At 41.6% G+C, this 105,864-nt stretch carries 93 protein-coding genes and 2 riboswitches; of the genes, 67 read left to right on the top strand and 26 right to left on the bottom strand.

From position 1 onward, the window contains the following. The 4 genes from QMG11_RS13070 to metK all read left to right on the top strand — a co-directional run. The coding region (locus tag QMG11_RS13070) for a transposase (protein WP_281836529.1) at window positions 1-232 on the top strand (232 nt) is incomplete at its 5' end. A 146-nt stretch (window positions 233-378) separates the two neighbouring features. Further along, complete coding sequence (locus QMG11_RS13065; protein ID WP_281836528.1) at window positions 379-843, top strand: prepilin-type N-terminal cleavage/methylation domain-containing protein; 465 nt, start codon at window positions 379-381, stop codon at window positions 841-843. 408 nt (window positions 844-1,251) lie between these two features. Further along, entirely contained in the window at window positions 1,252-2,640 is a 1,389-nt protein-coding gene (locus QMG11_RS13060; protein WP_281836527.1) for an NAD(P)/FAD-dependent oxidoreductase, read from the top strand. Window positions 2,641-2,786: 146 nt separating this feature from the next. Further along, window positions 2,787-2,894, top strand: a riboswitch (SAM riboswitch). Between the two features lie 157 nt (window positions 2,895-3,051). Then, the gene (gene metK, locus QMG11_RS13055) at window positions 3,052-4,203 is read left to right on the top strand and encodes a methionine adenosyltransferase (RefSeq protein WP_281836526.1); all 1,152 of its coding nucleotides are present in this window, start codon (window positions 3,052-3,054) and stop codon (window positions 4,201-4,203) included. A gap of 56 nt (window positions 4,204-4,259) precedes the next feature. On the opposite strand, the gene QMG11_RS13050 is transcribed toward metK, so the two are convergent. From QMG11_RS13050 to QMG11_RS13040, 3 genes are all read right to left on the bottom strand, one after another. Beyond that, on the bottom strand, window positions 4,260-6,086 hold the full coding sequence (locus QMG11_RS13050; RefSeq protein WP_281836525.1) for a 5'-nucleotidase C-terminal domain-containing protein: 1,827 nt from the start codon (window positions 6,084-6,086) through the stop codon (window positions 4,260-4,262). 118 nt (window positions 6,087-6,204) lie between these two features. Beyond that, window positions 6,205-7,323 carry a YibE/F family protein gene (locus tag QMG11_RS13045; protein WP_281836524.1) on the bottom strand — a complete coding sequence of 373 codons (1,119 nt, stop codon included), beginning with the start codon at window positions 7,321-7,323 and terminating at the stop codon, window positions 6,205-6,207. Window positions 7,324-7,424: 101 nt separating this feature from the next. Then, window positions 7,425-8,054, bottom strand: a complete 630-nt coding sequence (locus QMG11_RS13040; RefSeq protein WP_281836523.1) for a cyclic nucleotide-binding domain-containing protein — start codon at window positions 8,052-8,054, stop codon at window positions 7,425-7,427. Window positions 8,055-8,591: 537 nt separating this feature from the next. Between QMG11_RS13040 and ftsY the strand changes: the two genes are divergently transcribed. From ftsY to QMG11_RS13025, 3 genes are all read left to right on the top strand, one after another. Further along, window positions 8,592-9,659 (top strand): signal recognition particle-docking protein FtsY, encoded by a 1,068-nt coding sequence (ftsY, locus tag QMG11_RS13035; protein ID WP_309302091.1) that lies wholly within the window; start codon window positions 8,592-8,594, stop codon window positions 9,657-9,659. 408 nt (window positions 9,660-10,067) lie between these two features. Beyond that, window positions 10,068-11,063 carry a phosphate acetyltransferase gene (gene pta / locus QMG11_RS13030; RefSeq protein WP_281836521.1) on the top strand — a complete coding sequence of 332 codons (996 nt, stop codon included), beginning with the start codon at window positions 10,068-10,070 and terminating at the stop codon, window positions 11,061-11,063. Window positions 11,064-11,129: 66 nt separating this feature from the next. Then, on the top strand, window positions 11,130-12,332 hold the full coding sequence (locus QMG11_RS13025; RefSeq protein ID WP_281836520.1) for an acetate/propionate family kinase: 1,203 nt from the start codon (window positions 11,130-11,132) through the stop codon (window positions 12,330-12,332). Between the two features lie 160 nt (window positions 12,333-12,492). On the opposite strand, the gene QMG11_RS13020 is transcribed toward QMG11_RS13025, so the two are convergent. From QMG11_RS13020 to QMG11_RS13010, 3 genes are read right to left on the bottom strand one after another with little or no spacing between them, the layout of a single operon-like run. Further along, on the bottom strand, window positions 12,493-13,323 hold the full coding sequence (locus QMG11_RS13020; RefSeq protein ID WP_281836518.1) for an FAD binding domain-containing protein: 831 nt from the start codon (window positions 13,321-13,323) through the stop codon (window positions 12,493-12,495). Next, a complete protein-coding gene (locus tag QMG11_RS13015) occupies window positions 13,320-13,787 on the bottom strand; it encodes a (2Fe-2S)-binding protein (protein WP_281836517.1) in 468 nt (155 codons plus the stop codon). The genes QMG11_RS13020 and QMG11_RS13015 overlap by 4 nt, the downstream gene beginning before the upstream one ends. Beyond that, entirely contained in the window at window positions 13,762-15,891 is a 2,130-nt protein-coding gene (locus QMG11_RS13010) for a xanthine dehydrogenase family protein molybdopterin-binding subunit (protein WP_281836516.1), read from the bottom strand. Before QMG11_RS13010 ends, QMG11_RS13015 begins: the two co-directional genes overlap by 26 nt. Window positions 15,892-16,165: 274 nt before the next feature. Between QMG11_RS13010 and QMG11_RS13005 the strand changes: the two genes are divergently transcribed. The 9 genes from QMG11_RS13005 to QMG11_RS12965 all read left to right on the top strand — a co-directional run bounded on the left by QMG11_RS13005 (window position 16,166) and on the right by QMG11_RS12965 (window position 30,115). Then, on the top strand, window positions 16,166-17,152 hold the full coding sequence (locus QMG11_RS13005) for a YhdH/YhfP family quinone oxidoreductase (protein WP_281836514.1): 987 nt from the start codon (window positions 16,166-16,168) through the stop codon (window positions 17,150-17,152). Window positions 17,153-17,288: 136 nt separating this feature from the next. Beyond that, window positions 17,289-18,272 carry a YhdH/YhfP family quinone oxidoreductase gene (locus QMG11_RS13000; protein ID WP_281836512.1) on the top strand — a complete coding sequence of 328 codons (984 nt, stop codon included), beginning with the start codon at window positions 17,289-17,291 and terminating at the stop codon, window positions 18,270-18,272. Between the two features lie 689 nt (window positions 18,273-18,961). Continuing rightward, window positions 18,962-22,531: a pyruvate:ferredoxin (flavodoxin) oxidoreductase gene (gene nifJ / locus QMG11_RS12995; protein WP_281836510.1), complete on the top strand. Its 3,570-nt coding sequence runs from the start codon at window positions 18,962-18,964 to the stop codon at window positions 22,529-22,531. Between the two features lie 543 nt (window positions 22,532-23,074). After that, on the top strand, window positions 23,075-24,610 hold the full coding sequence (gene hutH / locus QMG11_RS12990) for a histidine ammonia-lyase (RefSeq protein ID WP_281836508.1): 1,536 nt from the start codon (window positions 23,075-23,077) through the stop codon (window positions 24,608-24,610). 11 nt (window positions 24,611-24,621) lie between these two features. After that, complete coding sequence (locus tag QMG11_RS12985) at window positions 24,622-25,089, top strand: AfsR/SARP family transcriptional regulator (protein WP_281836507.1); 468 nt, start codon at window positions 24,622-24,624, stop codon at window positions 25,087-25,089. 19 nt (window positions 25,090-25,108) lie between these two features. Next, window positions 25,109-27,130: a urocanate hydratase gene (gene hutU, locus QMG11_RS12980; protein WP_281836506.1), complete on the top strand. Its 2,022-nt coding sequence runs from the start codon at window positions 25,109-25,111 to the stop codon at window positions 27,128-27,130. Between the two features lie 153 nt (window positions 27,131-27,283). Beyond that, window positions 27,284-28,174, top strand: coding sequence for a glutamate formimidoyltransferase (gene ftcD / locus QMG11_RS12975; protein ID WP_281836505.1), 891 nt, complete (start codon window positions 27,284-27,286; stop codon window positions 28,172-28,174). Between the two features lie 22 nt (window positions 28,175-28,196). After that, entirely contained in the window at window positions 28,197-29,459 is a 1,263-nt protein-coding gene (gene hutI / locus QMG11_RS12970; RefSeq protein WP_281836504.1) for an imidazolonepropionase, read from the top strand. Window positions 29,460-29,476: 17 nt separating this feature from the next. Then, window positions 29,477-30,115 (top strand): cyclodeaminase/cyclohydrolase family protein, encoded by a 639-nt coding sequence (locus tag QMG11_RS12965; RefSeq protein ID WP_281836503.1) that lies wholly within the window; start codon window positions 29,477-29,479, stop codon window positions 30,113-30,115. An 84-nt stretch (window positions 30,116-30,199) separates the two neighbouring features. Here the strand turns inward: QMG11_RS12965 and QMG11_RS12960 are convergent, their stop codons facing one another. Beyond that, window positions 30,200-31,441, bottom strand: coding sequence for a dicarboxylate/amino acid:cation symporter (locus QMG11_RS12960; protein WP_281836502.1), 1,242 nt, complete (start codon window positions 31,439-31,441; stop codon window positions 30,200-30,202). 360 nt (window positions 31,442-31,801) lie between these two features. Continuing rightward, a complete protein-coding gene (msrA, locus tag QMG11_RS12955; RefSeq protein ID WP_281836501.1) occupies window positions 31,802-32,383 on the bottom strand; it encodes a peptide-methionine (S)-S-oxide reductase MsrA in 582 nt (193 codons plus the stop codon). A 189-nt stretch (window positions 32,384-32,572) separates the two neighbouring features. On the opposite strand from msrA, the gene QMG11_RS12950 reads away from it, so the two are divergent. Then, window positions 32,573-33,502, top strand: coding sequence for an NAD(P)-dependent oxidoreductase (locus QMG11_RS12950; RefSeq protein ID WP_281836500.1), 930 nt, complete (start codon window positions 32,573-32,575; stop codon window positions 33,500-33,502). A gap of 69 nt (window positions 33,503-33,571) precedes the next feature. Here QMG11_RS12950 and QMG11_RS12945 read toward each other — a convergent pair whose 3' ends face one another. Beyond that, entirely contained in the window at window positions 33,572-34,279 is a 708-nt protein-coding gene (locus QMG11_RS12945) for a metallophosphoesterase (protein WP_281836499.1), read from the bottom strand. Between the two features lie 173 nt (window positions 34,280-34,452). On the opposite strand from QMG11_RS12945, the gene QMG11_RS12940 reads away from it, so the two are divergent. The 3 genes from QMG11_RS12940 to QMG11_RS12930 are packed head-to-tail and all read left to right on the top strand — an operon-like array spanning window position 34,453 to window position 37,163. Beyond that, window positions 34,453-35,046, top strand: coding sequence for an anthranilate synthase component II (locus tag QMG11_RS12940; RefSeq protein WP_281836498.1), 594 nt, complete (start codon window positions 34,453-34,455; stop codon window positions 35,044-35,046). Then, window positions 35,030-36,394 (top strand): aminodeoxychorismate synthase component I, encoded by a 1,365-nt coding sequence (gene pabB / locus QMG11_RS12935; RefSeq protein ID WP_281836497.1) that lies wholly within the window; start codon window positions 35,030-35,032, stop codon window positions 36,392-36,394. The genes QMG11_RS12940 and pabB overlap by 17 nt, the downstream gene beginning before the upstream one ends. A 1-nt stretch (window position 36,395) precedes the next feature. Further along, on the top strand, window positions 36,396-37,163 hold the full coding sequence (locus QMG11_RS12930; RefSeq protein WP_281836495.1) for an aminotransferase class IV: 768 nt from the start codon (window positions 36,396-36,398) through the stop codon (window positions 37,161-37,163). A gap of 51 nt (window positions 37,164-37,214) precedes the next feature. On the opposite strand, the gene QMG11_RS12925 is transcribed toward QMG11_RS12930, so the two are convergent. From QMG11_RS12925 to QMG11_RS12905, 5 genes are all read right to left on the bottom strand, one after another. After that, window positions 37,215-37,763: an OmpH/Skp family outer membrane protein gene (locus QMG11_RS12925; protein ID WP_281836493.1), complete on the bottom strand. Its 549-nt coding sequence runs from the start codon at window positions 37,761-37,763 to the stop codon at window positions 37,215-37,217. A 99-nt stretch (window positions 37,764-37,862) separates the two neighbouring features. Further along, window positions 37,863-39,059 (bottom strand): sodium/glutamate symporter, encoded by a 1,197-nt coding sequence (gene gltS, locus QMG11_RS12920; protein ID WP_281836491.1) that lies wholly within the window; start codon window positions 39,057-39,059, stop codon window positions 37,863-37,865. A gap of 253 nt (window positions 39,060-39,312) precedes the next feature. Further along, on the bottom strand, window positions 39,313-40,173 hold the full coding sequence (locus QMG11_RS12915) for a response regulator (RefSeq protein WP_281836489.1): 861 nt from the start codon (window positions 40,171-40,173) through the stop codon (window positions 39,313-39,315). 13 nt (window positions 40,174-40,186) lie between these two features. Next, on the bottom strand, window positions 40,187-41,410 hold the full coding sequence (locus QMG11_RS12910; protein WP_281836488.1) for a sensor histidine kinase: 1,224 nt from the start codon (window positions 41,408-41,410) through the stop codon (window positions 40,187-40,189). A gap of 105 nt (window positions 41,411-41,515) precedes the next feature. Next, the gene (locus QMG11_RS12905; protein WP_281836486.1) at window positions 41,516-42,571 is read right to left on the bottom strand and encodes a YeiH family protein; all 1,056 of its coding nucleotides are present in this window, start codon (window positions 42,569-42,571) and stop codon (window positions 41,516-41,518) included. A gap of 116 nt (window positions 42,572-42,687) precedes the next feature. On the opposite strand from QMG11_RS12905, the gene QMG11_RS12900 reads away from it, so the two are divergent. Next, window positions 42,688-43,575, top strand: coding sequence for a LysR family transcriptional regulator (locus tag QMG11_RS12900; protein ID WP_281836484.1), 888 nt, complete (start codon window positions 42,688-42,690; stop codon window positions 43,573-43,575). 29 nt (window positions 43,576-43,604) lie between these two features. Here QMG11_RS12900 and QMG11_RS12895 read toward each other — a convergent pair whose 3' ends face one another. Continuing rightward, a complete protein-coding gene (locus tag QMG11_RS12895) occupies window positions 43,605-44,072 on the bottom strand; it encodes a YehS family protein (protein ID WP_281836532.1) in 468 nt (155 codons plus the stop codon). A gap of 360 nt (window positions 44,073-44,432) precedes the next feature. Here QMG11_RS12895 and glmS point away from each other — a divergent pair, with 360 nt between their 5' ends. The 8 genes from glmS to QMG11_RS12855 all read left to right on the top strand — a co-directional run bounded on the left by glmS (window position 44,433) and on the right by QMG11_RS12855 (window position 53,176). Next, window positions 44,433-44,852 carry a methylaspartate mutase subunit S gene (glmS, locus tag QMG11_RS12890; protein WP_281836482.1) on the top strand — a complete coding sequence of 140 codons (420 nt, stop codon included), beginning with the start codon at window positions 44,433-44,435 and terminating at the stop codon, window positions 44,850-44,852. A 36-nt stretch (window positions 44,853-44,888) separates the two neighbouring features. After that, the gene (glmL, locus tag QMG11_RS12885) at window positions 44,889-46,295 is read left to right on the top strand and encodes a methylaspartate mutase accessory protein GlmL (protein WP_281836481.1); all 1,407 of its coding nucleotides are present in this window, start codon (window positions 44,889-44,891) and stop codon (window positions 46,293-46,295) included. 54 nt (window positions 46,296-46,349) lie between these two features. Beyond that, window positions 46,350-47,807, top strand: coding sequence for a methylaspartate mutase subunit E (locus QMG11_RS12880; RefSeq protein ID WP_281836480.1), 1,458 nt, complete (start codon window positions 46,350-46,352; stop codon window positions 47,805-47,807). 103 nt (window positions 47,808-47,910) lie between these two features. Beyond that, the gene (locus QMG11_RS12875; protein WP_281836478.1) at window positions 47,911-49,152 is read left to right on the top strand and encodes a methylaspartate ammonia-lyase; all 1,242 of its coding nucleotides are present in this window, start codon (window positions 47,911-47,913) and stop codon (window positions 49,150-49,152) included. A gap of 134 nt (window positions 49,153-49,286) precedes the next feature. Beyond that, entirely contained in the window at window positions 49,287-49,547 is a 261-nt protein-coding gene (gene citD / locus QMG11_RS12870; protein ID WP_281836477.1) for a citrate lyase acyl carrier protein, read from the top strand. 6 nt (window positions 49,548-49,553) lie between these two features. Continuing rightward, entirely contained in the window at window positions 49,554-50,432 is an 879-nt protein-coding gene (locus QMG11_RS12865) for an HpcH/HpaI aldolase/citrate lyase family protein (protein WP_281836475.1), read from the top strand. Window positions 50,433-50,534: 102 nt separating this feature from the next. Further along, window positions 50,535-52,070 (top strand): citrate lyase subunit alpha, encoded by a 1,536-nt coding sequence (gene citF / locus QMG11_RS12860; protein ID WP_281836473.1) that lies wholly within the window; start codon window positions 50,535-50,537, stop codon window positions 52,068-52,070. 239 nt (window positions 52,071-52,309) lie between these two features. Beyond that, window positions 52,310-53,176 carry a DMT family transporter gene (locus QMG11_RS12855; protein ID WP_281836472.1) on the top strand — a complete coding sequence of 289 codons (867 nt, stop codon included), beginning with the start codon at window positions 52,310-52,312 and terminating at the stop codon, window positions 53,174-53,176. An 86-nt stretch (window positions 53,177-53,262) separates the two neighbouring features. Here QMG11_RS12855 and QMG11_RS12850 read toward each other — a convergent pair whose 3' ends face one another. Genes QMG11_RS12850 through QMG11_RS12840 form a run of 3 tightly spaced genes read right to left on the bottom strand, consistent with a single transcriptional unit; the run spans window position 53,263 to window position 55,945 of the window. Further along, complete coding sequence (locus QMG11_RS12850; protein ID WP_281836471.1) at window positions 53,263-54,036, bottom strand: polysaccharide deacetylase family protein; 774 nt, start codon at window positions 54,034-54,036, stop codon at window positions 53,263-53,265. Between the two features lie 58 nt (window positions 54,037-54,094). Next, a complete protein-coding gene (locus QMG11_RS12845; RefSeq protein WP_281836470.1) occupies window positions 54,095-55,099 on the bottom strand; it encodes an asparaginase in 1,005 nt (334 codons plus the stop codon). A gap of 12 nt (window positions 55,100-55,111) precedes the next feature. Then, on the bottom strand, window positions 55,112-55,945 hold the full coding sequence (locus QMG11_RS12840; protein WP_281836469.1) for a WYL domain-containing protein: 834 nt from the start codon (window positions 55,943-55,945) through the stop codon (window positions 55,112-55,114). Between the two features lie 175 nt (window positions 55,946-56,120). Here QMG11_RS12840 and cysK point away from each other — a divergent pair, with 175 nt between their 5' ends. Together cysK and QMG11_RS12830 are read left to right on the top strand one after the other, a co-directional pair. Next, a complete protein-coding gene (cysK, locus tag QMG11_RS12835; protein ID WP_281836467.1) occupies window positions 56,121-57,050 on the top strand; it encodes a cysteine synthase A in 930 nt (309 codons plus the stop codon). Window positions 57,051-57,265: 215 nt separating this feature from the next. After that, window positions 57,266-57,760, top strand: a complete 495-nt coding sequence (locus tag QMG11_RS12830) for a thioredoxin family protein (RefSeq protein WP_281836463.1) — start codon at window positions 57,266-57,268, stop codon at window positions 57,758-57,760. A 112-nt stretch (window positions 57,761-57,872) separates the two neighbouring features. Here QMG11_RS12830 and QMG11_RS12825 read toward each other — a convergent pair whose 3' ends face one another. Further along, window positions 57,873-58,472 carry an HAD family hydrolase gene (locus tag QMG11_RS12825; protein ID WP_281836462.1) on the bottom strand — a complete coding sequence of 200 codons (600 nt, stop codon included), beginning with the start codon at window positions 58,470-58,472 and terminating at the stop codon, window positions 57,873-57,875. A gap of 460 nt (window positions 58,473-58,932) precedes the next feature. Between QMG11_RS12825 and QMG11_RS12820 the strand changes: the two genes are divergently transcribed. The 16 genes from QMG11_RS12820 (at window position 58,933) to QMG11_RS12745 (ending at window position 74,967) form a co-directional block, all read left to right on the top strand. Next, the gene (locus QMG11_RS12820) at window positions 58,933-60,450 is read left to right on the top strand and encodes an alanine/glycine:cation symporter family protein (RefSeq protein WP_281836461.1); all 1,518 of its coding nucleotides are present in this window, start codon (window positions 58,933-58,935) and stop codon (window positions 60,448-60,450) included. A 180-nt stretch (window positions 60,451-60,630) separates the two neighbouring features. After that, window positions 60,631-61,128 carry a GNAT family N-acetyltransferase gene (locus tag QMG11_RS12815; RefSeq protein WP_281836460.1) on the top strand — a complete coding sequence of 166 codons (498 nt, stop codon included), beginning with the start codon at window positions 60,631-60,633 and terminating at the stop codon, window positions 61,126-61,128. A 150-nt stretch (window positions 61,129-61,278) separates the two neighbouring features. Then, window positions 61,279-61,725, top strand: coding sequence for a nucleoside-diphosphate kinase (ndk, locus tag QMG11_RS12810; RefSeq protein WP_281836459.1), 447 nt, complete (start codon window positions 61,279-61,281; stop codon window positions 61,723-61,725). A 51-nt stretch (window positions 61,726-61,776) separates the two neighbouring features. Beyond that, the gene (locus tag QMG11_RS12805; RefSeq protein WP_281836458.1) at window positions 61,777-62,220 is read left to right on the top strand and encodes a CBS domain-containing protein; all 444 of its coding nucleotides are present in this window, start codon (window positions 61,777-61,779) and stop codon (window positions 62,218-62,220) included. 66 nt (window positions 62,221-62,286) lie between these two features. Beyond that, window positions 62,287-63,564, top strand: a complete 1,278-nt coding sequence (locus QMG11_RS12800) for a hemolysin family protein (RefSeq protein WP_281836457.1) — start codon at window positions 62,287-62,289, stop codon at window positions 63,562-63,564. Continuing rightward, window positions 63,561-64,223, top strand: coding sequence for a DUF502 domain-containing protein (locus QMG11_RS12795; RefSeq protein WP_281836456.1), 663 nt, complete (start codon window positions 63,561-63,563; stop codon window positions 64,221-64,223). Before QMG11_RS12800 ends, QMG11_RS12795 begins: the two co-directional genes overlap by 4 nt. Before the next feature lie 18 nt (window positions 64,224-64,241). Beyond that, window positions 64,242-65,141 carry a tetratricopeptide repeat protein gene (locus QMG11_RS12790; RefSeq protein WP_281836455.1) on the top strand — a complete coding sequence of 300 codons (900 nt, stop codon included), beginning with the start codon at window positions 64,242-64,244 and terminating at the stop codon, window positions 65,139-65,141. Window positions 65,142-65,275: 134 nt separating this feature from the next. Continuing rightward, window positions 65,276-65,710, top strand: coding sequence for an NUDIX domain-containing protein (locus QMG11_RS12785; protein ID WP_281836454.1), 435 nt, complete (start codon window positions 65,276-65,278; stop codon window positions 65,708-65,710). Further along, window positions 65,711-67,351, top strand: a complete 1,641-nt coding sequence (locus QMG11_RS12780) for a GspE/PulE family protein (protein WP_281836453.1) — start codon at window positions 65,711-65,713, stop codon at window positions 67,349-67,351. It abuts the gene before it with no gap. Window positions 67,352-67,395: 44 nt separating this feature from the next. Then, entirely contained in the window at window positions 67,396-67,908 is a 513-nt protein-coding gene (locus QMG11_RS12775) for an adenine phosphoribosyltransferase (RefSeq protein WP_281836452.1), read from the top strand. A 127-nt stretch (window positions 67,909-68,035) separates the two neighbouring features. Then, window positions 68,036-70,204: a RelA/SpoT family protein gene (locus tag QMG11_RS12770; RefSeq protein WP_281836530.1), complete on the top strand. Its 2,169-nt coding sequence runs from the start codon at window positions 68,036-68,038 to the stop codon at window positions 70,202-70,204. Then, window positions 70,205-71,371, top strand: a complete 1,167-nt coding sequence (gene tgt, locus QMG11_RS12765) for a tRNA guanosine(34) transglycosylase Tgt (RefSeq protein ID WP_281836451.1) — start codon at window positions 70,205-70,207, stop codon at window positions 71,369-71,371. Between the two features lie 72 nt (window positions 71,372-71,443). Then, the gene (locus QMG11_RS12760) at window positions 71,444-71,947 is read left to right on the top strand and encodes a hypothetical protein (protein WP_281836450.1); all 504 of its coding nucleotides are present in this window, start codon (window positions 71,444-71,446) and stop codon (window positions 71,945-71,947) included. A 210-nt stretch (window positions 71,948-72,157) separates the two neighbouring features. Continuing rightward, window positions 72,158-73,156, top strand: coding sequence for a hypothetical protein (locus tag QMG11_RS12755; RefSeq protein ID WP_281836449.1), 999 nt, complete (start codon window positions 72,158-72,160; stop codon window positions 73,154-73,156). A 14-nt stretch (window positions 73,157-73,170) separates the two neighbouring features. Next, window positions 73,171-73,665 (top strand): toxin-antitoxin system YwqK family antitoxin, encoded by a 495-nt coding sequence (locus QMG11_RS12750; RefSeq protein ID WP_281836448.1) that lies wholly within the window; start codon window positions 73,171-73,173, stop codon window positions 73,663-73,665. 324 nt (window positions 73,666-73,989) lie between these two features. Then, the gene (locus QMG11_RS12745; protein ID WP_281836446.1) at window positions 73,990-74,967 is read left to right on the top strand and encodes an FUSC family protein; all 978 of its coding nucleotides are present in this window, start codon (window positions 73,990-73,992) and stop codon (window positions 74,965-74,967) included. A gap of 44 nt (window positions 74,968-75,011) precedes the next feature. On the opposite strand, the gene QMG11_RS12740 is transcribed toward QMG11_RS12745, so the two are convergent. Continuing rightward, complete coding sequence (locus QMG11_RS12740) at window positions 75,012-75,293, bottom strand: hypothetical protein (protein ID WP_281836444.1); 282 nt, start codon at window positions 75,291-75,293, stop codon at window positions 75,012-75,014. Window positions 75,294-75,449: 156 nt separating this feature from the next. After that, window positions 75,450-75,584 (bottom strand): hypothetical protein, encoded by a 135-nt coding sequence (locus QMG11_RS12735; protein ID WP_281836442.1) that lies wholly within the window; start codon window positions 75,582-75,584, stop codon window positions 75,450-75,452. A gap of 359 nt (window positions 75,585-75,943) precedes the next feature. Here QMG11_RS12735 and QMG11_RS12730 point away from each other — a divergent pair, with 359 nt between their 5' ends. Beyond that, window positions 75,944-76,993 carry an ABC transporter substrate-binding protein gene (locus QMG11_RS12730; RefSeq protein WP_281836441.1) on the top strand — a complete coding sequence of 350 codons (1,050 nt, stop codon included), beginning with the start codon at window positions 75,944-75,946 and terminating at the stop codon, window positions 76,991-76,993. Between the two features lie 360 nt (window positions 76,994-77,353). Further along, window positions 77,354-78,661 carry an MATE family efflux transporter gene (locus tag QMG11_RS12725; protein ID WP_281836440.1) on the top strand — a complete coding sequence of 436 codons (1,308 nt, stop codon included), beginning with the start codon at window positions 77,354-77,356 and terminating at the stop codon, window positions 78,659-78,661. 512 nt (window positions 78,662-79,173) lie between these two features. On the opposite strand, the gene QMG11_RS12720 is transcribed toward QMG11_RS12725, so the two are convergent. Continuing rightward, window positions 79,174-80,142, bottom strand: a complete 969-nt coding sequence (locus tag QMG11_RS12720) for a TIM barrel protein (RefSeq protein WP_281836437.1) — start codon at window positions 80,140-80,142, stop codon at window positions 79,174-79,176. Between the two features lie 209 nt (window positions 80,143-80,351). Here QMG11_RS12720 and QMG11_RS12715 point away from each other — a divergent pair, with 209 nt between their 5' ends. Further along, the gene (locus tag QMG11_RS12715; protein ID WP_281836435.1) at window positions 80,352-81,839 is read left to right on the top strand and encodes a cobyric acid synthase; all 1,488 of its coding nucleotides are present in this window, start codon (window positions 80,352-80,354) and stop codon (window positions 81,837-81,839) included. Between the two features lie 37 nt (window positions 81,840-81,876). Here QMG11_RS12715 and QMG11_RS12710 read toward each other — a convergent pair whose 3' ends face one another. Beyond that, window positions 81,877-83,853 (bottom strand): TonB-dependent receptor family protein, encoded by a 1,977-nt coding sequence (locus QMG11_RS12710; RefSeq protein ID WP_281836433.1) that lies wholly within the window; start codon window positions 83,851-83,853, stop codon window positions 81,877-81,879. 87 nt (window positions 83,854-83,940) lie between these two features. Further along, window positions 83,941-84,115, bottom strand: a riboswitch (cobalamin riboswitch). Window positions 84,116-84,264: 149 nt separating this feature from the next. On the opposite strand from QMG11_RS12710, the gene QMG11_RS12705 reads away from it, so the two are divergent. The 8 genes from QMG11_RS12705 to QMG11_RS12670 all read left to right on the top strand — a co-directional run bounded on the left by QMG11_RS12705 (window position 84,265) and on the right by QMG11_RS12670 (window position 94,540). After that, a complete protein-coding gene (locus QMG11_RS12705) occupies window positions 84,265-85,119 on the top strand; it encodes an energy transducer TonB (RefSeq protein WP_281836432.1) in 855 nt (284 codons plus the stop codon). A gap of 61 nt (window positions 85,120-85,180) precedes the next feature. After that, complete coding sequence (locus QMG11_RS12700; protein ID WP_281836431.1) at window positions 85,181-86,164, top strand: AIR synthase family protein; 984 nt, start codon at window positions 85,181-85,183, stop codon at window positions 86,162-86,164. A gap of 718 nt (window positions 86,165-86,882) precedes the next feature. Next, window positions 86,883-87,896, top strand: coding sequence for a PTS sugar transporter subunit IIC (locus QMG11_RS12695; RefSeq protein ID WP_281836429.1), 1,014 nt, complete (start codon window positions 86,883-86,885; stop codon window positions 87,894-87,896). Between the two features lie 72 nt (window positions 87,897-87,968). Then, window positions 87,969-89,309, top strand: coding sequence for an alanine/glycine:cation symporter family protein (locus QMG11_RS12690; protein WP_373877234.1), 1,341 nt, complete (start codon window positions 87,969-87,971; stop codon window positions 89,307-89,309). 560 nt (window positions 89,310-89,869) lie between these two features. Continuing rightward, window positions 89,870-90,220: a TehB-like domain-containing protein gene (locus tag QMG11_RS12685; protein ID WP_281836426.1), complete on the top strand. Its 351-nt coding sequence runs from the start codon at window positions 89,870-89,872 to the stop codon at window positions 90,218-90,220. A 102-nt stretch (window positions 90,221-90,322) separates the two neighbouring features. After that, window positions 90,323-91,453, top strand: a complete 1,131-nt coding sequence (locus tag QMG11_RS12680; protein WP_281836425.1) for a pyridoxal-phosphate-dependent aminotransferase family protein — start codon at window positions 90,323-90,325, stop codon at window positions 91,451-91,453. Window positions 91,454-92,022: 569 nt separating this feature from the next. After that, window positions 92,023-93,330: a 16S rRNA (cytosine(967)-C(5))-methyltransferase RsmB gene (gene rsmB, locus QMG11_RS12675; protein ID WP_281836420.1), complete on the top strand. Its 1,308-nt coding sequence runs from the start codon at window positions 92,023-92,025 to the stop codon at window positions 93,328-93,330. A gap of 568 nt (window positions 93,331-93,898) precedes the next feature. Further along, entirely contained in the window at window positions 93,899-94,540 is a 642-nt protein-coding gene (locus tag QMG11_RS12670; protein WP_281836419.1) for an O-methyltransferase, read from the top strand. Window positions 94,541-94,761: 221 nt separating this feature from the next. On the opposite strand, the gene QMG11_RS12665 is transcribed toward QMG11_RS12670, so the two are convergent. From QMG11_RS12665 to QMG11_RS12655, 3 genes are all read right to left on the bottom strand, one after another. Next, on the bottom strand, window positions 94,762-96,252 hold the full coding sequence (locus QMG11_RS12665; RefSeq protein WP_281836417.1) for a hypothetical protein: 1,491 nt from the start codon (window positions 96,250-96,252) through the stop codon (window positions 94,762-94,764). A gap of 12 nt (window positions 96,253-96,264) precedes the next feature. Continuing rightward, window positions 96,265-97,329, bottom strand: coding sequence for a nucleoid-associated protein (locus QMG11_RS12660; protein ID WP_281836416.1), 1,065 nt, complete (start codon window positions 97,327-97,329; stop codon window positions 96,265-96,267). Between the two features lie 120 nt (window positions 97,330-97,449). After that, window positions 97,450-98,076, bottom strand: a complete 627-nt coding sequence (locus QMG11_RS12655; RefSeq protein WP_281836414.1) for a helix-turn-helix domain-containing protein — start codon at window positions 98,074-98,076, stop codon at window positions 97,450-97,452. 130 nt (window positions 98,077-98,206) lie between these two features. Between QMG11_RS12655 and QMG11_RS12650 the strand changes: the two genes are divergently transcribed. From QMG11_RS12650 to QMG11_RS12610, 9 genes are all read left to right on the top strand, one after another. Then, window positions 98,207-98,362, top strand: a complete 156-nt coding sequence (locus QMG11_RS12650) for a hypothetical protein (RefSeq protein WP_281836412.1) — start codon at window positions 98,207-98,209, stop codon at window positions 98,360-98,362. A 137-nt stretch (window positions 98,363-98,499) separates the two neighbouring features. Then, entirely contained in the window at window positions 98,500-99,861 is a 1,362-nt protein-coding gene (locus QMG11_RS12645) for a recombinase family protein (protein ID WP_281836410.1), read from the top strand. A 94-nt stretch (window positions 99,862-99,955) separates the two neighbouring features. Next, window positions 99,956-100,426, top strand: a complete 471-nt coding sequence (locus QMG11_RS12640) for a hypothetical protein (RefSeq protein ID WP_281836408.1) — start codon at window positions 99,956-99,958, stop codon at window positions 100,424-100,426. A 64-nt stretch (window positions 100,427-100,490) separates the two neighbouring features. Next, complete coding sequence (locus tag QMG11_RS12635; RefSeq protein WP_281836406.1) at window positions 100,491-101,513, top strand: replication initiator protein A; 1,023 nt, start codon at window positions 100,491-100,493, stop codon at window positions 101,511-101,513. 38 nt (window positions 101,514-101,551) lie between these two features. Continuing rightward, entirely contained in the window at window positions 101,552-101,851 is a 300-nt protein-coding gene (locus QMG11_RS12630) for a DUF7694 domain-containing protein (protein WP_281836405.1), read from the top strand. 70 nt (window positions 101,852-101,921) lie between these two features. Beyond that, on the top strand, window positions 101,922-102,404 hold the full coding sequence (locus tag QMG11_RS12625) for a hypothetical protein (protein WP_281836404.1): 483 nt from the start codon (window positions 101,922-101,924) through the stop codon (window positions 102,402-102,404). A 485-nt stretch (window positions 102,405-102,889) separates the two neighbouring features. Continuing rightward, entirely contained in the window at window positions 102,890-103,468 is a 579-nt protein-coding gene (locus tag QMG11_RS12620) for a hypothetical protein (protein ID WP_281836403.1), read from the top strand. Window positions 103,469-103,481: 13 nt separating this feature from the next. Continuing rightward, entirely contained in the window at window positions 103,482-103,652 is a 171-nt protein-coding gene (locus QMG11_RS12615) for a hypothetical protein (protein ID WP_281836402.1), read from the top strand. Window positions 103,653-103,902: 250 nt separating this feature from the next. Further along, a complete protein-coding gene (locus tag QMG11_RS12610; protein WP_281836401.1) occupies window positions 103,903-104,820 on the top strand; it encodes a hypothetical protein in 918 nt (305 codons plus the stop codon). Window positions 104,821-105,864 lie beyond the last annotated feature (1,044 nt).

Raw genomic sequence — 105,864 nt, 5'->3', positions numbered from 1 at the left:
TACTTATCTGCTTTCAAAAGAAGGTAGAAAAAGATATGCTAAGCGTTGGGAAATAGAAAGGTTGTTTGGAAATTTAAAAGAAAACTACTCTATTGATAATCATAGAGTTAGAGGGCTAAGCAGGAAGTTTTTTAATGTTAGTTTAAAGATATTATTATTTACAATAGAAAAGGCCATTGCAATATTGAAAATTATACAATACTTTTGCAACAGCCTATTAAAAATTAAATAAAAATTTTTAATAAAGTCAACTTGTTTTTCAAAGGTTTAAAAATAAACGTAGAAAATATTATGGATGGAGCTTTGACATTTTTAAAAAGCTGTGATAATTTTTTAGGGAAATCTAGTTTAGGAAGGTATCCGAGGCTGGAGGAGGATATGAAAAAAACAGGTTTCACATTAATTGAGCTCATGATTGTAGTAGCAATAATCGGGCTCCTTGCAGCAATAGCTTTACCTAGGTTTATAAGAGTATCGGATAGTGCTAAGATAGCTCAGGTTCAGGGGAACCTGGCAAATCTCAGAACCAGTATATCTATATTCTATATAAAGTCTGGAGAATATCCAAAGTTTAAATATGGAGCAGAGGATCAGGACTTAACTGAGGTTTCATCTGGAGGTAATAAGTTTACAGAGTTCTATAGCAAGGGCAGGTTTCCCAAGACCCCTTCATATGATGATGGAGATATAAGGGTAGAGAATACCAATAAGGTCTATGATCTGGGGAGTGTAACCGACAGCCAAGAGGGAGGCTGGAACTATGATGTGGAGAGTGGTGACCTCCACGCATCTCTAGAGAAAGGTAGTTACGGAGATTCGAGTATAGACTGGTCTGAGTATTAGAGGGAGGGAGCTCCCTCTTTTTTAGATAAAAAAAACAGAGAACCTAAAGTAGTTATGTCCTATGGGAAAAATTAAGCTGAATTTTAGATGAGCTTAAAGCACCGTAAAACCTTGTTTAGAAAAGGGAAGACCTTTAAAAGAAACAGGAAAAAAGATTAAGGAGTTGAAGGAATGTGGAAAGTATGCTAGAATGACTCTTGGTGTTTAGATGAAAAAAGGAGAGTGTGAGCGATGCAGGGAATACCTATCTGTAGAGAAAAGTTAAAGAGAAGATTGGAGATAGGGATAGCTGTACACCTTACACAAGAGAATAAAATACAAGCCTAAGTGTATACTGAGAGAGTTGGTATATACTTAGGTTTTTTTATTTTGATAACGACCTGTGACAGGTTTTAGGAGGTAGATCTTATGAAGTACGATATTATTTTTGTAGGTGGAGGACAGGCAAGTGTTTTTGGAGCTTATGAAGCAATTACCAAGGAGCCTTCAAAGAAAATTTTAATAGTAGATAAGGGAAGGATGCTGAGACAGAGAGTATGTCCTAAGGAAAAAACAGATGAGTGTGTAAAGTGTCCTACTTGTGCAATTATCTATGGGGTAAGTGGAGCTGGAGCATTTTCAGATTCAAAGTTCAACATGGATTATAGAGTAGGGGGAGATGTACACACTGTTACTGGAAAGCAGATCGTAAATGAGACAATCTCATATGTGGCAGGTATTTATAAGGAGTTTGGATTCGATGAAACTCCAGTTGGACTTACATACAACGAGAAGATGGAGGAGATCAAGAGAAAGTGTATTGAAAACAATGTACAGCTTGTAGATACTCCTACAATGCACCTGGGAACAGATGGTTCCAGAGAGCTATACACTAAGATTGTAGATGTTCTTCTTGAAAAGGGTGTGGAGTTTTCAACGGGAGCAGATATAGAGGACCTTATTGTAGAGGATAATGCTGTAAAGGGTGTTGTTGTATCTAAGAACGGTGAGATGGAGAGCTACTCATCTGATAATGTTGTAATGGGTGTAGGAAGAAGTGGAGCTAAGAAGATGATGAAGCTCTGTAAGAAGCACAACATTGCATATAAGGCAGGAGCTATAGACCTTGGAGTAAGAGTAGAGGTACCTGATGTAGTGATGAAGGATATCAATAAAAACTTCTATGAAGCTAAGATGGTATACTATACAGAAAAGTATAAGGATAAGATGAGAACCTTCTGCAGTAACCCAAGCGGGTTTATAGCTGTGGAAAAGCACAGCGATGATGTAATCCTGGCCAACGGTCATGCATACAAGAATAAGAAATCTACAAATACAAACCTGGCTCTTCTATGTACTAAGACATTTACCGAGCCCTTTGATCAGCCCTTTGAGTATGCAACGGCAATAGCTAGAATGTCATCTATGCTTACCTCTGGAAAGATACTTATGCAGTCCTATGGAGACCTGAAAGCTGGAAGAAGATCAACTGAGGAAAGACTTTCTAGACTGAATATAATCCCTACAACTGAGGACTATGTAGCTGGGGATATAGCTCTGGCGTGTCCAAAGAGAATATTGGATAATATCATCGAATTTATAGAGGTTCACGACAAGGTAACTCCTGGATTTGCTTCCAGTGACCTTCTTCTTTACTTCCCTGAGATAAAGTTCAGAAGTACCAGGGTAATAATCGATAAAAATATGGAAACTTCAATTAAGGGACTCTACTCTGTGGGAGACAGTTCTGGATATGGAAGCGGACTTAATATCGCTGCAGTAATGGGGATCCTTGCAGCAAGAAACATTGTGGGATAGTTTTAAATTTAAGTTGGAGGATTACTCCTCCAACTTAAAAAGGTGGATAAATTTAATAATTATAAACTTTTTATTTTATATTACTAAAAAAAGTTGACATAAAATAGTATTACGTGGTAATATTAGCCTGTAAATATAAAAAATGACTCTTATCAAGAGAGGCTGAGGGACTGGCCCTATGACGCCCGGCAACCTACCCATTGTGGTGTGGTGCCAATTCCAGAGCTCAATAAATACGAGCTTAAAGATGAGAAAGAAGATAAATTGAAATCCTCTTTCTTAACTGGAAGGAGGATTTTTTATTTCAAGTTATTCAGGGAAAGGTAGAGCCAGAATAATCCTTTACCTAGAGGATAACTAAAAATTAAAGAAAAAGAGTAGAGAAGACTTAATAAGGAGATGATTTAAAAAATGACAAAGAAAATTTTATTTACTTCAGAGTGCGTGTCACCAGGGCACCCAGATAAAATATCAGACCAGGTATCGGATGCAGTACTAGATGCATGCCTAAAGGATGACCCCAACGCAAGAGTAGCTTGTGAGGTATTCTGTACTACAGGTCAGGTAGTAGTAGGTGGAGAGATCACTACTTCTACATATGTAGACGTTCAGAAGATTGTAAGAGAAAAGATAGATGAGATCGGATACAAGCAGGGGATGGGATTTGACTCAGACTGTGGTGTACTAAATGCTATTCACGCTCAGTCACCTGACATCTCAATGGGTGTAGATATCGGTGGAGCAGGAGACCAGGGGATCATGTTTGGAGGAGCAGTAAATGAAACTCCAGAGCTTATGCCTCTAGCACTTGTACTATCTAGAGAGATTATCACAAGATTAACTAGACTTACTAGATCAAAGGACATCATTTGGGCAAGACCAGACGCTAAGTCTCAGGTAACTCTAGCTTACGATGAGAATGGAAAAGTAGATCACGTAGATACAGTGGTACTATCTGTACAGCACCACCCAGATGTAACTCAGGAGGAGATCCACGAGACAGTTATCGAGCAGGTAATCAATCCAGTACTTGAGAAGTATGAGCTTAACCCTGCAGAGGTAAAGCACTTCCACATCAACCCAACTGGAAGATTTGTTATCGGAGGTCCTCACGGAGATGCTGGACTTACTGGAAGAAAGATAATCGTAGATACATACGGTGGATACTTTAGACACGGAGGAGGAGCTTTCTCTGGAAAGGACCCTTCAAAGGTGGACAGATCAGCTGCATATGCTGCAAGATGGGTAGCAAAGAACCTTGTAGCTGCAGGTCTAGCTGAAAAGTGTGAAGTTCAGCTTTCATATGCTATCGGTGTAGTAGAGCCTACTTCTATCAAGGTGGATACATTTGGAACTGGAAAGATAGAAGAAGCTGATATGGCAGAGATCGTAGAGAAGGTATTCGACCTTACTCCAAGAGGGATCGAGAGAGACCTTGAGCTAAGAAGTGGAAACTTCAAGTACCAGGATCTTGCTGCATTTGGTCACATTGGAAGAACAGATGTCGACCTTCCATGGGAGAGACTAAACAAGGTAGAAGAGATAAAGGAGCTAGTTAAGTAATAACTTAGCTAAAAAAAGGGAGGAGCTATTTAGCTCCTCCCTTTAATTGTTTAAATTTATCTGATTGATGAAACTCTACCCTCTGCTGTAGTGATAGTAACTCCATTTTTAGAGATGTAGTCTGAAAGAATCTCCTCTAAAGACTCATACTCTCCTAGAGTTTTCTTCCCCTTCAGAGACTCATACTGGTCTCCTCCAACTGCCATAAAGTCATTTGTTGCAAGGGAGTAAGTTTTAGCTGGATCCAGCTTTTCTCCATTGTCTAGAGTAACTTCCACAACTCTGCTGAAAGCCTCCTGGATAGGATCGAACTTAACCTTCATACCATCTACATGCGGGAATGCTCCCCTTGCATTTGGATATGACTGAATACCATTTTCAAGGGCATCGATGATGTCCTGACCAGTAACCTCGATTACCACAACGTAGTTACCAAATGGAAGTACTGAGATTACATCCCCCTTCTTGATGTCTCCCTCCTTGATAGAAGCTCTGATTCCTCCACCATTTGTAAGAGCAAGGTCTGCTCCAGTTTTATCTAGCATAGCTGTAGTAAGAAGGTTTCCAAGGTTTGTCTCCCCTGCTCTAACCTGTCCTCTCTCTCCATCTAGAGTAACATCTGTATGTCCAACTACAACACTTGTAATCTTCTCATTTTCAATCTTGATTCTGTTGATAGTATCCATAACAGTCTGATCCTTGGCTACTCCTCCAACAACTCTAGTCTCTACCTCTTTAACAACCTCTGTTCTCTCTGTTGGTAGAACAAGGTTATCCTCAGCGTAGATCAGGTCGGGGTTAACGATCTGGTCGTTAGCTGCCATTATTGTTCCCTGAGGGATTTTGTGGCTGAATGAGATCTCAGAAAGAGTATCTCCAGCTTTAATAGAGTAGTCATCATTTACAGTAACTACTACCTCTTTCTCTACCTCTACTTCCTCAGTTCTTCCCATAGCCTCTTCCTTTGAGATCAGTGAAGCAGTGGCATTTGTAGAACCATCCTTGTTGATTGAGATATCTACCTTACCAAGGTTCTTGTCGTAGAATCCAGTCTGAACGATTAGAGTATCTCCAATCTGAAGTCCGTTTTTAAGGGTAGTGTGGCTGTGACCATCAACGATAAGGTCGATTCCCTGAACCTCCTCAGCCAGTCTGATACTTGTGTAGTATGAATCCTCATCTACACCTAGGTGGGATACAGCTACGATGTAGTTTACTCCCTCCTTGCTCATATCCTCTACAGCCTTCTTAGCAGTAGCAATTGGATTTGTGAAGGTAACAGCCTCTACATTGGCAGGACTTGTCTTATATGCAGTTTCAGGAGTAGATACCCCAAGAATACCGATTTTCATACCGTCGATCTCCTTAATGATATAAGGTTTGAATGCAGTATTTCCATCCTCCTTGTACTCAACATTTGAAGCCAGAACCTCAAAGTTCATCTTGTCCTCTAACTCCTCTAATCTGTCCAGACCATAGTTGAAGTCGTGGTTTCCTGGAGCCATTGCTACATAGTCCATAGTATTCATGATCTCTACGATAGATTCTCCCCTTGAAAGAGCAGCAAATACAGTTCCGTGGATAGTATCTCCAGCATCTAGAAGAAGAACGTTGTCATTATTTTTTCTTACGTTATCTACAAGAGTCTTAACTCTGGCATATCCCATTCCGTCATACTTCCCCTCCTCTACTCTACCGTGAGTATCGTTAAGGTGCATTATAACAAGGTGCTTGTCCTCATTTACCTGTAGCTTCTCCACCTTGGTAGCAGAAGGAACCTTTGCCTCCTGTTTTGTCTGATTTGCACTTTCAGTCTGGCTACAGGCTGCAAGAACAGCTACAAGAGCAAGAACCGAAAGGGACTTCGAATACTTCTTTAACATACTTTCTCTCCTTGTGTAAACATTGTTTTATATAGTGATAGCCGGTGGAGCCGGCCTTTACTAACTAAGGTGCCATGGGGCTCTTCTTCTGAGCAGGTCCCCATGAAGAGCAGCCTGCCTAATCCCTTCTGCTGTAGAGGTAGGCTGAAATAGCTGCAGTAAATGGTACTGTAAGAACGATCCCGATACTTCCAGAAAGTGCCTGGATTACCTCTGTGGCAAAAACGGGCATATTCATTACCTGGGTGTATCCCATCCTGAACCCCCAGATCATAAGGAGCATATTGAGGGCTCCCCCTGTAAAGGCAAGGATAAGGGTGTTTGTCATAGTTCCCATAATATCCCTTCCGATATTCATAGAGGAGATAAAGAGCTCCTTTTGGCTGGGTTTGGATGCTTCAGCCAGCTCGTAGGCAGCAGAAGCTATGGACATGGCTACATCCATTACAGCTCCAAGGGAAGCTATGAGGATCCCTGTGAAGATAAGTCCGTCAAACTTTACTGGAAACTTGCTGGAAAGATAGAGAAGCTGATCTCCATACTCCAGGTAGGTATTTGACAGCTTAGCCAGCCTTCCAAAGGTATAGGCCATTATCCCTGCAATGATTATCCCGCTGAGAGTCCCTGCAATGGCTGCCATGGTCTTCTTGTCGAAATCACCTATAAGAATAAGGGAGATTCCCGTTATGATAGCTGAGAGGAGGATACTCCAGAAGATAGGGTCCCTTCCTGAAAAGAGAAGGGGGATGAGCACGAAGAATACAACGGTACTGGTAAAGGCAAGGGCAAGGATGGACTCCAGACCCCTCTTTCCGCTGAGAAGGAGGATAACTCCTAAAAATACCCCTCCCAGAAGGTAGATCCACCCCTCACTCTTATAGCTGTAGAGCCATATTCCCAGGTCATCTCCATTCTCCCTCAGGGTGAACACAGCCTTCATTCCAGGATAGGCTATATAGTTTCTCTCGGCACTGATATAGTTTGTGACATCGAAGGTTCTATCTTTATACTTCCCCTGGGTAATCTTAACGAGAAGTTCCTGTCTTCCGATCTTTCTGGAGGGATAGAGATCGTGGGGTTCTATCTTCTCCTCCTTGACCTCTAATACAACTCCCTTGCTGTAGTGGTAGTTGAAGTGTTTTTCCACCTTGGACTCCCTGTTAAGGTAGATGGAAAGGGTAATTATAGCTACAATACTCAGGATAACTCCCAAGTTAAAAGTATTTTTTGATACCATAAAACTCTCCTTGGACTAAGCATCCCATGAGAGATCAATATCCCCGCTGAAGGGAGGTTTGCAGCCTCCTGGAGACATGAAACTCCAGATGGAATATCGTCTTATTTTTTCTTTAGTAATCCTTCAAGATACTTGATGTCTTTTATTTCAACAGATCCTCCCCTTATCTGGATAACCCCCTTATCTGCCAGCTGATCTAAGGTTCTGTATAAGAGGTTGCTTTTTATATCCAGCCTAGCAAGGAGCTCCTTTTTCTTGGATGGGTCGAACCTTCCCTGGTTTCCACCGCTCTCCAAAAGGAAGTAAGCTATCTTTTCCAGGTTACCCAAGTTTGACCTCACAAAGTTCTCCTTATAGCTCTCCAGAAAAAAGAGCTGATTTCCCACAACATCCCTGTACATCTCCTTTAAGATCTTCAGGTTGTTCTCCAGATCATCCCTCACTTCCTCAGGGATGAGAAGAAGGCAGCTGTCCTCTAGTGCTGTGATAAGACACCTCTTTAATTGTGGTTTATAGGTGACACTTAAAAACTTGGATCTTCCTCCAGAGGGAAGGGAAAGGACATCTCCGAAAAAATTGGTATAGGAAAAATCTATATCTCCCCTCAGGAGATAGATGATATCCTCAGTGGGATTCATGCTGTCTCCAGCCTTTAAATATATTGTTTTGCACCTGTCTATCTGGGTGAAATTTTTAAAGATGGATTCCTCTAAAATCTCCTTCCAATTCACAGTAAGACCTCCCTAGTTTGAAATAAATCTAAGTTAGAGTTTATGGGATTTGGAAGGATTTGTAAAGTTTTTTTCTCAGAGAGAGACCCTCTCCCCCTACAAAAGGGACGGGAGAAGAAAGTTCCCCCAGGGTCAGGTATTGGTATCTTCAGGGCTTCAGGGGTAAGGGAATATTGTAAATAGGGGGTAAATATGCTAATATTGTAGTGAAAAACTTTGAAAATGAAAGCACTGGGAGGGAATATGAGTTTTTTTAAGAAGATATTCGGAATAGGGAAGAAAAAAGAGGAAGAAGATAGAGAGATAGAGGAGCAGAGACTGGCAGAGGAGAAGGCCAGAGAGGAAAAGATAGCAGAGGAGGAAGCCAAGGCAGTAGCTGAAAAGAAGGCGGCTGAGGAGGCAGAAGCAGCAAGGGAAGCCAAGGAAAGAGAGGAAGCTGAAAGAGCGGCTGCCGAGGAGGCGAGACTTGCTGAAGAGAGAAGAGTAGAGGAAGCAAGAGCCGAAGCTGAGAGGAGAGCTCTAGAGGAAGCTGAGAGAGTGAAGGCAGAGGAAAGAGCCAGACTTGCCGAGGAAGCAAGACTTGCTGAGGAGGAGAAGGCCAGAGAGGAAGAGGAGAGAAAAACCAAGGAGGAGAAAGCTCGTGAGGAGGAGAGAGCAAGAGCTCAGGCAGCCCTCAGAGAAGCTCCTAAGAAGAAGGGTATCTTTGCATCCCTGAAGGAGAAACTTGTAAAATCCAGAGAGGGACTTTTTGGAAAGATGAAGAAGTTCTTTGCAGGAAGAAGCGTTATAGATGAGGATATGTATGAGGAGCTAGAGGAGATCCTTATCCAGTCGGATATAGGTATGGATATGACCCTTAAGATAGTGGACAGACTGGAGAAGGAAGTTAAAGCCAGAGGGATAAAGGACCCTGCCCTTGTGTATGACGTACTTAAGGATGTAATGGAGGGGTTCCTTATAAGCGAGGGAACAGACCTGGATATATATAAGCCGGGGCTTAACGTACTTCTTGTAGTAGGGGTAAACGGAGTAGGAAAGACAACTACCATAGGAAAGATAGCAAGTAAGCTGGTTAAGGAAGGAAAGAATGTAGTAATAGGAGCAGGTGATACCTTCAGAGCTGCAGCTATTGAGCAGCTGGAGGAGTGGGCAGACAGGGCAGGAGCAGATATCATCAAGCACTCCCAGGGAGCAGATCCTGGGGCAGTGGTATTTGATACCCTGGAAGCGGCAAAGAAGAGAAATGCTGATGTAGCTATAATAGATACTGCAGGAAGACTGCACAATAAAAATAACCTGATGAAGGAGCTTGAAAAGATAAATACCATCATTGGAAAGCAGGTTGGGGAGCACAGCTATGAGAGTGTTCTTGTGATAGATGGAACTACAGGTCAGAACGGACTAAACCAGGCAAAGGTATTCAATGAGGTAACGAACCTTACTGGGTTTATCGTGACCAAGTTAGATGGAACAGCTAAGGGTGGAATAGTATTCTCAATATCTGAGGAGCTGAAGAAGCCAATTAAATATATCGGTGTAGGAGAGGGAATAGAGGACCTGAGAGTCTTTGATTCAAAGGAGTACATCAAAGCAATATTTGAGTAATTTAAGAGAAGGAAGACCAGGTGAGGGGTCTTCCTTTTGTTGTGTTAAAACCTAAGAATTCTAGATTAGATTGATAAAAAATTAACATTGTTTAGGTGGAAGGTGTTTGATATAGGTGACTTTGTCTTTTGGGGTACACGCTTCTACCCAAGTAAAATAAGGGATAGATCGTAAAAATGGTATCTTTTGTGGAAAAAAATAGGAAAAAAATGTTTAAATATGGTTTGAATTTGATCAAAATGTGGTAATATAAGGATAGGAAAACCGAAAAAGTGATAAAAAGTGTTAAGTGATAGTTAAAACCTGTTTGAAAATACTTGTAAAAAAACTTTTTTTTTGGTAAGATAGCTAAGTATTATTAAATTAGGTCAAACACTTAAAGACTTATTTATTTATAGGAGGAATCTAGTGAGTATCATACTAAAGATCAAAGAAAAATCTAAAGCATTAGGTAAGAAGATCGTATTACCTGAAGCAACAGACGAGAGAGTTCTAAGAGCTGCAGCAGATGTAGTTAAAGAGGGACTAGCTGTTCCTGTACTTGTTGGAAGCGAAGCTACAATCAAAGCAGAAGCAGAAAAATTAGGTATTAATCTTGAAGGTGCAGTAATTGCTGACCCTAACAATTGTGAAAAGATAGATGCATACGTAGCTAAGCTTGTTGAGCTAAGAGCTAAGAAGGGTATGACTGAGGAGAAAGCTAAGGAGATCCTTACAACTGATGTTAACTTCTTCGGTGCAATGATGGTAAAGATGGGAGATGTAGACGGAATGGTATCTGGATCTGACTCACCTACATCAAACGTACTTAGAGCAGGAATTCAGGTTGTAGGAACTAAGCCTGGAATGAGAACGGTTTCATCTGTATTCCTAATGGAGCTTGCTTCAAAGCAGGAAACATACGGAGACATCATCCTATTTGGAGACTGTGCAGTAATTCCTGAGCCAACATCTGAGCAGCTTGCTGATATCGCAGCAGGTGCAGCAGAGACAGCTAAGGCAGTAGCTGGACTTGAGCCAAAGGTAGCTCTAATGTCATTCTCAACTAAGGGATCTGCTAAGCACGATACTGTAGATACAGTTATCGAAGCTGGAAAGATTCTTGCTGAAAGAGGAGTAGACTTCGAATTCGAAGCTGAGCTTCAGGCAGACGCAGCTCTAGTAGCAGCAGTAGGAGCTAAGAAAGCACCTGAGTCAAAGGTAGCAGGAAATGCAAACATCCTAGTATTCCCTAACCTAGCAGCAGGAAACATCGGATACAAGCTTGTTCAAAGGCTTGCTGGAGCAGAAGCTCACGGTCCATTACTACAAGGTCTTGCAGCACCAATCAACGACCTTTCTAGAGGATGTTCTGTATCAGACATCGTAAACCTTACAGCAATCACAGCTGTACAGGCAGGATAGTAGACACTTATAAAAATAAAAGGTTTTAAGAATATAAATAAAAAAAACTTAGGAGGAAACCATAAAATGAAGGTTTTAGTAATCAACTGCGGAAGTTCTTCGCTAAAGTATCAGTTAATGAACCCAGAATCAGGAGAGGTATTTGCAGTAGGTCTGTGCGACAGAATCGGAATCCACGGTTCTAAGCTAGAGTACGAAGTACCAGCAACTGACTTTGAAATCACTTTAGAGAACGATATGCCTACTCACAAGGAAGCACTAGAGATGGTAATCGGAGCTTTAGTAAATGAGGAGTACGGAGTAATCAAATCTGTAGAGGAAGTTGACGCTATCGGACACAGAGTAGTACACGGTGGAGAGGCGTTTGCTGATTCAGTACTACTTACAGACGAAGTAATCAAGGCTGTAGAAGAGAACAACGAGCTAGCTCCACTACACAACCCAGCAAACCTAATGGGTGTTGAGACTTGTATGAAGCTTATGCCAGGAAAGCCAAACGTTGGAGTATTCGATACTGCATTCCACCAGACTATGCCTGCAAAAGCATTTATGTACCCAGTACCTTACGCTGATTACAAAGAGCTAAAAGTTAGAAAGTATGGATTCCACGGAACTTCTCACAAGTTCGTATCAAACGCTGCACAAGAGATCATGGGTAACCCTGAGAACTCTAAAGTAATCGTTTGTCACCTTGGAAACGGTGCATCTGTATCAGCTGTAAAGGACGGAAAGTGTGTAGATACATCTATGGGACTTACTCCTCTACAGGGTCTAATGATGGGAACTAGATGTGGAGATATCGATCCTGCAGCAGTTCTTTACATCAAGAACAAGAGAGAGCTTACAGACAAGGAAATGGACGCTAGAATGAACAAGCAGTCTGGAATCCTAGGAATCTTCGAAAAGTCTTCTGACTGTAGAGACCTTGAGATGGCAGCAGCAGATGGTGATGAGAGAGCAGAGCTTGCTATCGACATGATGACATACAGAATCAGATCTTACATCGCTCAGTACGCAGCAGCTATGGGTGGAGTAGATATGATCTGTTTCACAGGTGGAATCGGAGAGAACTCTTCACTAGTAAGATCTAAGGCACTAGAAGGTCTTGAGTACATGGGTGTAGAGCTTGACACTGAAGTAAACTCTGTAAGAAAGAAGGGAAGCGTAAAGCTTTCTAAGGATTCTTCTAAAGTAGCAGTTTACAAGATCCAGACAAACGAAGAGCTAGTAATCGCTAGAGATACTTACTCAATCGTAAAAGGAAACTAATTAATATAGACCAGTCCTATGGACTGGTCTTTTTTTGTTATTTAAGAAAGGTATAAAATTATAGACTATTACCATCATGAAAATCAATTGCATAAGATTGGAAGGGGGGGAGCGTCACGCTCCTTTTTAGTTAGATATTCTTAAGAGGCTAGCTTTCGATTTATTTGTCTTTTAATATATACTCCATTAGGTTGAGGTATATCTTTCTCGAAACTCCCAGCTTATAGCTGGATTCAGACCTTTGATCGGTTACTGGCCGAAAGAGCTTTTGGTACTCCTTGAATAGAACCTCTAACTCCTCCACTCCTTCTCCTCTATTGATTACCTCTATGAGCTCTTCCTCTATCTCCCTCTCTCTAATAACAGTTGGCCCCAGACCACCCATTGCAATTTTCAGGTCTACAAGCTTTTTTTCTTCATATTTATAGGTGGCAAATGAATTTACCTTGGAGAGGGAGTTGGCTTCCCGTCCTGAGATCTTGATCCAGAAATACTTATATCCCTCCACAGGGCAATAGATTACCACTTCTTTTAATAGTTCCTCTTCCTCTAAAGCGGTCCTCTTTCTTCCCAAGATAAATTCTTCTATGGGAAGCAGCCTCTCACAGCCCTTTTTAATCAGCTTCACCCTTCCATCCAGGGCATAGACCATGGGGAGGAGATCCCCGATGGGGGAGGCGTTACAGAGATTTCCTCCCACACTTGCCCAGTTTCTTATTCCTGGAGAGGCAATACTTCTCACTAACTTCTCCATAAAGGGGATCTCCCTCTCCTCCAATAACATAGAGAGGGTGACCCCTGCCCCTATTGCTAGGTGAGTATCCCTTCTTGTGATTTTCTTGAGCTCATGAATGCCCTCTGTGAAGATTAGGGAACCTTCCTGGGTTCTTCCCAGCTTTAAGTCGGTTCCTCCGGCTATAATTCTGCTATCCTTATTTTTCAGCGCTTCCAAGGCCTCCTCTAAGGTCTCGGGATAGTATGCCTTCATCATAGTTTTTCCACCTCTCTAGCCGCAGATTTAATGGCCTCTATTATAGATAGGTATCCCGTACATCTGCACAAGTTTCCAGAGATAGCCTCCCTTATCTCCTCCTCCCTTGGATTTGGAGTGGATTTTAAGAGGGAGTAGGCCGCCAGAATCATACCAGGTATGCAGAAGCCACACTGAACCGATCCATGCTCCTCAAAGGATCTCTTCAAGATTGAAAACTCCCTGGTGTCTCTTATTCCCTCAACAGTTAAGACGGATTTATTTCTAACCTGTCCCACAGGGGTTATACATGCCAGGGCCAGCCTTCCATCAATCAATACCGAGCATGCCCCGCACTCCCCCTCGCCGCACCCTATCTTGCAGCTGGTTACTCCCATGGTATCTCTTATAAAATCTATGAGTCTTGCCATGGGCGGTCCACAATACTCTATATCCTTATTATTTAACTTGAACCTTATCTTCATCCAATACCTCCATTAAAAACTCGGGATTTAGAGGGACCCTCTTGATCTCACAGTTGAAAGCCCTGTTTACAGCTGCCAGGATGGCTGGAGCTACTCCTATAAAGGGAAGCTCTCCCAGTGCCTTAGCCCCCATGGGACCATGCTCTCCCCTATTTTCAAAAAAGGAGACCTCCATTGGGAATATATCCTTTGAAGTGGGGATCAGGTAGTCTGTTAAGTTTTTCTGGAGGAGGGCTCCCTTGTCGTCAAACTTCATAACCTCCATGTGGGAGTATCCTGCTCCCTGAACGACCCCTCCCTGGACCTGACCCAAAGCTATCTTGGGGTCTATAGGTGTACCTATATCATAGACACCCCAATACTTTATGGGGTATATCCTGTAGCTTATTAAATCTATCTCTACCTCTATAACATTCACAGCAAAGGAGTGGCTAATAGTTGCGTCGCCCAGATGTTTTTCATCCTCCCACCGATATCCAGCAGGGTGTCTGTACTCCTCTACAACTTCAAACTCCCCCGGAAGAGGGAGTTTTTCCCTGAGTTTCTCAGCAGCTCTCTCCAAAAGCTTTCCTATAATCAGGATAGATCTGGAGGCCACTGTGGGCCCTGAGTCGGGGCAGTTCTTTGAGTCTGGAATGGCATAGATAATCCTCTCAAGAGGGATACCCAGAACATGGGCGACTATTTTTCTCAATGTGATATGAGCCCCCTGCCCTATGTCCACTATAGATGAATATATAACTACTTTGCCGTCTCTTCTCTTCATGAGCCTTACCTTGGATTTAGCAAAGTCTTTCTCTGCATTTCCAGTTAAACCTCCCCCCAAGGTAGAGAAGGAGAGGCCTATGGATCTGACTCTGTTTTTATCTGTGTGTGTGATTTTTCTGGATTTATCGTAGTAGCTGCTCCTCTTCAAGGCCTCCTCCAGCATCTCCTCCAGAAAAACATCTTCTTTGTAGGTTCCCCCTGCAGTGGTGGGGTCCCCCTTCTTAACCAAATTTCTTCTCTTGAGGTCAAGGGAGGAGATTCCCAGCCTTCCAGCTATGATATCCAGAAGGGTTTCCATACAAAAATTCCCCTGGGGAGCCCCAAAGCCCCTCCAGGCTCCAAAGGAGAGCTTGTTGGTCTTCAGGGTTCTTCCCACAACCTTTAAGGCAGGAACCCTGTAAACACCGCAGCACTCTGCCATCATAAGCTCCAGGACTAAATTGGATAAGCCCTCATAAGCTCCCGCTTCCAGCTTTATATCCACCTCTGCTCCAAGGATGTTAAGATCATCATCTAAAAATATCTCGTAGGATGTCTGGGAGGGGTGACGTTTAGTCGTAGAGATTATATCCTCCTCCCTGTCGTAAACTATCTTCACGGGACCTCTGCTCTTTATGGCTCCCAGAGCTGCATGGCACGCTATCAGGGAGGGGAAATCCTCTTTTCCTCCAAATCCCCCTCCTATAGAGGGCTGAATCACCCTTACAGGGTAGCCTGTACAGTACTCCACTGCTTCCTTAACTGGAAAGAAGGACTGGATAGACCCCCAGATTGTAATCTCCCCATCGGTATACTCTGCCACCATGGACTGGGGTTCCAGGTATACATGCTCCTGGACTCCCGTTTCAAAGCTCTCCTTAAATGAGTAGGCTGCTCTCTTCCTTGCAGATGTGAGATCCCCCCTCTCCAGGGTGTATTCTGTGAAGAGGTTTTCTTCTCCTCCTCTGAGGGAGTCTGGAATACTTAGAATGGGTTCCACTTCCCGGTACTCCACGATTGTTTCCTTTAAGAGCTTTTTTAAAACACCTCTATCCTCTCCTATAAATAGAGCTATGGGCTCTCCGATATATCTCACTATGCCATCTGAAAATACAGGCTGATCCTCCCCTATTATCTTAACCACATTATTTTGGGGGATGTCATCCCTGTCTATAATGTAGTATCCCGAAGGTAAGGGAGGGTAGTGGATACTCAAGATCTTCCCGTGGGCTATTGTAGACCTTAGGGTCCTTCCGTGAAGAAGGTTATCCATTCTTATATCATCGGTATAGGTTGCCTCACCGGTAATCTTGTCCTCTAAACTCTCCTTGATTATGACTCTCTTTCTTTCCTTCATATAGCAACACCCCTAAGAATCTTTAATTAATGTATTCAACCATTTGTGTGATTTCTTTTTTAGTGCATGTCGGGGAATAGGGGAACTTTATTGTTGGCCGGTTATATCATAGGAGGAGGAATTTAATCTACATAAATTTTCTATTCTAACAGGAGTAGGAGTTATCCCCTTGGGAGGATTGGATGAAAAATAATGTTCACTCTTGATATTTGGGAATTTTAAATATAAAAATATGTAGTAGAGGTAGAGATTAAATGAATGATAAGGGGGCAGGATGAAGTTTAGAGCTATAAGGGTATTTGAGGAAGGAGATGGGTATGTCAAGCGGATAGTTGAGAGAAGTACAGAGGATCTTCCCGAGGGGAAGCTTCTTATAAGGGTGGAGTACTCCTCCCTCAACTACAAGGATGCCCTGTCGTGTATGGGAAACAGGGGAGTGACCAGGAGTTATCCCCATACCCCGGGGATAGATGCTGGGGGAGTGGTAGTGACCTCTGAGAGCGATAAGTTCAGGGCAGGTGACAAAGTAGTGGTGACGGGCTACGACCTGGGCATGAATACCGACGGAGGCTTTGGTGAGTATATAAGGGTTCCGGAGGAGTGGGCGGTAAAGGCTGACACCATAGATATAAGGGACGCCATGATCTATGGGACAGCAGGATACACTGCAGGGCAGCTGGTCTATGAGGTGCTTATGGAGGATCTCCCACCAGAGGCCGGAGAGATACTTGTAAGCGGAGCTACAGGGGGCGTGGGTAGCCATGCTGTAAAGATCCTGGTTAGGCTAGGGTATGATGTGGTGGCTGTGGTGAACAGCGAGGCAGAGAGGAAGATGGCTCTCAATATGGGGGCAGTGGGAACTATAAACAGGGAGGAGAGTGTGGATACCACGGGGAAAGCTCTTCTCAGCCAGAGATGGGCATCGGTGATAGATACTGTAGGAGGCCCCTTTCTTTCCACAGCAGTGAGACAGGTGAAGTTTGGAGGGGTGGTGGCTACCTGCGGAAATGTGGCGGGGAGCAGGATAGATGACCTTACGGTATATCCCTTCATTCTGAGGGCTGTAAAGCTTAAGGGAGTAGCTTCTGCATACTCCAGCAGAAGGAGGAGAAGCATAATTTGGGAGAAACTTGCCAAGGAGTGGAGGAGTCCTGAATTCGACAAAAATATCTGTGAAGTGAACTTAGAGGGGATGATGAGGGCTGTAGACGATATGATAGGGGATAAACTTTTGGGAAGGGTGGTGCTCAAACACAAGTAAAACTTGACATGGATTGTCAAAAAAAGCTATAATGATTATAGTTTTGAAACTGTTTTAAAAACTGTAAACTTAATTTCGTTGACATAAACAATTCACTCTGCTACAATTAGTACGATATCGTACTAAAGGAGGAGATATGAAATTTAAAGCTGTCAGAGTATTTGAAGAAGAGGGAAGGTTTATCCCTAGAATTATAGAGAGAAGCATGGAGGACCTACCTGCAGGAGATGTGGTGATAAGGGTGGCGTATTCATCCCTAAACTATAAGGATGCCCTTTCCTGTACAGGGAACAGGGGAGTAACCAGGGAGTACCCCCACACACCGGGAATAGATGCTTCTGGAGTGGTTGTTGAGTCCACAGATTCGCAGATCCAGGTAGGAGAAGAGGTTATAGTAACAGGTTATGACCTTGGGATGAATACCGACGGAGGCTTTGGCGAGTATATAAGAGTACCGGCAAGCTGGGTGGTAAGAAAGCCAGAGGGGATCTCCCTGAAGGAGGCTATGATCTATGGTACTGCAGGATTTACAGCAGCCCTATCGGTATATGAACTTGTAGAAGTTGTAAAACCAGAAGCGGGACCTGTACTGGTTATAGGAGCAGCTGGAGGAGTGGGAAGCCATTCGGTAAAGTTTCTTGTAAAACTGGGCTATGAAGTTGTGGGAGTAGTAGGAAGCGAAGCTGAAAGAGAGTTTGTGCTGAGCCTAGGAGCAAGGGACACAATAAGCAGGGAGGAAGCAGACGATAAGTCTGGAAAACCTATGCTTAAGCAGCTGTGGGCCGGTGTGGTAGATACTGTAGGAGGCAATCCCCTCTCTATTGGAATAAGATCTACTAAGTATGGAGGAGTAGTAACTACCTGCGGAAATGTAGCAGGGGGAGGGATTCCTGAGATGAATGTATATCCATTTATCCTGAGGGGAGTACGTCTCATTGGTATAGACTCTGTAAAGTGCCCTGTGGGAAAGAGAGTGGATGTATGGAAGAGGCTCTCAGACTCATGGAAGGGGGAGAACCTTGACAGGGGAGTGTTAGAGGTAGGTATAGAGGAGATACTGGAGAAAGTGAAAAAAATGTTGAATTCAGAACTTGTGGGAAGGGTATTACTAAAACATTAGTGATGAAAAAGCTGAAATTTTTCAGCTTTTTTATTGTGTGAAACTTTAAATAGCAGGTTAAAAATTCTATAATTGGCTTTAACAGTGAGCTCCATAGTGTAAACTTCTGTGAATTTTTTCAAAAAAACCTATGTTTGAAATCTGACAACTCGACATATCTCGAAGTACTTTTTTATTTAACAAATTCCCTGAAATTTCCACATTTCAGGTATTAAATAGTATGACAAAAACAGAGGAATAAACACATGTGTTGATACAGAAAAGAAATAAAAGTCAATAGTGTAGAAAAGGAACAGTGGATACAAAATAGCCCTTGGATTTGTTAAGCTGGATTTAACAAAAATTAATTGATATCCATCTGGAGATTAAGAAAATATTCACTTTTGTGAAAAAATTAATTGTTTTGATAAGCTTAATATTTACCAAGACTTAACAAAAAAAAGTTGACAAAAGGTATTTGGAGAACTAAAATACCCTTAGAATAGCCTTGGAAATTGAAGTGTGAAGAAGAAAAGAAAACTTCTCTGGACAGATAAAAGAAATGTTTGAAGATTGTTGACACTTTTCACACCAAGAGGTAATATTCTAGAGGATTAAAAAAGGTAAAGTTTTTATTTTAACAAGTATTTAAATTTACTAGAAAATATAAAACAATGTATTACCGAATATCTTTAAGGAGGGACAGTATAATGGCAAAAAAGATGCAAACTATGGATGGTAACCAAGCTGCAGCATATGCTTCATACGCATTTACAGAAGTAGCGGGAATCTTTCCAATCACTCCATCATCGCCAATGGCGGAGTACACAGACCTATGGGCGGCACAAGGAAAGAAAAACTTATTCGGAGTACCTGCAAAGGTAGTTGAGATGCAATCAGAGGGAGGAGCTGCTGGTACAGTACACGGTTCACTTCAGGCTGGAGCACTAACAACAACTTATACAGCTTCACAGGGATTACTACTTAAGATACCTAACATGTACAAGATCGCAGGAGAGCTACTACCAGGTGTAATTCACGTATCTGCTAGATCACTTTCTGCACAAGCACTGTCTATCTTTGGAGACCATTCAGATGTATACTCTGCAAGACAATCTGGATTTGCAATGCTAGCATCTGGATCTGTACAGGAAGTAATGGACCTAGCTGGAGTTGCTCACCTAGCAGCTATCAAGGGAAGAGTTCCATTCATGCACTTCTTCGATGGATTCAGAACTTCTCACGAGATTCAAAAAGTTGAGCTTATGGACTACTCTGTATTCGACAGACTAGTAGACAAGAAAGCTATCCAGGAGTTCAGAAAGAACGCTCTTAACCCTGAGAGCCCAGTAACAAGAGGAACTGCTCAGAACGACGATATCTACTTCCAGACTAGAGAAGCACAGAACAAGTTCTACGATGCAATTCCTGATATCGTAGCTGAGTACATGGCAGAGATCTCAAAGGAAACTGGAAGAGAGTACAAGCCATTCACATACTATGGTGCTGAAGATGCAACTAACATCGTAATCTCTATGGGATCAGCTAACGAGATGATCAAAGAGACTATCGACTACTTAACAGCTAAGGGAGAGAAGGTAGGACTACTTAACGTACACCTATACAGACCATTCTCTGCTAAGTACTTCATGGATGTACTACCTAAGACTGTAAAGAAGATCGCAGTACTAGACAGAACTAAAGAGCCAGGAGCAATGGGAGAGCCTCTATACCTTGACGTAAGAAACCTATTCTACAACAAGGAAGATGCACCTATGATCATCGGTGGAAGATACGGACTATCATCTAAGGACACTAACCCTGCACAGATCCTAGCTGTATTCAAGAACCTTGCATCTGAGACTCCAAAGAACGGATTCACAGTTGGAATCAATGACGACGTTACTCACCTGTCACTAGACGTTGAGCCACTAAAGTCAATCGTACCTGCTGACGTAAGAGAGTGCCTATTCTACGGACTAGGATCTGACGGAACAGTTGGAGCGAACAAGAACTCAATCAAGATCATCGGAGACAAGACTGATCTATATGCACAGGGATACTTCGCATATGACTCAAAGAAATCTGGAGGAGTTACTAGATCTCACCTTAGATTTGGTAAGGACCCAATCAGATCTACTTACCTTGTAAACGAAGCGAACTTCGTAGCATGTTCTGTACCTGCTTACCTAGGAAAGTACGACATGGTTGAATTCCTAAAGGAAAACGGATCATTCCTTCTTAACTGTATCTGGAATGAAGAGGAGACAATTGCTAACCTTCCTAACTCAGTAAAGAAGATCCTAGCAGAGAGAAAAGCTAAGCTTTATACTATAAACGCAACAAAACTAGCTTCTGAGATCGGACTTGGAACTAGAACTAACACTATCATGCAATCTGCATTCTTCAAGCTTGCTGACGTAATCAACTTCGAAGAAGCTCAGAAGTACATGAAGGAGTATGCTGAAAAGTCTTACTCTAAGAAGGGTACTGAGATTGTAGAGATGAACTACCAGGCTATCGACAGAGGAGCAGGAGAGCTTGTTGAGATCACAGTAGATCCAGCATGGGCTAACCTAGAGGTTGAAGATATGTCTGAGTGCTGCGGAAACAAGGACTGTGCTTGCGGAGTTAAGCCTGACTTCATCAAAAACATCTGTGACCCAGTAAACGCAATCAAAGGAAACGACCTACCAGTATCTGCATTCGACGGATATGAGGATGGTACATTTGAGAATGGATCAACTGCATATGAGAAGAGAGGAATCGCAGTAAACGTACCTAAGTGGGTACCTGAGAACTGTATCCAGTGTAACCAGTGTGCATATGTATGTCCACACGCAGTAATCAGACCATTCTTAATCAACGAAGAGGAGAAGGCAAATGCTCCAGAGATGACTACTCTTAAGCCAATCGGTAAGGGACTAGAAGGTCTTGAGTACAAGATGCAGGTTTCTCCACTAGACTGTACAGGATGTGGATCATGTGCTAATGTTTGTCCTGCACCTAAAGGAAAAGCACTAGAGATGAGACCTATCGCTGAAGAGATGGAAGCTGGAGAGCAAGTACTAGCTGACTACCTATTCAACCAGGTATCATACAAAGATGACTTAATGCCAAAGACAACTGTAAAGGGATCTCAGTTTGCACAGCCACTATTTGAGTTCCACGGAGCTTGTGCTGGATGTGGAGAGACTCCATACATCAAGACAATCACTCAGCTAGTAGGAGACAGAATGATGATAGCTAACGCTACTGGATGTTCTTCTATCTACGGAGGATCAGCACCTGCAACTCCATACTGTAAGAACGCTGAAGGACACGGACCAGCTTGGGCATCTTCACTATTTGAGGACAACGCAGAGTTTGGATACGGAATGTACACAGCAGTAGAGACAATCAGAGACAGAGTAGAAACTCTAATGGAAAACAACCTTGACAACGTACCAGCTAACGTTGCTGAGCTATTCAAGTCATGGGTTGAAAATAGAAAAGACGGAGAGAAGTCTAAGGCAATCTCTAAGGAACTAGTTTCTGCACTAGAGGCTATGGACGGAGAGTTAGCTGAAGAGCTTCTATCACTTAAGCAGTACTTCGTAAAGAAATCTCAGTGGATCTTCGGAGGAGACGGATGGGCATATGACATCGGATACGGTGGACTTGACCACGTTCTAGCTACTAGAGACGACATCAACATCCTAGTAATGGATACAGAGGTTTACTCTAACACTGGAGGACAGGCTTCAAAGGCAACTCCTACAGGAGCAGTAGCTAAGTTCGCTGCAGCAGGAATGCCAGTTAAGAAGAAGGACCTTGGAGCTATCGCTATGTCTTACGGACATATCTATGTAGCACAGGTATCTATGGGAGCTAACCAGGCTCAGTACCTAAAGGCTGTAAGAGAAGCTGAGGCATTTGATGGTCCATCACTAATCATCGCTTACGCACCTTGTATCAACCACGGAATCAGAAAAGGTATGGGTAAATCTCAGACTGAGATGAAGCTTGCTACTGAAACTGGTTACTGGCCACTATACAGATACAACCCAACTCTAGAAGCTGAAGGTAAGAACCCATTACAGATCGATTCAAAGGATCCTAAGTGGGAAGGATACCACGACTTCCTAATGGGAGAGGTAAGATACGCAACTCTTGCTAAATCTAAGCCAGAGAGAGCTAAAACTCTATTTGAAGCTAACAAGAAGGAAGCTCAGAGAAGATGGAGACAGTACAACAGATTAGCAGCTATGGACTTCGAAGCAGAGAAGGAAGAGAACTAATCTAAATAGATAAAGATTGAGACCAGGGCCAATGCTCTGGTCTTTTTTTATTATTAAGGAAAGTATAAAATTTTCAAAAGTTTTACATGAAATAATTAGTGTTCCAATTGATTATCAGGATGCAACGTCACGTTGCTTTTTATTCTCTTTCCCTTTCATTATAATATTGTCCTCTACTATATTAACAGTAGTTTTCTGGGCTTGTTTTTTTGCAGCCTGTATCACCTCCATATCCAAGAAGGATTCAGTTCACATAACCAGATAAAAAAGTGGTGTCCATGAGGACGCTGCTTTTTTTATTTAAGAGAGGAAGAGGGAGCATATGGACAAAATTATAAACTAAGGTTATGCAAAGTAGTAAATGTATGAATAGAATCAATATAAAAGGGTGTAATAGATTGACACAGGCTCAAAAATGTTGTAATACAATTAGTGATGATTTAAAATACAAAATGAACGTAAAGTGAAGAAATGTTACTAAAATAAAGGTTGTGATTAAATAGATTATTCTAAATTAGAGAAGAGGTCATAGGGGGGAAGTTAGTGGAAAGATATGTAATTGGGGAAAAGAGACTTACCATAGCTGACGTGGTGGATGTAGCAAGAAGGGGATATCATGTGGAGGTCTCGGAAGCAGCATGGGAGAAGGTACAGAAATCCAGAGATCTTGTGGAAAAGTATGTAGAGGAGGAGAGGGTATCCTACGGAATAACTACCGGATTTGGAAAGTTTTCAGATGTAGTGGTGTCTCAGTCGGAAACTGCTGATCTACAGAAAAATCTTATAATAAGCCATTCATGCGGGGTTGGGGAGCCCCTTCCTGAAGAGGTAGTAAGAGGAATTATATTCCTTAGAATAGCCAACCTTTCCATTGGAAACTCAGGTATCAGAAGGGTGACAATGGAAAAGTTAATGGAGCTTCTAAATAAGAGGGTACATCCAGTAGTACCGGAGAAGGGATCTCTAGGAGCATCGGGAGACCTGGCACCACTGTCTCATATAGTACTTACAGTACTGGGACTAGGGGAAGCCTTCTATAAGGGAGAGAGGATGAGCAGCGGAGAGGCTCTTGCAAAGGCCGGGATAGAACCGCTACCTAACCTATCTTCTAAGGAGGGACTGGCTCTTATAAACGGTACTCAGGTAATGACAGCTATTGGAGCTCTTGCAGTACATGACGCAGAGGTTCTGGCTAAGACAGCTGATATAGCATGTGCCCTTACATCTGAGGCACTAAATGGTATTACATGTGCCTATGACCACAAGGTACATGAGGTTAGAGGACATTCGGGACAGATAGATACAGCTAAAAACCTGCTGAGAGTACTGGAAAACAGCAGGATGACAACTAAGCAGGGAGAGATGAGGGTTCAGGACCCGTATGTACTTAGATGTGCCCCTCAGATCCACGGAGCAAGTAAGGACGCAATTAACTTTATAAGAGAAAGAGTTGAGATAGAGATAAATGCTGTAACAGATAACCCCCTTATCTTTCCAGATGAGGATCAGGTAATCTCAGGGGGGAACTTCCACGGACAGCCTATGGCTCTTCCAATGGATTTCCTAGCAATAGCCCTTTCTGAGATAGGAAATGTTTCCGAGAGAAGACTGGAGAGACTTGTGAACCCGGCTCTCAGCAATGGACTTCCTGCCTTCCTTACCAAGAGGGGAGGAGTAAACTCCGGATATATGATAGTGCAGTACAGTGCAGCTTCCCTTGTATCTGAAAACAAGGTGCTGGCTCACCCTGCAAGTGTGGATTCAATTCCATCATCGGCTAACCAGGAGGACCACGTATCCATGGGTACAATAGCAGCCAGAAAGGCCAGAGAGATACTGGAAAACAGTAAGAAGGTAGTGGCTATGGAGATCATGGCAGCATGCCAGGGGGTAGACCTAAGAGAGGAGAGAACCCTTGGAAGAGGATCTGAGCAGGCTTACAATGTTGTAAGGGAGCACATAGCTAGATTAGAGGATGACAGAGTAATGTACTACGACATAAATAAGGTAGAAGGACTTATCTCAAGTGAGGAGATCTTGAATAGAGTCCAGGGAGAGATCGGGGAACTAAAAATATAGGGGGATGATTGATGAGGCGAATATTTGTAAAGATTTTTGAAACACCGGAAATTAGAATAGAGGGAAATAAACTAAACCCTACTCTCAGAAGAACTGAGGCGCTGCTTTACTATCTGGCAGTAAACAAGAGGGTTACAAGAAATGAGATAATAGAACTTCTCTGGGAGGGTCAGGATGTAAAGAAGTGCAGAAAAAATCTGAGAAACCTCCTATATAAATTAAAGCAGGACCTGGGATTTGACCTGCTTATCTCCATAAACAGGGAGACACTTATTGTGAATCCAGATGTGGATTTCTCCAGTGACTACACGGAGTTTCTAAAGGAAGGAAAGAGCTATTCTGGAAATATCCTGAAAAACTTTATCCTGAAGAGATCACCTAAGTTTCAGGAGTGGAAGGAAAAGATGGAAGTGCAGATGTCTAGCAAGATAAAGGAGCTTTCCAGCGGAGGAAGTGCAGAAGGAGCCTTGGCAAACTAGGTAAAAGGGGAGAGGGAAGATGTTGAATAGAGATATTGAAAGGGCAATGACTATAAAACTTACAGGGGACGATATCCCTGCAGCAACTCCTAAATTTATAGAGGGACTCAGAAGAGCACCTAAGAGGGAACTTACCCTTACAAAGGATGAGATAGAGCTGGCGTTGAAAAATGCTCTTAGATATATTCCAGAGGAGTATCACGCAGAGCTGGCACCGGAATTTTTAGAGGAATTAAAAACCATGGGAAGGATCTATGGTTACAGATTCAGACCAGAGGGGAATATTGTAGGAAGGCCTATAGATGAGTATGAAGGGGCATGTACAGAGGGGAAGGCTATCCAGGTAATGATAGATAACAACCTGGACTTCGAGATAGCTCTATACCCCTATGAGCTTGTTACCTACGGGGAAACTGGACAGGTGTGCCAGAACTGGATGCAGTACAGACTCATAAAAAAATACCTTGAGGTAATAACTCCAGATCAGACCCTGGCTGTATCTTCAGGGCATCCAGTGGGAATATTTAAATCAAATCCTACGGCTCCAAGGGTAATAATAACCAACGCCCTTATGGTAGGGCTATTTGACGACCCTGAAAATTGGGCTAGAGCTGCAGCGCTGGGAGTTGCAAACTACGGTCAGATGACAGCTGGTGGATGGATGTATATAGGGCCTCAGGGAATAGTTCATGGAACATACTCAACTATCCTAAATGCAGGAAGGTTATTCTGCGGAGTTCCTCAAGATGGAGACCTAGCTGGCAAGCTATTTGTAACCTCTGGTCTTGGAGGAATGAGTGGAGCTCAGGGTAAGGCCTGCGTAATCGCCGGAGGAGCCTCTATAATAGCTGAGGTGGACTACTCGAGGATAGAAACAAGAAGAAGCCAGGGATGGGTAACCCATGTAACTGATAGTGCTGAGGAGGCCTTTGAGGTGGCTAAGGAGTCTATGGCAGCTAGTGAAGCCTGTGCAATAGCCTTCCACGGAAATATAGTGGATCTTCTGGAGTACGCAGTGGAGAAGGAGGAGAGGATAGATCTTCTTTCCGATCAGACATCCTGTCACGCTGTATATGAGGGAGGATACTGCCCACAGGGGTTAACCTTTGATGAGAGGACTGAACTTCTTGGAAGAGACAAGGAGGAGTTTAAGAAACTTGTAGACAGGAGCCTTGTGAGGCACTATGAGATGATAAAAGCTCTTACAGGCAGGGGGACATACTTCTTCGACTATGGAAATGCCTTCCTGAAGTCTGTATATGATGCAGGGGTAGTAGAGATATCTAAAAACGGAAGAAATGACAAGGATGGTTTCATCTATCCTTCCTATGTTGAGGACATCCTCGGACCGGAGTTGTTTGACTGGGGGTATGGACCATTTAGATGGGTGTGCCTAAGCGGTAAGAGGGAAGATCTTCTAAAGACAGATCAGGCAGCCCTTGAGCTTGTGGATCCAGAGAGAAGATACCAGGACAGGGATAACTATGTGTGGATAAGAGATGCAGATAAAAATGGCCTTGTGGTAGGAACTCAGGCAAGAATTTTCTACCAGGATGCCATGAGCAGAACCAACATAGCTCTTAAATTCAATGAGATGGTAAGACTGGGAGAGATAGGTCCTGTGATGCTTGGAAGAGATCACCACGATGTATCTGGAACGGACTCGCCATTCAGAGAGACATCCAATATCAAGGATGGAAGTAATATAATGGCAGATATGGCTACCCAGTGTTTTGCAGGGAATGCTGCCAGAGGGATGACTATGATAGCTCTTCACAATGGTGGAGGAGTAGGAATAGGTAAATCCATAAATGGTGGGTTTGGAATGGTGCTGGACGGAAGTAAGAGGGTGGATGAGATACTTCGTCAGTCTATGCCTTGGGATGTAATGGGAGGAGTAGCCAGACGTGCCTGGGCTAGAAATAAGAACTCCATAGAAACATCCATAGAGTATAACAACAATAACAGAGGGGATGATCATATTACCCTTCCATATATAGCAGATGAAGACCTGATAAAGAGTCTTGTGGAAAAGATGTAGAGATAAGTAAAAGACCTAGCCTATGGGTAGGTCTTTTCTAATGAAAAATTGTACTCATAGAAGCAGAGGGATTAAAAATACTCTTTCATATAAAGGGAAGGGGTGCAGAGGTTGTATATATAATTAGGTTTAGGTGATTAAGGAGGAAGGCAGATGGGGAAGATAGTGCAGTGTGTACCTAACTACAGCGAGGGAAGGGACCTGGCTAAGATAGAGAGGATAGTGGCTCCCTATAAGAGAAGGGAGGGGGTAAAGCTTCTCAGCTGTGAACCCGATCCAGACTACAACAGGACTGTAGTAACTGTAATAGGAGATCCTGAAGGGGTAGCGGAAGCTGTGATTGAATCTGCAGGAATAGCAGCAGAGCTCATAGATATGACTGCTCATAGGGGAGAGCACTCAAGGATGGGAGCAACAGATGTAGTTCCATTTATTCCCATAAAGGAGATGGGAATGGATGAGTGTGTGAAGCTGGCTCAGAGGGTGGGGGAAGCACTGGCCACCCAACACGGAATACCTGTTTTTCTCTATGAGGAGGCAGCTACCAAACCTGAAAGAACCAACCTTGCCAAGGTGAGAAAGGGTCAGTTTGAGGGGATGCCTGAAAAATTAAGGGATCCTCAGTGGCAACCAGACTATGGTAGGGCCGAGATCCATCCGAGGGCAGGGGTGACAGCTGTGGGAGCAAGGATGCCCCTTGTGGCCTATAACATCGACCTGGATACAAGCAATATCGAGATAGGAAAGAAGATAGCTGCTGCCATAAGACACTCTGGAGGGGGATTCAGGTATATAAAGGCTGGAGCAGTGGAGACCAAGGGGATAGTACAGGTAACTATGAATATAACCAACTATAAGAAGACATCGATCTACAGGGTATTTGAAACTGTAAAGATGGAAGCAAGGAGATACGGGGTAGGAGTGACGGGAAGTGAAGTTGTAGGTATGGTTCCCATGGAAGCTCTTATTGAAAGTGTTGAATACTATCTGGGGCTCTATGGCTTCTCCAAGGAGAAGGTGCTGGAGACTCACTTAATGGACTAAGACTTGAATTTGGAGGGTGGCTATGAAAGCAGATTTTATACTTAGAAATATAGGACAGTTAATTACAGTGGCAGGAAGTGACAAGCCCCGTGTAGGGAAGGAGATGAGCGAACTTGAGATCCTAGAGGATGCTTACCTGGCAGTAAGGGATGGAAGGATCCTCAAGGTAGCCAAGGGAGAACCTGGAGAGGATATCATAGGAGAGGGAACTGTGATAGAGGATGCAAGGGGACTCACAGTCTCCCCGGGACTTGTAGATCCCCATACCCACCTGGTACACGGAGGAAGCAGGGAAAATGAGTTTTCCCTGAAGCTAGAGGGGGTTCCCTATATAGATATATTAAAGCAGGGGGGAGGAATCCTCAGTACTGTGAGAGCTACTAAGGAGGCAACCCATGAGGAGCTCTACCACAAGGCTAAGAAGAGCCTGGATACTATGCTTGGTTTTGGAATGACAACTGTAGAGGCTAAGAGCGGATATGGTCTGGATCTGGAGACTGAGATAAAACAGATGGAGGTAGCTAAGAGGCTGGATGAGGAGCATCCAGTGGATATTGCTTCCACCTTCCTGGGAGCCCATGCTGTCCCAATGGAGTATAAGAGAAGATCCGATGAGTTTGTGGAGAAGGTAATAGAGATGCTACCGGTAGTGAAGGAGAGGGAGTTAGCTGAATTCTGTGACGTGTTCTGTGAGGAGGGAGTATTCTCTGTGGATCAGACCAGAAGAATCCTCCTGGAAGCTAAGAAGTTGGGGTATAAACTTAAGATACATGCAGATGAGATAGTATCCCTGGGGGGAGCTGAGCTTGCTGCAGAGGTTGGAGCAATATCGGGAGACCACCTAATGGCTGCCAGCGACAGGGGAATAGAGCTTATGGCCAGGGAGGGAGTGGTAGCTGATATCCTTCCAGGAACATCCTTTAACCTAGGAAAGGCCTATGCCCCTGCAAGAAAGATGATAGATATGGGGGTACCAGTGGCCCTTTCCACAGATTATAACCCGGGATCGTGTCCTACGGAAAATATGCAGTTTATAATGCAGCTGGGATCTCTGGGGCTCAGAATGACTCCAAAGGAGGTATTTACTGCAGTAACTATAAATGCAGCTCACTCCATAGGAAGAGCCCATGAGATAGGAAGCTTAGAGCCTGGAAAGAAGGCGGATTTTGTAGTCTTTGATGCACCTAATCTGGACTATATAATCTACCACTTTGGAATCAGCCATACCAAGGAAGTATATAAGGGTGGAAAGCTTGTATACTCCAATGGAAGAGTTTGTTACTAGAAGACAGGGGGGAAGAAATGAAGTTAGTAGAGAAGAGTGTAGTGGATTTTATAGATGAAGTGGATTCAGCATCACCAGCTCCAGGAGGGGGAAGTGTATCTGCCCTTGTGGGGTCTCTGGGGGCATCTCTTTCCAGAATGGTGGGACACCTCACGGTGAACAAGAAGAAGTTTAAGGGTTATTCGGAGGAGATTCAGTGGGACTTTATCCAGAGGTTTGAGGAGCTCTACAATATTAAGAGCGAGTTAAATGTACTGGTGGACAGGGATACTGAGGCCTTCAACTATGTAATGGCAGCCTTTAAGCTTCCAAAGGAAACGGAGGAGGAGAAGGCAGCTAGAAATGCAGCCATAGAGGAGGCGACCTATAAGGCAATAGACGTACCTATGGTGATAGGGGAGCTTTCCTACAGGGGGCTAGAGCTCATAGAGTACTTTGTGGAGTATGGGAATAAAAATGCCATAACAGATCTAGGTGTATCGGCTCTCCTTCTGGCAAGTGCTCTTGAGGGAGCTATATTGAATGTGAAGATAAACCTTCCGGGAATAAGCGATGAGGAGTATGTGGAGACAACTAAGAAAAAGTGTGTAGAGCTCCTAGAGGGAGGTCTGGAGATAAAGAAAAGGGTATTAGAGGGAGTGGAAACAAATCTCTAATTGCTATTTACTATCATAGGAGTAAAGTATAAGAGAAAAAGCCGTGAAGCTAACTTCACGGCTTTTTTATAAGTATTTTAAGAGTTAAGCAGTTTTAATCTCCGCCTTCTCTTCCTTAAAGGCTTCTTTACCATTTATAACTCTTTCTATAATTACTGCACAAGATGCATCTCCAAAGATATTTGTAGATGTTCTCATCATGTCGAAGAGTCTGTCTGCACCAAAGATAAGAGGCAGAGCTGTGATTGGAACACCAGCAGCCAGAAGAACTGCTACTACAAGGAGAGCAGGACCTGGAACACCAGCAGTACCTATTGCACCAAGAACAGATGTAAGGATGATTGCTGCATACTGTGCCATACCAAGCTCAATTCCATATATCTGAGCAAAGAACACTGTAGTCAGTGCATATAGCATAGCGTTACCATTCATGTTAACAGTAGCTCCCAGGGGAAGAACAAAGGATGTAGTGCTCTTACTTACACCTATCTCCTCACAACACTGCTTTGTTATAGGGAGAGTAGCCATGGAAGAAGCTGTAGAGAAAGCCAGCAGCTGTGCAGGGGCTAACTTTCTTATAAAGGTAATAGGGTTTACTCCTGCAAATACCTTAACAAGACCAGGGATCATAACAAAGTGGATTACTCCAAGAGTTCCAGTGAATACAAGGAATAACTTCAGTACAAGAAGAAGTACATCTATTCCAAATAGAGCAATGGAGTTAACCATTAGAGCAAATACTCCAAGAGGAGCAATTACAAGAACCTTTGTGATCATAAGGATGAGTACATCGTTAACGGTATCCAGTACATCCAGTACAGGTCTTTGCTTCTTGGCATCTAGAGCTGAAAGACAGATACCGAAGAAGAGTGCAAAGAAAAGGATCTGAAGGATATTACCACTTACCAGAGATTCAAAAGGATTCTTAGGTATTATCCCAAGGATAGTATCCCAGAATCCGGCGATATTACCAGCCTCAGCATAGGTAGATGAGTCTGTAAGAAGTGCCTGAGGAACCTCAACTCCCAGACCAGGTTTAAAGACATTACCGGCGATAAGACCTAAAACTACTGAGATTGCAGATGTCCCCAGGTAGTAGAAGATAGTAAGGAATCCTACCTTACCTGCTGATTTAGTTTCTCCCAGAGCTGCAGCTCCAGAGATGATACTGAAAAATACCAGTGGAATAACAAGCATCTTAATAAGTCCTATGAAGATATCTCCTATAGGTCCGAACATAACTCCCTTTTCTCCCAGGAAAGCTCCTGCTACGATACCCAGGACCATTGCAATGAGTATCCACGTACTGTTGTTTAACTTTTTCATACTAATAACCCCCTATAAATTTTAAAAAATAAAATAAAAAACAGGCATTCAAAATCAGGCTACCATCCTCTGGTGAGGGGTAACGGTGCCTAATTTTCAATGCCTGTTAAAACATCTAACCTACTGTCAACGATGAAGATCACCGAAGAGTTCAAAAAGCTATATTTACCAGCTATAAAAATTTTTTATTGAGTTTTAAAGGAATGCTGACTTCCACCACCTTCAGCTCGCTTTTGATTCCTATGGGAGCATAATAACACTTTTTTAATACATTTGTCAAGAAAAAATAGATGGAAGAGAATTGAAACGGTACTAAGTGGTTGTTAGTGGTATAAAAGTCCAATAAAAAATCCAGGAGAGCTACTCCCAGATTTTTTTTAGGTATTCATCTCTTCCAGAACGATTCCTGTAGTACTTATACTTAAGCTTATGGTTCTTGTAGTAGTCCTGGTGCTCTTCCTCAGCCCTATAAAATGTAGTTAGAGGAAGGATAGGTGTAACTATGGGATCCCCAAAGGTCCCCCTCTCCTCGTGATAGTTCTTTGACCTTTCTGCGGCTTCTCTCTCCAGATCGGAGGAATAGAAGATTGCTGTAGTATAGTGAAATCCCCTGTCTACAAACTGCCCTCCATTATCTGTGGGGTCGATCTGTTTCCAGAAGATCTCCAGGAGCTCCTCGTAGGAGATGATATCAGCGTCATAGGTAACTCTCACAGCTTCTCTGTGTCCTGTGCTCCCAGAAGATACCTCCTCATAGGTAGGGAACTCCTCTTCGCCCCCTGCAAAACCAGAAACAGCAGCCTCTACTCCAGGAGCACTCTCAAAGGGGGCTTCCATACACCAGAAGCATCCTCCTGCAAAGTAGGCTTCCTTCATATCCTGGGAGTAGGAAGGAGTGGAAAGAAGGGAAGTAAGGAGCAGAATAGTATATAGATATTTCATAAAAATCACCTCTTAACTATAGTATTAACCCTGAAAGATTAATATCTTCTAAATATTTTCCTTTTATAGGTTTAGAATTACAGGAAAGGTGGAGTATAATCTCTATCAAAGAAGCAGGGATAAGGGGATAAAATAACAGAAAGTTTTTTAGAAGTAATATCTAGGAAGTAATATCTAGGAGGTCATGAGATGGAAGTGAGTATCTACACGTGGAAGAGGGTTGGGTATATAGAGGAGAAGGTAGAGGAGCTTCAGAGGGAGTTTCCCAAACTTAAGATAAATGTCTTTGAGAGGGGAGAGACAAAGGATTACAGGGAATCGGAGTATATAGTGGCAGTGGACATGACCATGGAGGAGCTGGAGGAAGCCAAAAAACTTAAGGGTGTCTTTGTGCCCTATACGGGACTCAATGAGTTTCCAGTGGAGGAGATAAGAGAAAGAGGGATAGAGATAGAGGGGAGTCATGCCAAGGCAAAGTATGTGGCCGAAAAGGGCCTCAGTCTCCTGCTGGGGATAATGGGAAGGGTATGTGAATATGATGTGGATATGAGGAAGGGGATCTGGGGGCCTAGAAGCGGTGTAAGAAACCACTGGGAGAGCCTCCACAATAAGAGGATCGGTATGCTGGGAGCAGGACATATAGGCCAGGAGTTTATGAGGTTAACAGAGCCCTTTACCACCAACTTCGCTGTCCTGGACCGGGGAAAGAGGTATCCTGGGATAGATACCTACTATGGAGATTTAAGGGAGCTTGCTAAAAATGTGGATATTCTCTTTATGTCCCTGCCTTTAAATAAGAGCACAGTGGGGATGATAGATGAGGAGGTTCTGAGGGAGTTTGAGGGATATATAATCAATGTGGGAAGGGGAAGGACTATAGATGAAAGGGCTCTCTATGAGGCACTGAAGGAGGGAAGGATAAAGGGAGCGGGGATAGAGGTGTGGTATAACTATCCTAAGAATAAGGGGGAGGCAATGCCCTCGGAGTATCCCTTCCATGAACTGAAGAATATTGTTATGTCTCCCCATATAGCCACCAACAATATAGAGGACAGGTGGATATACTTTGAGGATGCCTTTAACAAGCTGAGGGAAGCTATAGCTAGAGATATAGGGTAGATAAGCTTAAAGATAAAAAAGCAGAGGGAACTTTCCTCTGCTTTTTTAGTTAAACCTTCTTGAAGAGGTCTAATCTCTGTACCTGAAGTGGTGGTTGATGAAGAGGTTGAGTTTGTCGGTAGAGACGTAGACCTCCCTCATACTCTTAAGCTCAATAGCCCCTACTACTCCTGTGCAGTAGCTCCCACAGTCGATGGAGATCTTCTGGCCGCTTACAAAATGGATCCTTCCGTCTAAGTTGGGAGTGTGCCCATAGACAACAACCTTATCTGTTTTATGAAGTTTGTTGTCGATGAACTTATCCCTTATCCAGGTCATCTCATAGGAGGTCTGCTCCTCTATGGATTTTTCCGGATCTATCCCCCCGTGAACGATGAAGTATCTTCCCAGATCCACGGCAATGGGCATCTCCTTCACGATGGAGAGGTGTCTCTCTAGTTCCGTGTAGTTGTTATCGTAGGACCTGATGGTCTCCCTGCCCCCATTTCTGTACCATGCAAAGATGTTTCCCTCCTCTATAGCTTTCACCATTAGGTCCTCGTGGTTTCCAAAGGTATGTATTATATTGAGTCCCCTCCTCTGGAGCTCTGCTATCTCCTCATAGATCTTAAAGCTATCGGCTCCCCTGTCGCATGAGTCCCCGGCTATTATGAGGAGGTCCTCTCTATCTAAATTTATCCTGTCTATAAGCTCTAAAAATAAGTTGTGGTATCCGTGGATATCGCTGGTTACCCATATCCTGTTGTAGTCCTCCATATTTAACCTCTCTATCTTCATAACACACCGCCTGTTTAATTGATTAGATAGTTATAGTATAGCTCAAAAATTATTAACCCCCTTTAAAAAGGAGATAATTTCAACGAGAAAGGAAGAAAAAGGTATTGATATAAGGCATTTATAATCATATAATCATTAGGGGGATATATATTTTTATTAAAGCAGGTGATGGAATGATACTTATGATAGATAACTACGACTCATTTACCTATAATCTGGTGCAATACCTGAATGGATTAGATGAGAGGGTAGTGGTAAAGAGAAATGATGAGATAGGATTGGATGAGATAGAGGAGATGTCTCCTCAGATGATAGTCATCTCACCGGGACCATGTACTCCAGATGATGCCGGGGTAAGTCTGGAAGTGATAAGAAGGTTTACAGGGAAGATACCCATCCTGGGGATCTGTCTGGGGCATCAGTCCCTGGCCCAGGTATTTGGGGGGAAGGTTGTGAAGGCGGCGGAGCCGGTACACGGAAAGGTCCACCCTATAAAGCACACCGATACCGGGGTTTTCAGGGGCCTCAATAACCCTCTCAAGGTAACAAGGTACCACTCCCTGGTTGTGGAGAGGGAAACCCTTCCAGAGGAGCTTATAGTAACAGCTGAGACCATGGAGGGGGAGATAATGGGACTGAGACACAGAGACTACCTTCTAGAGGGAGTACAGTTTCACCCAGAGGCTATCCTCACTGAGCAGGGAATGGAGCTGCTAAACAACTTCTTAATAGAGGCAAGGGAGTGGAATGATGCTAAGGGAAATTAATACTGAATTAGATGCACTGGAAATATTAAAGAGGCTTCAGGGGGAGAGATACCCCAATATCTTAGAGAGCCAGAAGGACCCAGAGAGGCTGGGGAAGTACTCCTTTATAATGGCAGATCCCTTTCTTGTGGTGAAGGCCAAGGGAGAGATGATAACCATAGAGGAGAGGGGAGATATAAGAGAGTTAACAGGAAATCCCCTGGATATTCTTCAGGAGCTCATGGATAAGTATAAGTTTGACAACGATACCCACCTTCCATTTATAGGGGGAGCAGTGGGGTACCTGGGATACGATCTCTGCCACCATGTGGAGAAGCTACCCAATACCGTGGTAGACGATGTAGATATACCAGATATGTTCTTCGGTTTCTATGACGGGATAGTGGCTGTGGATCACATGGAGGGGAGGAAGTATATTGCTGCTCTGGGAGTAGAGGGAGAACCTATAGAGAGAATAGAGTGGCTGGAGGCTAAACTTGAAGGAAAGGAAGTTCCTTTAGATAAAGTATATCCGGATAAGGATGTGGAGTTCCACTGCAATATGAACAAGGACTACTACCTGGATTCCATCCAGAGGGTAAAGGACTATATCTACAGCGGAGATATCTATCAGATAAACTTTACCCAGAGGTTTCAGTGTGAGCTGAATAAGAGCCCCATGGAGCTCTATGAGAGGCTTAGAGAGACAAATCCTGCGCCTTTTGCCAGCTATATGAACTTCGGTGAGGGAGAGATAGTGAGCTGCTCTCCAGAGAGGTTTATAAGCCTGAGGGACGGCATCCTTGAAACCAGACCTATAAAGGGAACCATAGCCAGGGGGGGAACCCCTGAGGAGGACAGAAGAAATAGGGAAACTCTTATTAATAGTGAGAAGGACAGATCGGAGCTTCTTATGATCGTGGATCTGGAAAGAAATGATCTGGGAAGGGTATCCCAGGTGGGAAGTGTAGAGGTGACCGAATTATTTCATATAGAGGAGTATGCAACGGTGTTTCAGCAGGTATCCACTGTGAGATCTAAGATCAGGGAGGATGTGGGGCTGGCAGAGCTTCTCAAGGCCACCTTCCCAGGAGGATCCATAACGGGAGCTCCCAAGATAAGAGCCATGGAGGTAATAGATGAACTGGAGCCTACCTCCCGTAATATCTATACAGGTTCCATTGGCTATCTAGGATTTGACGGAAGCCTGGATCTGAATATCGTTATAAGAACGGTTGTCTGCAAAGATGAAATGGCATACTTCCAGGTAGGGGGAGGAATCGTATGGGATTCAGACCCAGAGAGTGAGTATGAGGAGAGTGTATTAAAGGGAAGGGCCTTAAAGGAAGCCCTGGCTTGGAGGAAGTAAGTTGAACTATGTAAATGGAAAGTTTGTAGTGGAGCCCTTCTCAGAGGGGCAGCTGTATGGAATGGGGGTATTTGAGACTATTCTTGTGGAGGATGGGAAGGGAGAGTACCTTCAGGAGCACTTTGAAAGGCTTGTAGAGGGAGCTAAGGTACTGGATATCAACTTCAATATGTCCTATATCTCCTTTCAAAAGCATATAAATAAGTTTATAGAGAGAAGTTCCAAGGGAAGGTATGCTATGAGGGTAAGTGTGGCTAAGAAGGCCTACACCTATGACTTCATGATAAATGAGAGAAGGGTTCCCTATACCCAGGAGGACTATGGAAGGGGATTTAAGGTAAGGGTGGGAGAACTTCTTAAGAACCCTACCTCGCCCCTGACCTATATAAAGTCCATCTGCTATACAGATAACCTTCTTTCCCTGAAGAAAGCAAGGATAGAGGGATATGATGAGGTTCTTCACCTGAACTACAAGGGAGAGGTGTGTGAGGGGGCTATAAGCAACATATTCTTTGTAAGGGATGGTGTAGTAAGGACTCCCCATACCTCCTGTGGCATCCTTAAAGGGATAATGAGGGAAAAGATTATGGAGAGGCTGAGGGGCCTTGGAATTGAGGTAGAGGAGGGATCCTACTCCCTGGAGGAGGTCCTGGGAGCCCAGGAGATCTTTGTAACTAACTCCCTAATGGGGCTTATGCCTGTGACCGAGATAGAGGGGAAGAGAAAGAATAGCCGAAGCATCTATGAGCTAATAGGTAGAAATATTTAAGAGATAAAAGAAAAGGTGAAGATAGAATTAGAGGAGAGCCTGTGCTCTCCTCTAATTTTTATATTTTTTTAAATCGTTGTTTATCCTCTTCATATCCCTATCTGTGAGGGATATCTTCTCCCCCTTGTTGAGAAACTCGATGACCTCAGCTGTGATATCTGTACCTCCGTAGAAGGTAGTTCCCTTGTGGAAGACAATATCGAAGCCCATCTCCCTTCCCACAACTACAGTGGCAGTAACGATATCGCTGTTTAATTGAAACATATAGTCGTTGTAGAGCTTGTTTAGGCTTGTATCAAACTCCCTGTACTTTTTCTCTATGGTGCTCTTGAGGCTGTTTAGCTGCTCTGCTTCCTCTTGGGTAGGTTTCTCTCCCTTTTGTACCAGCGCCAGCTCCTTCTTTAATATAGCTTCTTTTTGCAGGTTGAGCTTTTCGTCATACTCCTTTTTTTGAGTATCTAATTTCTCCTCTAGCTCTCCCCTCTTAGTATATTGCTCCAGAACCATCCCCATATCCACCACAGCAATGTTCTGAGTATTTATTACCTCACCAAAGGTCAAGGTAGAAAGCGTAATTAATAGTAATAATGTTTTCTTCAAGTGAATCCCCTCCTTAATATGAGTATGATAGAACAGAAAGGTAAAAAAATCAAGATAATAAAAGGGAGCCCTTAGGGCTCCCTGATTTGAAAGGAGATTTTAGCCAAACATATTCATAAAGAAAGTGATTACACTTGCGTTGGCAAAATCTATGAAGAGGCTTCCTACTAGGGGAAGGATGAAGAATGCTCTCGGTGCAAAGGTATACTTCTCAGAAAGTGCACCCATGTTAGCCATAGCATTTGGTGTAGCTCCCATACCGAATCCACAGTGTCCGCAAGACATTACAGCAGCTTCGTAGTCCTTACCCATAATGTTAAATGTAATGAAGTATGCAAATGCTCCCATTAGAAGTCCCTGAGCTAGAAGCATAACTACAAGAGGTCCAGCAAGGCTAGCAAGCTGCCATAACTTTAACCCCATTAGAGCTAACGACAGGAACAGTGAAAGGGAGATATCTCCGAAGATAGCAATCTCTCTTGATTTTAAGTCGAATAACTTTGCATCAGCAAGGTTTCTCATGATCGCAGCGGCAAACATTGCTCCGATATATACTGGGAATGTCATACCTGTAAGGGTAAGAAGCTTAGAAATAAGAGTTCCTGCACCCATTGCAATGATGATCTGGAATGCAGCCCAAGTAAGTCTGTCCTCATCCAGAGTCTTTACCTCGTGGATATCCTGAGTTTCCTCCATCTCAACCTCTCTGATACCGTCAAGGGTTTCCATAAGTCCGTTTTTCTTGATAAGAGTCTGTCCGATAGGTCCTCCGATCATAGAACCAAAGATAAGACCGAATGTAGCAGCAGCCATGGCTACAGTTGTAGCTCCAGTAGCTCCAGCCTGCTCAAATAGAGGAGCGAATGCACCAGATGTACCGTGTCCTCCAGTCATAGGTGTAGAACCTGTAGCAAGACCGATCAGCGGGTTAAGTCCAAACACCTTAGCAAGGGATACTCCCACAACATTTTGAAGTACAACAAGGATAAGAGCCAGTACAAGGAAGATTCCAACCTGCATTCCACCCTTCTTAAGAAGCTTTAAACTAGCTGTAAATCCAACAGTTGTAAAGAACGCCACCATAAGGACTGTTTTAAGTCCAAAATCCATATTTAGCTCGAAAGCCCCACTAACGTATCCAGCCAGAGTAAGGAAGGCAAACAGTACCCCACCAATTACCGGAGCAGGAATACAAAACTTCTCAAGAATATTAACTTTTTGTTTGAGAACTCTTCCAACGATAAGCAGAACAACAGCCAGAGCCAGTGTCTGTAGTAAATTTAATTCAATAACCATTTTTAAAATCACACCCTTTTAATATAATATTTACATGACCTATTTGTATATGGAAAGTATAGGGGCCATGTTACAGGAAACTACATCAAGTTACATAAGCAATGTATATATAATATCTATGGAGGTATTTATAAAAGTGATGATTTGTAATTGGACATTGTAAAATAAAGAGTTTTCTCCATTGGAGGTGGAAATAAAAAAGACCACTCTTTACAAAAAATAGTCTTTTTGTAACAAAACGGTCTTTTAAGTTCTATAAATGAAGTTCAAGTATGGATACCAATCCCTCTATGAATTTTTTCACACTTACCTTTCCTCCCTTGGAGGAATTTTTAGATTTGAGATCCATCTCCTTTCTCACCTCTGTGATATCGAAGAGGGTATTATTGTATTCGGTAAATATAGGATCATAGTAATCATCTACTCCCCTCTCTGCAATATGCTGCAGTGCTTTCTGGATAAGCCTTCTGATCCTCTGCTCCACACTTCTGGCATTGATATTGGTGGAAACCTCGGTATAGATATTCTTCAGGGTATATTTTTTCCCCCTGAGGTTTAGGATGTTTATAACCACTTCCTTAAGCTCCTTCTTTCCAGCTTCCCCCACTACTCCCAGATCGGTCATAATCTTTTCCAGCTGCTCATTTACCCTGAGCATACTGTTTTCCCTGGGGTTATGAGCTTCCTTAGCCAGAGAAGTAAGTCCCGTAAGGGTATTCTGTATGAGGGAGAGGGAGTTCTCTAGGTCGATGGTCTTACAGGCATTTTCCAGTACCTTCTGAACCTCTATATAGTTTATAGGCTTTGAGAGGTAGAACATAGCTCCGCTCTCATAGGCCTTCCCCTTCATCTTGGGATCATCCACATGGGAGAGCATGATGAACTTCCCCTTGAACCCTTGGGCAACTATCTTCTCCATGGTCCTGGAACCATCCAGGTTGGGCATGAGGTAGTCCACAATAATAATGTCGGGGTTGTAGAAGCTCCACTTCTTAACTCCCTCTAGGCCATCCTCAGCTTCTCCCACTACAATACCAATGTTTTCTTCCTCTATTATATTGGCAAGCATCATTCTTATACTGTCATCGTCATCTATCAGGTAAAACTTTTTCATAAAACACTCCTATCTATAAACTCTCCAGGGGAATAGTTACGATAAACTTGGTTCCCTTGGTAAGAATACTTTCTACTTTAATATTTCCGTCTATTGTTTCCAGGATATTTTCCACATGGGAGAGCCCCAGCCCCGTATTCATCTCCCCAGTTTCCTTATTGTACTTTGTTGTAAAGCCGGCCTTAAATAGGAGAGGAATATTTTTTTCAGAGATTCCCCTTCCATTATCTTCCACCTCTACAAAGAGAGATCTTTCATCGGCCCTAAACCTCACCTCTACCCATCCCTTTTTACCCAGAGCCTCAATGGCATTTATAACCAGGTTGTTGATTATGATAAATAGCTTGTGATAATCCCTTACAGATGTATCCAGTTTATTTACCATACTGAAGTCGATCTCCTTTCCAACTGACTCTATATAGCTTCTTGTGTTGGCAGAGATAATCTCACACAATTTGGACAGGGGGAGGGAATTCTCCCTCTTGAAGTTTGACAGGTTTCTTTCCATACCACTGATTATCCTCATATAATCCTTCTTTATCTCGTGTACATCTCTTGCAATCTCCAAAGCCTCCTCCTTGACCCTTGCAGTTTCATTGGAATCCAGGTAGAGCTTATGGGCTCTCTGCATAACGTCCTCGATATCCACAGTGGACTTCTTCAGATAGAATAACTCCGCCTCTAGGGATGAAACCAGAAGGTTCAGGGAGATATATTTTTTCTGATGAAGGTCATCGGCCATAATCATCATCCTATACTTATAGATGAGGTAGATTATAAATGCTGCCACCACCCTTGTGAGGGACACCAGGAGGATATACTTTATATTTTGAGGAGTTATCTCTCCCCTTAAGCTTAGCTCCATAGTATTGGAAAGGGTATCAGCTGCAAAAAGAAGTATAATCTTCTGAGAGAGCCCCCTATTCTGGAACTTTGAGAGGGCTGTTACAGAGAGGTAGACCATATAGTAAAACAGTATAGGGTATCCCTCCGTAAAGGCTTCCCCAAAGGAAAGGTGTCCAAAGAGCCTGTAGTAGAGTATCCTTTCTGTGAAGATGGCCAGTGCCGATAGGGGAATCAACTTCTTGTAGAACCCTCCCCCCTCTACTAGAAGGATGAAGTGAAGAACAACGATCCCTATGGAAACTCTGGTTCGGATATTCACAGGGTAAAAAAATAACTCACTGAATATAAGTATACTTATTAGGTATATGGGAAGTTTAAATTTTTTCTTCAATCTATCACCTGCTTTGTTGATTTAGTTCTATAATTAGTCATTATAACTGCAAAAAAAACATTTAGCAATAAAAAAAGCTGAAACCTAAGTTTCAGCCTAGAATCTCTAGTAGATAAGCTCGATGAGGGAGACAGCGGCCACTACCTGAACCACACCTATAGCGAGACCATATTTGATGGCCTTTGGTCCCTGACTAAACAGTGTTGACAGCTTAACCCTCATACCGATACCTGCAAGGGCTATAATCTCAAACTTAGAACTTATAAGGTGGAAGGTATGGGATACACTTTCAGGGAAGAGTCCTACAGTATTCATGAAAGTAAAGATAAAGAATCCCTTAATATACCACGGTATATTTAGTTTTTTAGTCTTTTTACTCTGAGCTTCCTTGAGGGAGATCTCATTTGTCTCTACCTCTATCTCGGTCTCTACCTCTCTCACGGTCTCTACCTCTCTCAGGTTGTCGGAGGTGGTCCTTCTTCCTAGGTACGCTACAACACCTACAATAAAGATTATTCTTACGATCTTGAAGATGGTTGAAAGCTCTAATATCTCATTGTTCATAAGCTGACCGGCACCAATAACCTGACCTACTGATTGAAGGATTCCCCCAATAAGAGCTGATGTCATGGTAGTATCCCCATGGAAAATTACTCTTGAGATAATGGGAAGAAGAAACATAAGAAGGGTACCCACAAGGTTTACTATGGTGATGGAGATACCCAGATCGTTTCTTTCGGGTTTTACCACCGGAGCCACAGCAGCAATGGCTGATGAACCGCATACAGCATTACCACTTCCCATAAGGTAGGTAAACTTTTTTGTAAAGTTCATCTTTCTTCCTATGTATAGGGCAGCTGCAATGGTGATACACATCTGAATAACTATAAAGGAGAGCCCTTTTACTCCTACATTTAATACATTCCATATGCTCAGGGTACCTCCAAGTAGAACTATTGAGTAGGAGAGAAGGTTTGATTCTGAGAATGCAGACCCCTCAGCAAATATCTCACTCTTAGCCAGAGTGTTTCCAACTACTATTCCCAGGATTATGGCAAAGCTGGCTCCTCCAAACTTAGGGAAGTATCCTCCAAGTACAGTTCCTATATAGGCAATCAGGGAACACATAATGAATCCCGGAATTATTTTTTTCATCTTCATATCTTAATTCCTCCTTAAATTTATTATAGATATATTTTAAGGTATAAGTTATAATAAGTTAAATACTAATATTTTATAATTATAATAGGTTATCACCTATATATTGGAGGCGTATTATGACCTTAAGAAAATTGGAGATATACTATACAGTAGCTGAAAAGCTCAGTATGACAGTGGCAGCTAAGGAGCTCTATATAAGCCAGCCATCTATAAGCCAGGTTATAAAGGAGCTGGAGGATGACATGGAGGTAAAGCTCTTTCAGAGGATAGGAAGGAAACTATACCTCACAGAGGAGGGAAGGGTATTTAAGGGGTATGCTCTCAGGATGTTAAACCTCTACAGGGAATCCCAGGAAGTAATAAGAGATATGAGGGAGCTGAAGAAGGGAAGTATAAAGGTGGGGGCCAGCACAACAATAGGAACTTATCTTCTTCCAGATATAGTAGCGGACTTTAAGAGGAAGCACCCCCATGTGGATATAGATCTTTTTATAGATAATACCCACATAATCTCAACGGAGCTTCTGAAAAACCATGTGGACATAGCCTTTGTAGAGGGGCCTGTATATGAGGAGGAGATAGAGAAGAGAAAGATGTGGGATGACAAGATGGTATTTATCTCTTCGCCTGAAAGTAAGTGGGGAGAGCAGATAGATAAAGAGGAGATAAACCGCAACACCCTCATCCTAAGAGAGAAGGGAAGCGGAAGCAGGGAGGTCTATGAGAACTTTATGGGAAAGGAGAGGCGAAGGGATACCTTTGTCTTTGGAAGTACAGAAGCTATAAAGCGGGCAGTAAAAAAGGGAATAGGGGTAGCCTGCGTTTCAGCTATGTCAATAAGGGATGAGGTAGCCAGAGGAGAGCTTAGGATAAGTGAAGTAGAGGGGATAGAGATAAAGAGGGATCTGAACCTTATCTACCATAAGGATAAGGAGTTTTCAGGGCTTATAGAGGCATTCCTGGAGTTTTCCGGAAGTTATATAGAAAAAAAAGGAGCTCAGTAGAGCTCCTTTTTATAGTTTAGAAAGGGAAACTATCCTCTGTACTTAATAGTAAGTCCCTTAAGGAAGTTTCTTATATATCTGTCGCCACAGCTCTTGTAGTTTCTGTGACCTTTTTGTCTGAAGATGGCAGAAAGCTCAGAAGATGAAACCCTCTTATCAGCTAATCTCATGATCTCTAGCACCTCTTCCCCTCTAAGAGCAAGAGCTATTCTTAGCTTCTTGAAGATCACATTGTTGCTAAGAACTTCCTTCTTAGGAGCTGGCTGACCTGGTCTAGGTTCCTGCTTCCCTCTCTTATAGGTAATGAACCCGTCTAGGAAAAGTTCCATCATGTCATTTGTGCACTGGATGTAACCCTCCTCCTCTTCCTTCTTAAGGATTCCTTTTAACTCCTCAGATGTAAGAGTGTAACCTGAGATCTTAAAGATCTCGATCATAGTTCTATCATTCATATTAAGGGCATACCTTAATCTTCTAAGAACATCATTATTATTCATTCTTTCTCTCATTAATTTCCTCCAAAGTTTTAATAACTATTCCTCTAATCATAACATAATAACCATATATTTACAACTAAGATAATCTTCCAGGATGATGAGGGGCAGCTTTCAGAAAAAACCATATAACGGGATATCAATCATTGATGGTGTGAATGTAAAAGTTGATTAATTTAACTTTTGTGAATGTTTTGTATGGAATTAATATACCCCATATAGATAATAAATTTTCTGCATATAAAAAATTAATAATTGTTGCAAGAAAATAAAAAAAGAGTATAATTCTGATATAGAAAACGAGTGAATGTATTTTAAGAGTACAAATAGTATTCATATATAACAAGGAGGCTACTAGAAATCATGGAAAAGAATGGTAAGAAAGTTGTAATTGGAGTAATAGGATCTGACTGTCACGCAGTTGGAAACAAGATCATCAATCACGTTCTTGAAACAATGGGGTTTGAAGTAATCAATATTGGAGTACTTTCTCCACAGGAAGACTTCATCAACGCAGCAGTTGAGACTAACGCAGATGCAATCATCGTATCTTCTCTATATGGACACGGAGAGCTAGACTGTCAGGGACTAAGAGAAAAGTGTGAGGAAGCAGGACTTAAGGACATCACACTATACGTTGGAGGAAACATCGTAGTAGGAAAGCAGATCTGGGAAGATGTAGAGAAGAGATTCAAGAACATGGGATTCGACAGAGTATACAAGCCAGGAACACCAATTGAAATCACAGCGGGTCACTTAAAAGAGGACTTAGGAATAGCATAACGATATTACAGGTAATGTAAAGAGAGATGATTAAATATGAAGGTTTATCTTACAATTGATTTTGGAAGTACATACACAAAATTAACAGCAATAGATCTTGAAAATGAAGAGATCCTAGCTACATCTAAAGCCATAACAACTATTGAAGATGACATTATGACAGGTTTTAACAACGCTTTTGTTGGTCTTGAAGAGGAGATCAGCAGCAAGACAGACCTGGAGAAGGTAGAGTTTGTAAGGAAGGTTGCCTGCTCATCTGCAGCTGGAGGACTTAAGATGGTTGCCATCGGACTGGTACCAGATCTTACAGCAGACGCAGCAAAGAAAGCAGCTCTTGGAGCTGGAGCAAGGGTAATGAAAACCTACTCCTTTGAACTAAACCACAGAGAGATGCAGGAGATAAAGGATTCTCCACTGGATATCATCCTTCTAGCAGGGGGAACAGACGGAGGAAACAAGAACTGTATCATCCATAATGCCAAGCTTATAGCAGAGTTTAAGCTGGATGTTCCGGTGGTTGTAGCTGGAAATAAGGCAGCGATAGATGAGATAGAAGAGATCTTTAAGGAAGCAAATATAGACTACTATATAGCCGACAATGTAATGCCTAAACTTAACAAGCTGGATGTAGAGCCTTCCAGAGAAGCTATCAGAAAAGTATTTATGAATAAGATAGTGGAGGCTAAGGGTCTGGGGAATGCTGAAGAGTTTGTTAGCGGAATATTGATGCCTACTCCTGCAGCGGTGCTAAAGGCGGCCGAGGTACTTGCCGACGGAAGCGACGATGAAGAGGGATTAGGAGACCTTATAGTAGTAGATATTGGGGGAGCTACCACAGATATACACTCCATAGCAAATGGACACCCAACTCAGGCAGGTGTAATGCCTAAGGGACTGGAGGATCCATATGCCAAGAGAACCGTAGAAGGGGACCTTGGAATGAGATACTCAGCGCTGGCATTATTGGAGGCAGCGGGAACCAAGAAGATAAGGGAATATCTGGGAGATGCTGATAAGGAAGTAGATGTAAAGGATCATTGTAACTATAGACACGATCATATAAAGATGGTACCGCAAACAGAGGACGAGATTAAGTTTGATGAAGCAATGGCGATGGCAGCTACAGAGATAGCTATGGCGAGACACTGCGGAACACTGGAAAGCGTATTCACTCCTCTAGGAGCTATGTACTATCAGATAGGAAAGGATCTTATTAATACTCCATATGTAATAGGAACTGGTGGTGTAATTATTCACAGTGAGAATCCACACAGAATACTTGCATCAGGAAACTTTAATGCCAATGAACCGGTACACCTAAGACCGAGAAATCCAAGGTTTTTAGTAGACCGAACATATATATTGTCAGCTATGGGGCTTTTAGCTCAGGAGCTGCCAGACGTAGCAGTAAGAATAATGAAAAAATACCTAATTGAAGAATAAATTATAAAACTATCAGAGAAAATTATTTAAAAGATAACAGGAGGATAACATATAATGAATCTTAAGTTTAGAAAGTGGACAGAGGAAGAGTTCCTTAGAGAAAGAGAGGAAGTGCTTAGACAGTGGCACACAGGAAAAGAGATCAACTTTGAGGAGTCTATTGAGTACCTTAAGAACCTTCCAGATCACAAGAACTTTGCAAAGAAGCTAATCGACGCTAAGGAGAGAGGAATCACTCTAGCTCAGCCAAGAGCAGGAGTAGCACTTATAGATGAGCACATCGAGCTTCTTAACTTCCTAGATCAAAAAGGTGGAGCAGACCTTCTTCCATCAACAATCGATTCATACACTAGACAGAACAAGTATGAAGAGTGTGAAAGAGGAATCAAGGAATCTAAGAAGGCAGGAAGATCTCTTCTTAACGGATTCCCAGGTCTAAACCACGGAGTAAAGGGTTGTAGAGAGGTAGTAGAGGCAGTAAACCTTCCACTACAGCTTAGACACGGAACTCCAGATGCAAGACTACTTTCTGAGATCATGACAGCAGCAGGATTCACTTCAAACGAGGGAGGAGGAATCTCTTATAACATTCCTTACGCTAAATCAGTTTCTCTTGAGAAGACAATCAAAGACTGGCAGTATGTAGACAGACTAGTTGGATGGTATGAGGAGCAGGGGATTTCTCTTAACAGAGAGCCGTTCGGACCACTTACTGGAACTCTAGTACCACCTTCAATGTCAAACGTAGTTCAGATCCTTGAGTGTCTAATGGCAGCAGAGCAGGGAGTAAGAAACATCACACTTGGATACGGACAGTGTGGAAACCTTATACAGGACGTGGCAGCAGTAAGAGCAATGCAGGAGCAAGCTGAAGAGTACTGTGCACAGATGGGATACGATAAGGTAGAGATCACTACTGTATTCCACCAGTGGATGGGTGGATTCCCTGAGGATGAAGCTAAGGCATTCGGTGTAATCTCAAACGGAGCATCTGCAGCAGCACTAGCTGGAGCAACTAAGGTAATCGTTAAGACTCCTCACGAGGCAATCGGAATCCCTACAAAGGAAGCTAACGCAGAGGGAATCAAGACAACTAAGATGGTACTAAACCTTCTAGAGGGACAGAAGCTTGCTGACTCAGATGAGCTAAACGCTGAGATCGCTCAGATCAAATTAGAAGTTAAGTGTCTAATGGATAAGGTAGCAGAGCTAGGAGACGGAGACCTTGCTGTAGGTACAGTTAAGGCATTCGAGCAGGGAGTACTAGATATCCCATTCGCACCTTCTATGTTCAACGCAGGAAAGATGCTTCCAGCAAGAGACAACACTGGAAAGATCAGATACCTAGAGGTAGGAAACCTTCCATTCTCTGACGAGATCAAGGAGTTCAACAGAGCTGCACTTCAGGAAAGAGCAGACTTCGAAGGAAGAGAGATCGGATTCCAAATGTCAGTAGACGATATCTTTGCTGTAGGAAAAGGAAAGCTTATCGGAAGACCAGAAGGAAAATAGTAAATATTGATATAAATCAGGGAGCCTTGAGGGGCTCCCATCAAAATACAAAAATTCACTAAAATATGGTTATTAATTAATTTAAATTTGAGGGGGACTCAGAATGAGAATAGTAGATGTAGTATGCGCAGAAGGAAGAACAGGATTTTACTTTGATGATCAAAGAGCAATCAAAGCAGGAGCTGGAAACGACGGATTCACTTACACAGGAGAGGCTAAAACAGAAGGATTCACTTCAATCAGACAAGCAGGAGAGTCTATCTCAGTAATGCTTGTACTAGAAGACGGTCAGGTAGCATTTGGAGACTGTGCTGCAGTACAGTACTCTGGTGCAGGTGGAAGAGACCCATTATTCCTAGCTAAGGACTTTATCCCAGTAATCGAGAAGGAGATCGCTCCAAAGCTAATCGGAAGAGAGTTAGATTCATTCAAAGCTCTTGCAGATGAGTTTGATGCACTACAGGTAAACGGTAAGAGACTACACACTGCAATCAGATACGGAATCACTCAGTCGTTACTAGACGCAGTAGCTAAGGCTAAGAAAGTAACTATGGCTGAAGTAATCAAGGAAGAGTACAACACTGGACTTGAAGTAACTAAGAGACCTATCTTCACTCAGTCTGGAGACGACAGAAAGAACAACTCAGATAAGATGATCATAAAGGGTGCAGATGTAATGCCACACGCACTAATTAACCACGTTGAGACTAAGCTTGGTAAGGACGGATCTATCCTTAAGGAATACATAGAGTGGCTAAGAGACAGAGTAATCGCTCTAAGAACAGATGAGAACTACTCACCAATCTTCCACATCGACGTATACGGAACTATCGGACTTGCATTTGATCAGGACATCAACAAGCAAGCTGACTACATCGCAACTCTAGAGGAAGCAGCTAAGCCATTCGCTCTAAGAATCGAAGGACCAATGGACGTAGAGGACAGAGATAAGCAGGTTGAGGCTCTTGCAGCACTTACTGCTGAAATCGACAGAAGAGGAATCAATGTTGAGCTAGTTGCAGACGAGTGGTGTAACACACTAGAGGATATTAAGTTATTCGCTGACAAGAAAGCTGGACACGTAGTACAGATCAAAACTCCAGACCTAGGAGGAGTAAACAACACAGCTGAGGCTATCCTTTACTGTAACGAAAAGGGAATCGGATCATACTCAGGTGGAACTTGTAACGAAACAAACAGATCAGCAGAAGTAACTACTAACATAGCTATGGCTTGTGGAGCACTTCAGGTTCTTGCTAAGCCAGGAATGGGTGTTGACGAAGGATTCATGATCGTAAACAACGAGATGAACAGAGTTATGGCACTTGTAAACAGAAGAAAATAATTTTGACTTCGGAAAAAGGTAGTTCATAGCGACTACCTTTTTCGTAATTTTAAATAAAGTTTAAAAAGAGCGGACACAGAGAATAAATTTATGCTAAACTTTTAGAAAAGTTTACAGAAGAGGTGAAGGAAGAGATGACAATAAACAAGCCGTCAAAGGCAGGAACTTTAGAGTCAAATGATATCTATATCATGCTGATGCCAAGTGAGGATGGAATTAAGATAGACCTTGAAAGTATTGTAGAGGACCAGTTTGGTGAGGATATAAGAGAGGTAATAGCTAAGAAGCTAGAGGAGATGGGTGTTACTTCCATCACAGTGAAGGCTACAGATAAGGGAGCCCTAGATTATACAATAAGAGCCAGAGTAGAAGCAGCAGTAAGCAGAGGACTATAAAGGAAGGTGTTAGATTTGAAACTAAGAAGAAGTATGCTATTTATGCCAGGGAACAACCCGGGAATGCTCCAGACAGCACCTATATTCGGAGCAGACTCAGTAATACTGGATCTTGAGGATGCAGTGGCAATCACTGAGAAGGATTCAGCAAGAATCCTAATAAGAGAAGCACTTAAATCAAATGACTATGAGGGAGTGGAGGTAGTAATCAGAATAAACCCTATGTCTACACCATTTGCTCATGATGATATAGATGCAATGGCAAGGTTAAAGCCAGATGCAATCCTTCTGCCTAAGGCAACTCCAGAGGATATGAAGGAATTAGATGAAATGCTAGACAGAATTGAAAAAGAGGAGGGAATGGAGCCCGGAACAATAAAGGTACATGCCCTTGTGGAAACTGCATATGGAGTGGAAACTGTATATGAGACAATCAAGGTAAGCTCTAGATGTGAAGCTGTACTTCTTGGAGGAGAGGACCTTGCAGCAGACCTAGCAGTAAAGAGAAGTAAGGACTCCGAGGAGCTTTTCTATGCGAGAACCAAGATAGTAAATGCTTGTAAGGCACTGAAGGTAGCTTCTGTAGATACTCCATTTACAGATACCAACGACTATGAGGGGCTTAGAGCAGACACTGAAAAAGCTAAGAAGCTAGGATTCAGCGGAAAGCTTTCTATCAACCCTAGACAGATAGATACTATTCACGAGGTGTACTCTCCAACTGAAGCTGAGATCCACCATGCAAGAAGAGTAATGTATGCCAAGGAAGAGGCAGAAAAGGAAGGACTGGGAGTATTCTCACTGGACGGTAAGATGGTAGACCTTCCAATAATCAATAGAGCCCAGCATACACTGGATGTAGCAAAGCTTATCGGTCTGATCTAAGAGAAGTCAGAGGACTGGAAGTAGAAGGTAGCTACCTCTCACTTTAAGGAAAGTGAGTTGATGGCGAAAAGGATTTTTAATATAAAATTGGAGGAAGCAGGTATGAATATACTGGGAAGAGATATTCCTGATTATATAGAAGGATATGGAGAGGTAAAGCATTATAATGGTTATCTTGCTGGAAAGGGAGAAAAGTCTAAGAGAGAGATCAAGTTTAGAAATACCCTTCCTGGAGATGAGAAGTTACACGAGGATCTAGAGGAGCTACTGAACAAGCTTCCTCTAAGGGACGAAATGGTAGTATCATTCCACCACCACCTAAGAAATGGTGACTACGTTCTTAATATGGTAATGGATTCAATAGCTAAGAGGGGATATAAGGATATCACCATTGCAGCCAGTTCAATATTCCCTTGCCACAAGGGCCTTGTAAAATATATAGAGGAGGGAGTGGTAACTGGAATCTATGCAGCATATATTTCAGGACCGGTAGCGGAAGCTATCTCAGCTGGAAAGTTAGCTAAGCCAGCAGTAATGCATACTCACGGAGGAAGAGCCAGAGTAATGGAGTCAGGAGACCTGGCTATAGATATCGCATTTATTGCAGCTCCTACATCGGATGACTATGGAAACATAAACGGAGTAGAGGGACAATCAGCTTGTGGTGCTCTTGGATATGCTCATACAGATGCTGAAACAGCGGGAGTTACTGTAGCTATTACAGATAACCTTGTGGAGTACCCTAACCCTATAATCGAGATAGACCAGACAAAGATCGACTATGTACTTAAGGTAGATGCCATTGGAGATCCAAATGGTATAGTATCTGGAACAACTCAGATCACAAAGAACCCAATCGGACTAAAGATAGCAAAGCTTACAGCAGACTTCATCAAGGATTCGGGATACCTGAAGGACGGTATGAGTTTCCAGACCGGTGCAGGAGGAATCTCCCTTGCAGTGGCTGATGAGATGAAAAACATCATGAAGAAGGACGATATCAAGGGAAGCTTTGCTTCTGGAGGAATCACAGGTTACATAGTTGATATGTATAAGGAGGGGCTATTTAAATCTCTTCTAGATGTACAGTGTTTCGACCTTGCTGCGATCCAGTCAGCTAAGGAAAACCCTGGACACATTACTATGTCTGCTTCTATGTATGCAAATGCAGATAACAAGGGAGCTGTGGTAAACAAGCTGGATGTAGTTATCCTAGGTGCTACAGAGATGGATACAGACTTCAATGTAAACGTAACAACTGGATCTAACGGTACAATCATGGGTGGATCTGGAGGTCACAGTGATACAGCAGCTGGTTCAAAGCTTTGTATAATTGTATCTCAGCTGGCTAACTCAAGAATCTCAGTACTTAAGGACAGAATAAACACTGTAACTACTCCAGGGGAGACAGTTGATATCCTTGTAACTGAGAGGGGAATAGCAATCAACCCTAAGAGAACAGATCTTATAGAGAAGTTTAAGGATTCTCACCTTCCAATAAGAACTATAGAGGAGCTTAGAGACATGGCTGTAGCTATGACTGGAAAGCCAAGAGATATAGAGTACGATGACAAGATTGTAGCTGTTGTAGAGTACAGAGACGGTAGTGTTGTTGACGTAGTAAGAAAGAGAAAGTAAGAGGATTAAAGTGGCGGCCTAAGGCCGCCACTTCTTTTTTATTTCTAAGGAAAGTAGATTTTTTATAAAAAACCATGAATTAATGAGTGTTTTAACTCGGTATCAGGATGCAACGTCACACTGCCTTTATAAAGCTTACTTTTTTGATAAAGAAATAGTGATATTATACTGTAAATATGATATGATATTCCAGGATAAATGATCGTCAGGATCAAAATAATATTTAAGGAGTTTTTTTTATGGATAATAAGTTTAGAGGAGCTGTGTATATGTGTGTGTCAGCTCTGGGGATGGCTCTCATGGCAGCCTGTGTAAAGATGGTGGGAACCGATGTATCAACATTTCAGAAGTTATTTTTCAGAAATATTGTAAATGCCCTTGTAGTCTTAGTAAGCATGAGCAGAATGGGAATCTCGGTTATGCCTAAGTCAAAGAGAAGTGCAAAGTTTATATTTTACAGAAGTATTGTGGGACTTACAGGAGCAACCTGTTTCTTCTATGCCATAAGTAATCTTCCCCTGGCAGATTCCAATATGCTAAATAAGCTGTCACCCTTCTTTGTAATGATATTTGCCTGCATCTTCCTAAAGGAGAAGTTTCATAGGATACAGATTATACCTCTACTTATGGTGTTTACAGGGGCAGTCCTTGTAATAAAGCCCACCTTTAATGTGGAGATCTACCCTGCTCTAATAGGATTTATATCGGCGGTATTTGCAGGAGGAGCCTATACCCTTATAAGATACCTTAGGACAATGGAGGAACCCAATACAATAGTTTTCTGGTTTGCAGTGATCTCCTTTGTATTCATGTTTCCCCCAATGATGGTTACAGGTTTTGTAGTGCCAGATATGAAGCAGTTAATCTTTCTTATAGGGAGTGGAGTCTTTGCCACTGTAGGACAGGTGGCTATATCCTATGCCTACAAGTATGCCCCGGCAAATGAAGTTTCCATCTATCAATACCTGAGTATAATCTTTTCAGCTCTAATAGGTGGAGTCGTTCTGGGGGAGATACCGGACATCTACAGTATCTTTGGAGGAGTATTTATAATGGGAGCAGCCCTTATAAACTTCTATATCACCAATAGAGTAGTAGCTAAATAAAAAAAGTCCCTGAGGGGACTTTTTTGTTTTAATACTTATTTGTAAGTAAGGATAGTTTCCAGCTTAGGGTTTACATCCTTCGATCTCTACAATTCTTCTTTTTTTATGCTCCCCTTCAAGAACTCCCTTCTTCTCTCCCAGAGGGATGAAGCTTCCCTGGCAGGTGCTTGAGGCGGGTGTCCCTTATCCCTGAGGAACTGCCCTAAAGTTACAAAGGTATAGCCCCTCTCACTGAGATCTCTTATAATCTCAGGAAGAAGGTAGACGCTTTTTTTATTGGAGTGGAGGAGAAGAATTCCTCCTTTCTGATGGTATCTCTGGACTCTTTTCAGGGAATCCTCCCAAGGATCCCTCCAGTCGAAGGTATCAAGGGACCAGTTTATAATATGGTACCCCCTTTCCCTTAAAAACTCTACCTGCTTAGGAGTGGCATAGCCATAGGGTGGGCGCACCAAGGAGGTTGGAATTCCGCCATTTTTTTTCAGGAGATCATTAAAGGCAAGGATCTCATCGTTATAAATATCCTCAAGAGTCATATCCTTAAAGGTCCCATGGGTATAGGAGTGGTTACCTATCTCGTGTCCACCATCGGCTATCCTTTTAACCATATGGGGATAGGACTCGATCTCAGATCCCACAAGAAAAAAGTTTGCTTTAACCCTGTTTTTTTTCAGAACGCTGAGGATATCTCCAGTATGGATGGATGGCCCATCGTCTATGGTAATAACCACATATTTTTCCCTAGTTTTCAGCTGATAGAGCCTGTCAGCCTTAGTCCGTCCATAGGTGTAGAGATCCTCTGTCCCATTGGCGTAAAGAGCGATGCTCAGTAAAAAAAATATAGGCAGAAAATGCTTCATAGATACCTCCTGAACTGCAACCTCATAAATGAATGGACTTGGATGCCTTCCCACTTTTTTACAAATATGGTTTGAGATCCACACTGCTGAAAACCTGACCCACCTCATCCCCCAAGTGGTTTTTATTTGGAAGGACCTTGTATCTGGTCAGCTCCATCTCCTGCTCTCTGTCCAGGAGCTTAAGCTTCTTTAGTATCTCCATTACAACTGGTGGGATACACCGAACTCCTCCAGATTCTATCTTGAGGGCGATACCAATTCCAAGATCCCTTATTCCTATACAGTAGACACCATCGGCACCCAGCTTAGCCACAAGTTTTCCCCCTGCAGACCTTGTAAGGTCTGAACAAAATCCCCTTGTACCTGCAAGCATCTCAGGAGCCACGGCCATGGCGTCGTAAATCTTTCTAGACCACTCTCCATAAACTGGATCCCTTCCCACAGAAAACTTAGCATAGGCCAGAGCCATATTGTATATGGGCATAGAAAACACAGGGACTCCGCATCCGTCGATGCCTATATTTATATCCCTTTTCTTCATTCCACTCATGTGAGCTACCGTTTCAAGGATCCCCTGCTGCACGGGATGCTCCTCCCTGTAGTAGCCCTCACTTTCCCAGCCCATACTTTTACAGATACTAAGCATGGCACTGTGCTTTCCAGAGCAGCAGGAAAAAAGTGAAGAGGGCTCTATTCCGGATTTAAGCTGTTTAGCGGCTATGGAAGGTTTCATAGAGTGAACCTTTCCGCACTTGAGTTCCTCCTGGGAGAGGCCAATCTTCTTCAAGATACCCTCTACAGTCTGAGTATGAAACTCCTCTCCATAGTGGGAACCGCACATGATAGAGAGTTCACCACTGCTGAACCCATACTTTTCGGCTGCTCCCCTCCTAAAAACCTCCAGTGTCTGAAGGGGTTTAGCTGCAGACCTTATAAAGGCTTCCTTTCTGGGGTCTCCGTGAAAGTAAAGGATACTTCCCTTAGAGTCCACCACTACAACATCTCCCCTGAGGATACACTCGGTGATTCCTCCCCTGGTTACCCTGGCAATCTCCTGACTCATTTAACTACCTCCCTAATCATAGTTTTTATATGCCTTAAAAAACTCCTCCTTAAACCAAAGAGCCAGAGGTGCAGGCTCTATAATCCTTATTTCAGAAAGGAAATATGTAAAGTATCTCTTGGCTTTCTCCTGGGAACACTCAAAGTAGTAGGTAGTGCCTTCGTTTTTAATGATGTGGGGTCTGTTTGTCTTAAGGACCTTTAAAAGCTCGCACCCTCTATCGGTAAGCTCAGCCACAACTAACTTCCCCTTGGAAAGGAAGGGATCAAAATCAGCTATTACCCTGCTGATAAACTCCTTCTCACCCTCATGAACTCTGTCCCTGGTGATAAGGATGGAGCTTATATTGGCAACCTTGTAGTTTTTATATTTCCCTTCTATGTGGTCGTAGGAGAATAGGTAGTTGGCCAGCTCCAACTGGGAGCTTCCAATAAAGTAGGGAGTCACCTTGGTGCTCTTACCATCCTTGAATATGATCTTCAGGGTCTTTTTTTCCTCTATGGCGTAACGTATCTTTTCCAAAACCTCCTTGAAGACAAAGGCCTCCCTGTTTTTCTTTGACTGATTGGTGTAGGAGTAGAAAACCTGCCTGAAGAAGGCAGCCTCCACCTGGACATTATTTTCCTCCAACACTTCATAGTAGGTCTCTAAATTTTTCTTATTGAGGTTGAACTGGAGGGTAGATTTTTTTTTACACTCTGGAAGAACCTCCTGGGAGGCCTCAAACTTCAATTCATTAAAGAGATAGTTACACAGCTTATTTTTATTTATATTAAATTCCTCGATATCTGCTATAATAACATCATAGATATAGTCGGGAAGTGTTACACGTATCTTTTTTTCCATATGTTGCTCCCTTCATCTATCGTTCAAAAAACATGAACAAAATAATTGTAAAAAATACTTATAATTATAGTATACAACAAAAAAAAGTGAACACAATATATTTTTTTTTGATATATACTTTAAAGGTTTAAAAAGGAGTAAAATTTAATTAAGACGGATTATTGGAGGAGATACATTGAATATAAAGGAAAATATCCTAAGAACAGTAGGAAAAACACCAATTGTAAGATTAAATAATATAAATGAAACCCATGCAGAGATCCTGGTAAAGGTAGAGGGAATGAACCCAGGAGGAAGTGTGAAGGACAGGGTAGCTATAAATATCATAGAGGAAGCTGAGGCTCAGGGAAAACTGGACAGGGATACAGTGGTAATAGAGGCTACCAGTGGAAATACAGGGATAGGTCTAGCTATGACATGTGCAGTAAAGGGGTATGACCTGAAGATCATAATGCCAGATACAATGAGTGTAGAGAGAAGGCAGCTGGTAGAAGCTTATGGAGCGGAGATAATCCTTGTAGACGGTTCCCTTGGAATGAAGGGCTGTCTGGATAAGATAGATGAGTTAAAGGAAAAGTATGAGAAGGTATTTATTCCAGATCAGTTTAAAAACCCTGCTAACCCAGCAGCTCACTCAAAGAGTACAGCTGTGGAGATAATAGAGGATCTAGAGGGAGAGCTGGATATATTCCTTACTGGAACTGGAACTGGAGGAAGCTTCACAGGTACAGCAAGAGCTCTGAAGGAGAAGATACCTCACCTGAAGGCCTATGCACTGGAGCCTGCAGAGTCTCCACTTCTTTCAAAGGGATATATAGGACCTCATAAGCTACAGGGAATAGGGATGAGTGCCGGATTTGTACCTCCGGTATTTGAGGAGAGCTACGCTGACGGTATAGTTACAGCTACATATGAACAGGCTCTTGTAATGACAAACAGACTTGCAAGGGAGGAGGGGATCCTTGCGGGGATCTCATCTGGAGCAGCTCTTCATGCAGCTATGGAGCTTGGTAGGTTAGAGGAGAACAAGGGAAAGAGGATAGTTGTGCTTCTTATGGATACTGGAGAGAGATACCTGAGCAGCAATATCTTCGGACAGGCCTAAAGTTGAATTATATGGTAGATAAAAAGAGGGATAACCCTCTTTTTTTATTGTTAAGGAAAGTATCGAATTATAGATGGATTTTATTATAAAAATCCATTACATAAGGTTAGCAAGGGGGGAGCGTTACGCTCCTTTTTATTGGTTCAAGAAAAAGCTTGCATCGGTCCAGTGGATAGGTTAATCTATAGTCAGATCAATGGAATAGGGGGAAAAGTATGAGAACAATGACATTTGAGGAATTATTTGACTGTGGTGTGAACTATGAAACATATGTGGGAAGCGGAACCAAGGAAGAGAGAGCAAGAATACCTAAAAACTATTCAAGGATAAACTTTGAGACCTCTCTTTCAGAGAAGATATCAGGGATATCTAAAAAAGTAAACTTTCTATGTGTGGGAGAGATCTGGTGTCCAGACTGTCAGCTGAACCTCACTGTGATAAAAAAGATGTGCGAGGTAAATACCAACTTTGAGATATCAGTAATTACAAGAGGAAGAGGACAGAAGTTTCTCTCTGAAGCACTGGGTCTGGATGAAGTGAAGATACCAACAGTAGTTATCTTAGATGAAAACTATGAAAAGATGGGAGTGTTTTTAGAGCAGCCGGAAGTGGTTAGAAGCTCTGAAAACTATGAGGAGATAGAGCTGGACTATCTAAAGGGGAAGTACCTGTCGGATACAGCAGAGGATATTCTAAAGGTGATTGGATAAAAAAACCGCCCTATGGGCGGTTTTTTTATTTAAAAAGTATAAAATTCATATTAATTTTGTGTGAAGTTAATCAGTGCTCCCTTTGATTATTAGGATGCAACGTCACGTTGCTCTAGAGTATCTCCAACTCCTCCAGACTCCTCTTAAGAAGTTTTGGAGCTTTCAAGTGGAATCCTATGATTCCAAACTCGGTGGCAGCCTCTATATTGTGCTTGGTGTCATCTATAAAGAGTGTTTCGCTGGGGGTAAGCTGATATTTTTTCAGGATATGGCTATATATCTCTCCCTCAGGTTTTAAAAGGTTTATATCTGCAGAGATGACCTTACCATCTGCCAGATGGAGAAGGGGTATATCCCTGTAAAAATCATAGAAAAGATCCTTGTGGAAGTTTGAAAGGATGAAGATCCTATAACCATTATTCTTAATAGCCTCCAAAAGCCTCAAGTTTTCATCGATGGGGGTGATGATAGACCTTCTGTTACTCAAGATGGCCTCAGCTTCCTCCCTGGTGACTCTGCCTCTGCTTACTATGCTGTCGATGGCCTCTTCAATACTACAGGTTCCCCTGTCTAAGTTCTTCCACTCCTTCTCCTTAAAGATCTCCTTCATCAAAATTTCAGCCTTTTCCTTAGAAAAATTTTGACTTAAGTAATTTTTAGGTGTAAATTCAAAGAGAACCTGACCTAGATCAAAGATTATATTTCTAATCATAAAATTTCCTCCCCCTTAAAAAACAGACTTTCAACTGGAGCGTTTAATAAGAGTTTAATACTTGAGGCTGGATATGTCAAGCTTCAAGAGGAAAAGGTGATTATATACAAATGAATATTAAAATAAGATGAATAAAAGATTAAAAAACCTAAAGAAAATAAAAAAAAATAAAAAAATATTGTTTTTTTTTATAGCCCTCAATATATAAGAAATGGTACCGATACCAAATTTTATTGGAACCGCTCTCAACAGTTTTATGATTTTTGCATTGTAAATTTTATGTGGTATAAATATAATAGACTTCATCAATGGACTTCATCTATAATCTTTTTCAGAACGAAAGATACGTTTGGTGAACTATAAAATTGAGAGTCGTTGGGGTAAAAATCCAATAATGGAATTAGTATCATTCGGAGTTTGTATTTTAGACAGGTTTTAAAATAAAATGAGGGGGTATTATATGGAATCTTTTATTAACATGCTAAACGGGATAGTGTGGCACAATTCACTGGTTTACTTGTGTCTGGGAGCAGGTCTGTTTTTTACCGTTGTAACTAAGGGTGCACAGATGAGACTTATCAAGGAGATGGTGAGGCTTCTATTTGATAAGGGTGACTCAGAATCAGGAGTATCTTCCTTCGAAGCTGTGTGTATGGCAGTAAGTGGAAGAGTAGGAACAGGAAATATCGCAGGAGTAGCTACCGCGATTGCTCTTGGAGGACCAGGATCTATCTTTTGGCTGTGGGTAATCTCACTACTTGGAGGAGCGTCATCATTTATTGAGTCTACTCTGGGACAGCTTTACAAGGAGGAAGTGTCAGGGTCGTATAGAGGGGGACCTTCATACTACTTTAAAAGAGGACTATTTGGAAAGGGACACAAGGGATATGGAACAGCATTTGCAGGGGCAACACTGCTGGCAATGGGAATCTTCCTACCAGGGGTACAGTCAAACACTATTGCAACATCTGTAAACAATGCCTTTGGAGTATCACCAATAGTTACTGGAGTATCAATTGTAGTTATTCTTGCAGCTATCATAATTGGAGGAGCTAAGAGAATAGGTAAGTTCGCCGGTGTAGTAGTACCATTCATGGCGGCAGGATATATATTAGTAGCAGTTATAATTCTAGCATTAAATGTGGGAGATATCATTCCTTCACTTCAGCTAATTGTAGCTTCAGCATTCGGTGGCGGAGAAGCGGCACTAGGTGGAATGGTCGGAGCAGCTGTAACTTGGGGTGTTAAGAGAGGAATCTACTCAAACGAGGCTGGACAGGGTACTGGACCTGCATCAGCAGCAGCGGCAGAGGTTAACCACCCGGCTAAGCAGGGGCTTGTACAGGCATTCTCTATCTATATCGACTCGATCTTTGTATGTACAGCTACAGCTCTTATGATCATCATCACTGGAGCATATAAGGTATTTGACTCAGCTGGAAACACAATTTTTGCTGGAGATATGGCAACAGATGCAATGACATCGACATCTATAGGTCCACTTAATACAGCGGCGGCAATCGACGCAGGTATGGGAGCTGGAGCATATGTAGTAGCGATCTCTATCATCTTCTTTGCCTTCACAACTATTCTGGCTTACTTCTGGAATGGAGATACAGCTCTTGTATACTTCACAGATGGTAAGAACAAGATGGCAGAGTATGTATTTAAGGCATTCTTCCTTGGATTCACATTCTACGGAACTATGACTACAGGTGGAATGGCATGGACTCTTGGTGATATCGGAGTTGGACTAATGGCATGGATCAACATCGTAGGAATCCTTATGATGTATAAGCCGGCAGTAGCTTGTCTGAGAGACTATGAGCTAAGAATGAAGGAAGGAAGAACAGAGGAAAATGACTTCGATCCTGAAGCTCTTGGAATTATGAATACTTCTGGTGTATGGAAGAAGAAGATGGAAAAAGCAGGAACACTCAAGGAAAAAGGAAAGGCCACAGAAGTGGAACTGGCATAATAATACCTCTAAAGGACTGGATAACTCCAGTCCTTTTTTTATGGTAAAACCTTCTTTAATATCATGTATAACCTATTACTTAGTTAAGGGAGCTAAGGTTGGAAGTGACAGAAATACCCGCTTCCTTAGGTTTAGAGCATTAAATGGGGTATAATATTCTTAAAAGGCGGTGATAGAGGGATGAAACTGATACTACCAAGACCTGGTATGGAGGAAGCCTTCAAAAGAATGGCAGAGGATTATAGAGTTGAGGAGGAGTGGCACTACTACTATAAGTATGAGGAGGGACTCCAGAATATGGAGAACTACCTTGAAAGACTAGGAGAGATCAGTCGGGGAATAGATCTACCAGAGGGAGATGTGGCCACAACCACCTACTGGCTGGTGGATGAGGATGAGACAGAGATCAGAGGGAATATAAGGATAAGGCACAGGGCTGTGCCGATCCATGGAAATATAGGGTATGATGTTCCCCCCTCTATGAGGATGAGGGGATATGGCAGGGAGATTCTGAAACTTGGGATAGCCAAGGCCAGAGAGATGGGGATAGAGGATCTCAGGGTCACATGCGGTGAGAACAACGAGGCTTCCAGGAGAGTTATTCAAGGTAATGGAGGAAGGTTTTTAAGGAGCGAGGAGGACCATGGGGAGAATTTTCTTGAATATATTATAGAGTAGTTTTAAGCTCAGGTGGCAGGTCCCGTGCAGACCTGCTAAATTTAATTTGAAGAAAATCATCTGAAGGTCTAAAACACCAGTAAAAATGCATACTTGAAAAAAAGAAAATAGGGGAAAGGGGGTATATGATTTAGAAGGAGGGGGTGCAATATGGAAAAAACTTTGCTGATAATAAAACCCGACGGTGTGGAACGGGGCCTCGTAGGAGAGATAATAGGAAGGATAGAGAGGAAGGGGCTAAAGCTGTCCGCCCTGAAGTTAGATATAATAGGTAGAGAAAAAGCCAGTCTGCACTATGCAGAGCATGAGGGGAAGGAGTTCTACGACTCCCTTATAAACTTTATTACCTCCAGTCCCGTGGTGCTGGCTGTAGTTGAGGGAGAGAAGGCCATAGCCACTATGAGAAAGATGGCGGGAGCTACAAGGGCCTTAGAGGCTGAAGCGGGGACCATTAGGGGAGATTTTGCCATGGATACCACAAAGAATATAGTGCACTCATCGGACTCTGCAGAGAGCGCTGAGAGGGAGATAAAAAACTTTTTTAAACCCGAAGAAATTATGGCTTATAAACTCTATCTGGAGCCCTGGGTATATTAACTTAAGCTATATTGTTATTTGATTATTTTTATGCTAGAATGGAGGAAAATTATGAAAAAAATCAAGGATGTAATAAACAGGAAAGTTGTGACAATATCCCCAGAGGAAACTCTGGATAAGATAATATCCCTTATGAAGGAAAAGGGTATCGGAAGACTGCCTGTAGTGGAAGGCGGAAGGATATTAGGGGTAGTTACAAGGGATGATATCCTCATCAGGGAGGAGAAGGCTCCCCTGCCTCCAGTGATAGCTTTCTGGGATCTTCTCATAACTCTTCCAGGAAATAAAAACTTCCAGGAAAAGCTCAAGAAGATATCCTCCTATAAAGCCAAGGAGCTTATGTCGGAGGACTACCTGGTAAGCGGTGAGGAGGACGATCTAGAGGAAGTGGTAACTAAGATGTTGGAGGAGGGATATCCCTATACTCTGGTAGTAGAGAAGGGTGAGCTGAGGGGAATTATTACCAAAAGCGACCTCATCTACAATTGTTTTTAATATAAGCTAGCCTCAGGCTATCTATATAAATAAATGATTGATTAAAAAGGAAGGTGTAAATTTAACTTGGACACGTACGGCGAAATTATATTACTTATAATTTTAATTGGGCTTTCTGGCTTCTTTTCAGCTTCAGAAACAGCACTTACGGCATTTAAGAGTAACAATTTGGAGGATGTAGAGGATGAGCATCCAAAGGTAGCAGAGCTTCTCAGGAAGTGGCTGAAGAAGCCAAATGAGATGCTTACTGGAATACTTTTAGGAAATAATATCGTGAATATTCTGGCTTCATCCATAGCTACAGCGGTAACATTTGCAATGATTGGAAACAGCGGAAGAGCCATAGCAATGGTAACCCTGTGTATGACAGTGGTTATACTGATCTTTGGTGAGATCACTCCCAAGGTTGTGGCAAAGAACTACTCAAGCAAGGTAGCCATGCTTGTTATTCTACCTATCTACTATGTATCACTGCTAACACTGCCGGTGATCAAAGTACTCATATTTATATCCAAGGTAATAGGAAAGATCTTTGGAATACATATAAGCGATGAGAACCTCATGATTACAGAGGAGGATATAATCTCCTATGTAAATGTAGGAGAGGCTGAGGGTGTAATAGAAGAGGATGAAAAGGAGATGATCCACTCGATATTTGAGTTTGGAGAGACCAGCGCCAAGGAGGTAATGACTCCGAGAACATCTATGTTTGCCCTTGAAGCGGATCAGACTATAGATGAGGTATGGGAAGAGATAAAGGAAAACGGATTCTCCAGAATACCTGTATATGATGAGGAGGGGATAGACAATATCATTGGAATCCTCTACCTGAAGGACCTTCTGGATATTGTAAAATCCGGTAAGACAGATGTTCCTGTGGGAGATTACCTGAGAGAGGTATACTTCGTACCAGAAACAAAATCCATAATGGAGATACTGGAGGAGTTTAAGAGAAAAAAGGTACACATTGCCATAGCTCTGGATGAATACGGAGGAACTGTGGGAGTTCTTACTATTGAAGACCTTATCGAGGAGATAGTGGGAGAGATACAGGATGAGTACGATAAGGAAGAGGATGAGCTCATCAAAGCAGTGGGCGATGAGGTATATGAAGTAGATGCAATGATAGACATCGAGACCCTCAATAAGGAGCTAGACATCGAGCTGCCTGAATCTGAGGACTATGAGAGCCTTGGAGGACTTGTAGTAACTGAGATGGGTAAGGTAGCAGATGTGGGAGACAGCATCCAGGTTGGAAGTATAAAGATAAATGTCCTGGAAGTGGATAAGATGAGGGTATCAAAGGTATTACTACATAAAATTAGTGATGAGGTTGAAGAATGAAAAGCAGGATGAAGAATTGGTTCTATACAGGTCTTATAGCGGTACTTCCAGTTGTACTAACAATATATTTTGTTTCCTGGGTAGCCAAGCTTGTAATTACCTTTATAGGTAACTCATTTGTTGTAAAGTATATAACAGACTACCTTCTAAAGATGGAGAGCATCACCACTAGGCAGGAAGCTGAGGTCTATATAAAGATAACAGTATATGTACTGGCTGTAATAGGTGTGTTTATTGGAGTTACCATTGTAGGGATGACCCTGAAGCTTGTAATAGGAAGAAAGATAGCCAACAGCCTGGAGAAGCTCTTTACAAGGATACCTATAATAAAATCAGTATATACTACTTTGAGCCAGATCACAGGTCTGGTATCTTCAGATAAATCAAAATCCTACCAGAAGGTGGTACTTTTAGAGTATCCCAGAAAGGGGATATACAGCTTAGGTTTTTTAACCAGCGACGGAAATGAATACTTTGAAGATATAACAGGAAGACCCAAGCTACTTAATGTATTTATACCTACCTCTCCAAACCCAACATCGGGAATGTTTGTAATGGTGCAGGAGAGTGAAGCCAGAGTCCTTGATATGAAGGTAGAGGAGGCAGTGAAACTTATCATATCCGGAGGAGCAGTGTTACCTGAAACAGCAGAAAAATAATAGATGGCAGGTGAAAATATGAGAAAAATCTCTTTTATTTTATTGACTTTGATATTTATTACAGCATGTTCAAACAGTAAACCGGCAACTAAGAATCTGGATAAGGAGGAGTACTACATCCTTAGAGGAATAAACCTTTCCCAGGAGGGGAAGTTTTTAGAGGCACTTCAGGAGTATGAGAAGGCCTATGCAAAAAACAATAAAAACCCCATAACCCTCAGGGAGCTGGGACTTGTATATGGAGAACTGGGCAACTTTGAAAAAGCAGAGGACTTTTATAAGAGGGCAGTGACAGAGGATGACAGCGATCAGGTGAGTTATAAGAACCTGGCCCTTATAAACTATGCCAAGGGGGACTATGAGGAAGCAAAGAAATACCTGGAGATGGTCTCCAAGGATGCCATAGATGTACTTACCCTCAAGCTGAGAGGTTTTATTGCAGCTAAGGAGGGAAGGAGGGAGGAAGCCTATCCTATACTAAAGGAAGCTCTCCTTGTGGATGAGTACTTAGACCTTGAGCTCTATACAGTGTATAGTCAGGTGATGATAGATGAGAGAAAGTTTATGGAGCTCTATCAGACTCTTGAAGACAGCTATAAAAAGTATGGGAACGACAGATCCTACATCCTCTTTTACAGCAGTATGTTGTCGGAGAGATTTGGAGAGAACCAGAAGGCTGTGAGGGTTCTCAAGAAGTATCTGGCAGAAAACGGTGGGGGAGACCTCCTCTATATGCAGCTTGCCAAGGTAGCCCTCAGTGCAGGGAATGATACTACAGCTAAAAACTCCATAGGAATGGTATCGGACAGATACAAGTATGACGTGAAGTACCTGGAACTAAAAAAAGAGGTTATGAATAGAATAGGGGATACTGAGGAAGTGGAGAGGATAGATAAACTTTTAAAGCAGATATCTTAAAGTAATAATAGCGGTGTATCCTACACCGCTATTATTTAAATATAGAGTATGTTAGAGATGAGAGTTTGAGTTAGAGAGTATATTGTGGTATAATTTAAGTCAGTTTTCATATTGATGAAAAGGGGGAGAGCTCCGTGGAAAAACCTAGAGTAAGAGCAGCAGGAATACTGATAAAGGATGGTAAGATTCTTCTAATCAGACATCAAAAAGGTAAGAATAGCTACTGGCTACTGCCTGGTGGGGGAGTAGACTACGGTGAAACGATGGAGGCAAGCCTCAAGAGAGAATTTCTTGAGGAGTGTAACATAGATGTGGAGATAGGAAGGATGGCCTTTGTATCTCAGGGAATAGCCCCAGATAAGTCCAGACATATAATTCATATGACCTTTGAAGTGGAGTACACTGGAGGAGAGCTTCGTGTGGGAGATGAGGGAATTCTCAAGGAAGTATCCTTTCTGCCAGTGGAGGAACTAGATAAGGTAACACTATACCCAAATATGAAGAGGGAATTAAAGGAATATTTTAGCGGAAAAAAGGAACTGAGGTACTTGGGAAATAGGTGGGAATAGATGGTCAGAGTAAGAAAAAGACTGGGAGATATTCTGGTAGATGAGGGAGTGATCTCTCCCAAACAACTGTCGGAAGCCCTGGAAAAACAAAGAGGAAGTAGTAAGAAGCTGGGAGATATCCTGGTGGAGATGAAACTCATCAGTGGAGAGGAGATCCTCAAGGTGCTGGGAGAGCAGATGGGGATTCCATATATCTCCATGAGCAGAGCAGCAGTGGAAAAGGAAGCCATACTGAGTCTGAAAAGAGAGGTAGCAGAGAGGTTTAATGTTGTTCCCATCTCTAAGAATGGCGGAGTACTCCACGTGGCAATGGATGACCCTCTGGATATATTTGCCATAGATGCCATAGAGGAGGCCAGCGGATTTGAAGTATCCCAGGCTATAGCCAATGGAGATGAGGTAAGGAACGCCATTGAAAAATACTACTCCCCTGTATTTTTGAAGGGAGAGGATGACAGCAGAGAGGGCTCCAAGGAGGAGCACGGAGATATATCTGCAGTTGATGTGGTAGATAAAGTCCTTAAAAAAGCTGTAATGGAGGGAGCCAGTGATGTCCATATAGAGGCAGAGGCTACCATTGTAAGGATCAGATTCAGAATAGATGGAATCCTCCATCAGATGATGACCTACAGCAAGGGGATGCATTCGGCTATTATTTCCAGGATAAAGGTAATGGCTAAGCTGGATATCACTGAAAAAAGGATACCCCAGGATGGGAGAGTTGAAACCGAGCTAAGTGGGAGATCCATAGATATGAGAATATCCACCCTTCCAACGGTTTTTGGTGAAAAGGTGGTAATCAGACTGCTGGATAAGGACAATGTAAGGGTAAGTCTTGAAAGCCTTGGATTTCAGGGAGAAAACCTGGCTAACCTAGAAAACCTTATCTCCCGACCCAACGGTATATTCTTTGTAACAGGGCCTACAGGAAGTGGAAAAACTTCTACCCTCTATGCAGCTATAAATGAGATAAACAGTCTGGAAAAAAACATCATTACCCTTGAAGATCCAGTGGAGTACCAGCTTGAGATAATCAACCAGGTACAGATAAATCCGGGAGCGGGACTGACCTTTGCCAGCGGGCTGAGATCGGTACTGAGACAGGATCCAGATGTAATCATGATAGGAGAGATAAGAGACCTAGAGACAGCAGAGATCGCTATAGAGTCAGCTATGACAGGTCACCTGGTATTTTCTACCCTGCACACCAACTCAGCAGTGGGAACCATATCAAGACTTATAGATATGGGAGTACAGCCATTTCTTCTGTCAGCTACCCTTGCAGGGGTGCTGGGACAGAGGCTTATAAGAAGGTTATGTCCTCACTGTAAGAGAGAGAGGCAGGTTACAGAGGCTGAAGCCCAGGCTCTGGGAGTGGATCTTGGAAGTACAATCTATGAAGCCAATGGATGCAGTTTGTGCAGAGACACCGGGTATCAGGGACGAACAGCTCTTATAGAACTTCTCATGGTGGACAAGGATATGAGGTCCCTCATAAGCAGGGGATCGAGTACTGAGACCCTCAAGGGAGAAGCTGAATCCAAGGGAATGAAAACGATGAAGCAACAGGGGTATGAAAAGGTCTTAGAGGGAGTAACAACCATGGAAGAGGTCCTTAGAGTTGCCCAAGATGATATTTAAGATGTAATTTAAGATTAAATCAGTTAGAGTATTAGGAGGAAAAGATGAATTTAAAAGATTATATAGCTCTTGTAGAGGACTACCCAAAGGAGGGAATAAAGTTTAGAGACATTACTCCACTTCTTGGAAATGGGGAAGCATACAGGGCGGCAACAGATGCCTTTGTAAAATTTGCAAGGGAGAAGGAAGCTGAGCTTGTAGTAGGTCCAGAAGCAAGAGGATTCATATTCGGGTGTCCAGTGGCACATGAGATGGGGATTGGATTTGCTCCAGTAAGAAAACCTGGAAAACTTCCTAGAGAAGTAGTATCATATGAATATGATCTAGAGTATGGTTCAAACACTCTATGCATGCACAAGGACTCTATAAAGCCAGGGCAGAGAGTAATTATTGTAGACGACCTTCTTGCAACTGGAGGAACTGTAGAAGCTACAGTGAAGATCATAGAGGAGCTAGGCGGAGTAGTAGCCGGGCTGGCTTTCCTGATTGAGCTTGATGACCTAAAGGGAAGAGAGAAGCTTGCAGATTACGATGTAATGACACTGATGAACTACTAAGATATTGATATTCAGGCGGCTCACTGCAGCCGCCTATAATTCAATCTATGAATATAGATTTTAGGAGGGATATCTCATGGGGAGGTATGAGTCCTTGAATTTATATTTAACAAGGAGAAGTGAGGCTATGGGGTATAGGAGAGAAATACTAGATGCCATAAAAGAAAATAACTTAAATGTAGACTCTGAAAAGATCATACTGGCCTATGAATTTGCCAAGGAGTGTCATATAGGGCAGTATAGAAAATCAGGAGATGACTATATACTTCATCCAGTAGAGGTATCCAAGATACTTATGGGGATGAAGATGGATACAGACACTATAGTAGCCGGTATACTTCACGATATAGTAGAGGATACGATGATACCGGTCTCTGAGATAGAGTATAACTTTGGAAGGGAAACAGCCAACCTTGTGGACGGGGTTACCAAGCTGAGCGTACTTCCCAAGGGGACCAAGAAGCAGCATGAAAATATCAGGAAGATGATAGTTGCCATGGCCCAGGATATCAGGGTAATTATTATAAAGCTGGCAGACAGACTGCACAATATGAGAACCCTTAAGTTTATGCCAAGTCATAAGCAGGAGAGGATTGCCAGGGAAACTCTGGAGATCTTCGCTCCTCTGGCACACAGGCTGGGGATGGCTAAGATAAAGTGGGAGTTAGAGGATCTGAGCCTCTTCTACCTGGAGCACGATATCTACAGAAAGCTGGTGAAACTCATAAACTCCAAGAGGGGAGAGAGGGAGGAGTATACCAACAGGGCAATATCTGAGATAAAGGGGTTCCTAAAGGATGCCCATATACCTGGAGAGGTATCTGGAAGGCCAAAGCACTTCTACAGTATCTATAAGAAGATGTATGAAAAGGGCAAGGAGTTTGATGAGATATATGATCTTATAGCCCTTAGAGTTATTGTGGAAACTGAGGGGGACTGCTACAATACCCTGGGGATACTTCACAGCAACTATAAACCTGTACCAGGAAGGTTTAAGGACTATATAGCGGTATCCAAATCCAATGGATACCAGTCTATCCATACCACCCTTGTAGGGCCTCTGGGTAAGTTTATAGAGGTTCAGATACGTACCCAGGAGATGCATAACGTGGCTGAGGACGGGGTAGCTGCCCACTGGAGCTATAAGGAGAAGTCCAAGGTAGGCAAGAAGGATATGGTTTACTCGTGGTTAAAGCAGATAAATGAGTGGCAGCAGGAGGCAGACAACTCAGAGGAGTTTGTGAAGACGGTGACTGGAGATATCCTTCAGGAAACTGTATTTGTATTCTCCCCTAAGGGAGATGTTGTGGAGCTAGTTCAGGGAGCTACTCCCCTTGATTTTGCCTTCCATATCCATACGGAGATTGGATATAAGTGTGTGGGGGCCAAGGTAAATGATAAGATAGTTCCCATTGACTATAAGCTTCAGAATGGAGACAGGGTAGAGGTAATCACCTCTAAGAATGCCAAGGGTCCTGGAAGTGACTGGCTGGATATAGTTGTCACCCAGAGCTCCAAGAATAAGATACGTAGATGGATCAAGGAAAAGAAGTTTGATGAAAATGTCAAGATCGGAATGGACACTCTGGAGAAGGAGCTTTCCAAGGTGGGAGTAACTATGAAGGAGTTTGAGTCCAGTGAGGTACTGGCTAAGTATCTGGATAGACATAGTATTCAGAGTAAGGAAGACCTCTACTTCAGAATAGCTGAGAGCAGAAGTAAGGCCGAGGTTCTTGCAGGAAGGTTTAAACCTGAAGTTACCAAGGAGATAGATATTGAAGCCCTTTCTGAGACAAAGAGGGAGAAGAGCAGTGGAAAGAAGAATGACTTTGGAGTTGTTGTAGCAGGACTGGACAACACCCTTATAAGGTTTGCCAAGTGCTGTACTCCTCTTCCTGGAGATGATATCGGTGGTTATATCACCAAGGGAGCAGGTATTGCCGTTCACAGAAGGGACTGTAAAAACTATGCTGGAATGGTAAAGAGCGATCCTGCCAGGGAGATAGATGTAAACTGGGATGAAACCATCATCGAGAAGAAGCTCAACAAGTATCAGTTTAGCTTTAATACCTTTGTGGTGGACAGGCCAAACATCCTTATGGACCTGGTATCTATCATAGCCAACCACAAGATAAATGTAATAGGAGTAAACTCCAACCTCATACCAAAGGGGCTGGATCGATTTATAAATATAAAGTTTACAATAGAAATATCTAAAAAAGAAGATTATGAAAAACTATTAAAACACCTTTCATCGATAAAGGATGTTATTAGGATTCAAAGGCAAGGAGGATAAATGTCAAAAAAGTTACCTGTAACTTATGAGTTACAACATAAAAATGGAAAAGCAAGAGCAGGAAAGGTGATGACTCCCCACGGTGAGGTAGAAACTCCTGTATTTATGCCTGTGGGAACTCAGGCTACAGTTAAGACTATGAACCCGGAAGAGGTAGCAGAACTAGGAGCACAGATCATACTAGGAAATACCTACCACCTATTCCTGAGACCAGGAGATGAGCTTATAGGTAAGTTCGGGGGACTTCATAACTTTATGAACTGGAATAAGCCGATCCTAACAGACAGCGGAGGGTTTCAGGTATTCAGTCTAGGAGAGATCAGAAAGATTAAGGAGGAGGGAGTGGAATTCAGATCCCATATCGACGGTTCCAAGCAGTTTATCTCCCCTGAAAAATCTATAAATATCCAGAATAACCTTGGATCGGATATAGTTATGCTATTTGATGAGTGTCCTCCAGGGATGTCATCTAGAGAGTATCTGATCCCGTCTATCGAAAGAACCACAAGATGGGCGAAAAGATGTATCGATGCACACAAGAGACCAGAGGATCAGGGACTTTTTGCAATAGTTCAGGGGGGAATCTATGAGGACCTGAGAGAGAAGAGTATGAATGAGCTTATGGAGATGGATGAGCACTTCTCAGGTTATGCTGTGGGAGGTCTTGCTGTAGGAGAGCCTAGAGAGGATATGTACAGGATCCTTGACTACATAGTGGAGAAGCTGCCAGAGGATAAGCCTAGATACCTTATGGGTGTAGGAGAGCCTATCGACATGCTTGAAGCTGTAGAGTCTGGAATAGATATGATGGACTGTGTACAGCCATCTAGAATTGGAAGACACGGAACTGTATTTACAAAGTATGGTAGACTTGTTATAAAGAATGCTGCCTATGCTGAGGATCCAAGACCTCTAGATGAAGATTGTGACTGTTATGTATGTAAGAACTTTACAAGGGCATATATAAGACACCTTTTCAAAGCAGGAGAGATGCTTGGTCTGAAGCTGGCGACATACCACAACCTTCACTTCCTAATCAAGATGATGAATGGTGCCAGAGAGGCGATCAAGGAGGAGAGGTTCCTAGAGTATAAGGAAAAGTTTGAGGCTAACTACACTCAGGGGAAGAAGAGTGAGTGGATTAAGCCCAAGAAGATTGGAGAGTAGCATCACCAAAGCATCATATTAAAGTGATAGAATCCATGAGTTACTAATAAAAGATACTAGGGGGAGAAGAAGATGAAGAAGTTAGTTGCAGTTTTGTTTGTAGTGATGTCTCTGTCAGCACTTGCTGTAGACGGACACCTGAGGATTGGAGGAATCACCAACTCAGGGGATTACAATGGAAGGGATACATCCTTTGACAGCTATGCTCCGACAATAGGTTTTGAGGTAAAGCAGTCCTTAGTGCTCTTGGATATCGGTGCAGGTATTGCATACAACGGTAAAACAAGCGGTGCTAACATGGAAACTGTTCCAGCTTACTTAATGGCAAGGTATAACATTATTCCCGTTGGAATAAAGCCCTATCTTGTAGGTAAGGTCGGTAAGGTTCTCTATACCAGAGATGATGTGAGCGGATCAAGCCCAGATGGAAGTTACTACTTTGGAGCTGGAGCTGGAGTTGAATTCCTGTTATTCCAGGCAGAGCTGCTCTACTCTATAACCAAGGTGGATGATGACAGGAGAGGAAGCGACGATCTTAAGCAGTTATCTATGATATTTGGTATTCAGTTATTTTAATGTGAGGTCCTAAACCCAATGGGTTTAGGACCTTTTTTTATTGTTAAGGAAAGGATAGAATTTATAAAAAAATTAAGTTAAGCCATAGGTGTTACTACTGACTACCAGGATGCAACGTCACGTTGCTTTTTAGTTTTCCTTTATCTTCTCATCACCTGGATATCACAAACCTCATATAAAATATCTTAGAGTGATAAAAAGGGGGAAGTTATGAAGAAGATATTAATTAGTTTTATGGCAGTATTTTTAATTTTATCCAGTGGTGAAGTATATGCCAGGGCTAATGGAAATGGAAATGGAAACGGAGGCGGCGGAGGAAGAGAAAGCTCCGGAAGAGATGACAACCGTGGAGGCGGAAACAGAGGGGGCAACTCCGACCGTGGAGGTAACAGAGAGGGGTCTGGAAGATCCGATAAGGGAAGAGATAACAAGGGTAACTCAGAACAAAAGAAGACAGACAGAAAAACAGATAAGGTGAATAAGAGGGAGAACACAAAGAAGAAGGAAGCGGCCTCCCAGGGGAAAGGAGTAAAGATCGATCCTAAGCCGGGAAATCCAATAGAGAGGCCAAAGCCCACTCATCCAGTGGAGAAGCCAAAACCAAGCAACCCAATAGAGAGACCGAGACCAAGTCATCCAGTGGAGAGACCCAAACCAAGCAACCCCATAGAGGGACCTAAGCCAAGTCATCCAATAGAAAGGCCAAAACCCACTCATCCAGTGGAGAGGCCAAAACCAAGTCATCCAATAGAGGGGCCTGCACCAGAGCATCCAATAGAAAAGCCTACAGAGGTGAAGGACGCTCACAAGAACTGGGGGAAGCTGAAAAGGGAGGAGTCCTTTGACAGCAAGACCGAGGAGAAGGCCAGAAAGGAAGAGATTAAGGCTGAGAGGACTGTAAGAAGGAACTTCAGGATGTCTGGAATAGATGGAGATGTAGATCAGGCAGTAAATGATTATGTAAACGGGAGACTGACATCGGAGGACCTGAGAAATATGGGAGTAACTGAAAGGGGCATATGGCACTCGGAGAGGGCTGTGGATAAATATGAAAGATCCCTGGACAGGATAGGCTATGAGAGGCCAGAGGAACCAGATTCTCCCAAGCCAGAGAATCCAATAGAGGGGCCCAGACCGGAGCATCCAATAGAAAGGCCAACACCGGAAAATCCAATAGAGAGACCAAAACCAACAAATCCTATTTCTTAGGAGAAGGAGAATAGATGAAGAAGATATTTTTGATAATTTTTACAGTCCTTCTTTTAGCTGGCTGCAGTGAAAGGGAGGAGAACAACTCAAAGGGACAGTTCAGGAATGGAATTGTCTATATTATAAATGAGGATAAACCCTATACGGGAGTGCTGGTGCACAAGTATGAGAATGGCCAGGTAGCCAGTGAGATGTCCTACAGAAGGGGAGTTCTCGACGGAGACTATATTTTCTACTACGAGGACGGACAGAAGAAGGAAGAGGGAAGGTATAAGAGTGGAAAGCTTATGGGAGAGGTGAAGGCATATTATAGAAACGGCCAGCTCAGTGAGAACATTAGGTATAGCGGAGGACAGCTGGACGGCAGGTATACTCTCTATCATAGTAATGGCGAGGTAGAGGCCAAGGGAAGGTATAGAAGAGGAGTACTTCACGGCGAGGTAATCGGCTATGATGCAGAGGGAAGGGAAGTTTTGAGGAAGAAGTACAGAGAGGGCAGGGAGGAATAGCTGCTACTCTGAGTTCAAGTGACAGAAAAGATAGAAGATTAGTAGTGTCAGCTGACGTTTCCATGGCTGAGATTATTATCTATAATGGGAGTATGAAGGAAGAATAATCCAATTTATGTGATAGATTATAAAACTTTCAATAGTTTTATATGTTTAGCCCTCCATTAGAGGAGCCTTGAGAGGCTCCTCTTTATTTTTTTGAATGTAAGGTAAGAGGATAATAGGTGATAATTAAACGGTATAAAAGTGTTGTTTATGCAACAGTTTTTTATAGAGGGGGTGATATAATATTTGGAAGTGACTAAAATAAGGGGGAGCTATTAGATGAGATCTTTAATGAAATTTATAGGGGGAAGAATCCCCCATCCTGCTGTTAAAGCCATGGCGGACAGGCTTTTTATAATAACTTTATCTGGTTTAACACTTTCCGGTTATCTTCTTGGAATAGAGGAGGGATTTATCTGCGGGATTACAGCCCTTATTCTCTATATGAGCAATATAGAGATAGGGTGCAGCAGGGGGCTTGCCCAGAGGAAGGGAGGGTTTATGATGCTTTCTCTTATCTCTGTATCCTTGGCGGCATTAAAGGGGCCCTATCTTCCGTTACTTTCCCTTCTCTATACATTTTTCCTTGTTTATACAGAGAGAGACGATTACTACAGGGGAGTTCCCATGTTTCTTACTCCCCTGGCAATACACCTGCTAAGTATGGGGATCTCTCCAGAGAAGGTTCCAGGAAGGATATTTTCCATATTTGTGGGAGTATTGATAGCTTTTACCTCTCAGAAGGTTTTGTGGCCTGTGGAGAGGAGAGAAGTTGCAAGGCAAGAGGCAGGCAGGGCTATAAGGTTTAGGTATGCTCTGAGGATGTCCCTGGGAGTAGGGGCAGGTCTCATGCTTGGAAGGTATATGGGAAGAAGCCTGGAAGCCTGGATGGCATATACATTTATAATACTCCATCTTCCAATAGATGATGAGATCCTTCCCAAGGTCATGAAGAGGGTGGGGGGAACTGTACTGGGAGGAGTACTTTATTTTTTAATGGCATACAGGATCGACTCCAAGCTTATTGCATATCTATTGGCAGCAGTGGCCCTCTACCTGGCTTTTTTGTTTATGAGAAGCTGCTACCTTACAGCAGTAACCTTTATAACCCTTAACTTCTTCTTCTATTCAGCAGGAATGGCGCCCTTTGGTTTTCTTATAAAACAGAGGATCCTTTTGGCACTACTTGGAGGGGGAATAGCAGTTGCAGTGAGTGTTCTCCTTCCCATGAAGGAAGCTGAAAAAAGTTGCTCATAAAGAAAGGCTTGTATCCATAAGGGATACAAGCCTTTTATAGTTAATTATTTAATTGAGCAGAGAAAATCCTCAAGACTTATCTCTGAAGGAGTATTTTTAATGGTGTTATCCTCCCTTATAAAGAAGATATCCCTGTTGTGATGGATCTCTGCTATGGATTCCTCGATCAGGTCTATGTTGTAAGATGTATTTTTTGAGAGGAGTTCTTTTACTTTTGCAGGGCTAAAGTCCAGGACCGAACCACAGTTGATAGAGATATAGGGTTCCCCAAAGATAATACTCTTGGTAATTTTTCCTTCGCTCGATATATAGTAATGTTTATTCAAAGTTCTACCTCCGTTATCAATAAATTATAATACCATTATATGGGATGAGTTAGCAGCTTTCGACGTCATCTGACGTAAAATAATGGAAATAAAAAAAACCAGAGGATTATCCTCTGGTCCCGGTTCCATAAGTGAAGCTACCAATAATAGTATGTTTTACTCGAACTCAGCTTCAATCTTTCCGTTGTTCTCTACAGTGTGAAACATAGAAGAACACTTCTCACAAGCATAGTAGTTTGCATCTCCAGTGGTAACGATATTTCCACAGTGTGGGCACTTAGCATTATTCATTAAAATCACTCCTTTTCTTTAAATTAAGCTTCTTATTTACTCAATTTATATCCTGAAATATCCCCTCTGTAAATAATAATTAATTTTTTATCTACCTTTTTTGTAGTACACAAATACTAAAATAAAGGTATCGAAAAAATAATGGACAAATTCACCTTTAAAATGCTGGGCTAGAGGAAGTTGACTTAATCACGGTTAAAAAAATCAAGTAAAAAGTGAAAAAATGAATTTGTAGTTGAGAAAAAACGAACTAAAAAAATACAGTTTGATTGGAAATTAGCAGAGTTCGGTAAAAAGAAAGTTGTTTTAAATGGCAGGGGGAGATGATATAATTAATAAAAAAAGACGGGAGTGGACAGTTGAAGAAGATAGTTGTAGCATTGAGTATATTTATAAATTCAATCCTTATATTTGCTCAGATAGAGGCTGGAGGAGTGGTCTACTATTCAGAGGATGAGGTAAAAGAAAAAGGAATAGAGGTAAGGGGGGAGAACCTCCAAGCTGGAGAGAATACCCTGACCTTTGATGAGGATAGTGTTTGTTTAAATGGGTATCTGGTGGAATTTTCCAAGGGAAGGATAGTCAGGGGAGGAAAGACCTACTACAACACCTATCTTGTGGAAGCCCTGGCAGGGATCTATGAACCGGAGGAACCCAGGGAGGGAATCGTATCCCTGTCTCCTGGAATAACTGAGAAGGTATTTGCCCTGGGGCTAGGAGAAAATATCAGCGGAAGAACCATCTACTGTGTGTATCCAGAGGAAGCCAAAAAGGTGGCAGATGTGGGAAGTATGCTGGAACCATCCTTTGAAAAGGTAATGGTGAGAAATCCAGGGATAGTTCTTATGGAAGCTCACTACAATGAGGGGTTTGTAGCCCAGCTTAAGAGGGTAGGGGTGGACTACAGGATATATGAAACTCCTAAAAACCTTAAGGAGATGTATGAGCACCTGATAGACCTTGGAAGGGCTCTTGGAGTAGAGGGAAGGGCAAGGATCCTAGCGGCATCCCTTGAAAGCAGGGCAGCTGAGTATATGAACAGGGGAAGAGGTCACGCAACCAACCCAACAGTCTACTATGCCCTTGGTACAGGAAGAGCTGAGTATACAGCAGGAGGAGATACCTTTATAGGAGATCTTATTGTCCACAGCGGTGGAGTGAATATAGCGGGAGACAAGAAGGGGTGGAACTACAGTTTAGAGGAGCTCATTGCCAAGGATCCAGAGTATATAATAGGAGGCAGGACTGATATAGATAACCTGAGAAGTGAGAAGAAGTATTCCCTTCTGAGAGCTGTGAGGGAGGGGAAACTCATAGAGGTGGATACAGATATCTACAACCTTCCAGGAGTAAGGGCTGTAAACGTAGGAATTCCTATAATATATGAGGCAATATATGGAGAGAAGTAGAGAAAGCTCTATCTTTAAACCCTAAAGATAGGGGGAAAGTAAGAGGACTAGAGGGGATGATTTAAGGATAATTATCCTCTTTTTTTTATTGTTAAGGAAGGTATAGAATTTATAAAAAAATTATGTGAAATATTGGGTGTTCCAACTGGTTATTGGGATGCAACGTCACGTTACTTCCTATAGAAAAAACCACAGAAAAGTGCTCTGAAATTAAACGTTAAAATTGTTAAGAAAACACTGGAAACACTGGGGTTGAGAGGAGTGAAAAAAGATAGATAAATGATTGACTTTAGGGCTTCTATATGATAAATTTATCTGTCTGTTTTGGACATATTAATTTAAGGAGCAAGAAGATGTGAAATGAAATTTGATCTAGAAAGGGACTCAATAAACAGGCTTCTCTTTAACTTTTCCTTTCCTGCAGTGACAGGAATGCTTATAAGTGCCCTCTATGTAATAATAGACGGGATATTTATAGGAAAGGGAATGGGAGGAAGAGGTCTTGCGGCAATTAATATCGCTTACCCGGTAATAACCCTTGGAGTGGCTCTAAGCCTGATGTTTGGTGTGGGAGGAGCTACGGTAATATCTGTTTTACAGGGAGAGGGAAAAAAGGAAGAGGCCGGAAGGTACCTGACCCACTTAATAGTATTAAATATTATATCCTATGCAATAATAACCACAGGGGTAGTATTTAACTACAGATATATAATTGAGCTACTGGGAAGCAGCGAGGGACTCTTTGAGATGGTAAGGGACTACCTTTTAACGGGAGTGATCTTTAACATCTTCTTTATGCTTTCAGTATCTCTAAATGCAGTGGTAAGAAATGATAAGGCGCCTACCTATGCTATGTTTTCCATGGCCCTAGGTGCCGTTACAAATATATTTTTAGACTGGCTATTTATATTTCAGCTGGATATGGGGATGAAGGGAGCAGCCCTTGCTACGGGAATAGCCCAGGGAGTATCCTTTATCTATCTGGCGGGACACTTCTTCAGAAGGAAGTGTAGTATAAGACCGGCTATAACTCCTATAAGGATGAGCTGTATCCTGCGTATTATGAATAATGGATTCCCATCATTTATACTGGAGTTTGCAGTGGCAGTGGTAAGTATCTCCTTTAACAATGTTCTCATGGATTATCTGGGGGAGATAGGAGTATCGGCTTTCAGCATCATAGCCTATATCTTCTATATCTTCAGGATGATCTTCAGCGGACTTGCCCAGGGGATTCAGCCTATAGTGAGCTATAACTTCGGGGCTAAGAAGTGGGTAAGGGTGAAGGCAACCTTGATCCAGGGGCATAAGATAGCCTTTATTACAGCTCTTCTTATTATAGTGGGAGTATACTTTAAGGGGGAGTGGATGGTGGAGCTCTTCAATGGAGATGATGAGCTTATAAAGATAGCCTCCAGAGGACTTCTTCTCTACTCAAGTGCCATGATATTTTTAGGGGCAAACTTTATCAATATATCCTATCTTCAATCTATGGAGAGGTCCCTTGTGGCGAACCTCCTCTCCCTTGTAAGGAGTATGGTGTTTGTGGTGATAGGCCTTGTGAGTCTTCCCAAGCTAATAGGGGTGGATGGAATATGGTTATCCCTTCCCTTTGCGGATTTTATGACCTTTGGAATAGGGTGGGTAATCTCTAAGAGGAGTAAGTAGAAGAACCGGCGATGCCGGTTTTTTTAATATTAATAAATATTCGTTTTAAGATTACTTTCTTTATTGGTTATAAAAGTTAATTTTTTGAGATTTACTTTATAAATTAAGAACTCTGCAAAAGATAGTAATCAAAGAACTTCGATACCTTTGTCTTGATACAAATGTATCCGAAAAATCAAGACTTCCGGCAATTGTCTTTATAAGTATAACAAGGTTTCCATTGCTTTTCTGGGCTCTCTACAGAGCCTGAACTTATGATGAAACTCAGAATTTCTTTAAAAATCTGAGAAATGAAAAATATACTCATAAATATCGTTATTTTACAGTTACGCAATGAAGCAGGTTGTTGGTGTGATGCCCGACGATAGCCTGCAGACAACTACTACAACTTAAGATTCTTCAGTTGTAAAGATATATGGACTACTTTGGACACCTTAATAACGAAGAACCTTTATAAAGTTGACTTGCTTAGTTAGTGTAATTTGTAGCAAGTGTTTAGAATACTTTATTTTTTAGAGCTCCTCTAGGAAGAGGAGCTGTTTTTTTACATTTTCAGTTAGTTCAGCCACATCCTTAGAGGCGAGCTCCAGGGTAAGGTATTCCCAGGGAACTCTATCTAGGATCTCTCTAACCTTGTGGCTTTCAAAGACGGAATGGGTGTCTATATTTTTAATGTGCTCTCCCTCTATATGAAACTGATCCAGGCTGTCTGCCTCCTCCCATTTTCTAAGCTTATGGGAGAAGTCCTGTTTGAGATAGGGACCGGGAGTAGAGGCGTTCAGGTGGATTCCCCTGATGTATTTAGTGAGCTCTCCCATGGATTCCAGCTTATCCAGGATATATTCGGCCCCCTCATCGAAGGTGGAGATATCCTTGTTGGTGCAGATGAGGTGGGATGTATCCAGGAGAATCCCCTTGTTTCTATAGTTTATGGAATTTAGGAGGTACCGAGTATCCTCGTTGGATCTGAGGTCCAGACCGGGCCAGAAGAGGTTTTCCAGAAGAAGGGCCGGGCCCTCTCCTTTAAAGACCTCATTTATTAGCTCCACAGCGGCCTCTATAACCTCCCGGGAGGTATAGTCGTGGGTGAAGGTAAAGATATCCCTCGGGTTCACGTGGGAAACATGGAAGACCATATATTCCACCCCCAGCTCCCTGGCATTTTCAAACTCCTTTTTATAGTGATCTATCAGGAGATCCCTTTTCATTCCACCAAAGTACCTCTCTACCCTCTCAGAGGAGCCAAAGTTCTCTATGAGAGCCTCATGATCCTCCCTCCAGAAATCCAGCCATGTGGGAAAGTACATAAGGTGGAGTCCCCTCACTGGCGCTCCCTCTAAATATGAAGTCGGGTGGTAGGTACCGATCATAGTCTCGATGCCGTCCAGCCCCAAACCATCAATATAGGAGGAAACATCCCCCCAGGAGTGGTTGAAGTGCTCCATATTATTTTTATTTGGGAAAAAGCTCAGCAGTTTCATAGGTGTCTCCTTTATTCTGATACAGTTAATATTGTCTGTATATAGATTATCATAGAAATAAGGGCTATACCAATACTTATTATAAAGGGGATAGAGAAGTAGGATAAAATATTTAAATGGGTGGGAAGGGATGGGTACCAAAAATGAATTTGAAAGGTCAGGGCAGCTCTTGTATAATAGAGGAAATAACATATAGCGGGGGATGAAATATGCATAAAAAGATAATGGTGCAGGGGACGGGGTCTTCTGTGGGAAAGAGCCTTATTACAGCGGGGCTGTGCAGGATATTCTATAAGGACGGATATACCGTGGCTCCATATAAATCACAGAATATGGCTCTAAACTCCTTTGTGGACATAGATGGTTTAGAGATGGGAAGAGCTCAGGTGGTACAGGCTGAGATGGGAGGGACCCTTCCAAGGGCATATATGAATCCCATACTTATGAAGCCCAATAGCGACAACAACTCTCAGATAATCTTCATGGGAGTGGCCCATAAGAATATGGATGCCATGGAGTACTTCAGCAACACAAAGAAACTGAGGGAGGTGGCCCTTGAGGGGTACTCCAAGATAGAGGAAAATTATGATATAGGTGTGCTGGAGGGGGGAGGAAGCCCTGCAGAGATAAACCTGAGAAGTGTAGATGTGGTTAATATGGGGATGGCAGAGCTGATAGATGCTCCTGTAATCCTGGTGGCAGATATAGAAAAGGGAGGAGTCTTTGCCCAGATCTACGGAACCATAATGCTTCTGGATGAGGAAGACAGAGCAAGGATAAAGGGAGTGGTTATAAATAAGTTCAGGGGAGATGTGGAACTTCTAACCCCCGGAATAGAGATGATAGAGAAGAGGCTGGCTGATGAGGGGTATCCCATACCAGTGGTGGGAGTGGTTCCCCATATAGAGGTGAAGATAGAGGAGGAGGATGTCCTGGCTAAGAAGCTGACCTCTAAAAAAACAAGGGATGAGATAACCATATCTGTTATAAGAACTCCAAAGATGTCCAACTACACAGACTTCGATGTATTTGAGTTCTATGAGGGAGTGGCCCTGAACTATGTGGACAGTGTGGAGGATTTGGGAGATGAGGATATGATTATAATCCCTGGATCTAAAAACACTATTGGAGACCTTCTCTTTATGAAGGAGAGGGGAATAGCAGAGAAGATAGCAGAAGAAGCAGGTAGGGGGAAGCTGATCTTCGGTATATGCGGAGGACTGCAGATACTGGGAAGAAGGATAGAGGACCCTATGTGTGTAGAGAGTGTTCACGGGGGAGAGGGTGCCCTGGGACTTCTGGATATAGTTACTGCAATGGGTGAGATAAAGTCCACCTACCAGGTGGAGAAGGCTATCACAGAGTGTGAGGGTATCCTGGAGGGGCTTTCTGGAGTAAAGGTTAGAGGATATGAGATCCATCAGGGACAGAGTTCAGGGAGGAATAGAGCCTTTCTCAGCGGAGAGGAAAATGTGAGCTACTACAGGGACAATGTGATGGCTACCTATCTCCACGGGATATTTGATAATGGTGAGTTTACAAGACACATCCTGAACTACCTGAGAAGAGGTAAGGGAGTGGCTGAAAGATCTGAGATGGTAGATTATGAAGCGAGAAAGGCAGAGGAGTTTGACAAGTGGGAGAACCACCTGAGGGAACACCTGGATATGGAAAGGATATATGAGATATTGAAGTAGAAGAAAAGGATGTGATCTCAGATCACATCCTTTTATATTAGAAGTTGTATTTGAATCCTACATAGTACTCTCTTTCAGCGGCAGGATAGTAGCTTCTATATGTTCCCATACCGTTATAGTCTCCCACATAGTCGTAGTACTTTTCATTGAAGATATTATCTACTCCACCATAGATCTTCAGACCATTCTTGAAATCGTATGTGATCTTTGTATCCACAGTGATGTAGTCGTTGACCTTTTCCCCCTCATTGGTGTAATCACTAGATGCATAAGCTCTTCCATAGTAGTTACCAGTAAGGTTTAGAGTCAGCTCATCTGTAGCCTTATAGTTAGCTCCAAGGCTTGCTACATACTTTGATACACCAGGGATTTCATTTCCTTCATATGGTCCGTCCTTCATCTCGGTATCGAGGTATGTAAATGTCTCGTTGATAGTAAGCCTTCCAAAGTACTGCTCAGCAAATAGTTCCACACCGGTCTTTTCACTCTTACCATCTAAGTTTGTATTAGCTCCAGCTCCATTATTAGCTCCGCTATCGTAGTAGATCTCGTCCTCTGCTGTAAACTTGAAGATGCTGGCACTTACATAGGAGTTCCAGATAACATCTTTTACTCCAATCTCAATATATTCATGAGTCTGCTCTTCGAGATCACTGTCAGCTAGGGCTAACTCATCTGTGTTGGGAGTTCTAAACCCCTTTGTATATGTCGCATAGACACTACCAGTATCTGAGTAGAAGTAGTTAACTCCCAGATCGATGGCATGGTTTCTAAGGGTATCGTCCTTATACTCCACAGGGTTACCCATCCAGTCAGTTTCTCCATTAGCATCTAGGTCATACTCGGTTTTTTCATATCTGAACCCCTGGGTAAACTGGAAGTTGTTCCAGTTATAGGTATTCATAGCAAATACAGCATGAGATTCCTTTTCTAGATCTCTGTTTACCTTACTTCCATAGTAGTAGCTGTTTTCAGACTGACCTTTGTAGTAGTCGTACCCAAAGATGATGTTGGAGTCCTCAAGGTATGTAAACTTTAACTTAGGTTTAATACTAATCTCCTCTAAATCATAGGCTGTTGAGGTCCCTGATTTGTTGTAGCTGTCATAATCAGCCTCGGAGTAGTTTCCGTCTATTGAAAAGTCGAGACCATCTGCAAGTCTATTCTTGTAGCTCAGAGTATATGAATCCCTCTTGTAATCTGCATTCTCATCAGGAGATGTAGTCTGCTGCCTGTCATCATTCACCTGATCTCTTGTAAGGGACCCAGGCATTCCGTAATCTTCAGTGTAACGAGCATACTTAAACCCTATGGAATCTGTATCGTTTATAAGGTATCTAAGAGCTGTCTCTATATTTTCAGTATCCTTATCTCCATTGTCTCTATACCCGTCGTAGTTGGAATCCTCATAGTTTAACTGGAAGAATAACTTATCGGCAATCATATCTCCGTATCCAGCTCCGTAACGGAATCTGCCGTTATTTCCTACCTCGGAGTAGATCGTTCTATTTCCTTCATTGGAAGCATTTGTTTTGGTGATGATATTAACTATTCCACCAACAGCTCCGTCACCATAGAGTACCGCTCCTCCTCCTGGAATAACCTCGATCCTCTCTACATTTTCCACAGAAAGGCCGCTCAGTCTGGCTCCTCCCATATCCACAGGATTTTGCTTGATACCATCTATAAGAATAAGGGTATTTGAGTGGTTAGCTTCCCCCTGACCTCTTAGATCTACCTGGATTCCACCAAATTTTCTTGAAACTCTAACTCCAGGAACTCCCTCTAGGGCATCCCCTATATCCTTAGCACCCTTGTTTTCGATATCCTCGCTGGTAACGATGGATATATTCTTAGGTGTATTACGTACATTGTTTTCAAAACCAGTAGTAGTGATAACACTCTCTTCCAGTCTCTGTGTTACCGTCCCCTCCTCGAAGAAAAACGCCTCCTCAGCTGCCATAGCTGTGAGTGAACATGCAATAAAAGCCCCGATAAATAACTTCTTTTTCATAAAAAAACTCTCCCTATTAAACTTTGAGGAGAGAAGTAGTAAAATACAAAAAGTAGAGTATTTTAAGACTTCCTTGTCCTCGCAAGTATCTTATTGATCACCATGGCAGGTCTCCTGGCTAACGTCATCCTACTAACACCCTTCCCGAGATTATCTCAGTGGTAATGTGTTTTCGTCGGTATTACAGTGGCGGGACCGCGAAGGTTTTTCACCTTACTTCCCTTTTAATTGAATAAATCAAACCATGGGTTTATTAATTTTCAAGGAAATTGTAGCAAAAAAAATATGAAAAAGTCAATAGAAATTCCTTCAAAACTACCGGAAAAAATACACTTTGAAAAAAAACAGTAGAATGGTATAATTTGCAGATGAAATGAAGGAAGCAAATTCAAGAAAATCTGGGAGAAAAAAGTGATAAGAGAACTGGTAGTATCGTGTATAATACATTTAATGGTGGTAGCCTTTGTGATGAGGATGCCTCAAACCCCCCCACAGAAGATAGGAAGAGTTGGAGAGAGGATAGAGGTAAGGATGACCTCGTCCAAGGCGGGAACCCCATCCGAGGCCAAGAAGGGCAGCGGATCGGAGGATCAAAAGAAGAGAGTTGAAAAAAAGACCGAGATAAAGAAAGAGGAAAAAAGGGAAGAAAAAAAGGTAGAGAAGAAGGTTCCAGAGAAGAAGGTTGAAAGGAAGCCTGTGGAGAAGCCAAAAAAGAAGGCTGAGAGGGTGGAAAAGAAACCAGAGGAAAAATCAGAGGAAAAGCCTGAGGTTGTAGCAGCTTCAGAAGCAGCGGAAGAGATAACCAAGGATGCCTCGGAAGAGGCTGCAGCAGATAATCCAAAGGTTACAGAAGAAAGTGAAGAGGCTGTAGAAGGGACAGGAGATAAAGACCTCACAGCGGGATCCGCAGACGGGAACGATCTGGATGAAGGACTGGTGAGGCTCTCGGACGGAAGTCTATCTGCAAAACATCAGGGAGTCAAGGGGCTCTCTTATGGGATTATTTCAAACCCAGAACCTACCTATCCAAGTGTAGCTAAGAGGTTGGGGTTCAAGGGAGACATGGTTGTAAGGGTAGTAATGCAGTTTGACAGCAATGGAAACCTTGAAGATTTTAGGTTTGTAGATGAGAGGGATAAGTTTGGTTTCGCCAATGAGGTGGAAAAGATTCTGAAAAACTGGAGGCTGACCCCTATAGAGTATAAGGGACAGCTGGTAAATATGAAATTTCATAAGAGCTTTAGGTTTAGTATAGAGAACAGCTAAAAAGATGAAGGTAGCACAGATTTAGTTGAAGTGAATTAAAATATAAGTTAGGGGAGATACTATGGAAGTAGGTAAGTTAAAAGCATCGGATTTAAGAGAGCTAATATTTAATAATATAGAGGGAAGAAGGAAGGAGATCCTTACAGATCCCAAGATAGGTGGGGACTGTGCAGTTATGGATTTCGGAGAGAAGGTAGCCTATATCTCTAGTGACCCCATCACAGGAACAAGTGAGGAGCTGGGAAAGCTGGCAGTAAATATAAACTGTAATGACATAGCCACAGCAGGGGTAGAACCGGTGGGGCTTATGCTAACTATCCTTGCTCCCGAGGGGACAAGCAGGGAGGAACTGGACAGGATAATGAGGGATGCCCAGGCAGAGTGTAAGAAGATAGGTGTATCTATAATAGGCGGTCATACAGAAATCACAAGGGTGGTAAATCAGATTGTAGCCTCGGTGACTGCCATAGGTATAGGGTATAAAAAGGACTATAAATCCAGGGAGGAAACTGTTGATGGGGATATTCTGGTTCTCACCAAGGGAGTGGGAATAGAGGGAACAGGAATAATAGCCTATGAAAAAGAGAATGATATCCTGGAAAACCTGGGAGAGGAGATCCTAGCTGAAGCCAAGGGTATGCTGGATAAAACCAGTGTAGTGAAGGAGGGCCTTGTGGCCTCCTCCTATGTAAAGGGTATGCACGATGTTACCGAGGGAGGTATCCTGGGAGCTGTGTGGGAGATGAGTGAGTTCTACGGACTGGGAGCAGAGGTCTATAGGGAGAAGCTTGTAATTCACAGGTCTACCAAGGCTCTCTGCGATCACTTTGAGATAGATCCCCTGAGACTTATCTCCAGTGGTTCCATGCTTCTGGTTGTATCTCCAGAGAACTATGAGGTCCTTGGAAGGAAACTGTCCTCTGAGGGAATTGAGTGGAGCAACATAGGAAGGTTGACAGAGGAGAAAAGCAAGGTTATGATCTCTGGCTGCTTTATAGAGGAGATTGGTGAACCTGAAAGCGATGAGCTCTACAAGGTAGTATAGATAAAATTATGTCAAATCCCCCTGGGAAAGCAGGGGGATTTTTTCGTATGAAGAGAAAACTACTTGCCATAGGGAAGTGCCCCAAAAATCCATATGCTGTATTTTAGTGATCTTTTTTTGCGATAAAAGAGATGAAAAAAATAAACACTCTTATAAAAAGTTAATAAAGTTTTGAAAAAATATATAAATTTTTAATAATAAATTTTTGTAATTTTTAATGAAAAAGACGGTGGGATGGGAGTACACTAAAATCCTTCAAAGGTCAATAATTCCAAGGAATTAAAAATACTTTTTTCACTAAAGTTTACTTTGTTAACTATTTGCATATTTGTATTTTTCAACCATATGTCAGCATTTTTGGTAAACACAGAGTATTGACAGTTTGAGAAAAAAGGGGTAATCAAATAATAGTTTCACAAAGTGTTTTATGATTTTTTGTGAAGTGTAATTTTTAGAAACAAACGAAAATAAGTATCTGACATTTATACTGATTACTTTTATCATAAAAAGGAAGCAGATTACTAGATACCTTCTTACAACAAACTCTGAGTTTTATTATTAATATATCAAAGAATTCAATTGAAGTGACCTTCAATAAGATCTCGAAGATCCAATTATGAAACCGGTTCTGTCATATGACTTATACAACTAAAAGACAGCTCCAGCCGTGGAGGAGTTGTCTAAAATGAAAATCTTAATTTCAGGGGGAACTTATAAAATGGAAATACTCAAAGGAATCTTATTATTACTAATATCACTTACAGCTTTCTCGGTTTTTAGTTTGAAGGCACCTAATGGTCAAAAAGCAATGGGAGGACTGGCTAATGCAGCAGTTGCTACCTTCTTAGTTGAAGCACTACACAGATTTATCTCTGGAGGGATACTAGGTATTAAATTCCTGGAAAACCTGGGAGAAGTTGTAGGAGGGATGGGGGGAGTAGCCTCTGGATCACTTGTCCTCCTGGCTCTGGGAGTAAGTCCTGTGTATGCAGTAGCTGTTGGAGTAGCTCTCTCAGGTATGGGAATATTAGAGGGATTTATTGTAGGGTACAGTATATCCTTTTTAATACCAGTAATTGAAAAATATATTCCAGAGGGAATAGACACGATTGTAGGGGTAGTTGTACTGGCACCGCTAGGAAGATTTGTAGCAGAAGCTATATCTCCCCTTGTAAGTGTTACTCTAAACAATCTGGGAGGAATGATAATAGAAGCATCCAACCAGTCTCCTATCTTTATGGGACTTGTACTGGGAGGATTAATAAAGATGGTATGTACCTCTCCGCTGAGCTCCATGGCACTCACTGCTATCCTTGGACTGAAGGGAGCACCTATGGGAATAGCATCTGTAGCATGCTTTGGAGGAGCCTTTGCAAATGGAATTACCTTCTACAGAATGGGGTATGGGGATAGAAACAGAACTATTTCTATGATGCTTGAACCTCTTACTCAGGCACACATTGTTACTCTTAATCCAGTTCCGATATTTACCTCAAGCTTTGCAGGGGGAGCCCTTGCGGGACTGTCGGCTGTCTTCTTTGGAATAGTGAGCGATGCTCCGGGAACGGCTTCACCGATCCCAGGTCTATTGACTCCCTTTGCATTCAATCCTGTTATGAATGTTATTCCGGCTATGCTTCTGGCAATGCTTGGTGGAATAGCAGGGGGATACGTGGTATCTTCCATATTTAAAGCTATGGAGGAAAGGAAGCTGGTGGCAAAACAGGCATAGTAAAGTGCAGGATCGGTCTGTGAATTATCTGAAATTTGATGAATTGGTAGGATTTAGAGGGGGACAGATATGATATTCGAAGCTATAAGGGAGTTGAACAGTTTTTTCTGGGGCTATCTATTGATCTTTTTGCTGGCAGGTACGGGACTCTACTACACCTTTCTTCTTAAGTTTGTCCAGGTAAGAAGGTTTGGAGAGAGTATAAAAAAGGCTCTGGGAGGAGCCAGTATTGGAGAGGAAGCGGGAGAATCGGGGATGAACTCATTCCAGTCTCTGACAACAGCTATTGCGGCCCAGGTGGGAACAGGGAACCTGGCAGGGGCGGCAACAGCTATTGTATCGGGAGGACCTGGAGCTATCTTCTGGATGTGGGTCACCGCTTTCTTTGGAATGTCTACCATCTTTGCTGAAGCTGTTCTGGCTCAGGTATTTAAGAAGGAGGTAAGGGGACATATGAGGGGAGGTCCCGCCTTCTATATACAGGAGGGGATAAAGAACAAGACTACAGGAAGGATTCTGGCAAGCTTCTTCTCAGTGAGTATCATTGTGGCTCTTGGTTTTGTGGGGAATATGGTTCAGGCCAACTCCATAGCCAATGCAGTGAAGGGATCCTTTGATGTGAACCCCCTCTATATAGGAGTAGTAGTGGCTATCCTAGCGGGTCTTGTGTTCAAGGGAGGGGTAAAGAGTATCGCCTCCTTTACGGAAAAGGTTATTCCTATTATGTCTGTGATGTATATAGGGGGAGCACTTCTTATCCTCTTTAAGAACCTTCCTGGAACTATAGAGGCCTTTAGACTTATCTTTGCCTGTGCCTTTACCCCGGAAGCTGCCACTGGAGGAGTGCTGGGGGTTACAGTAAAGCAAGCTGTGAGATATGGTGTTGCAAGGGGACTCTTCTCCAATGAGGCGGGGATGGGATCTACCCCTCACGCCCATGCAATAGCCAAGGTTCCTCATCCATGCGATCAGGGGCTGGTTGCTATGTTCGGGGTATTCTTCGATACCTTTGTTATCCTTACCCTGACCTCCCTTCTGATAATAGCTAATACACCTCTGGGAGGGGGAGGCTTTATCGGAATAGAGCTCACCCAGCAGGCCTTTGTAGCGTCTCTGGGGTCTGCAGGGGGGATATTTATAGCTGTTGCTCTCTTCTTCTTCGGATTCTCCACAATTGTGGGATGGTACTTCTTCGGAGAGGCCAATATCAGATTCCTCTTTGGAAGCGACAGGGCAACAAATATCTATACAATAATTGTTTTGATCTGTATCGTTGTGGCTACCACAATAGAGGTTCCAGTTATCTGGGAGCTGGCGGATTTCTTCAACGGACTTATGATCTTTCCAAACTTAGTGGCACTTATAATCATGTCTAAGCTGGTTAAAGATAAGCTGGCAGATTATGAAAAGTAGGATTGAAAAAGCTCTGGATGACTGCTTCCAGAGCTTTTAGTTATTTTTAGAAAAGTAAGAGAATTATAAAGTATAGGAAAGTTATTTCGCTCTTTTAAAGAGAGCGAGGTACTTTCTTACCATGGTGGCACCCGCAGGGAGTGTCACCAGATTTCTAAGATTTATTTTATAAATCGAGAACTCTGCGAAAGAAAGTGTCCAAAGAAATTCGATACTTTTGTCTTGATACAAAAATATCCCAAAAATCAAGTCTTCCGGCAATTATCTTTGTAAGTAAGACAGATATTCCATTGCTCTCCTAGACTCTCTCCAGAGCCTGAAGAAGTTAAACGCAATGAAGTATTTTAATGGTGTGATGCCTGACGATAGCCTGCAGACGGCTGTTTTAACTTAATTGGAGAGAAAGGTAGAGATACTCTGGGCATCTTAATAACAAATAATTCATAAAAATCTGTTATAAGTTTTTATTTAATCAATGAGTAACCTATGTTACGGTGAAGATGAGAAGTGTGTGGTAAGATATTCTTGAATTTCAAAATAAAGAATAGGCAGGTGGTAGTATGAGATATCAGGATGAAAGACTTCCAGAGGGGGCAGTAAAGGCAGGGGAGACTCCGATCATGAATCAGGACAATGTATTTCCCGGAATACTGGAGAAGCATATGGCTCCTAAGGGAAAGTGGGGAAGGATTGTTGTAATAAAGGGAACTCTTGAATATATATGGGAGGATAGCCCGGAGAAGGTATATACCATAGACCCTGAACACCCCCTTGTAATAGAGCCTGAAAGGTATCATCGTGTGGTTATCAAAGGAGACGTAGAGTTTAAAGTGGAGTTCTATAAGGTAGAGGGGAAGGGTATGGGTAAGACAGATAAGGATGCCCAGAGACCTGGAGAAAGCTTCCTATAGGATAGACAGCAGATTGTATGATTACAATCTGCTTCTTTTTTTATTGGATGAGGGTGAAAATAAGGATATAATTGGGGAAAAGGTTTTTTGAGGGGGATGGATATGATACCAGTGATAATGACACCTGGACCTACCAGTGTGAGAGAAAATGTAAGGATGGCAAGGGCAAGGGAGTGCACCAACCCAGACCTGGACCTGAACTTCTATGGGTTCTACAGGGAGACCTGCGGGAGGCTGGGGAAGATGATAGGAACCCAGGGAGATGTAAGGATACTCTCTGGTGAGGGAATACTGGGACTGGAGGCAGCCTGTGCTACCCTAACAGAGCCCGGGGACAGGGTTCTTATAATAGATAACGGAATCTTCGGAGAGGGATTTGGTGACTTTGCCAAGATGTACGGGGCAGAGGCAATCTACTTCAGGGGAGACCGAGAGAGAGGAATAGATATAGGGGAGCTGGAGGAGTTTCTTCAAAAGGACTCGGACTTTAAGTATGCAACTGTGGTCCACTGCGATACTCCCAGCGGAGTGCTAAATCCCATAGAGAAGATCTGCCCTATGTTAAAGTCTAAAGGAATAATAACTGTAGTAGATGCAGTGGCATCCACCGGGGGACATGAGATACGGGTGGATGAGTGGAGGATCGATATATGCCTGGGAGGAAGCCAGAAGGCTCTCTCAGCACCTCCGGGACTGACCTTTCTCTCCATAAGTGAGGATGTGTGGAGGGCTGTAGAGGAGAGGAATACCCCAGTAGCCGGGTTCTATTGCAATCTGGGGATATGGAGGGATTACTATGAGAAGAAGTGGTTCCCCTATACCATGCCAATAAGCGATATAGAGGGGCTCAGGGTTGCTGTGGACAACCTCCTGGAGGAGGATGCAGCAGCTAAGCACAAAAGGTATGGAGAGGCCTTCAGGAAAGCCATCAGAACCGGGGGACTGGAGCTCTATACGAAGGATTCCTGGGCCAATACTGTGAGTGTGATAAGGGTGCCAGAGGGAACCACCTTTGAGGAGATCAATAACGCTCTCCTTAAGGATTACAACCTTATGATAGCTGGGGCCTTTGGGTATCTCGCCGGCAGGGTATTTAGGGTAGGACACATGGGAGAGGGGTGTGACAGGGCTAAACTGATCTATGTGCTCAATGCTCTGGAGAAGACCCTTGTTAAGCTGGGAGTTTCTGTAAAGCCTGGTATGGAGAAGAGCTTTCTGGAGAACCTAAAATAGAAGATAAGGAGCAGGCCTTTGGGTCTGCTTTTTTATTACTAATATAGAGTATGGTCAAAACACTCTAAGAGTTAATTTGTGGTAATTTCTTTAATCTCTAAGGAAAAAATGTTCATTTCTTTTGTCACCTAAAAGAAACGAACCAAAGAAAATGTGCCCCTCTTTATAATTTCTTAGTAAGTAGACTTATTAGTTTACGGCCTTCATAAGCTACAGTCCTCGCTCCTGTTGGAAAAAGAGTAGTCTACCACTGCGGAACTTAACTTGCAGAACGGCCTAGTCTACGATTGAGTACAAAGCTAGATCGATATAAAGAGGGGAGAAAACTTATTTATAAAGAAATATGGAGTTTAATAGCCGACGACTAAAAATCTATTGTGTAAGCAGATACGGTAATCTATGTAGAGTTGTGGCTAAAGAATGGATTAAAGGGCTATTTTATTAAGGAATAGAGGGTTTTTAAGGTGTTCCTTTAATAGGAAGAGAAAGTAGGGAAATTATTTTACTTAAATCAACATTTGAGATATAATGTATAAGTTAAATTAAAATTTTTTGAAAGAGGTGTAGATTTGAACATAAAAGTAAGAATAGTAAAACTTCTTATGGAATTTGAGGAGGGAAAGTACTCAAACCTTCTTCTTAACGACTACTTCAGGGAGCACGGACATGAGCTTACCAGAGGGGAGAAGGCCTTTATAACAGAGGTATTCTACGGGGTAATAAGAAACCTGATCTTCCTTGACTATCAGATAGATAAAAGATCCAAGAAGGTACACAGAAGATGGCTGAGAAATATGCTGAGACTGTCTATGTACCAGGCATACTTCATGAACTCAGATGAGGCAGGTATTGCATGGGAGGCAACGGAGCTTACCAATGAGAAGCTGGGAACCTATGTGGGAGGATTTGTAAACGGAATCCTGAGAAACTTCTTCAGAGAGATGGAGGAGGAGGAGAACTTCCTGAGAGAAAATGATGCCCTGGATATCTTCTATTCATACCCTAGATGGTTCTATGAGAAGGTAGTGGCTGAGTATGGGGAAGAAGCCGAGGAGGTTCTTAAGTCATACAAGAGGATACCTTCAATGTCTGTAAGGGTAAATACCCTCAAGTACAGCGAGGAGGAGTTTGAGGAGTTCCTGGACAGAAAGAATATAAAGATAATTAAGTATATAGAGGGGGGAGTGTACTACCTTGATTCTGGAAGTCTTATCGATACACCGGAATTTAAGAGCGGAAAGATAGTACCTCAGGACGGAGCTTCCTTCCTGGCTGCAAGAACCCTTGGAGCCAAGGCTGGAGAGAGAGTTCTGGATACCTGCAGTGCACCGGGAACAAAGTCCATGGTCCTTGCAGAGGATATGAAAAATGAGGGGACTATTACATCCCTAGATATCCACAACCACAAGGTAAGACTTATAAGAAGAAGTGCCAAGAGGATGGGTGTGGAGATTGTAGAGGCTAAGAAGCTGGACGCCAGAGAGGTGGCTGAGTTGAATACCGAGTTTGATAAGATTTTAGTAGATGCTCCATGTAGCGGATACGGAGTAATCAGAAAGAAACCAGAGGCTCTATACAACAAGGATATGGAGAGTGTAGAGGAGCTTGCTAACCTTCAATATGAGATCCTTACAGCAGCATCCAAGGTATTAAAGGTAGGAGGAGAGCTGGTATACAGTACCTGCACTATCTTCAAGGAGGAGAATACCGACAATGCAGCTAAGTTCCTGGCTGAGAATCCTAACTTTGAAGCTGTGTCTATTGAGCTTCCTGGAAATATAAAGGGGAAGTTTGATCACCTTGGTGGATTCAACATCGACTACACTGAGGAGCATTTAGACGGGTTCTATATTATAAAGTTTAAGAAAAATAGCTAGTAATTTTCTTAAATCTACTTAATAATAATTGAAACTGTACCTTTTGTCTTGAAACAAAAGGTACCTTCAACACAAGCGTTGTGGAAAAATATAGCCGTTAAAGTTAACACCTTATTTTTCACAAAAGTTCAAGGCTTTCGGCAATAGTCTTTTGAGGTAAGTCAAATTAAGCGACTCTTTTTAAAGGCTCTAGATAGAACCTAATTTGTGTGACGAGTCGAAGTAGATATTTAATGTGGAGCAGGACGACTGCCTGCAGTCAGCTGAAAAAATTATACCGATCCCTCAAGTCGATAAAGACTTTGTCGGGAAGGTATCGCTAGCCCGTTAAGCAGAATAAGTTTTCATAACGTTGTGCAATAGTTTTAACTATCAGAGTTAAGAGTGTAGCTTTCAAAGGGCGTAGATGAATGCTTTACCTATGAGACATTTGAGGGATCTTGACTTTCTTGGTTCGTTCTTGCGTCAAGGCAAGAATGAACAAAATAGACTCTAACTTTGGAATTTATTTATGATGAAGGAAGTAGAAGTTTTAGTTGAAATAATTTGAAAAGAAAGGAAAATAAACATGCTAGATGAATTAAAAAGTGCCAATGAATATATAATCGGAAAAATAAAGGAAGGAAACCCTGTGATCCTTGAGATGGAGGCATTTGCTGAGGAGCACAATGTACCCATCGTTACCAAGGAGGTAGCTAAGTATCTGGAGTTTATGGTGGATATAAATGAAACTACAAATATCCTGGAGGTGGGAACAGCCATCGGTTACTCGGGAACTCTTATGCTCAACGCATGCGAGAAGTACGGAGGGAGGCTTACTACCCTGGAGATAGATGAGGAGAGATACAAGCAGGCCAAGGAGAACTTTGAAAGGGCAGGAGTATCTGAGAGGGTAACCCAGATCCTGGGAGATGCCACTGAGGAGATAGAGAAGCTGGATGAGAAGTATGACTTCATCTTCATAGATGCTTCCAAGGGACAGTACAGAAAGTTCTTTGATGATTCCTACAAGCTTTTGGCTGATGGTGGAATGGTCTTCATAGACAACATCATGTTCAGGGGATACCTCTATAAGGAGTACCCAAAGAGGTTTAAAACCATCGTAAGAAAGCTGGATGAGTTTATAGACTATCTATATGCTGAGCATCCAAGATTTACCTTGATGCCATTTGGAGATGGTGTTGGTCTTTTACGACGTGAAAAAAGTTAAATAAAATAGGGGCCTGACTAGGTTCCTTTTTTTATTGGTGGTATAATTGGATGGTAGACTTAAATAGAAAAGGCACATAGAGCTGTCCACTTAAGAGGTTCCAGGAGGACTTCAATATCAAGCAGCCTGTATTATTGGAGAATAAGGGGAATGGCATTTAGATTTTGATGGACTATTGTGCGAATATGTAAAGAGAAAAAGCAGGGATTAATCCCTGCTTTTTAAGAAAAAATAATTGAAAGAAATGTTTCTAATTTTTTAGGATATAAATATAATCCTATAGATGATAGGATAAGAAAGAAAACAATAAAGATAGAAATATTTAGATAAATTTTAAATATACCTTTAGACATTTCCACTGAGCTTTCATTATCTTTGGGTATGTCAGAGTCTCTTAAGAATTTTTTTACCTCATTCTTTTGATTATCATAACTTTTTTTTATAATATTAACTTTGTTATAATAATAGGTAAAGGAGTATAGCGATGTAATTAGAATATAAATTCTATAAATTAATGCAATAACTCTAATTAATTTCAAATTTAAATTTTCCAGCTTAGAATAACTAAAGCCAATAGCTACAATTGTAGCTGTTAATGCAAGAAAATTTTTATTCATAGATTCAATAATGGAGCTAATACTTTCAGAAATTTGAGTAGATTTTTTTTCTATTTCTTCATTAAATTTACGTAACTCTAAAAAATAATTATCCACTTTCTCATTCAAATAAACATCATAATTATTTTGAGAAGACTGATAAATTTTTTCAGCTGTTTTAAGTAAAGAAAAATAATTTGAATCTTCATTTCCATTACAAAGGAAAACTGAAACGACATTTCTTATAACGCCTAAACGTTCATATGTTTTGCTTTCATAAGCCCATCTATAGAGTTTGAATAAATAAAGTGCTTCTGTTATATCGGGTATCGATTTTTTTGCTTTTATCCCTATTTTCTTTTTACCTACAAAGTAACTGTGCTGGGTTAGCTCACTATCAACATCATTTTTTTTGGTGAAATTGGCTAAATAAGCAATAATACAATTTACAAGAGAAGCATTAAATAAAACTTCTAATTCTGAGTTTGTATGAAACTTGTTGTTTTCAAAATGAAATTTAAAGACTTCAGGAATGAGGTTTGAAGTCCCTTCTGTCCAATGACAATAATCTTCTCTAGTTTCAATTATAGACTCAATAAATTCTAATCTTTTTTCATAATTAAAAAAAGAAGTAATAGCAGAGCAATTATTTAAGCTAATGAATACAAGATAATCATTTTCAATATATATATCATCTTCAATCAAAAGATTAATACATTTCTTTCGAGTTTTAAAAAAATTTTGTTCAAATAACTTTAAATTATATGGATTAATCTTTTTTTCTATTTTTTTCAGATCTTTAAAAACTTGGAAAGTATAATTATCAAAATCTTCGTCTGGAAAAAGAGTAGAAAAAATATTTTTTTTTGAAAAACGTAACTCTATTTTTAAAGGTTCACCTTCAAAAATAGTATTTTGAGCAGTTTCACTCTCAATAGGATAACCACCAATAAAAATTTTTAAAGATTCATTTTGAATTTCCTTTAATTGAGAAAAAATCTCTTCTATAAAATCTGAAGTGTATATTTTTTCATATGAAAAAGAGTCCTTGTGTTGGACTAATTCCATCTCTTTCAAATTAAGAGTTTTATTGATTTGTCCTAAGATTTTTTCCATAATTCTTCCCTTCTATCTAATCTCACTATCGTATTGTACGTTTTTAATAGTAATATCGTAGTTTGAAGTTTCTTTATTTTTAGTGATCTCAAATTTTTTAGGGTCATTAGAAATTCCATAAGGTAAAGTAATCTTAATGTCCTCTCCTCTAACTTTAATAACTTTTTTCTTTACATTATCTTTAACCCAATCTTTGTCAACTTGAAATTCTAAGTCTTTTACTTTTTTAGACATTAATTCAAGATAATTTGTTTTCTCCGAAGATTCCTCTTCTCCAAAAATTAAATTAGAGAAAGTGTGAATATTTAACTGTTCACTATTTTTAATAGTTTCGCATAAAAGGTCTATCTTAATCTTCTTTCCTTCAGGATCTTCTTTATACAACTTGTTTAAAAATTTCTTTGTTTGATTAACAAATTCTTTCGTTCGATCTGTATTATTTTCAACTAGGCTACACTCTAAAAAGTTCATGAAAAATCCAGCAATATCAGTATCGCTTTGTTTTCTTCGTTGTTTATCCAAAAGTATTATATCGTAGTCTCTTCCATGTTGTTCGTCTTCTTCTGAAATTTCCTCCCAATAAAAAGCACATTTTTGGAGTTTTTGATCTTGAGATGGCAAACCAGTTCCAGCATTGACAATATTTATTTCTAGACCATCCTCATGTTCTATCTCTTGAGTTTCAAAGATTTCTTTAAAATCCAACTTTAGTAGAGCTATTAATTGCCTATTATTTGCTTCAAGTAAACAAATAATGAAGTTTGCTGGAGAAATTGTGCTACCTCTTTTCATTTGAGAAAAGAGTTTTTGTGCCAATCCTATAGATTTTTCTATGAATTTATCATTATTTTCAAAAGTTTCATTACAAAGATCTTTTACATGAGAACGTGAGTCAAAGTTTCCAACACGACTTTTATCTCCACTTATAGAGGAATTTATGTGAGAAAGTAAAAGTTCTTCTACTTTAGTATTTAAATTAAGAGGATAATTGCTTAGTTTAATATCATCTTCTCTATTATTTAGTATATGTACAATAGAATGTTTTAAATTTATATTATTTAATGCTCTATAGTCCATTAATATCCCAACCTCCGATTAAATTTTTTTTCATTTACAAAACTGATATAACTTTGACTAACCTTACACATTCGTGGTATAGATCTCCATTTTTTACTGTGGTTTCAGGGAGGCTAAGCTTCATTTCTTTTTATTTGATTTTTCTAATTCATCTAAAGCTTTAATTCTATCAATATTATCATGATAAAATTTTTGACCATGCAGTGCAATTCCTTGGAGCTCTCTAATTCTATGATATAAACTCAATATGTATTCTTCATTCTTGATTCTATTTTCAGCATCTTTAATGCTTGGCTTCATTCTATCAATTTGTCTTTGATGAATTTCAATTAATTCAGAGGAAGCTGCATTATTTTGCATTTTCTTTAGATCTTCAATAAATTTTTCATTATTAGTTAGAACTTCTTTTAAATGCTTAATCAACTCATAAGAACGATTAATTATTTCATCTGTTTCCGCAAGCTCTTCAAAATAAACTTTTCCTTCATTATCAAATACATAATCATTTTCTTCAAGATATCCAACTATTTTATATAAATCTTTATAATCAATAGCTAATCCTTTAGCTATATCTTTAAGCATAAAAGGATTTATTTTGAGTACACTTCCACTTTCTAATCTAGAAAGTATAGACTTATTGACCCCTGTTTTAATGGAAAACTGATTTAATCCATAATTTTTTTCAAGCCTTTTCTTCTTTAAAATTTTACCTAATTCTATTCTTTTTTCTTCATTAACTTCATACATATTTAAACACCTCACCTTTAAAATATACACCAAGTGTTGCTAAATTTAAAATTTTATAAAAAAAACCTTTGACAAATGTAACCGCCAGGAGATATACTTCTAGTGGTTACGTTTGACAAAAGGAGGAGCTATGGAACTTTTAGAAATTAAATCAAAGACATATTCAAAGGGGTATACAATGAAAGAACTTTATAAAAAGTTGGGCTTAAGCAGGCAAAATTTCTACAATAAAATAAAAAAGAAAGATAAAAAGACAATAGAAAAAATAAAAAAAATTTTATCATGAGTGGTTGCGTTTGGAAACGTAACCAGAATTTGATGATTTTATAAAGGAGCGAATTATGATTGTAAATTCAGGGATAAGTAGAAAAAAACAAAAAGCTCTAGCTGAAGAGCTTATGAAGTTGGTTAAGGGTGAGGTAGTTGAGAAGTAGAGGAGCTATATATGTCAGGGAGTCTACAGAGAAACAAGATTGGAAAGCACAACTGGAGCAGTGTAAGACCTACTGTAAAAACCACGGGATTGAGATTTACAAGATCTATAAAGACATTGCCAGTGGTTCTAACAACAATAGGAAGGAGTTTCTGAGGCTCCAGGAGGATATGGAGGATGAGAGGTTTAACAAGGTTGTTGTATGGGAGCTGTCGAGAGCCACAAGGGACTTTATGGCATATAAGGTCATGATAATGAGGATGGCAGAGCTCGGAGTAGAGCTGCACTCTATTCAGGAAGGAATATTAACTGAGGGGGATATAGACGTAGAGTTCAGTAACGACATAAGAGCCTTGATAAACTCTCATGAGAGGAAGAGAACAGCTAAGAGGGTTAAGTCCAGGATGGAGCACATAGCCAGGTCGGGAAGGTGGACCGGAGGACCTCCTCCACACGGGTATAGGTTGAAAGACAAGATCTTGGTAGTAAATGAAGACGAAGCGGATAGAGTGAGGGAAATATTTAATCTTTATCTTAGAGGGGAGGGGATAGCAGCACTCACGAGAAGATTTGGTTTTGGAGATGTGAAGAAGATCCGGAGGATGCTCAAAAATGAGGTCTATATAGGGAAGCTGAAGTTCAGGCAGCAGGAAAGTAAAAACGGATTTGTTGTTAGAAACAAGGAGTATGAGGTCATTGAAGGAAACCACGAGGGGATAGTAGAGGAGGGATTATTCTATGGAGTCCAGGAACTTATGGAAAGGAAGCAGAGAAGAAAGAATCCTGCCGGGACTTATCTTTTTCATAAGCTTAAGTGTTTTTGTGGTGGTTCTATTTATGGAAGGAGGGATAAGAGGAGCAAAAAGGGAGTGTACTATCAGTGTATGAACTCGTGTGGGAAAAAGATTATATATCAGGATGTACTTCTTGAGAAGGTATTAAAGGAGCTGAAGGGAAGTATAGAAAGGTTCAGTTGTTTGGAGGAGGTAGAGATCAACAACAAAGCACAGAGGAGGATGTACAAGAAGGAGGTCAGGGATCTGGATAGGCAGGAAGAAAAGCTCCTAGAAAAATATCTGGATGGAAAGGTTCCAGAAAGGCTCTATGATAGCCAGATGGAAAGGTACAACACCAGAAGGGAGGAGATTAAAAAGGAGTTGCTGAGGCTTGAGAGGTTAGAAGGGAATCAGAAAGCTAGAGAGGGAAACAGGAAGATTCTTCTCAATTACCTGGAGCAGATAGACAGCACAAAGGATATGGTGACCTTAGAAAAGGTTATGGGCCTCATTATAGATGAGATAGAGTTTATAGATCATTTTGAATTTAATTTGAAGGTGAACTTTCTGGACTAAAAGCCCCTTAGGGGAGATATGAGGGGCTTTGGGTTTTTAGTAAGTACTTTGAATAGGAGTATTTACTTGAAACTTAATATAGAGGAGGGATGTCATGGCTAGAACTGAGGGGGGACTCTCTAAAATGTTAGAAAGGAGTATGAATAATCAGTGCCGGTTTATGACCTTGGAGGAGTGTCTAAGAAATGAAGCGGTAATCGATAAACTGGATGATGAGAGAAGGGAGAAGAGTTTTAAGAATACCAAGTGGCATAAAGATATGCGTAAAAGCTATCAGAAGAGACTGGATGCCTTCCTGGAGGAGCTGCTAAAGAATGGTGTGCCTATGGAGCTGCTAAGCGTAGGAATCCAAATAAGCAAAGATTCCAAGGAGCATGATAAGAAGTTCTTTGAGAATGTGGCTGAACTGGAAGAAAAGGAGCTCTTCTTTGAGGAGCAAAGCGACAATAGCAGAGATTATATGGTGAAGTTTACCAGTAAAGCCCTTGAGCTATCCAGGATAGAAAGCTCAGAAGTAGAGAAGACAATGATGGAAGAAAACCTTATGAAGAGGTTAGGTAAGTAACAGAGAGAGCTTAAGTATTTCCAATACCTAAAGAGGAAATTAGGAGAAATCAGAAGGAGGAGAAATGAAATATTATAGAGTTTCTGACTTAGGGAACGGAGGGTTTTACCCACTACAGAAAAACTTATTTAATAATCCCTATTACCAGAAGAAAGTTAAGAAGATAAAAACCATAAGGAAGGTTAAAAAAGAGGTTACTGTTATTGAGGATCTTCTTTCAGACACTTCAAAGATTATCTATGGGATCTTATGCGAAAAACTAAACCATTCCTTAGAGAATGGATGGTTCGATGAAGAGAAGAGAATATTTGTGAAGTTTTCCATAGAAACACTGGCAAAGATCTTAAATAAGTCTAGGGATACTATTGTAACTTGTAAGAAGCAGCTAGAAGCAGTTGGACTAATAGAGATAGTTAAAACCAAGTATAAGTCAGATACTTTCTATATTGGAAAAGTGGAGGAAAAGCCTACTGAAGAAATTGAAATGGAATTAGAGATAAGGATACTTCAAAATGAGGAAGAAGGGGAAGGAAAAATCCTTGAAGTCGAAAACGTCGACCAGTCGAAACTTTCTGATTTCCCAGTCGAAAACGTCGACTTCCTCGGAGTCGAAAATGTCGACCCTATTAAAACTAAAAACAATAAAACTATTAATAAAACTACTACTAGGGAAAATCTGGAAAGTAGTAGTTCAAAAGAAAATTTAAAAAAACTTTTAAAAGAATGTGGTTTTGGAAATATCACCAGGGGAACAGCTAAAAACATATTGGCTCTAAGTCCAACCAATGAAAGGCTTAGGGAGGTTTTAACATACATAAAAGCAAATAAAATGGGAGAGGGGGCGATAATCAAGGCTATAAAGGACGAATGGGTAATCCAGGAGCCAAAAGGCAAGGAAGAACCACCTAAGAAGCTATCAAGAGAGGATAAGATAGATCTTGTTAAAAGTGAATTAGGCTTGGAAAAGGTTAATGGGATTAGGGGAAGCTTGGTAGAAAAATATAAGAGGTACCAGGGAAGCCCTAGCTTTGAAAGGCATATTAACAGGGAGTTAGATGAAGAGTTGTGTAAACTCTATGGAGCTTAACAAAAATAAGAAATTTTTGGTGGGAGGTGAGTATTAGAGTGGCAAGGAAAGCTAAAAAGTTCATAGGGGAACTTAAAGTGATAAATACGGTGGAGTTTTGGGATAGGCTACAACAAGAGAGAGAATGGGGTATTGATTATATGCCTCAGGGATATTATCGACATGTAAGTTTCTCTTATGCAGACAGATTACCTACTTGGGAAGATGTAAAGAAAATTAAAGAAAAGTACTTTGGAGATGAATTTGTTTTTCAGGTTCTCCCTAAGAAGAAATACTATATTAACTATCATAAATATTGTCTGCATCTGTTCCAGTACTTAGGAGAAAAATCAGAGTAAAAGATAAAATAGATATAGGGTTTGTCCGCACTGCGGACATTTAAAACTTAGTATGGAGGTATGAATATTTATGAAAGATATATTTTCTGTAATGACTGATTTTAATAATCCGGAAGATACTGAGGAATTGGAAAAATATATTTATATACTTCACAAAGGAAAAGTAGTTTGTTTGAGACTGTTTGAAGAGATTGAAAATATAAGAGAGTTTCTGGTAGAGGTTTATGAGAAAATTTTGAGAGAAACACCAGGTTTTAAAGAAGAAGGTAGATTGAACTTTATTTATTTTAATTGGCTAGAGGATAAGTCGAGAAAGGAGGAGGAAATGGAAAAAGAGTTTGCCAGAGCTAGAAAAAATATTTATGTTTCCAGGGCTATTTCAAAGCTCCAGGAGAAAAGCCAAGAATATATAAACTTCTTAGAGATTTTTGAACATAAGTATACCCAGGAAGCAGTAAAAGCAGCCCTTAGAGAACTCTATATGTTTAACCGCGAAATTAAAGATATAAAAGGTCTAACAGCTGCCCTAATCATAAAGAATTATCACCTATAGAAGTCCGACCAAAGATAACCATAGGAATAATTCTAAATTGAGTATATCACACATTTTAGAGAATTTATTTAATTTAGGGGGTATAAATTTGAATTGTCCAAACTGTAATACTAAAAACACCGCATACAGTTCTAGAACCCTTTATGGAACTACTAAAAATAGATACTACAAATGTAAAACTTGCCAGGCAACATATGCAACAAGGTTTCAGTCCTCTGAAACCTTAGTCAGCATAAGGGAGGGGAAAAGTGTTTAAGAAGAAACCAGGTCAAATAAATAAGATCCTAAGCAAGAATAAAAAAGAGCTACTGAGGAGGAAGAATGTAAAAAAATGATATTAGAGGGGGAGGGCCATATGTTTAAGTGGAAAAGAAGGCAGCTAGAAAGGAATGTTCTTTTAAATAAGTTAAGTCAGTTAACTATAAAGAATAAGAGAACCAGGATACTAACAAATAAAAAAAGACTGTAATCGGAGGAGTGATTAAATGTTTGATGTAAGCAACTCAAATGAAGATTTTAGAGAAATAAAGATCCTTATGAATGGTTTTTATGGAGAGAAGCATAAAAGAGCTGAAGAAGTAAATAAGTTAAAAAAATCCTTAGAACTGGCAGAGTTAAAAACTGAGGAGAAATTAAGGGTAGATGATATTGAAGGGTATACCACTTCTAAAAATGAGGAGGAATTTTACAGGAGAAAAATAAAGGCTATTGAGGAAATGAAGTCAGTAGAAGTTGATAGCTCTAAGCTACAAAAACTAATAAAGGAAGAGAGAGAAAAAATGATTACAGAGTTTGAAGAAGGGAGGGAATCTTTAGAGAAAGCCTTTCTGAAAGCTCTAACAGATCTTGGCGACTTTATGGAAGCCAAGAAAAAGAAACACAAAACTCTAGTGAGATTAGTAGATTCTTTTAACATGAAAGATAAGATAGGAGTACCACAGATGATTATAAAGTATCTAGATGGTGTAGACGTATCTTATTACAATAATGATGTAATTGAGCTTCAAAAAGGATTTTATGGTGGTCCTACATCTATAAGATTTTATTTAGGGAAGAACCAATAAGGAGGCAGCACTAATGAAAAGTTTAGAGCAAAGAAAAAAAGAGGCAGTGGCATTTGTTGATGAACTGAGCGAAAGGAATATGAAGAGTAAAAAAGAGCATGAAAACGGGGAGCGCCTTGCCCAGCTTTATAATAGAAAATACAAGCTTAAAAATGAAGAGGATCTTAGAGCAATCAACCAGTAAACTAAAAAACACTTGTAAGTTTAAATTAGAGGGGGGAGCAGAAAGGCTTACCCTTCTTTTTTTTGGAGGCGCTGCTATGGTGGGAATAGATAGGATTAAGATAGGAGTTGAAAGAGAAGGAATAAACTATGATGGTGACATCCTGGAGTTAAAGCATGATAGAGTTGTGCGTATAAGGACAGGGGTTGTATATGGTCACTTCTGGTCAAGCTTTGAATTTAACCCCTGTAAGCTGCTATATAGAACTAATATGAAGAGGATAACAACAGGATCTGAGTTCAGAGAGGCTCTCAGAGCCCTTCAGAGGCACCTCAAAACAAAAGTAGGGGTAGAGATAGACCTAAGCAAGGCTTACCTGAAGAGAATAGAACTGAACAAGGATCTGAAGCTTTATTGTGATGGAGTACATTTTTTTAACAGGGAGATAATGAGTGATATTTTATTAAGTACTTTTTTGAGTGGCTGGGCTAGAAATCGTCACTCATATACTTCAGATGGTTTAGGAAGAAAGGTTTCCCTGGATTACTACCATAAGAAGAAAGCCCAGGGGCGCCTTGGCTTATCAGAATTTGATTATGAAAGTATATTTGATTTCCAAGCCCTTGGTTTTACTTATATACTCACGGCAAGATCCCCGGGAGGAAACAAAAGGCTTATCATCTACAATAAGACCTATGAAGCAGCTAAAAGAAAGAAGTGCTTCCTGGAGGAAGGAAACATATTAAGAGTAGAATTTCAGATAAAGTGGCCTGTCTTAAAAGAGCGGTTTGGGAAGATCTACCTGGATGAATACCTTAAAATCTTTGAGGGGTTCAATTCAAATTACTGGGATGAGCTTATTAACGAGGTAGGGCTTACTAAGGAGAGGTACGAGAAATTAAAGAAACAAAGGCTTTATCACATAAAAAGAGAAATGAAAATGGTGGCCCGGCAGTACAAAAGAAACAGGATCTCTAAGTTATTGATAATTAGATGCGGTCAAAGAGGAAATTCTTTCTGGAGTAAAGAGGAGCTGCTGCAAAGTTGTGATGAACTAGGAGGAACTAAACAAGACAAATATAAACGGAGAAAATTAGCAAAAAAAGAAATAAAAATGTGCTCCTGGTTTGTGGAAAAGATACCCCTTTTAGAGTGGTTTTTAGGCTCAATTGAAGAGAAAAATAGGTAGCCCTAAGCAAACGAAAAGAAAAAAGAGCGATAAAAGCCTTCTATCCCTTTAGAAATAAAGGCTAGATTGAATTTAAAAATCAGAAAAACACTTAAAAAAATAAAAAATCTTACTATGTATCACTATGGAGTTTGTTTAAAGCACTTTTATCCTTTTCTTATCCCTCTTTGAAGATATTTAAAAGAGAGAGTAGAAATTGAAATAGGAGCTTTAAGAGTGGATAAAAAATAAAAATGGAGAGGTGAAGAATGAAAAATACAGGATCTAAATTAAGTAGAGCAATAGCAAGGGAGAAGGTTTCAAGGAATAAGGATAGTCAAAAGCATCATTGGAAAAAGAAAAAATAAAGAAGATATTATAATAAATAAAGGCTGGATTTGATTCTGGCCTTTTTTATTTCTCTTTAAAGGAGATCTGGCTTAAGTTAAAGGTAAGATCTTCAGGGGAGATCCAGGAGCAGCGTAACTATGTCCATGATAATCAATTAAAGTAAAGAGCAGCATAAGAGAAGAGTAAGCATGTGAAGAGGTGTAACCAGGCTAAAAGAGAGAGAAGGAGAGCCGGGGAGGAGCAAAAGGTACTGTGACCCTAGATATGTTTCATGAGGTGGCGCAGGTCAGCGCAGACGTTGCACGTGTGATAAAAAAATGACTCGCCACCGCCCAGCTAGAAATTAATAAAAACTGTCCCTTATAGAGAAATTTGACAAAGATGAAACCCTGGAGGGGATCATGGAGGAAACAGGTGGAATTTAAATGCCTCTAGCATGGCAAGAAGTGATTTTAAACGCATCGTAGGCGGAAGTAATCATTGGAAATATAGAAGGTTCTTAAAACCAAAATAAGAGCTTTGAAAAAGAAGCTTATAGAATCAAAATAAGGCAACATAGAGTTACCACATTGAATATGTTACTTAAAGTATTATCTATTTAGTTTCTGTACAAATATATCTGGAGAGATTGCATTATATTTTTACTATACTTGGGAGAAAGGGTCAGTTTCATTGTGTTGACTCTGTTCCAAGAACACATTATATAAATAATAC

The organism is Propionigenium maris DSM 9537 (assembly GCF_027925155.1).
In the GTDB taxonomy this organism is placed as follows: Bacteria; Fusobacteriota; Fusobacteriia; order Fusobacteriales; family Fusobacteriaceae; genus Propionigenium; species Propionigenium maris.
Note: the sequence above shows the minus strand (reverse complement) of the source record. Positions and strands in the feature narration are given on the sequence as shown.

Bases quoted from the DNA above. Each gene is read 5' to 3' on its own strand.
- QMG11_RS12825 (WP_281836462.1), bottom strand. From the start codon at position 58,472: ATGATTAGAAATATAATCTTTGATCTAGGTCAGGTTCTCTTTGAATTT.
- QMG11_RS12940 (WP_281836498.1), top strand. From the start codon at position 34,453: ATGATACTTATGATAGATAACTACGACTCATTTACCTATAATCTGGTG.
- QMG11_RS12735 (WP_281836442.1), bottom strand. From the start codon at position 75,584: ATGAATAATGCTAAGTGCCCACACTGTGGAAATATCGTTACCACTGGA.
- QMG11_RS13000 (WP_281836512.1), top strand. From the start codon at position 17,289: ATGAAATTTAAAGCTGTCAGAGTATTTGAAGAAGAGGGAAGGTTTATC.
- QMG11_RS12915 (WP_281836489.1), bottom strand. From the start codon at position 40,173: ATGAAAAAGTTTTACCTGATAGATGACGATGACAGTATAAGAATGATG.
- QMG11_RS12850 (WP_281836471.1), bottom strand. From the start codon at position 54,036: ATGAAGCATTTTCTGCCTATATTTTTTTTACTGAGCATCGCTCTTTAC.
- hutI (WP_281836504.1), top strand. From the start codon at position 28,197: ATGAAAGCAGATTTTATACTTAGAAATATAGGACAGTTAATTACAGTG.
- QMG11_RS13015 (WP_281836517.1), bottom strand. From the start codon at position 13,787: ATGAAGATAAGGTTCAAGTTAAATAATAAGGATATAGAGTATTGTGGA.
- citF (WP_281836473.1), top strand. From the start codon at position 50,535: ATGAATATACTGGGAAGAGATATTCCTGATTATATAGAAGGATATGGA.
- QMG11_RS12685 (WP_281836426.1), top strand. From the start codon at position 89,870: ATGAGATATCAGGATGAAAGACTTCCAGAGGGGGCAGTAAAGGCAGGG.
- QMG11_RS12895 (WP_281836532.1), bottom strand. From the start codon at position 44,072: ATGAATAATAATGATGTTCTTAGAAGATTAAGGTATGCCCTTAATATG.
- QMG11_RS12640 (WP_281836408.1), top strand. From the start codon at position 99,956: ATGGCTAGAACTGAGGGGGGACTCTCTAAAATGTTAGAAAGGAGTATG.
- msrA (WP_281836501.1), bottom strand. From the start codon at position 32,383: ATGAAATATCTATATACTATTCTGCTCCTTACTTCCCTTCTTTCCACT.
- QMG11_RS12620 (WP_281836403.1), top strand. From the start codon at position 102,890: ATGTTTGATGTAAGCAACTCAAATGAAGATTTTAGAGAAATAAAGATC.
- QMG11_RS13020 (WP_281836518.1), bottom strand. From the start codon at position 13,323: ATGATGAAGGCATACTATCCCGAGACCTTAGAGGAGGCCTTGGAAGCG.
- QMG11_RS13025 (WP_281836520.1), top strand. From the start codon at position 11,130: ATGAAGGTTTTAGTAATCAACTGCGGAAGTTCTTCGCTAAAGTATCAG.
- QMG11_RS12965 (WP_281836503.1), top strand. From the start codon at position 29,477: ATGAAGTTAGTAGAGAAGAGTGTAGTGGATTTTATAGATGAAGTGGAT.
- QMG11_RS12615 (WP_281836402.1), top strand. From the start codon at position 103,482: ATGAAAAGTTTAGAGCAAAGAAAAAAAGAGGCAGTGGCATTTGTTGAT.
- QMG11_RS12905 (WP_281836486.1), bottom strand. From the start codon at position 42,571: ATGAAGATGAAAAAAATAATTCCGGGATTCATTATGTGTTCCCTGATT.
- QMG11_RS12780 (WP_281836453.1), top strand. From the start codon at position 65,711: ATGGTCAGAGTAAGAAAAAGACTGGGAGATATTCTGGTAGATGAGGGA.
- gltS (WP_281836491.1), bottom strand. From the start codon at position 39,059: ATGGTTATTGAATTAAATTTACTACAGACACTGGCTCTGGCTGTTGTT.
- QMG11_RS13005 (WP_281836514.1), top strand. From the start codon at position 16,166: ATGAAGTTTAGAGCTATAAGGGTATTTGAGGAAGGAGATGGGTATGTC.
- QMG11_RS12745 (WP_281836446.1), top strand. From the start codon at position 73,990: ATGAGATCTTTAATGAAATTTATAGGGGGAAGAATCCCCCATCCTGCT.
- QMG11_RS12805 (WP_281836458.1), top strand. From the start codon at position 61,777: ATGAAAAAAATCAAGGATGTAATAAACAGGAAAGTTGTGACAATATCC.
- QMG11_RS12715 (WP_281836435.1), top strand. From the start codon at position 80,352: ATGCATAAAAAGATAATGGTGCAGGGGACGGGGTCTTCTGTGGGAAAG.
- pabB (WP_281836497.1), top strand. From the start codon at position 35,030: ATGCTAAGGGAAATTAATACTGAATTAGATGCACTGGAAATATTAAAG.
- QMG11_RS12755 (WP_281836449.1), top strand. From the start codon at position 72,158: ATGAAGAAGATATTAATTAGTTTTATGGCAGTATTTTTAATTTTATCC.
- QMG11_RS12710 (WP_281836433.1), bottom strand. From the start codon at position 83,853: ATGAAAAAGAAGTTATTTATCGGGGCTTTTATTGCATGTTCACTCACA.
- QMG11_RS12830 (WP_281836463.1), top strand. From the start codon at position 57,266: ATGAGAACAATGACATTTGAGGAATTATTTGACTGTGGTGTGAACTAT.
- QMG11_RS12670 (WP_281836419.1), top strand. From the start codon at position 93,899: ATGCTAGATGAATTAAAAAGTGCCAATGAATATATAATCGGAAAAATA.
- citD (WP_281836477.1), top strand. From the start codon at position 49,287: ATGACAATAAACAAGCCGTCAAAGGCAGGAACTTTAGAGTCAAATGAT.
- QMG11_RS12725 (WP_281836440.1), top strand. From the start codon at position 77,354: ATGAAATTTGATCTAGAAAGGGACTCAATAAACAGGCTTCTCTTTAAC.
- QMG11_RS12750 (WP_281836448.1), top strand. From the start codon at position 73,171: ATGAAGAAGATATTTTTGATAATTTTTACAGTCCTTCTTTTAGCTGGC.
- QMG11_RS12815 (WP_281836460.1), top strand. From the start codon at position 60,631: ATGAAACTGATACTACCAAGACCTGGTATGGAGGAAGCCTTCAAAAGA.
- metK (WP_281836526.1), top strand. From the start codon at position 3,052: ATGACAAAGAAAATTTTATTTACTTCAGAGTGCGTGTCACCAGGGCAC.
- QMG11_RS12790 (WP_281836455.1), top strand. From the start codon at position 64,242: ATGAGAAAAATCTCTTTTATTTTATTGACTTTGATATTTATTACAGCA.
- glmS (WP_281836482.1), top strand. From the start codon at position 44,433: ATGGAAAAGAATGGTAAGAAAGTTGTAATTGGAGTAATAGGATCTGAC.
- QMG11_RS12945 (WP_281836499.1), bottom strand. From the start codon at position 34,279: ATGAAGATAGAGAGGTTAAATATGGAGGACTACAACAGGATATGGGTA.
- QMG11_RS12695 (WP_281836429.1), top strand. From the start codon at position 86,883: ATGGAAATACTCAAAGGAATCTTATTATTACTAATATCACTTACAGCT.
- QMG11_RS12680 (WP_281836425.1), top strand. From the start codon at position 90,323: ATGATACCAGTGATAATGACACCTGGACCTACCAGTGTGAGAGAAAAT.
- tgt (WP_281836451.1), top strand. From the start codon at position 70,205: ATGTCAAAAAAGTTACCTGTAACTTATGAGTTACAACATAAAAATGGA.
- QMG11_RS12820 (WP_281836461.1), top strand. From the start codon at position 58,933: ATGGAATCTTTTATTAACATGCTAAACGGGATAGTGTGGCACAATTCA.
- QMG11_RS12625 (WP_281836404.1), top strand. From the start codon at position 101,922: ATGAAAGATATATTTTCTGTAATGACTGATTTTAATAATCCGGAAGAT.
- QMG11_RS12635 (WP_281836406.1), top strand. From the start codon at position 100,491: ATGAAATATTATAGAGTTTCTGACTTAGGGAACGGAGGGTTTTACCCA.
- QMG11_RS13060 (WP_281836527.1), top strand. From the start codon at position 1,252: ATGAAGTACGATATTATTTTTGTAGGTGGAGGACAGGCAAGTGTTTTT.
- ndk (WP_281836459.1), top strand. From the start codon at position 61,279: ATGGAAAAAACTTTGCTGATAATAAAACCCGACGGTGTGGAACGGGGC.
- QMG11_RS12880 (WP_281836480.1), top strand. From the start codon at position 46,350: ATGAATCTTAAGTTTAGAAAGTGGACAGAGGAAGAGTTCCTTAGAGAA.
- QMG11_RS12875 (WP_281836478.1), top strand. From the start codon at position 47,911: ATGAGAATAGTAGATGTAGTATGCGCAGAAGGAAGAACAGGATTTTAC.
- QMG11_RS12770 (WP_281836530.1), top strand. From the start codon at position 68,036: ATGGGGTATAGGAGAGAAATACTAGATGCCATAAAAGAAAATAACTTA.
- QMG11_RS12610 (WP_281836401.1), top strand. From the start codon at position 103,903: ATGAAGAGGATAACAACAGGATCTGAGTTCAGAGAGGCTCTCAGAGCC.
- QMG11_RS12660 (WP_281836416.1), bottom strand. From the start codon at position 97,329: ATGGACTATAGAGCATTAAATAATATAAATTTAAAACATTCTATTGTA.
- QMG11_RS12700 (WP_281836431.1), top strand. From the start codon at position 85,181: ATGGAAGTAGGTAAGTTAAAAGCATCGGATTTAAGAGAGCTAATATTT.
- QMG11_RS12775 (WP_281836452.1), top strand. From the start codon at position 67,396: ATGAATTTAAAAGATTATATAGCTCTTGTAGAGGACTACCCAAAGGAG.
- QMG11_RS13065 (WP_281836528.1), top strand. From the start codon at position 379: ATGAAAAAAACAGGTTTCACATTAATTGAGCTCATGATTGTAGTAGCA.
- QMG11_RS12845 (WP_281836470.1), bottom strand. From the start codon at position 55,099: ATGAGTCAGGAGATTGCCAGGGTAACCAGGGGAGGAATCACCGAGTGT.
- hutU (WP_281836506.1), top strand. From the start codon at position 25,109: ATGTTGAATAGAGATATTGAAAGGGCAATGACTATAAAACTTACAGGG.
- nifJ (WP_281836510.1), top strand. From the start codon at position 18,962: ATGGCAAAAAAGATGCAAACTATGGATGGTAACCAAGCTGCAGCATAT.
- QMG11_RS12840 (WP_281836469.1), bottom strand. From the start codon at position 55,945: ATGGAAAAAAAGATACGTGTAACACTTCCCGACTATATCTATGATGTT.
- QMG11_RS12665 (WP_281836417.1), bottom strand. From the start codon at position 96,252: ATGGAAAAAATCTTAGGACAAATCAATAAAACTCTTAATTTGAAAGAG.
- ftcD (WP_281836505.1), top strand. From the start codon at position 27,284: ATGGGGAAGATAGTGCAGTGTGTACCTAACTACAGCGAGGGAAGGGAC.
- QMG11_RS12650 (WP_281836412.1), top strand. From the start codon at position 98,207: ATGGAACTTTTAGAAATTAAATCAAAGACATATTCAAAGGGGTATACA.
- QMG11_RS13045 (WP_281836524.1), bottom strand. From the start codon at position 7,323: ATGGTATCAAAAAATACTTTTAACTTGGGAGTTATCCTGAGTATTGTA.
- glmL (WP_281836481.1), top strand. From the start codon at position 44,889: ATGAAGGTTTATCTTACAATTGATTTTGGAAGTACATACACAAAATTA.
- QMG11_RS13050 (WP_281836525.1), bottom strand. From the start codon at position 6,086: ATGTTAAAGAAGTATTCGAAGTCCCTTTCGGTTCTTGCTCTTGTAGCT.
- QMG11_RS13010 (WP_281836516.1), bottom strand. From the start codon at position 15,891: ATGAAGGAAAGAAAGAGAGTCATAATCAAGGAGAGTTTAGAGGACAAG.
- QMG11_RS12655 (WP_281836414.1), bottom strand. From the start codon at position 98,076: ATGTATGAAGTTAATGAAGAAAAAAGAATAGAATTAGGTAAAATTTTA.
- QMG11_RS12900 (WP_281836484.1), top strand. From the start codon at position 42,688: ATGACCTTAAGAAAATTGGAGATATACTATACAGTAGCTGAAAAGCTC.
- QMG11_RS12720 (WP_281836437.1), bottom strand. From the start codon at position 80,142: ATGAAACTGCTGAGCTTTTTCCCAAATAAAAATAATATGGAGCACTTC.
- QMG11_RS12760 (WP_281836450.1), top strand. From the start codon at position 71,444: ATGAAGAAGTTAGTTGCAGTTTTGTTTGTAGTGATGTCTCTGTCAGCA.
- QMG11_RS12795 (WP_281836456.1), top strand. From the start codon at position 63,561: ATGAAAAGCAGGATGAAGAATTGGTTCTATACAGGTCTTATAGCGGTA.
- QMG11_RS12950 (WP_281836500.1), top strand. From the start codon at position 32,573: ATGGAAGTGAGTATCTACACGTGGAAGAGGGTTGGGTATATAGAGGAG.
- QMG11_RS12960 (WP_281836502.1), bottom strand. From the start codon at position 31,441: ATGAAAAAGTTAAACAACAGTACGTGGATACTCATTGCAATGGTCCTG.
- QMG11_RS12985 (WP_281836507.1), top strand. From the start codon at position 24,622: ATGAGGCGAATATTTGTAAAGATTTTTGAAACACCGGAAATTAGAATA.
- QMG11_RS12855 (WP_281836472.1), top strand. From the start codon at position 52,310: ATGGATAATAAGTTTAGAGGAGCTGTGTATATGTGTGTGTCAGCTCTG.